The sequence below is a fragment of the Enterococcus sp. DIV0755b genome (assembly GCF_051713765.1).
GTDB classification, from domain to species: Bacteria; Bacillota; Bacilli; order Lactobacillales; family Enterococcaceae; genus Enterococcus_C; species Enterococcus_C canintestini.
Genome location: NZ_JBIOQN010000001.1, coordinates 1,083,186 through 1,177,500, shown reverse-complemented (window position 1 = coordinate 1,177,500; position 94,315 = coordinate 1,083,186). Strand labels below are relative to the sequence as shown.

The window sequence follows — 94,315 nt, the reverse complement described above, 5'->3', positions numbered from 1 at the left end:
CTTCCTCCGGTTTGTCACCGGCAGTCTCGCTAGAGTGCCCAACTAAATGATGGCAACTAACAATAAGGGTTGCGCTCGTTGCGGGACTTAACCCAACATCTCACGACACGAGCTGACGACAACCATGCACCACCTGTCACTTTGCCCCCGAAGGGGAAGCTCTATCTCTAGAGTGGTCAAAGGATGTCAAGACCTGGTAAGGTTCTTCGCGTTGCTTCGAATTAAACCACATGCTCCACCGCTTGTGCGGGCCCCCGTCAATTCCTTTGAGTTTCAACCTTGCGGTCGTACTCCCCAGGCGGAGTGCTTAATGCGTTTGCTGCAGCACTGAAGGGCGGAAACCCTCCAACACTTAGCACTCATCGTTTACGGCGTGGACTACCAGGGTATCTAATCCTGTTTGCTCCCCACGCTTTCGAGCCTCAGCGTCAGTTACAGACCAGAGAGCCGCCTTCGCCACTGGTGTTCCTCCATATATCTACGCATTTCACCGCTACACATGGAATTCCACTCTCCTCTTCTGCACTCAAGTCTCCCAGTTTCCAATGACCCTCCCCGGTTGAGCCGGGGGCTTTCACATCAGACTTAAAAAACCGCCTGCGCTCGCTTTACGCCCAATAAATCCGGACAACGCTTGCCACCTACGTATTACCGCGGCTGCTGGCACGTAGTTAGCCGTGGCTTTCTGGTTAGATACCGTCAAGGGATGAACTTTTTACTCTCATCCTTGTTCTTCTCTAACAACAGAGTTTTACGATCCGAAAACCTTCTTCACTCACGCGGCGTTGCTCGGTCAGACTTTCGTCCATTGCCGAAGATTCCCTACTGCTGCCTCCCGTAGGAGTCTGGGCCGTGTCTCAGTCCCAGTGTGGCCGATCACCCTCTCAGGTCGGCTATGCATCGTGGCCTTGGTGAGCCGTTACCTCACCAACTAGCTAATGCACCGCGGGTCCATCCTCAAGTGACGCAAAAGCGCCTTTCAAATAATAAACATGTGTTTACTATTGTTATGCGGTATTAGCACCTGTTTCCAAGTGTTATCCCCCGCTTGAGGGCAGGTTACCCACGTGTTACTCACCCGTTCGCCACTCCTCTTTTTCCGGTGGAGCAAGCTCCGGTGGAAAAAGAAGCGTTCGACTTGCATGTATTAGGCACGCCGCCAGCGTTCGTCCTGAGCCAGGATCAAACTCTCATAAAAAGTGTTTGAACAGTCATCAGACTGTTAAGCTCAATAAAATTAACTTTGCTAGCTATTGCTTGCATGTTGTTTGCTTCTATAATAGAAGCGCCCTACACATTGGTTCGTTTGCTTGCTTTGTTCAGTTTTCAAAGGTCTACATCGCTGCTTTTTTAAATGTTTCAGCAACTCTTATATCTTATCAGCTGACGTTTTATTTGTCAACTGTTTTTTTTCAAAAAGTTTTAAAAACTTTTTGAAATGATATTTCATAAAAGTGCTACTCATTAAGCAACTTCGTTAGTTTAGCAATCATTGTTACAATTGTCAACAACTTTTTTCAAGAATATTTCAAGCTGTTTTCAACAGTGTGACTGCTTCGTCAACGTTGATTAATTTACCACTAATAAAAGATCAGGTCAACCAAAAAGTTTAACAAAAATAGCTTGTCTTTTTAGCCACTTCTCTTTATATTTTCCTTTCATTCGCATTTTTTGATATCAGTCTTACTATTTTTTGTTTGTTAGCACTTAGTAAGGATAAATAGCGAACTAAATTTCAAACAGCACTCATTTTATCCGTTAAATATTTTTTGTAAAATTATTTTTTCATACCGTTTTTTTGAAAAATATCTTAATTAAGGGTACAAAAAAAGGAGATTTCTACAATCTCCTTTTGCTTTTTTAAAAATAAGGTACACCTTCGATATCATAATGCCTAATGATTTCCCGAAACTTTTGGGGCTCTTCCCACCGAAAATCTTCCGGTAAATCGCCAACTAATTTCTCTTCACTTGTTTCAAAAACAAACAAAGGAACATTTTCTTCTGCAATCTGACCATTTGTTAGTTCCACTAAATCGATTTTTTTCACATCTAGTTTGACACTATCTTTTAATAAACTCAAAATGTTAGCTAAACCAGTGCGTTCGTTTGAAAAATCGGTAGAGGCTAACTCCATTGTATCTCCTACAGCATGAACTAAAAATCGTTTTGAGCCATTTTGTAAATGCAACATTACTGTTCCAGCAACTTTTTTATTAGTCACGATACCACCTCGGCTGTTTTATCTATAATTTATGATAGCACATTTTCAGAAAATGTGCATAATTATTTCGCGTGGTTTTCAGAATGTAAATATACTACCGCTTCTTCAATCCATTCTGGTAAAGCCTTTTTTATCGAAGCAAAACCTATTTTTTTATTTTTATTTGTAAAATAGCGTTTTTTATAATTGCGATTGGGAATATAGTTTTTCTCTAACGTTCGTTTAGATAAACTAATTTTTTGTGAATATTCATCAATATCGATAATTTGAACTTTAACAGTTTCACCGACAGATAAAATGTCGTGAATATTTTTGGTGTAACCAGATTGCACTTCAGAAATATGAATTAGTCCTTGCGTTTTATCATCTAAAGAAACAAAAGCACCATAAGGTTGAATGCCGGTAATTTGACCTTCTAGAATATCGCCGATTTTATAAGACATTTGGTTTCCACTCCTTGTATTATTCATTATACTGTAACTAGAGATAAAAAAGAAGTTTAGAAATTTAGGAGGTCTTTTTATGTCAATTTTTGATCAACACCACGATCGCCATCACACCGATAGCGTGAAATGGGACAGCATTTCACAAACTTATGGAAAAGAAAATTTATTACCACTTTGGATAGCAGATATGGACTTTGCTGCGCCTAGTGCCGTTCAACAGGCGTTATTGGAATATGTAAAACAAGGTATTTACGGCTATACTATGTTTGGTGATGATCTTTATACGGCAATTATCAATTGGCAAAAAAGACGCCATCAGTACGAAATCAAAAAAGATGAAATCTTATTTTCACCTGGTGTTGTGCCAAGTATCGCCATAAGTATTCAAGCTTTTACAAATCCTAAAGACAGTGTCATGATTCACGATCCCGTCTACCCTCCTTTTGCCAAAATGGTGCAAGAAAATGACAGAAAACTGGTACGTAATTCCCTTAAAGTTGTAGATGATCATTTTGAAATAGATTTTATTACAATGGAAAAACAAATCATAGCAGAAAAAGTAAAGCTTTTTATTCTTTGTAACCCACATAACCCTGGTGGCCGTGTTTGGACAAAGACTGAGTTAAAACAACTAGGTGATCTATGTAAAAAACATAACTGTTTAGTGGTCAGTGATGAAATCCACCAAGATTTAATTTTTGCACCTTATCAACATGAAACTTTCCATAATGTAGATAAAATTTTTGCAGACTTTTCTATTATATTGACGGCAGCAACTAAAACTTTCAACTTAGCAGGAATTAAAAACTCGATGATCTTTGTTAAAAACCCCCAATTGAAAGCTGCATTAACAGCTATCCAAGCTAAAAGTGAACAAGATACTATTAACACATTTGGCCTAATTGGTACCAAAGCAGCCTATGAAAGTGGTGAACAGTGGTTAACGGAATTGTTAGAATACTTAAATGAAAATAGTGAATTTACCATTTCTTTTCTCCAAAAAAATCTGCCTCAAGTAAAATTTATGCGACCAGAAGGAACCTATCTTTTTTGGTTAGATTTTTCTGCTTACAATTTATCTGATACTGCCCTCAATAAAAAGATGATTGAAGAAGCCGGAGTGGTGCTAAATGGTGGCTTTACATTTGGACCTAATGGTAAACAACATATGCGGCTAAACATAGCCTGTCCAAAAGATACTTTAAAACAAGGCTTAGAACAAATCGCCCAAGCATTTAAATAATCGTAATTATCTGACTGTATCTTTTGATGCAGTCTTTTTTTCATTACATTTTCTATGAAAATTTGTTACACTAAATCAGGAAAAACAATTGAAAATATCATTTTTTGTTTTTAACTATCAAAATTAATTAAAAATGGAGGACAAGAATGCCTGATTTAGTCAAACGTTTCATGCAATACGTGCCAGGAATTTTCATTTTAGCACTGGGCACGGTACTTTTTTCCAGTTGTCAATTAGGTGTAAGTTCTCTGGTTTCAGTCCCATTTACAACTGCCACAATTACTGGTTTCTCATTAGGCAATGCGACAAGTTTAATTTTTGGCTTATTAGCTGTTGTAGAAATTATTTTAGTCAAACGTATGCCGTTAAAAATTTTACTACAGCTGCCTTTTTCTTTTCTTTTTGGCGCGGTAGTTGATTTTTATAATGTCACATTAGGACTAGAAAATTTTGTGGTGACCACTCTTTTTGGGAAAATATTTCTGTTAGTTGCCGCGATAATTGCAACTAGTGTTGGATCTTTTTTAATGGTAAACTCCAAACTGATTTTAAATCCCCCAGAAGGTCTCGTTGAAATCATCGCCTTAAAAAAAGGCAAGCGATTCGGCCAAGTTAAATTTTATTTTGATCTAACAATGATTACAATTGCCTTTTTTGTAGGGATGGTTTTTCTTGGACGCCCAAGCGGCATTGGAATTGGTACTTTAGCTGCACTTTTATGTGTCGGACGATTGATTCATTTGATTGAAGTAAAAACAACGCATCATGAAATAGAAGAAACGATTGAGTATGCAGAATTAATCACTGATGATATTACGAATGAAGTAAAAACACCTTAAAATAAAAAGGACCTAAACGAGATGATAATTTCTTTTTAAGAAATCGATCTCGTTTAGGTCTTTTTTTAATCAGCTAAAATTTCAACTGTTTCAATTACTACGTCGTGAACAGGTTTATCTTGTGGCCCTCTTTTTACATTGGCAATTTCATCTACCACATCCATACCTTCAACTACATGGCCAAAGACAGTGTGGCGGAAATCTAACCATGGTGTGCCACCTTGTTTATATGCTTCAATGATTTCTGAAGGATAGCCAGCACCTTCTAATTGTCCTAACATATTACCAGGAACGTTTTGGTTATTAACGATAAAGAATTGACTGCCGTTAGTATTCGGACCGGCATTTGCCATCGATAAGGCTCCCCGCACGTTAAATAATTCTTTTGAAAATTCATCTTCAAAAGTACCACCAAAAGAGCTTTCGCCTCCCATACCAGTACCGGTTGGGTCGCCCCCTTGAATCATGAAATCAGGAATAACACGGTGGAAAATAACTCCATCGTAATAGCCTTTTTTCGCTAATTCTTCAAAGTTTTGAACAGTTTTTGGTGCCAACTCCGGAAATAGTTGCACTAAAATGTTGCCACGGTTCGTTTTAATTAACGCTTTGTGACCTGTTTGGTTTTCTAATGTTAGTTGTGGAAATTCACTCACAATAATTCCTCCTTCAATTAATAGCTTAATTTCATGATAGCAGACTTCGTTTATTTTGCCACGTATTCTTGATTTTATTTTGCAAGATTTGCTATACTAACGGGAAATTTACTAAATTAAGTGGTGGTGGTGATATGTATATTCGTCCAATAAAAAAAACAGATGATGCGCCTTTAGCTAAAATCATCCGCACAAATCTTGAATTTTTCAACTTAGCTATTCCTGGCACAGCTTTTTATGATCCTGAACTTGATCACCTCTCCTTGTATTATGGGAAATCACCCCGACGAAATTATTTTGTCGGAATTGAAAATAATGAACTAGTCGGCGGAATTGGTATCGCAGAATTTCTAATGGACCAAAACATTTGTGAATTGCAAAAACTGTATTTAAAAGATGACGCAAAAGGCAAAGGTTATAGCCACCAATTAATGATTACCGCTTTAAACTTCGCTAAAGAAGCTGGTTACACCGCAGTTTATTTAGAAAGTCACCACCGCTTAACGGCAGCTTTAAAACTTTATCAAAAATATGATTTTAAAATACTGGCAAAACCATTAGCACCAAGCCCTCATAATGCAATGGACCGTTTTTTACTAAGAGAACTTTAAGAAAATATTCCGAGTTAAAACGCTAAAACGTTTTGATAGAAAAAACCACTCTTTGGCCTTATACTTAGAACTATTGCAAAGTTTCAGCTTCATAAAATTAAGGAGGACACAAGATGGAAGTGTATGACATCACCATTATTGGTGCGGGTCCGGTAGGTATGTTTGCCGGCTTTTACGCAGGCATGCGCAGCGCCAAAACAAAAATTATCGACAGTTTACCTCAGTTAGGTGGTCAACTATCAACCCTTTATCCTGAAAAAAATATTTATGATATCCCTGGGTATGTTCAAATAAAAGCTAATGATTTAATTCAAGTTTTAGAAAAGCAATTACAAACTTTTCCTCATACGTATTGTTTAGGTGAAGAAGTGCGCCATATTGAAAAACAAGACGATCTGATTGTGATTACAACCAATAAAGATACTCATTATACGAAAGCGGCAATTTTAGCTTTAGGAAATGGCTCGTTTCAACCCCGCAAATTAACCGTTTCTGGTGCTGAAACTTTTGAAAATCGGGGGGTGGATTATTACGTCAACGATTTAATGAAATATGCAGGTAAAAAAGTCGCATTAGCCGGTGGTGGCGATTCAGCCATTGACTGGGCTTTAATGTTAGAACCTATTGCTTCAGAAGTCTATCTGATTCATCGGCGGGACAAGTTTCGCGCTTTAGAACACAGCGTTGAAAAACTTTATCAGTCTACTGTTAACATCATGACACCGTATGTGATTAACGAAGTAACAGGTGAAGATTTTATCAGCGGTCTCACTTTACAGCAGGTGCAAACAAAAGAAAAAATTGCACTTTCTATTGACCACTTATTGGTAAATTATGGCTTTACCTCTAATTTAAATGTTAAAGAGTGGCATTTAGCTGGAACCAGACAAACGATCACAGTTAATTCAGATATGAGCACTTCAATTCCCGGAATTTATGCCTGTGGCGATATTGCCGGTTACGAGGGCAAAGTAAAACTAATCGCAACTGGATTTGGCGAAGCACCTACTGCCGTTAACAACGCCTTGCATTTTATTGATCCTAAAAATCGCACACAACCAGCTCATAGTACCAGCCTCTTTTAAAAAACTAGATTGAAAAACAAAAAGCGCCAAAAGTTATGCTATTTTTGCTTAAATATAAAGCAAAGTAGCATTTTCTTTTGGAACTTTTTTAAAATTCATCCCATTCCCGAATGGCGCTTTTAACTTTTTCTAATAGTTCAGCTGTCGTATCTGCTATGATAACTTCTCCTTCTACCATTACAAATAATTTTTGCCCACAAAGCTCACACATACTTAAACAACTGGTAATTAAAAAATCAGCTTTTTCCTTTAACTCTTCATCTTCTAATAGTATATTTCCTTGCCGGCTTAAATTTTGTTCACAAAATTCAATTAAAGGTTTCATGATACCCTCCCTTTTCTTTGCTTCAAGTTGGTAGATAGTATACCATAAAAGAAGAATTAATCTTAAGCCAGAGAATTGGAGTGATATTTATGGTAATTGAAACAAAAACACTAGAAGAAAAAGCCCGCGAGTTACTAAAAAGTCGTGGCGTTACATTAGATGAAATTGGTGAATTGGTTATGTTTTTACAAAAGGATTACATTAAAGACATCACTTTAGAAAAATGTGTTGAAAGTGTCAATAGTGTCTTAACTAAAAGAGAAGTTCACAACGCCATTATCACCGGTATTCAGTTAGATATCTTAGCCGAAGAAGGTAAATTATTAGCCCCCTTGCAAGAAATTGTCGCCGATGACGAAGGGCTTTATGGTATTGATGAAATCTTGGCACTTTCAATTGTCAACGTCTATGGTTCAATTGGCTTTACCAATTACGGTTATATCGATAAAGTAAAACCAGGGATTTTAAAAGAATTAAATAGTCACGATGGCAAACATGTCCATACATTTCTCGATGATATTGTCGGTGCGATTGCCGCTTCTGCTGCTAGTCGTTTAGCCCATCAAAATCCTGGTGATTCACACTACATTACCCAATAACCCTAATTTAATGAAAGTTGACCAGGTTCCATCGGCTCTCAAAAAATTCCCAACTGTAAGAGAGAATTTTAATAAGCTGTGTTCAACTTTTGTAAAATTTCAACTTAGCATCTAAAAAAATACTTACAAAAAACCAACGCTCTCACTTAAGGAGCGCTGGTTTTTTGTTTTAAACTATGACGTCCCCATAATACTAGAGCTAAAAAGCACAGTTCTAGTAAAACAAAGGCCAAAATAAAGCAGTGCATAAAAAATTCTTCTGGTAAAACATTAATAATCGGATCTGTCAGAGGATCAAATAACCAATCGTCATTTTGGAAAAATAATTCGTGAAACGTCACAAAAAAACGATCGAAACTTGTCGCCATCAAAAAGCCTAAAATCACCGGTATCCCCATCCCCCATTGAAAGGGACGAATTAAACGCCACAAACTTCGCTGTTTTTTTAACTTAATTAAAAAAACAACTGCCGGAATTATGGTCACCAATAAAACAACATAATTTAACATAAATAACTTTTTGACATCAATAAAATGTCCGCGTCCGGCAGAAGACATAGGAAAATCTGGCAATGCTAACGTATGGGCAAAAGGATTATTCAAAAAAGCCATCAATTGATCGAAATTTTTCAATAAGGTAGTTTTCCCAACGGTAGTAGCATCCAATATGTTTAAATAATGGATATCAAAGACATATAACGGACGAAAATTAATCGCAATTGTAATCACTAGTGTTATTACCGTTAAAAAAAGACTTAATAATCCCAAACGTCTTTGCCAAGGTGCCATCATTTTTTTCATGCTTCAAAGTTCCATTCATCCAAAGAATCTAGAACAAAAGTCGGCGCTTTTGGTAATGTAGCAACTTCTTCTTTTTGAGTGAAACCAGATAATACCAACAACGTATCAATGCCATTATTCAAGCCAGAACAGATATCTGTTTCGTAGTTATCACCGACCATGATGACGTCTTCTTTTGAAAGACCAATCTGTTCCAATGCTTTATCCATAATAATCGCTTCGGGTTTACCAATAAAAATAGGTTTAGTCTGCGTTGCTGTTTCCACTAATGAAATTAAAGAACCTGCCCCAGGTAATAGACCTCTTTCGGTGGGAATATTTTTATCAGGATTAGTACCAATAAAGGTTGCACCTTTTTGAATTGCCAAAGTTGCTGTAACAAATTTTTCATACGTAACCTGATTGTCTAAGCCGACTATCACATAATCAGGATTTTCTTCCTCCCAAATAAAGCCGGCCGCTAAGATTAAATCAATTAACCCTGCTTCACCAATGACAAAGACTTTTTTCCCCTTATTATCAGCTTTCATAAAATCAATTGTTGCTAAGCTGGCAGTGTAGATTGTTTTAGGTGCTACTTCAATTTGAAACTCATTTTTTAACCGTTGTGCTACGGTTTCAGGGCTACGGGTAGTGTTATTGGTAACAAATAAAAACGGTAATTGCCGTCTTTTTAATTCATCAACAAAACGTTTGCCCGCCGGAATCGGCTCTTGCCCACGATAAATAGTGCCATCTAAATCAATTAAATATCCTTTGTACATTAATCTTCTCGCTTCCTAATAGTAAAGCTACCTTTTTTGCCTTCTTTTTTAACCGACTTTGTTACAATTTCGGTTTTCGTAGTTGGCTTTTTCTCACTTTTTTTCTTTAAAACCGGTTTGGCTTTTTTCTTTACATCTGTTTTCTTTTCAGCAATATGAGCCGCTGCAGCTTGATTATTGTGATTTTTCTTCCGGCGTTTACGATTTTGTGTTTTTTCGCGTTTATTGCCTACTCGTTGAATTACAAAATAAGCACAGCCAAAATTACAATATTCATATAAGTAGTCTTCTAAAGTATCAATGCGTTGTTCCGGTTGCGCTTTTTTATCATCGGCGGTAAAAAAGCCTTTTAAGCGTAATTGCTCATAGCCCCAGTCACCAACAATATAATCATAGCGCGCCAAAACTTCGCTAAAACGTTCGCCTAATTTTTCAGCATCAAAGCCTTCCCGGTGGTCATAAACAAGCTTGTATTGACGTTGTCCGATCATAAAATCCGTCTCACTAATCGGTGTCACAAGCTCACCTTTTTGTGGTTTTGCCACTTCTTGGGTTGCGACTTCTTCTAAAACCGTCGTTAATTCTTCGGTTAGGTCTTTGTTTTCTTTTGTCATCATTTCACCACCTGTTTTTCATTATACCTTGTTTTTATTTCCTTGGATAGTGAGTTTCTAAATACGCGCCTAACACACTTCTGATAAATTCTGGAAAGAGAAATTCGTATTTTCCGGCAATTTCAATGGTTGGGAAAAAGGGGACAAACATAAAATGATCAACCGTCGTAAAACTATACTGTTTTTCGTCAATCAATTTTTCTCCTAACCAGTAAACTTCATGGTTTACAGCATCATACAAGATACCATCATACGTAATGATACCAAAAATTTTGCCCCGAAAGCCCATTCCCAGCATTGGAAAATTCCGTAAAAAATTACGATTTTTTTCCATTTCCAACACTAGGCGCCGGACATCCGCACCTTTTAATGTTACTTTTAACAAATGCATCGGATGAGGCAAGGTAGTGTGTAGTTGATCTTGATTGACTACCCCTTTTGGCAAAGCCTCTAAAAACAGACCGCTATTTAAAATCGCCACATCCGTTTGGCCTCTTTTTGCGACTGCTTTTAAAGCAGCATCAATCAGGCGGTGCTCGCCATTTAAATCTAATGTTAAGTCATAAGGCAAAACTGCTACTTTTTGCGCTTTTAATAAGTCGTGCCCTTTAGTTAAATAGCCATTAATTTCTTCATCATCTTCTGGAAAAGCCGTTAGTGTCGCAGTTTCAATCGTTCTCGCTTTTTTAGAAATAATTTTATGATCTTCTAACTCCAGACGTACTTCACCAATATAGTAGCCAAATTTGCCAGCGGCAGCTAATTGAACACCGTTTACTACTTTTCCAGTTGGAAAGAGATGATGGGTATGAGAGCCTAAAATCACATCAATTTCTGGCATTTCACTGGCAATCAGTTGATCATCTTCAATCCCCAAATGACTCATTAAAACTAAGACGTCTACTTTAGGACGCAAGTGCGCAACTAAATTAGGCAAAATTTCCAAAGGATAACGAATGTCCCAACCATTGGGACTATAGGTAAGAGGAAATGGTGCAGTAAGAGCAATTAACCCTACTTTTGTTCCTGCTTTTGTTGTGATAATTTTGTATTCTTTGCTCCATTTAGGTGGTTGCAATGTCTTTTTATCAAACAAGTTGGCTAATAACACATCAAAATTGGCTTCATCATAAAGGTGATTTAAATCATATTTTGAATTTCCCACCCCTTCATTATTTCCAATTGTGACAGCATCATAGTGAACTTCATTCATCAAAGTAACGTTAGCTTTCCCATTGGTTGCTTCTGATAGCGGGTGCCAGCGATCGACAAAATCGCCTAAATCCACCGTAATCGCTCCGTGACCTTTTTGGGCTAGTTCCCGTTGTCGTTGTTCTAGGTAACGTCTGATTTTCGGCCAATTTTCCAAATGGGAGTGTAAATCATTCGTATGCATAATGGTAATTTTTTCCATATAAAGGCCTCATTTCTAAAGGTATGTAACTTAACTAAGCCTAGACTAGCACATTTTTTTCACAACGTCTTATTTGAATAATCGGGCTTTAATCTTTTACCCTTAGCCTGCCATTTGCTAAAATAAATTTAGTAGTAAAAAGGAGGCAGAAAAAATGAAACATCCGTTAAAAACAGAATGGGAAAAGCTATTTAGTAAAAAACACGATTTAACCGAATTAAAAAAAACCAATAAAAATGAACACGGTCACTTTATTACCCCAGACGGTGTTAAAACCGAGGTTTGGGAAAAACATGATGAAGCCGGTCTAAATGAATTAATGACTTCTGATTGGGAATCTTTCTTAGATGGCAATGATGTTTTTAGTGAATTAAGTTTAGAAGAACAAAACGAGTTAAAAGCCAACTCCCCGCGTTATGAAGACTATCACCAATAGTTTTTTCTGATTAAAGCTACAACTTAACTTTTTATTTTACCTTTTAGATCTAAAAAAGATGTGCAAAATTTAAAAATGGATCCTGTAAACAGAGACACTTTTTTCTAGCGTCCTATTTACAGGGTCCATTTTGTTCTTGTCACACCTACTTTTTACTCTTCAAAATCCGTGTCTTCATACTGACCATATTCACCATAAAAGTGATTGTAACGCCGTTTTAATTTGCGGAAGAAATAAATACACAACACTTTAATTACTGCATAAATCGGAATCCCAAAAATCAGACCAAACATCCCCATTAAATCTCCCATCACCAGTAAAACTAATACGATCGTAATGGGATGGACCAACAAGTGTTTGCCCATTACCGCAGGTTCAATCAAATGTCCATTTGCCATTTGAACAATTACCCAAACTAAACACATCTTTATCAACATGCCAAAAGATGACATTAAAGCAACGATAAAAGCTGGAATAAACGCAATAAAAGGTCCAATATAAGGAATAATCGCTGTTACACCTGTTAATAAAGATAATGAGCCTGCATAAGGCATGCCAATAATTAAAAAGCCCAGAAAAGTTAATAAACCAATCGCAATACTCACCAATACTTGCCCTTTCAAATAAGCGCCTACTTGTGTATTCATACTGCTAGCAATTGCTTTAGCATCTTTACGAAAACGCGGTGGAATTAATTTGGTAACATAGTGAAAAAATTTGCGATCATCTTTTAATAGGAAAAACGTGATAATCGGTGCTGTCCCAATAATTAAGACGGTACTGGTAATCGTTGATACAACATTAGAAGCCCCTTTAATCACACCTGATAAGTAATCTGTCACCCGACTTGATAGTCCTTCTGACCAATTTTGGACTTTTTCCATCGTCTGATCCAAGGACTCTTCAAAAGGTGAATTATCAAATAATTTTGTTAACATTTTAATAGTTTTGTCCATATATTCTGGAAAAGATGAAACCAGCGAAAGAACTTGTTTTTGAATAATTGGACTAATCAAAACCACAGCCACCACTGCTAGGCCAATTAGAAGAATAAATAATGCCGCTACACTAATGATCCGTTTAATTCCTTTGCCTTCTAACCAATCGATAATTGGGTCAAATAAGTAGTATAAGACCATCGTTAAAATTAACGGACCACTAATAGCTTTAAAAATAGTTACAAAAGGATCAAATAAGAAATCCAGTTGTGAAAATAGCCATAAAACAGCTCCCAATAATAATAATGCCACTAAAGTAAAAATTAAATTGCGTCCCCCTAAAAAATTAATCCAGCGGGTGGATTTCTTCTCCATTGCCATCACTCCTTACTTTGATTGTAGCGGACTTCAAAAAAGGTGTAAAAGAATACGCCACTTTAAGCTTAAATTAAGTTAACGCCCTTATAGTATTGTCATACCCAATAATTTTTTCATTTCTTCTCCTCTGGTGCCCTGACAAAACTGCCAATTTTGTCAGGGCACTTCTTTTATCTTCAGCAAAAAAATGCTAGAATTTAGCGAGGTGAAAAATGTGGAGAAAAGCAGTACTTTGACACAAGCAGCAAAAGAACACTATATGAAACTTGCTTTAGCACAAGCACAAAAAGCCCAAGCGATTGGTGAAGTGCCAATTGGCGCGATTGTCGTTTTAGACGGCGAAGTAATTGGTTCGGGTTATAATTTAAGAGAACACGACCAAGACGCAACCGCTCATGCCGAGATGTTTGCCATTCGTCAAGCTTGTCAAAATATTGAAAGTTGGCGCTTAGAACAAAGCCAATTATTTGTCACCTTAGAACCTTGTCCTATGTGTAGTGGTGCTATGCAACTTGCTCGTGTTGAAGAAGTCTACTTTGGTGCCTATGATCCAAAAGGAGGCGCAGCCGGTTCACTGATGACAATTTTGACAGATGAACGTTTTAATCACTGGTCTTATGTTGAAGGTGGGATTTTAGCTACGGAGTGCGGTCAAATTTTAACCGATTTTTTCCGCGACTTACGAAAAAAACAAAAAGCTGCCAAAAAAGCCCGTAAATTAGCGCTAAAAGAAGCTGATGAATAATTTTTTGGGAAAAAGACTAGCCAAATCTATTGAAATACGCTATACTAATTCTTGCCGCAAGGCTAGGACAATGGCAGGCTTGTGAATTGTGTCAGATCTGGAAGGAAGCAGCACTAAGCAGGATCTGCCATGTGTCTGATTAAAAAGACGTTAAACGAAACCACGGTTTCGTTTTTTTTATTACAAAAATTATAGTTTTCCCGATAAAAAAGAGGTTGTGACAAAAGCGCCCAGTTTCAAGAAATAAGACGGAATTTCCGAAAATTGTTTTTCAAATTCGGGGGAATTTCGTCTTATTTCCGAAGAAGCTGCTTCTGTCATACCGTTTATTCGGAAAAAGAGGTTGTGACAAGACTTTTGTCACAACCTCTTTTAAAATCAATCATCTTTTTCTTAACCGATTTGGTCGATTAGACCGCTTAGTTTATCTTTTAGGCTTTCTGTTGTTTCTTTTAACGAATCGCCATATACAGAAATTTGTTTGCGGCCGGATTTAATTTTTTTCATAACATTCATTAAAGAGTCCAATTCATCATCTGATAAGTTATCAACAACAGACATTAATTTTTCATTGCCGTCAAATTTATCGTCAACAAATCGTTTTACTTTGTAACGGTCTTTTTTATGACGAATTTTATTGATAACAGCATCAGATGCAATTACTGCGGTAGTAATTCCAGCCACTGCTGCAATGCTTAGACCAATCGTCACTTTTGTTTTATTTTTCATCTTTTTTCAGCCCCTATCTATGAACTTTTCTACTCTTTCATCATAGCACAGAGCAAAAAATAGCCAAAATAAAAGGGCTTTTATGCAGTTTAATGATAAAAATTTGTGGTTAATCCGTGCTTTTCACTAACTCTTACTAAAATATTTTTATTCTCTTTCTTCTGGCGCAGGCTCGCCTTTAAAACGCAACCCTTTCGGATAGAAATTTTTGACTAGTCCTTGAACTTGTTTACCAAAGCCCACTGGAATCGCATCGACACACAATAAAACCCAACTATCGTTACCCGGTTTAGTGAAAGTTTCGCCGGCAACATAATGCAGCCAATCTCCGTAATTGATTTGTAAAGTGGGAAAATCAGGTAGTGTTTTGTCTGTTACCGCCATCGCCAAATTAAAACTTGGCTCGATACGTCTTTTTTTGACGACACCTAACTCCACCCCATTACGTAATACTTTAATACCGGTTAAATCGGGGGCATTTTTAGGCGCTGCCCAGATATGATCGCCAAACAGTTGAATTGTTGTATTTTCTGGTTGTGGAAATTTGTGTGTAAAATCAGCCACTAAACTGCTGACTTCTTTTGTAAGCCCTACTTTTTTATGTTTTTTCTTTGGCTTAGCCACCGTATTTTCACCTTGAAAGATTAGTTTAGCAACAAAATGACCTTCTCCTTGATTTAAATGTGGCCACAAGCGGACGGCCTTGGCTAAAGCTGGATTCCCATCTCCCCACTCTGGTCGACCTGAAGAAACATTTGTTTGCGCTTGGGGAATTGGCACAATCGTAAACGGATATTCTTTTAATAGCCAACTGATAATTTCTTCATTTTCCTCTGGAGCAAATGTACAAGTAGAGTAAACGAGCGTTCCGCCTGTTTTAAGCATTTTTACTGCTGCCGTTAAAATTTCTTTTTGCCGCTTGGCACATTTTAATGGCGTCTGCTCTTGCCACTCACTAAGGGCAACAGGATCTTTACGAAACATACCTTCTCCAGAACACGGTGCATCCACTACAATACGATCAAAAAAGCCACTAAAATTTTTGACCAATTCAGCAGGGGCATGGTTAGTGACAATCGCATTTGACACTCCCCAACGTTCGATATTTTCAGCTAGAATTTTCGCCCGTTTAGGGAAGATTTCATTAGCAACTAAGAGCCCTTCTCCTTTTAATTGCGTTACCAATTGCGTCGACTTTCCCCCAGGAGCAGCACATAAGTCTAAAACTTTTTCACAAGGCTGACAATCCGCCGCTGTTGCCACTAACATCGCACTTGGTTCTTGACTATAAACATAACCAGCTTGATGCAATAACGTGCGCCCGCCCACACTACCTAAGTAAGCATTTGGAGCATAAGGAGCCGCAACTTTATTGCGGGGAGCGTATTTTTCAATCATGGCATAAAAATTAGGTTTTAACGGATTAACCCGATACCCTTTTGTAACCTGACCTTTCGTTAAGGCGTCAAAAAAATCATTTGCTTCATCTTTTAATAAATTTTGATATTTTGTATAAAATGCTTTTGGTAATTCCATCTTTCTCCTACCTTTTTGTTAAGGAATTAACAACTGGATGAGTAATTTTTTGGTCAAAAAAACTGATAAACGGCCCAGTTAAAAAGGCACTGATAAAGGTCCCAATTCCAATTGGTCCGCCAAAAATAAAAGCGACAACACTGAAAGTAACATCTTGAATTACACGAATAATGCGGTAAGGTGCCTTGGTTTTATCGACGATGACAGGCGCAATCGCATCATAAGGTGCGTTACCAAGTTCTGCTCCCATATATAAAGAAGCCCCAAAACTAAACAACAAAATTCCAATGATTAGAAAAATTAGTTGCATAAAGATTGTTTCTGCGACCCAATTTAAATTAGTAAAAATTTCAGTATAAAAATCAATAAAAAAACCGGCTAATACCATATTGATAACTGTACCGAGACCAATGTATTTTCTACCAAAAATAAAAATTAATATCAAAATAATGATATTTACCATCAGTTGATAGACGCCTAATGATAAACCAAACTTTTCCCCTAATGCAATATTTGTGGACGTATATGGATCCAAACCAACTTTTCCCATTCGTAAAGTTGTTGCACCTAAGGCCAGGATTGCCACCCCTACTAGTGCGACAAGTGCACGAATTCCAATTTCTTTTTTATTCATATCCTGCCTCCAGCTCGATTTTTAAACGATAATCGTTTTTCTACTTATTATTTTGTCAAACTTAGCCAAAAAGTGCAATAAAACACATTTAACTTTCTTACACCAAAAAAAGTTCATTCTTTTACACAAAAAAATACGTAACCAACCTAAGTTGATTACGTACCTCATTAATCTCTGCGATTGCCACCAAAAAGTAAAATTAAGCGAAGTAATTGTAAGAAAGTTGCCACAGCCGCAGCTACATATGTCAGTGCCGCAGCAAATAATACTTTTCGTGCCATTGGTAATTCATCTTCCGTTAATAAATTACCATTACTTAAAATTTTTAAAGCCCGTGCTGACGCATTAAATTCAACCGGTAAAGTTACCAATTGGAAAATCAATGCCAGTGAAAAAGCCCAAAGACCAATTGTTACTAACTTGGGTGCACTTAAGAAAAAGCCGATTAAAATAATTGGAAATGCTAAAGTTGAACCAAAGTTTGCCACTGGTACAATAGCCGCCCGCAAACGCAATGGCACATAACTTTTGGCGTCTTGTACCGCATGACCACATTCATGAGCCGCAACTGCAATGGCTGCTACTGAAGTTGATTGCGCAGTTGCTTCTGATAGACTCAACATCTTTGTTTGCGAGTTGTAGTTATCTGTTAAATTACCGGCAATTCCTTGGACACCGACATCGTTAATACCTTGATCATTTAAAATATATTGCGCCGCTTGTGTACCGGTAACGTGATTGCGACTTTTTACTTCATCATACTTTCTAAAAGTACTATTTACATAAGCTGAGGCAATTCCTGAAAGCACCAACCCAATAATCACTAAAATCATCGTTGGATCAAAAAAGGGCATAAAGCCATAACCCATTCCATACATAATTGTTTCCTCCCTCACAAAATTAGCTAAACTAACTATGTTTATTTTACCATTTTAGTCATGAAAATAGTGTGAAGAGAATCAGAAAGAAGTTTATAGTTTTTTGACAAATTCTGACTTTAATTTCATTGGTCCAAAACCATCCACTTTACAGTCGATATTATGATCCCCTTCAACCAAGCGAATATTTTTTACTTTGGTTCCTTGTTTAATCGGATTAGAAGCGCCTTTAACTTTTAAATCTTTAATAACTGTAACATTATCGCCATCTTGTAATAAATTGCCATTGGCGTCTTTAGCAACAACACCTGCTGTTTGTTCTGCTACTTGGTCTGCACTCCATTCATGACCACATTCTGGACAAACAAATAAGCCGCGATCTTCATATGTATACGCTGACCCACATTCTGGACATTTCGGTAATTGTGACATTTTCGTTCTCCTTTAAAATTTTTTCGTAGCTTTTATTTTACCTAAAAAATATGGCTGTGAAAAGGGGCGATTAAAAAGGTAGCCACTGGCTTAAGAAATTTTTATTGTTATTTTTAAAATGACTAAAATTTCTTTTAAATCACACCTGATAAAACTTTGAAAAAGTCAGATTTACACTTTTAATCAACTAAACAATGATTGTAAAAATAAAACTAAGGCAAATTTTTCTTCTTTTTCTGCTGATTGAATGGCACATGTAACAAATAAATTTTGAGTATTAAAATCTGTAACGGCTGTAAATAATATTGTCTTAAGTTTTTTGTATTTTAATTGTTCACTTTCCTCTAACGCAGTAATCGTGCTTTCTTGACGCAAAATCTTTTGTTGCAATTTCGTTTTTTCTCCTCCTAATCACATGCAAAAAAATCGCTAAAGCACTTTTATTTTTTCTGCCTTGGCTGACTTTAGTTTAGCGTTTAAACAATTAGGATAAATTGATGATTATCAAGTATTTCTACTTTTTTTAATAAAAATGAAAAAGATAAGCGTAATCTTTTTATATAACAAACGTTCTTGCTAATATAACAATAACAAACGAATTTATTTTTTCATAAAAAACTATAGGAGTTGATTTTTTTGAAACAAACAAAGACTACAAAAGAAAAACAATGTAAAACTTTCACCCCTCGCAATGAATTTGAAGCACGCCTGTTCAAACGTTTTGAAAACTACGCTGCTAACCAAGCCACCGATAAAAATAACACTGTTTTTTCTAAACAAGAACAAACAAAATAAAAAACGCAAAAATCGGCTTTTCTGCTGATTTTTACGTTTATTACATACTCTATTTAGCAAATTGTTGGTAAATTCCCTGACACTTAACATAATCCAAATCAGAAAATGTATTCACAACAACATCAGATACTAAATCCAACGTCGGATAATCTGGATTTGCAAAGCCAATTCCCACCATGTTGGCTTTTTTGACCGCAATACTGCCATTAGGTGAATCTTCTATTGCTATACAATTTTTAGACTTTACCCCTAAACGTTTGGCTGCGAGTAAATAGACATCTGGTGCCGGTTTGGAATGTTCTACCTCTTCTCCACTAGTAATAATTGAAAAGTCAGTGTAAATCCCAATTTCTGTCAATGATTTTTCAATCTCAGTTAAAGGAGATGAAGAAGCTACAGCTAGCTTTGCTCCAGCTGATTTCAACCGTTTTATTAAATCTTGCGCCCCTTTAATTGGTTTAATTCCATCTCTTTTAATTATTTCTTCGCGCCGGTTAATCATTTCTTTGATATAAGTATCGGCACTTTGGGTTAAACCCAATTCTTTTTTCATCGTTTCCCATGTATACAAATAAGAAGTGCCCATAAATTTACTATGGTAACTGCTGGGGACAATAATTCCTTCGTCTTTTAAAATACTGTCTTTCGCTTCAAAATAGCTATATTCTGAATCAATTAACACGCCATCCATATCAAAAATAATTGCTTCTAACATACGTCACCAATTTCCTTTTGAATTTTATCAAAGCGCTTCTTCACTTAAATTGCCTTCAGCAATCCAAGTCGCTGCACCAGTTAGAAAAAGTTGTTCATCTTGAACTTCTACTGCTAGCTTACCACCTAATACAGTTAAAGCAATGGGATTTTCAGTAATTTTTTCTACTTGTTTTACTACATACGCCACTGAGGCTGAACCTGTCCCACAAGCAAGTGTAAAATCTTCTACCCCACGTTCATATGTACGGACAACCACCTCATCTTTGCGATCATAAAAATTAACATTTGCGCCTTTGGGTAATTCATCCCAATAACGTAATTTTTGAGCCAATTCCCGTAAATCATCCAAATCTTTTTTTGCTAAATCAGACATTGGCATCACCAAGTGAGGAATAGCTGGATTACCTAGTTCCACATAATAGACGATTTGACCTTCAAATTCTTTTGCCAAAAATTTTGTGACTGGATTTAACTGAACTTTATAGCTCCTTTGACTTAAACGCTGGGCTAAAACTTTCCCCGCCAGCGTTTCAATAACCATATTCTCCGGTGCTAAATTTTTTTCATAGGCATAACGGGCAATACAGCGGGCACCATTGCCACACATTTCTGCTTCAGAACCATCAGCATTAAAAAAGCGCATGCGAAAGTTACCTCCATTTTGCGCTTCATCAACTGCCATAACCGCATCCGCCCCTAGTGACAAGCGCGGACGACAGGCACCTTTGGCTAAGTCACTTAGCGCAGCTGTACTCATTTTTAGTTCAAGATTATTAACGACAATAAAATCATTGCCGGCTCCTTGCATTTTTACAAAAGGAATTTGCATTACCTCACGCCCTATCTTTTTACTTCATTTTGAATCATTTGCGCATAAGTTTGTCTTTTTACTACAACCTCTGCCTGCCCATCTTTAACAAAAACCACCGCAGGAACAGGTAACTTATTGTAATTGCTAGCCATGGAATAGCCATAAGCACCTGTTGTAAAGGTAGCAAAAATATCACCAGCGCAAACCGCTGGAACGGCTAAATCTTTTACCAGTAAGTCCGTACTTTCACAGGCTTTTCCTGAAATCGTTACTTCTTGGGTTGGTTTTTCCGCTACCTTATTGGCGATAATTCCAGTGTATTGCGCATCATAAAGGCCCGGACGAATATTATCGGTCATACCACCATCAATACTGACATATTTTCTTAAACCCGGGAGTTCTTTAATTGCACCAATCGTATGCAGGGTAATTCCCGCTTCTGCTACGATACTACGCCCGGGTTCAATAACGATTTCTGGTTGGACCAAATCATTTTCTAAGCAAAAAGTTTCTGTTAATGCCATCATAGGATCTAAAAAATAGCGATATGGTTTTCGGACATCTTCTTTTTTATAACGAACACCAAAACCGCCACCAAAATTTAATTCCTGAATTTGGTAGTCATAACGTTTTTTCACTTCCAACATTAAATCTAGCGCGACTTGAGTTGCTGCAAGATGGGCACTGTTATCACTTAACTGACTGCCAACGTGAAAATGAAAGCCATAAAACTCTAAATTTTCAGCTTGAAAAACTTTTTCAATTTGCGGATATAAAATAGCTGGCGCTAAAGGAATACCAAACTTGGAATCTTTTTGTCCGGTTGAAATAAAAGCGTGGGTTTTCACATCCACTTCTGGCGTAATGCGAAACATAATTTGTGCTTTTTTACCCAATTTTTGACAAATTTGCTGAATTAAATCTACTTCTTGCAAACTATCTACAATAATACGCCCGACACCATAGTCAATGGCCATTTCCAGCTCAGCTACTGATTTATTGTTGCCATTAAATTCTATTCTCGCTGCGGGAAAGTCAGCGGCGATAGCGGTATACAATTCTCCTCCTGAAACAACATCTAAAGACAGACCCGCCGTATGAATTAGTTGCAACATCGCAATTGTATTAAATGCTTTACTGGCATAAGCCACCCGCGTCTTAGGATATTTATCTAAGAAATCTTCTTTTAAAGCGTGGCATTCTTTTAAAATTAAATTTTCATCGTAAACATATAGCGGCGTACCGTATTTTTTTGCTAAGCTAACGGTATCACAACCACCCCAATACAAATGGCCATTTTTACTTTGTCCTTGAAACATTTCATTATGCCCCTTCCTGATTTAACATTTCAATTAAGTCCACGTAGCACTGAATCCCACCTAATAAATTTTTTTCATCAAAACGTAACTTACTGCTATGCAGTGGGTAGATATAGTCTTTGGCTTCATTTTTTATTCCGACAAAGAAAAATAAACCGGGGATTTGTTGCTGAAACAGTGAAAAGTCTTCTGCCAACATATAAGGTGGTGAAGTAACATAACTATCACCGGCTACAGCTTTTAAAGCCTCTACCATTTTCTCATCATTATCTACGACCCGATACATATGGTTAAATGTAACTTCTGCCCAGCAATCGTAGGCTTTTGAAATCTCGGTGGCTAAAGTGTTAATACGACTTGTTAAAGTGTTATATACTGTATCCGAAAAAGCGCGCATGGTTCCTTGAAGTTCAACTTTTCCCGGTATAATATTCATCGCCTCCCCACCATAGATTTGCCCAAATGTTAAAACAGCAGAATCAAGCGGACTTAAATTACGGGAATTAATCGTATGTAGCCCTTGAATAATTGCGGCAGCCGCTAAGATGGCATCTGCGCCTTGTTGCGGTTGGGCGCCATGGGCACTTTTGCCGTGAACTGTGATCGTCACCTCACCATTGCGCGCCATCATCGCGCCTTTTTTACAAGCAATGACCCCTTCATCAAACTCTGGAAAAACATGTAAACCAATGATTTGTTCAACTCCGAATTTTTCTAATACACCGGCTTCAACCATTAATTGCGCACCCCCGGGACCTTCTTCGGCGGGTTGAAAAATCAAAACAAGTGTCCCTCTAATACTTTCAGGATGTTCACTTAAATACTTCGCAAAACCCAACATTGTCGCCATGTGCCCGTCATGACCACACGCGTGCATCCGTCCTTTATGACGTGACGTAAAGGCCACACCACTTTCTTCTGTTACGGGTAAAGCATCAATATCGGTGCGAAAGGCTAAAGTCTTTCCAACCTTATCACTGCGAAATACCGCCACTAATCCTGTTTCAAGCACTTCATAGACCTCTTTTACCCCAAAACTGGCTAAAGCAGCTTTTAAATACTGACTGGTCTTAAATTCTTGTAATCCCAATTCTGGAATTTGATGTAAATCTTGACGAAACATGGTGACTTCTTTTAAAAGCTCTGCAATTTCTTCTCGTATTTCCATTTTTTCATCCCTTTTTATTTCGCACTTTTTCAAAAAATTTTCATTCATTCTTTTTGTCATGACGAAATTCTTATTAACCATTTTATTCAGCCAACAAGCTCTCTATCTATTGACTACACACAAAATCATTATTAACCTTATTTTTTTACTTTGCAAAAATATTCACTGTTTTCAGAATATCCTTGGCTATTCCGTGACATTATAGTATATTATTTTGTAAATAGTTTGAATTTCCGTATAAAAAATATTTTCTGAATATTTTATTAATTTTTTCTATTTTACCTAGAAACTTAATGAAAGTAAATATTTAAAACAAGGGATGTGTTAAGATGGCAATTTTTACAGGAGCTGGCGTTGCGCTTGTTACCCCAATGAAAACAGATAAAACGGTAGATTTCGCTAAGTTGAAACAATTGGTGGAATGGCAAATTGAAAAAGGTATCGATGCGATCATCGCCTGTGGCACAACCGGAGAAGCCTCTACCCTAGATGATGAAGAACATATTGCTGTCATTGAAGCTGTAGTGAAACAAGCGGCTGGTCGTGTGCCAGTTATTGGCGGAACAGGTTCCAATAATACGCAACACGGCGTATATCTTTCAAAAGAAGCAGAACGCGTGGGTGCTAGTGGTTTACTAGTAGTAACGCCTTATTACAACAAAGCGACCAATAGCAGTTTAATTAAACATTATGAAGCGATTTGCAGTAGCGTGAACATCCCTATCATTCTCTATTCTATTGCCGGCCGAACTGGCATGAATGTAACACCGAACATGGTGAAGAAATTAAAAGAATTACCAAATGTCGTCGGTATTAAAGAAGCCAGCGGGAATATTTCGCAAGTGGTAGAAATTTGTGCGTTGGCAGATGATAATTTTGCCGTCTATTCTGGGAATGACGATCAAGTATTGCCATTTCTTTCTGTTGGCGGTGCAGGGGTAATTTCCACTATCGCGAATATTTTACCTAGTGAAACAACCCAGATGGTCCATGACTTTTTTGATGGCAAAGTTGAGAAAGCCAAAAAAACACAATTACAACAACTGCCTTTAATTCATGCGCTATTTAAAGAAGTAAATCCCGTTCCCGTTAAAGCAGCAGTCAGTCTTTTAGGTAAATGCGAGATGAACTACCGGTTGCCATTAGACAAACCCGAAGAAGACACGTTACAATTATTAAAAACCGCCATGAAAAATCATGGATTAATTTAAACGAAAAGCTGAACAAATGCGTTTAACTCTTTCGCATTAAGGCGGAATGATAATAAATTGTTCCTCAAATTTCTTATCATTTCGACTTAATGTCGCCAAGAGTTCATTTGTGAAGCTAGATCTAGGAAAAGCTTTATGAACTCGTCCAGATCTCAAGCAATAGGCTGGAATTTTAATAAATTGTTCCTCAAATTTCTTCAAATTTCAGCTTATTGCCGAAGAGAGCTAGTTCATGAAGCTAGACACCATGAAAAGCTAAGGGCAGCGGGTAGCTCTTTGGAAAAATCTTAGAAATTAGTTACTGGTGCTCTTTACCAGAAATTAATTTTTGAATTTTTCTCAAAGAGTTGCTGCCTGTGCTAGACACCATGAAAAGCTAAACGAATGCGTTCAACTCTTTTGCAATAAGACACTATTGCGAGAAGATTAGTCAGTAGCGTCATGCTTTTTAGACAAGCTATACCTTTTATTTCCAATTTTGATTTCTAAACAAGGGACTAGTAAATTATGAAAGGAGCATTTCATGAAAAAAGTTTTACTAAGTGGCTGTCACGGCCAAATGGGACATGTTTTGCAAAAATTAATCACGGATAATTCTGCTTTTGAAATTGTGGCTGGCATTGACCGTACCGCAAAAAAAGATGACGATTTCCCGGTCTATACTACAATTGATGACGTAAAAGAGGAAGTTGACGTGGTAATTGATTTTTCTCATTATAGTGGCGTACCTGCCTTAATTAACGGCTGTGTGGCAAAAGAATGGCCTTTAGTAGTTGCTACAACTGGTTTAACAGCAGAAACAAAGGCTATGTTATCTGTTGCAAGTCATGTAATTCCTGTCTTTTATTCTGCCAATATGTCTTTGGGCATCAATGTTTTAATAAAAGCATTGCAAGCAGCCGCTCCGGCTTTAGAAAGTGATTTTAATATTGAAATTATTGAAAAACATCATAACCAGAAAAAAGATGCTCCCAGTGGCACAGCTTTATTATTAGCTGACAGTATCAACCAAACACTTACTACGCCAAAAGAATATCTTTTTGGTCGAGCAGGTAACGATTTAGAAAATGATTTCAATCAAATGGGAATTCACGCTGTCCGAGGTGGTAGTATTCCAGGCGAACACACAGTCATTTTTGCCGGTGCTGATGAAATTTTAGAATTTAAACATACGGCTCTATCGCGAGACATCTTTGCCAACGGTGCCATGAAAGCCGCAGAATTTTTAATTAATCAAAAAGCGGGATTGTACAGTATGCAAGATTTACTAGCTTAAATTTATTTAGGAGGAAGTTTTTTATGTCTGATTTACATTTCACCGATCCTTATGCTTTAGCCAAATATATTAAAGACGCAGAGAAAAAAACACCAGTTAAAGCCTATGTACGAGGGAATTTTGGTGGCTTACAACACGATAAAATCAAAATTTTTGGCGATTACAATTCTTTTGTCTTAATCGGGGATAACAAAGATGTACAGGAGTTTTTACAAAAACACTCTGAAAAAATTGAAGATCTCTACCTTGAAAACGATCGTCGCAATTCCGCTGTTCCACTTCTGGATTTAACCAAAGTGCAGGCTCGGATTGAACCTGGGGCTTTCATTCGCGCTGAGGCAGTAATTGAAAAAAATGCGGTAGTTATGATGGGAGCAGTTATTAATATTGGGGCAGTCGTAGGAGAAGAAACGATGATTGATATGGGCGCAATTTTAGGTGCCAGAGCCACAGTTGGTAAACGGGCCCACATTGGTGCAGGTGCAGTCTTAGCTGGTGTTTTAGAGCCACCTTCTGCAGATCCTGTAGTTATAGAAGATGATGTTTTAATTGGCGCAAATGCTGTTGTTTTAGAAGGCGTACGGGTTGGTAAAGATGCGGTTGTGGCAGCAGGAGCTGTTGTCACACAAGATGTGCCTAAAGGCGCGGTTGTGGCAGGTTCTCCTGCCAAAGTTATCAAAATGAAAGATGAACAGACGGCTTCTAAAACTGAATTTTTAGATGATTTAAGAGGCTAACTAAAATTTAATAAAAAGTTGTCTGACTATTAAATTTTAAGCACGCTATCCAAAAAGAAACTTCTCTTGGAATAGCGTGCTTTTTTGTGATCAATTTTGCTTAGACTTAATTAAAAAATCCAGCTAAAGCAAAATAAGTTTATAACTAGCCCCAGTAATCTGCACAAAAGCAGATTCGTTTAGCCAATAAATCTTAGCATTAAATTTAGCTTTCTTCTTGGCGATACTTGTGACAAGCTACTTGAATTTCTTGATAAATTTCTGCGACTTCAGTTAAGTCTTTGGCGTTAGCCCCACTGGCCAATGGGTGACCACCACCATGATGCCGCTTAGCAATTTCGTTAATCACAGGACCTTTTGAACGTAGGCGGACACGATAATAGCCTTCTGGTTGTTGCACAAAAATCCCCCACGCAAGCGTAACATCAATCGTACCCGGCAAAGAAACAACATGGGATGTTTCTGAGTCTACCACTTGGAACTTGCTCAATAATTCTTGCGGTAAAATGACTCTACCAGCTCCATTTTGATCAATTTCAATATTTTCATAAACATAGCCAGAAAGTTTGGCAACTTTCAGCGAAATTTGTTGCAACTCGCGATTTAATTTTGCTGCATCAAAGCCAAAGTCTAATAATTTACCGGCAATTTCTAACGTATAAGACGTTGTCGCCGGATACAAAAAGCGTCCCGTATCACCGACAATACCTGCGTATAAAAGTCTAGCAGCTTCCACGCTAATTTTTAAAACATCAGGAAATGAAAATGCAAAATCAGCAATCATTTCACTACAACTACTAGCTTTTGTATTCACCCATACTAAATCTCCATAAGGTTCATCGTTAGGATGGTGATCAATTTTAATTAACTTTGCCCCATTGGCATAACGCTGATCACTAACTCGAGGCGAATTCGCTGTATCTGTCACAATGACTAAAGCACCTTCATAAAGTTCATCTGCTACTTCATCCATTTCGGCCAAATAATTTAACCCTTCTACTGGACCGCCGGCTTGATAAATTTCTTTTTCGGGAAAACTTGCTCGTAATACTTCTGCTAACCCGACTTGAGATCCGAGGGCATCAGGATCAGGTCGCATATGACGATGGATAATAATGCGGTCATATTCTTCAATTGCTTTTAAAATTTCATGTCTGATATTCATCTTCTCACCTTAACTTATGGACGTTCTAAAACTTGGCAAGTAACAATTGCCAACGCCGCTAATGTATTTTCTAAATAAATTTCAATTTCCAATTTAGCACTGCGCCGCCCTAATTCCAACAGTCGCGTGTGAATGGCTATTTTACTCTCCAATTGAATCAAACGTAAGTAATGCAAGTTCACTTGCTCAATCCAAGTATTGCGTCGTTGTTGTTGCAATAAAGCACGCTTAGCAGCATTAGCCACAATTTCATTTAAAACACCAAAAGAAATCGTCCCCACTTCATTGACCATTTGAGGCGTAACTGTGAAAGTATAGTAAGGTTTCTCCAGTTTATTGCCTTCATTATCTTGATCAACAAGTTGGATATCACCGGTAATTTGATCAGAAATTGTATCGGCAATTTGGGGTTGGCGCTGAACCAACTGCATTGCCTTCATTACATCTTGTCGGGATACCAAGCCAACTAAACCTAAATCATCTGATACTACTGGCATAACTTCTAGACCATCCCAGATCATTTGATGACTGACAGAAGCCACACTCATTTCCCGTTTCGCGTAACTAATTTCTTTTGTCATTACCCGCTCAATAGCTTGGTTGTCTTGTTTTTCCAAAATATCTTTTGGCGTAACGATACCCACTAGACGCATATTTTTATTAACGACAGGAAAACGCGAATGCGTTGTACTTTCTGCTAGCCGTTTATAATCTTTGACTGTAGCAGAAATATCTAAATAGGACGTTTTTTCTAAAGGCGTGAAAATATCACTGACAAGCATAATGTCTTTTTTAATTAATTGATCACTTAAAGCGCGGTTAATCATTGCAGCAACCGTAAAAGTATCATAAGTCGTGCGCAATATTGGCATTTCAACTTCATCGGCTAATTGACAAATTTCATTACTCGTATCAAAGCCACCGGTAATTAACACCGCAGCGCCTTCTTTTAAAGCTAGCCGATGAACCCCTTCTCGATTCCCGACAATCATTAAAGAACCTGGTGTAATGTAACGCGCCATTGCATCTTCTTTCATGGCACCAATAACAAATTTATGCAAGACCTTATCTAGTCCGGCTTTGCCACCCAAAACGTCTCCTTCAATAATTTGAACCACTTCACCAAAGGTCAATCGTTCAATGTTTTTCTTTAATTTGCGTTCAATCCGAATCGTCCCCACCCGTTGAATGGTGGAAACTAACCCGATATTTTCTGCATCTTTAATCGCACGATAGGCCGTACCTTCACTAACGTTTAGTGCTTTGGCAATTCCTCGCACTGAAATTCTGTCGCCCACTGGTAAACTTTCAATGTGAGCCAAAATTAAATCATGTTTTGTCGCCATCTTTCCACTCCTAGTTACGGTGTAAATTTTCTACACAGCGCTTATTAACGTTTTTTATAATGTAAAACTTTCCCCTACTGCCATCACTTTTGCTACTCCCGCTGGTAAAAGTGTTGCAAAGGCTTGCGGGTCTTGTTTAATTAATGGAAACGTATTGTAGTGGATAGGTACAACTTGTTTGGCTTTTAAACGCTTAGCCGCTGAAGCTGCTTCATTTGGTCCCATGGTAAAATTATCACCAATTGGCAAAAAGGCGACATCAATTGCAAAAGCTTCGCCAAACAAAGCCATGTCACCAAAGTTTGATGTATCTCCAGCAAGATAAATTGTCTTACCTTCTGCTTGTAAAATAAAGCCCGCTGGTTCACCTAGATAAAGCATTTGACCGTCGACTTCATAGCCAGAACTGTGTTGGGCATGAACCATTTTTATTCTTCCAAAAGGAAAATCAAATTTCCCACCAATATTCATACCATGGGTCTTTTTCACGCCATTTTTTTCTGCAAAAGCACACAATTCCACCATGCCAATGATTGTTGCATCACATTTTTTAGCAATCGGTATCATATCACCTACGTGGTCACTGTGTCCGTGGGTGACTAGGATGTAATCTGTTTTGACATCTTCTACAACCAAATCCGTCAAGGGATTACCGGTAATAAATGGATCAAATAATAAATTTGTACCATCCGCTAGTTGAATAGCGATTACAGAGTGTCCGTGATAAGTTATCTTCATTACTTTTCCTCCTCACTAAGCCAAGTAAAACTAATACAGTTTTTACTTTTATATTGTAACAGACTTAAACAGAAAAATGCATGAAAATAGGTCAAAATTCATGAATTAATCTAACCTTAGTGATTTCCAACTGATAATTTCTTTAACTACAAAAAAAAAGAACCGCCAACATTGACGGTTCTTTTTCTTAAAATTTAACTGGTGTTGCCGTAGCTTGTAACACTTCGTTTAACTCTTCAATGTTTTTGCGTCCTTGTGTCCGCATCCATTCTCTCGCAGATTCTTCGCCCCCTGTGATAAATGGTTCTACACCGTTAGCCCAAGTTGCCCGACCACATAAGACACCATTGAAAGTGGAGCCGGCTTCTTTAGCGAATTTCAATGTTTCTTGGAATAATTCTGCTGAAACACCTGCTGATAAGAAGATAAATGGCAGATTCGTTGCTTCTGATTGTTCTTTAAAGTAAGCCATCGCTTCTTCTTTTGTATAAGCAACTTCACCTTCTGTATAGCCTTCAACATAATTCATGTTAACAGGCACTTCCATTTTCAAGACATCTACGCCATAACGTGGTTTTGAAAATTCTTTCATCATTTCAATGACTTTATGTGGTTTTTTCAACGCATATTCTTTCGTGCTGGCATCGGCATCGTTAGCGTCATAAGATACTAATTCTAAGAAGAATGGTAAATCTTCTGCCGCACATTCAGAACCGATACGTTCCATGAAGGCTTTCTTTTGGTCGTTAATTTCATCACTTTCATCCACATCGTAGTAAAGTAAGAATTTACATGCATCTGCACCAGCTTCTTTTAGTCGTTTCACAGACCAAATCGACAAAATATCTGGTAAGCGTCCTGGTGTAGAAGCATCATAACCAGTTTTTTCATAAGCTAATAGTAAACCAGCATTTTCATCTCTTACTTTTGCTGCCGGTAAACCATATTCTGGATCAAGTAAGATAGAAGAAGCATACTGGGTTAATTCTGAAGAAACGATTTTTTTGAATTCTTCAATTTGTTCTCCTTGGGCTTCTTGGTCTTGGTATTTATTGATCATTTTCTTTAAAGCGCCCCGTTGGTCAATGGCTAGTGCGGAAATCACCCCGTTTTTGTCACTTAATTGTTTGATATAGGCTTTTTTTGCTTCGGTTGTCATGAAAACTCTCCTTAATTTTCTGCTAATTTACTATTTAATAATGCTGCAATTGCTGCTGGTGTAGTAGCTTCTTTTAAACCTTTTGTCACCTCTTGATGCATTAAAAGACGCGCGACATTGGATAAAAGTTTCAAATGCGTTGTCCCTGCTTCAGAATCAGGAATAAATAATGCGATAATAAATTCCGTGGGACTACCATCTAAACTATGCCAATCCACCGCCTTAGCTAAACTAACAATGACAATATCTGCTTCTTTAATACTCGCATCTTTTGCATGGGGAATCGCAAAACCATCCATCATCCCCGTAGTGCCTTCAGCTTCTCGTTCTAATAATTTTTCATATACTTTATTTTCTTCATTTGAAAGTCCCAATGCTGTTGCTTTGGCAGCTAAAAAGTGCATCACTTCTTCTTGATTAGCTAAATTTTCTTTTAAAAAAATGTGATCTGTTTTGATCAAACTCATGGTTTTCACCTTTCTTAAAAAAGTTGCAGCAGGCTTTTTTCCTCCTGCAACTTTTATCTCATTTTATTAAGCTTGTACTTCTACTTTGGTTGTTGTTTCTTTGGTTGCTTCTTTACTAACACGATTTTTTTGTATTAACCCAAGAATAACACCACCAACAACGGAACCAACTAAGATGGCAAATACCCATTGTAATTTTCCATCTACCACTGGTAACACTAGGAAACCACCGTGAGGCGCAGGTACTTGCACACCAAACATATAGGTCAAAACAGCTGCAATCGAAGATCCTAACATCATAGTTGGCAATACGCGTAATGGATCTTTAGCGGCAAAAGGAATTGCGCCTTCTGTGATATGGGTTGATCCTAAGATAAAGTTAACTAACCCAGCATTACGATCGTTGGTTTCAAAATATTTGCCAAAGAACAATGTTGCAAACCCGGTAATAAGTGGTGGTGCGATACAAGCAGCTGAAACGCCTGCCATAAAACTACTATTACCTTGCGCTAAAAGTGCCGTGCCCGTTACGTAGGCTGCTTTATTAACTGGACCACCCATGTCAAAAGCACACATACAACCGACGATAATCCCTAATACTAATGGTGAAGAATTTTCAAAACCAGATAAGAAACTCATCATTCCTTCATTAACAGTCTTCATTGGACCAGCTAAAAGCGCCATAATCGTTCCCACTACAGCAACACCAATTACTGGATATAAGAAAATTGCTTTTAAACCATCTAATTGTTTTGGTAAAACTTTTAACAAACGTTGCAATAATAAGACAAAGTATCCTGCTAAGAAACCGGCAAAAATCCCACCTAGAAAACCAGCACCACCAGAATTAGCTAGTAAACCACCGACAAAACCGACAACTAGGCCCGGTCTTTTGGCAATTCCTTCTGCGATATAAGCTGCCATAATCGGCACCATCATTCCCATCGCCGCATCCCCAATTGATTTGAACATAGCAGATGTCGCATTGTAAGTTGGATCATTTGGATCAAAAGAATAAACGCCCCAAATTGCAAAAGATACCGCAATAATAACCCCACCTGCGACAACAAATGGCAACATGTGGGAAACACCGTTCATCAAGTTCTTATAAATGCTCCGCCCCAAATTCATTTGACCAGACTCTACTGGTGCTTCTGAAACAGTTTCACTGATAGCAGCAACTTTTCCTTTGCCATTAAGGGCATCATCGATTAATTGATCCGCTTCTTTAATTCCTTTACTTACAGAAACGTCAATAATTCGCTTACCAGCAAAACGTTCGGCATGAACGTCTTTATCAGCGGCAATAATCACCGCATCGGCATTTTTAATTTCGTCAGCAGACAGCTCATTTTCGACTCCGACTTGACCATGCGTCTCTACTTTAATCGTGATTCCTTTGCGTTTTGCCGCTTGTTCTAAAGCTTCTTGGGCCATATAAGTGTGGGCAATACCGGTCGGACAACCTGTTGCTGCAATAATTTGATATTTTGCCATTTTCTACTCTCCTCATTTCTTTTTATCTTTTTTATGCTGAAACTTCTTCTTTACTAGTTTCTATAGTTTCAATTTTAATTTGTGCTTCTAACTGATTCACATCAGAAAAATCCGTTAGTCCTTGACGAAAAGCAGTTGAACTACCAGCTGCAATCGCCTTTTTCAACGTTTTATCAATCGGTTTTTTATTAATAACCCCAGCTAGAAAAGTTCCTAATAATGTATCCCCCGCACAAGCTGTATTGACTACTTTACCTTTAGGGGAGTTGCCGGCTAAAACCATTTCTTTGTTAATAAAAATCGCGCCGTCACCACCTAAAGAAAGTAAAACATTTTGTGCACCGTCTGCAATTAAACGTTTGGCATATACAAGATAATCTTGTTTAGTTTTTAGTTTTACGTCGTACCAAGCGGCTAATTCTTCTTCATTTGGTTTTAGTAAAAAAGGTTTATACGGTAAGCAATTTAAAACTTCTTTGTAGCTGCTGTCGATAATAAGATTGACGTTTTTTTCATTACAAATTTGGCTAATTGAAACTAAAATTTCAGGAGCAACCCCTTGTGGCAAACTGCCAGAAACACATAAATAATCACCGGACTGTAATAATTCTTCTAACGTGTGTAAAAATTCGGTAACTTTTTCTGTCGGAATTTTGGGCCCTTTATTAACGAGTTTAAATTCCTTTCCTGTTTCATTCACTTGGGTAAAGACGTTAATGCGTGTCATACCAGGAACTTCAATAAAATGAGTGCTGATTGCTTTTTCCTTTAAAAAATCGTTGATGTATTGTCCGGTAAAACCCGCTTGAAAACCAAGTGCGGTATTGTCTATCCCTAATTGTTTTAAAATTAATGAAACATTAACTCCTTTGCCGTTAGCTTGAATGTCATCGTCATTGGTACGATTGACCGTGTGCGCTTGCATTTTATCTGTTTCAATAAATAAATCGATTGCTAGATTTAAAGTACATGTATAAATCATCTTGCCCCTCCTTTCTTTTTCATTATGTACCAAAAAATTATGTAAATGTTTTCAAATAGTAAAAAAAGAGCTGAAAAACTTTTCACTTTATAAAAGCGCTTTACATCATTTTATTTTGTGATAAAGTTACAATAATAACAACTACCATTCAGAAAGGACATCATCATGGAGGTAAAATTAAGCGAATCAGAACAATATCTATGGGATTTCATTCAAAAAAATATAACAAACATTCCCCATTATTCCATCGTCAAATTAAGTGAATTAGCCAATGTTTCTACAGCAACCATTGTCCGCACGATGAAAAAGAAAGGCTATGAGGGCTTTACAGCTTTTAAACATTCTTTAAAAGAAAAAGAAAATACCAACATCAATTTCTCCCATTTAGACAAAATTGACGAAGGTATTAAAATGGCAATTTTAAAAAATGAGCAAGAAGTGATTCGCACCATTAATATGATTGAAATCGGTAATATTGAAGATGCGATTCAGCGCATCCACGCTGCAAAGCGGATTATGATTTTTGCTCGTGGTTTTTCTGAATTAATTGCCCAAGAAATGATGGTCAAATTACAACTGACAAATAAATATTGTGAACTCCATACCGATCCCAACATCATTCGCAATATTTCACGTAAACTCACCAAAGACGATATTGTGATCTTCGTTTCTTTAAACGGCGAAACAGAAGAATTAGTTGTTGCCGCTAAAAATTGTTATAAAGCAGAAATCGGGACGGTTTTACTTACTGCTAGTCGCTACTCTTCAATTATGGAATACATTGAAATTCCGTTTATCGGTTTTAAATCAGAAGGTTCTTTTTTCCCTGATTACGAAGTACGCTCGCGCCTACCCCTTTCCATTATGGCCCGCATTTTACTAGACTCTTATGCATTACGGACCGCAAATAGTAACTAAAAAAAGCTATCTTTTACGCTCAATGTAGTGCCCAAAAAGTCAGTCGAAAAATCTAACTTTTTAAGGTCATTACAAAAGCGCAAAGAGATAGCTTTTTTATGAAAGATTACACTGCTAAAATATCATCTTGAATTGGCTTGATTAAACTTAGTAAATCCTTCACAGCAACTTTTACACTGTGGCCGAGTTGACCACTAGAAACAATCACTTCTTCATGGGATAAAATGCTAGTATCAAAGACTTGGACATAGTCAGGATGCGCCATGAAAATCCCGATTGGCGTATTCGCACCATGAGGATAACCCGTTGCTTCTAGGACATATTCCATCGGTGGAAAGCCAACTTTACGATTACCAGAAGCTTTGGCCGTTTTTTTATAATCCAAACGTCCATCTAAAGGTACTAAAGCAATGACAGTTCCTGTTTTATTCCCTTTTAAAACCAACGTCTTATAAATGGTCGTCACAGCTAACTGTAGTTTTTCCGCTTCAGCGCGACCATTTTCTTCATCACTTACATCAAAAGTAAAGCTTTCAAAAGGAACATTTTTTTCAGTTAAATACTCTTCCACTGCATTAGACATGCTTGCGGATGCCTCCTTGTTTTTTCACGCGATAAAGCGTTAAAAATAGCGCCACTAAACATAGGAAAAAAGAACCTAGAAAAGTAATTTTCATTCCATAAATAAAGACATCTGGTCGATTGGCAATATAAGTTGTAACGCGCTCGCCCATTTTAGAACTCATGGCATCGTATAAAATTGTCGTCGCCAGTGAAATCCCGATAACCATCCCTAAATTGCGAGCAAAAGAGTTCAAACTACCAGCTACGCCCAGATTTTCTTTGGTGACACTACTCATAACCATCGTGTTATTAGGTGATTGGAATAATGAATTCCCTAACCCCATGATAGCAGTTGCAATCACGTAATACCACAAAGGTGAATCAGCTCGCATAAACATATACATCAGCTGTGTCACAGATAACATCCCTAAACCGACTAAAACTAAAATTTCTGGTCCAACTTTATCCGTTAGATACCCACTTAAAGGAGAGCCGATGACCATTAAAAAGGGAAAGACCATCATTAAAAGTCCAGCATAACTTGGCGAAAGTCCACGGGCACTTTGTAAGTAAAAGGGAATCACAACGTTAACAAAGAAGTTGGAAGAAAAAATTAACAACGCTGTAATTAAACTCATCGTAAATACTTTGTTTTTGAAAATACTAAATGTAATCAAAGGCAGTTTTACTTTCTTTTCTACATATAAAAAGACCACAAAACTAATAATCGCCAAAACAAATAAAAGTAAAGGAATAGGCGTTAAAAACCCATGTTCTTGCCCTAAAAAGACACCGCCAAAGAAGGTCATTATTGTAGCGGCAACGGCAGCAAAACCACCCATGTCAATTTTTTGACCACTTAAAGTAATATCTTTTGGTAAGAATTTTTCACTAATAATCATGGTAATAATTCCCACTGGTACATTAATCCAAAAAATATAAGCCCATGAAAAATGCGCTAAAATCAAACCACCTAAACCAGGGCCTGCAATAGAACCCAGCGAAACAAAAGCACCAATCATCCCCAATGCCCGACCTCTTTCACTCATCGGGAACACTTCAGTAATAATTCCTGTATTTGTTGCCATCGTCATTGCCGCACCTAGCGCTTGAATCACGCGGGCAAACAATAAGAAAGTCAAAGAATGATTAAAACCACACAGCAAAGAGCCAATCACAAAGATTAGCGTCCCAATCCGATAAATTTTAATTTTACCCCAGCTATCGCCAATTTTACCGAATAATAATAAACAGGCACAAACCATCATTAAATAAATGGATACAATCCACTCTGATTGATTCATTGGTACTTGCATATCTTTTGAAATAGTCGGCAAGGCAATATTGACAATACTACCATCCAATGTGGACATAAAGGTAAACATCGAAACAGCTACCAAAATCCACCAGCGATTTTTTTGAACGACCTTATCTTCTTGATATGTCTGCATATAAAACTTCCTTTCTACAAAAAAATAAAACTTTTTGGTTAACAGAGCTTAACGTCAAAAAGTGTCACTAAAATAGTATAATCGTTTTTCAGAAAGATTTCATATGTTTTTTAAAAAAAATAATAAATGTTTTGAAAAAAACACCTAATTTCTAAAGTCTAAAGTCTTAAAGCGTAAATTTCTTTGATGATTTCTTATGAAAACTAACGCATCCATTCCAGCTAAAAAGGATTGTGACAAAAATCATGTCACAACCCTTCTTTACGCATAGCCGGTGTTTTAAAAGTAACTTTTGCTTAAATAAAGCGAAGTTTTGCAAAATTTGAGCAACACTTCTTATTTCTTCTTATCTTTTGAAGTTGACCACTTCTACACACCTTTTTATTTATTTTCTTTTTTGACGTTGTGACGATTCCATAATAACCGGCAAAATAACGGGTCGACGTTTTGTTTGTTCAAACAAGTAACGGCTTAGTCGATCACGAATATCTTGTTTTAGTTTACTCCATTCAAACTCGTCATCTTGTAAATGTTTTTCTACAATCTCACTGACCATTTCCGCACTTTCCCGAATCAAATCACGGCTAGCTTTGACATAAACAAAACCACGGGAAGTAATTTGAGGAGAAGATACGATTTTCTTTTCCCGACGATTAATGGTAACTACCGCAATGAAAATACCGTCTTCTGATAAAATCTTGCGATCTCGCAACACGATATTTCCAATATCGCCCACACCAATTCCATCAATTAAGACATTTTCCGCTGGAACAGAACCAGCTTGGCTCATTTGATCTTTTTTATACTCCAAAATATCCCCACGAGCAGTGATAAAAATATTCTTCAATGGAATACCTGTTAATTGCGCAAGTTCTGCGTGGGCAGCAAGTTGCCGATATTCCCCTTGAATTGGAATTAAATATTTGGGTTTTAAAAGATTTAGCATCAGTTGCAAATCGTCAGGGTTAGCATGTCCTGAAACGCGCATATTATCTGAAATTTGTTTAACCGTACCACCTGCACGAAAGACAATGTCTTCTGTTTTAGCCACAGTCGTTTCCATTGCGGTTGTGGGCGTGGTAGTGATATACACCAAGTCCCCTTCTTGAATCCGCAAAGTACGATGAGAACCATTTGCCATTCGTTGCAATGATTTAATCGGTTCACCCATCCGACCTGTTTCTAAGACGATAATTTCTTCTGGCGGATAGTTTTTCATTTCTTTTTGGGTAATAAACAAGTTTTCATCGGGAACTTCCAATTTGTTTAATTTCATCGCAGTTCGAATAATACGACCGAAATCTTGTCCTGTTAAAACAACTTTACGATTGCAACGATAAGCGGCATTTAAAACTTGTTGGACCCGTTGTAAATTGCTGGCAACTCCCGCGACAATGATGCGTCCTTCCCAGTATTTAATTGTGTCATATACTTCATCTGCAATTTGGCGTTCAGAAGCAACTGGTGCCGGATTTTCTGCATTACTGGAAGTACTTAAAAGGGCCAATACTCCTTCTTTGCCAATTTCAGCAAGACGTCCAAAGTCTGTTTGATACATCGGCACTGCCGCTTGGTCAAACTTGAAATCGCCCGTATAAACGATATTTCCTACTTTAGTCTTTAATGTAATTCCGACTGAATCAGGAATCGAATGCGTCGTTCTAAAAAAGCCGACTGTCGTAGTGCCAAAATCAATTTCAGTGTGTTCATCAATAATATGAAAATCACGGAATTTTTTGGTCGCCTCATTTTTGTGGACCCCAATTTTGGCTAACTCAATAGTCAATTTCGTTCCAAAGACTGGTACATCCACTTTTTCTAAAAAGTAAGGCAATGCGCCAATTGCATCGGCGTGTCCGTGCGTTAAAAAGACGCCAACAACGCGCTCGGCATTTTCTTCTAAATAAGTAAAATCAGGAATAACTGTATCAATTCCTAATAATTCATTTTCAGGGTATTTTAACCCACAATCTAATACGTAAATATCATCTTCCACTTCGGCGATGTACATATTTTTGCCGTTCTCACGAACGCCGCCAAGTGGAATGATTTTGATGTTACTCAAAAACATTCACCTCTCAAAATTTTTTTCTATATAAATAGTTATTTTCTTTTCTGTGCCCAACTAGCCACTGTCCATTATACACTATAACGCTATAAAAAGTCGGGGCAAACTGCTAAATAATATTGGAAGCGTTTTGTAATAAAACTTTCTTAAAGTCTCTAACCGAATTAAAAAAGCCACAAGTCGCTAATCTAATCTTTTAAACACATAAATTGCGTAAAAGTATGATTAACAACTTGTGACAAGAATTACTTTACTTTATTGTGGAACGCGAACTAAATTCATTTCGTGTAACGTTTCGGCAATTTGGACTGAATTCCAAGCCGCACCTTTTAATAAATTATCAGACACTACCCACATGTGAAGGCCATTTTTCACATCTAAATCCCGACGAATGCGTCCGACAAAAGTAGCTTTTTGATCAACACTATTTAACGCTTGGGGATAAATTTGTTGGCTTGGATCATCTTGTACGATTACACCAGGAGCTTGTGCCAATAACTCTCTTACCGCTTGGGGTGTTAGTTCTTGATTGGTTTCAATATAAATCGATTCAGAATGTCCACTCACAACGGGAATACGGACACAAGTTGCCGCCACTTTAATCGCGTCATCTGCCATAATTTTATGCGTTTCATTGATCATTTTCCACTCTTCGTAAGTATAATCATCTTCTGCAAAGACATCAATTTGTGGTAAAGCATTAAAAGCGATTGGATAGTGTTTTTTATCACTGCCTGCTGGTAAAATTTGCGGATTTAATTCTGTTTTAGATTTTCCTGCCAGTAAATCTTTCGCTTCTTGTTTTAACTCTTCAATTGCTTTTGCTCCAGCACCAGAAACAGCTTGATAGGTCGAAACGATGATGCGGTTTAAGCCAACAGCTTGACGAATTGGTTCTAAAGCCACCATCATTTGAATAGTAGAACAATTCGGATTGGCAATAATTCCTTTATGTTGTTTTAACGCTTCTCGATTGACTTCTGGTACCACTAAAGGCACTTCTTCATCCATGCGAAAATAACTGGTATTGTCCACGACTACAGCACCACGTTTCACAGCTTCGGGGGCAAACTCTTTTGAAATGCCACCACCAGCAGAAAATAGTGCGATATCCACGTCGTTAAAAGAATCTGGCACTAACTCTTCAATCATTAATGTTTGTCCTTTAAATTCTCTGGTTTTACCAGCTGAACGTTTTGAAGCCAGTAGTTTAACACTTGCAATTGGCAAAGTTGTATCAGCTAACATCTCAATCATTTTTGTTCCGACAGCACCAGTTGCACCAACAACAGCAATACGATATCCTTTTTCCATCCACTACACCCCTAAGTACAAAATTCACCTGTCATCGACAAGGAATTGATATTTTGGCTATTTTAGCACAATTTCAAATAAATTTCAGTAAATACAAAAATATGATTCAGAAAATTACGACAATTATGCTGTAGTAAAAAAGACTACCACCATTAAGTGACAGTCTTCTATTTTTACAATGGCAAATTATGTAACCAATTACGAGCCTGATTCACTTCTTCAGCAGCAAGTTGGTGTCCATAATTTGTCTGTTTAATCGTTAAATCTGCGTTCCGACTACTAAAAGCTTCAGCTAATTCATTAAAAGATTCCGGTGAAACAATTGGATCTCCTTGCCCAAAAGACAACCAAACACGTTTATCTTTTAAACTGAATTTTTGCTTGTGTACTCCAAGAGACATCGGGTGAAAAAAGATTCCCTGGGTCAATTCAGTTTCTCGTTCTAATAACAAGTGCGCTGCAATATTGGCACCATTGGAATACCCGACTAAAACCCAATCACTTAGCGGCACATCTTTTTTTGTACTCACCCGCTTAATTTCTTCATACAAGTTATCGGTTTCTTCTTCTAGGCTTTCTAAATCAAATTGATTTAAACCATTCCGTTTAAAAAAACGATTCATTCCATCTTCTTCGACTTCACCTCGAAAAGATAAAATTTCACAGCCACCATCTAAAAAGCGGGCAATATCCACCAATGATGTTTCATCACCACCAGTACCGTGTAAAAGCAGTAACTTCTTACCACCTTTACTTCCCGCGTCATATAAATACTTCATGTTTCTACCTCCTTAACAAGTTTAACAAGCTTATAAAAATCACGATAAAAAAACTTTTAGCAGTCGTTTTTTATAAATATTCTGTGATTTTTATTTTAACGACGAATAAGTGAGAAAAATTTAGCCATCTAAAACTTACTAATTGTAAGTATCATAACAAATAATTTCACTTCTCTCAATTATTTTATCTTTTTTAGGAAAGTCACTTTATTTAACTTTATTGTCTTCCTATACTATAATGAGGTTAAGGGAAATTTTGGGGAAGATTTCCGTCAACGTGTAGGGGAGAGTGTTATTCCTTACGTCATCATGGCTAGAATACTAGCAAAAAATAAGACTTGGATTTTTAAATCCAAGTCTTATTTTTTATTTTATTTTTCCATAACTTGTTATTTTTCCTAAAGCGACATACCCTTTTGACCCTTTTGTTCGCGGTTGTACACCCCATAAATAACCTTGGTTTAAAATAATATCATCAAATTTTATCTGATCACCTTTTTTCATTAAAGCAATCACTTGTCCTTTTGTATCTGCTTTTTTTCTTAGATACACGCTTGTATTTAAGGTGATAGTTTTCATTTTAGCTAGACCTCCTTTTGTCCCATCGGCAGTTGAATTCCCAGCTACACTATTGGGTTTTTCACCTTCAAGATTCTTAGTACCAAACATTGTGGCAAAATCTTTGCCTGCGGTTAAGCGATTCAAATCCAATGGCCCTTTATAACCAGGAATACGTCCATTTGAAGTATATTGATGAATATCATAACGATTGGTACAAGTTGGGTTAAAGCCTTCATATCTCCCATTATTTTGTCCATAGGCTGGAATCCAGATTGCATCAAATTTTTCGATAGCAAGATTGAACTGGCGATACAAGTGATTGGCGATATAGGCCCCTACTTTTTTGGCACCTAAGCGTTTTAATTCTTGGCGATAACTCTCACAGCCACTGCGCATATCATAATACGATTTTTCTTCTACATCTAACCACCAAAAAGCCGGTTGAAATCTTTTAGCACGCTGATAGAAATCTCTAGCTTCTTGTTTCATATCCGCTAGACTTGTTCCTCTTACCCATGCGTAAACTGCAACTGGAATCTGGTGTTCTTGTAACTTTTTAAGATGCGTTTCAAAATGAACATCACGATGCAACGAGCCATATTGTACCCGCACAATCGCCCCATCAATATTTTGGGCGAGCTTTTTATAATCAATTGCCTCTGGTAATTGCCATTCACTAAGATCAATAATCACTGGTGTTGGAATCATATTCTTCTCCTTATTTTTTTCAAAAAAAAACTGTGGAAGGACACTTTTTTTTAATCTCTCACTTCCACAATTTTCTCATCAACAGGCTTTAAACTTCTTCAGTGAAAAGTTCTGTTTCAATCGTTTCAACATATTTTGCACTTGCCGGTGCTACAAAAAGTGTGACACCATTTTTGACAAATAACGGCAACCCACTGATGTCTGCCATCACTTGCCGAACAGTTTGCTCGCTTAAATTTTCATCTGCAACACGGGGAATCATTTTGTGTTTTTTTCCTTCACTATTTACAAACGTTAAATGTAATTTTTTCATTTGGTTTTCCTCCTTTAAATTCTTGCGTGATGTTTTACGATATTTTTTGCGTAATAATTATTACTCGGTATATTCCACTTCTTTTGTTTCAATAACACTGTTATAAGAAACATCTGCTGGTAACAATTGGCTATAGGCACGACCAAAAGTTAAGACATCTGCTTCCACAGGATTTTCAATACTATTGTTAAATTTTTGTTTGGTAAGACGTTCTTTGCCTGGTTCTAAAAATGTAACGGCTAAATTGGTACTAACATGTGTTTTCATTTGGTTTCCTCCTTAGAATAACTAATTTTAATAGTAGTCTGCTTTTGTGGCCGGCTTTAAGCAATTTATTTTGTAAGTAGCGCCCTTACACATTAACAACGAAAGTTTTGCAGTAATTGTCAAACACTTTAGAAAAAAAGTTAAAAATTTTTTCGTTATTTCAAAGTCTTGTTTGTGATTAGGTTCACTTGTCGCCTGTTGCTTTTACATTTATCAACCAATACTTATACGTTGTTTATTTGCAATTTTCTGAAAAATATCTTTAAATGCTAAAATTCATCTGTTACAATAAGCGATAACTCAATTAGAGTTAAAATTACTTTTTCAAAGGAGCGAATTGTTATGACTGTTTACAATTTTTCAGCCGGCCCTGCCGTAATGCCCACATCCGTTTTAAAGCAGGCCCAATCCGAATTGATGGATTACCAAGGTAGCGGCATGTCCGTGATGGAGTTGAGTCATCGTTCCTCTCTTTTTGATGCAATTTTAAAAGACGCCAAAAAACGTTTGCGAGAATTAATGAATATTCCCGACAATTACCACGTTTTATTTTTACAAGGTGGTGCTAGTCTACAATTTTCAATGGTGCCGTTAAATTTGGCGCAAAATAAAAAAGCGCTCTACGTCAATACTGGTGTCTGGTCAAAAAAAGCCATTGCAGCAGCAAAAGCTTTAGACAACGTCGAAGTGGAAGTGATTGCTTCATCTGAAGCAGATAATTTTAGTTATATTCCTACCATTACACCAGATATGATTGATCAAAATGCTGCTTACTTGCACATTACAACTAATAACACAATTGTCGGTACTGCTTTTCAAAATATTCCCGATACTGGTAATGTCCCGATTGTCGCAGATATGTCTTCAAATATTTTAGCCAATAATTACAATGTCACAGATTTTGGTTTAATTTATGCCGGTGCCCAAAAAAACATTGGTCCAGCGGGTTTAACGGTCGTCATTATTCGGGATGATTTACTGGGGTTATATGAAGTAAAAGAACCAATGCTTGATTATAAAGTCCAAGCAGATGCCGATTCTTTATACAATACACCCCCAACTTTTGCGATTTATATGGCACAACTGGTTTTCAAGTGGCTACAAGAATTAGGGGGCATACCTGAAATTTTAAAACAAGACCAAGAAAAAGCGCAGTTACTCTATGATGCTATTGATAAATCAAAATTATTTACCAGTCCTATTCAAAGTACAAGCCGCTCTATTACTAACATTCCTTTTGTCACTGGGGATGAAAAATTAGATCAGAAATTTAACGCTGAAGCTTTGGCTGTAGGTTTTGAAAACTTAAAAGGTCACCGTTCCGTTGGTGGTATGCGGGCAAGTCTATACAACGCTTTTCCAAAAGAAGGTGTGAAAGCGCTAGTTGCTTTCATGGAAAAATTCGAAAAAGAAAACGGAGGCGCTTAGTATGTTTCAGATTAAAACCTTTAACGCAATTGCCCCAGAAGGCATGAACCGTTTTGAGAAAGAAAACTATGCGATTAATGAAAGTGAACTCCCTGATGGTATTATTTTACGCAGTCAAAAATTACACGATTACTCTTTTCCTAAAAGTATTTTAGCTGTTGCCCGGGCCGGCGCTGGCACCAATAATATCCCGGTTGCAGAATGCACTAAAAAAGGCATTGTCGTCTTTAATACCCCAGGTGCTAACGCCAATGCGGTTAAAGAATTAGTCTTGGCCAGTTTATTACTTTCTGTGCGCCCGATTTTATCTGGCGCCAAGTGGGTACAAACATTAACTGGGACAGATGTTGAGGAAAAAGCTGAAGCAAATAAAAAACAATTTGTCGGTCATGAATTAGAAGGAAAAAAACTAGGTGTTATCGGCCTAGGTGCAATTGGTGCTATGATTGCCAATGACGCTTACCGCTTAGGGATGGAAGTAGTCGGTTATGATCCTTATGTTTCTGTCGATACCGCATGGAGTATCTCAAGGCGAGTACAGCGCGCTAATGAATTAGCCGAAGTGTTAACGACTTGCGATTTTATTACCGTTCACGTACCATTAACAGACCAAACCAAAGGCATGATCGGTAAACCAGAATTAGCGAAGATGAAAAAGACAGCGAAATTATTTAACTTTGCCCGCGGGGGAATTGTAGACGATGACGCCGTCTTAAAAGCCTTAAAAGCAGATGAATTAGCCGGCTATACGACAGACTTTGCTGACGAAAAATTATTACACAATGAAAAAGTTTTGGTCTTACCTCACTTAGGCGCTTCAACCGAAGAAGCCGAAGTCAACTGTGCCAAAATGGCCGCAAGAACCTTAAAGCACTTTTTGACAGAAGGTACGATTAAACGCTCAGTTAATTTTCCCACTGTGGAAATGGCCTTTCATTCCCCTTATCGGATTACCATTATTAATAAAAATATTCCCAATATGCTGGGCCAAATTTCTTCAACTATTGCGGAAATGAATATCAATATCGATAATATGGTTAACCGTGGCCGAGATGACTATGCCTATACATTAGTAGACATCGCTTGTGACGATGAACAAAGCGCGCAAGCTGTTGCTACCCGCTTAACAAAAAATCCCGATATTATTCGTGTCCGGGTTATTAAAAATCCAGGAGTGAGTTATTAATGGTCGTAATCAAACCCTTTAAAGCGATTCGTCCGGCTAAAGATTTAGCCGCCAGAGTAGCCGCATTACCTTATGATGTCATTAATAGTGAAGAAGCACGGGATCTAGCCGCAGGTAATCCTTATAGCTATTTTCACATTGACCGGGCAGAAATTGATTTACCTCAAGACATCTCTTCTTATGATCCTGTGGTCTATCAAAAAGCTGCCACTAATTTAGCAGACTTTTTAGCTAAAGGCTGGCTAAAAAAAGATGCCAAACCTTACTTTTATTTATATCAATTAACCATGAATGGTCGCCCGCAAACCGGCATCGCCTTTTCTGCATCAATTGACGATTACGTTAATAGCAAAATTAAAAAGCACGAATTTACCCGCCCTGAAAAAGAAATCGACCGGATTAATCACATTAAAGCTTGTGATGCCAATACCAGTCCCATTTTTTTAGCTTATCGCCATGAAAATAAAATTCAGAGCATAATCAAAGCGTGGCAAGAAAGTCACACACCCGTGTATGATTTTAACAGCTATCACGATGTAAATCATAAGGTCTGGGTAATCGATGATGAAAATATTATCACAACTTTAACCACATTATTTGAAGATGTTCCTGCCCTTTATATCGCAGACGGTCACCATCGCACAGAATCGGCCGTCAAAGTCGGGTTAGAAAAACGTAAACAAGGTACAATCAGTCCAGAAAGTGATTATTTTTTGGCAATTGTCTTTCCAGAAAACGAACTAGCCATTTGGGAATACAATCGAGTAGTCAATGTTGCTTTGCCAGCTGACTTTTTTGAACAAGTCGCTGCTAGCTTCACCATTACAAAGACAACGCAAGAAAAGCCAGCTGCTCCCGGGCAAATACAGATGTATTTATCCGAACAATGGTATACACTAACCGCAAAAGAAACAATCAAAATTAATGATCCCGTTGAGCATTTAGATGTCTCTTTACTACAAAATAATATTTTAGCGCCAATTTTTGGCATCAAAGATGTTCGCACCGATCAACGTATTGATTTTATTGGAGGCATCCGCGGCCCAGAAGAACTCGTCAAACTCGTCGATAGCGGTGCGTGGCAAGTTGCCTTTTCCTTATATCCAACTGCAATGACCGACCTATTAGATGTTGCCGACGCAGGAAAAATTATGCCACCAAAATCAACTTGGTTTGAACCAAAGTTATTAAGCGGTCTCTTCTTACACGATTTAGAAACAAAATAAGTTGTTAATTTTTGTTAGCCAGTTATCCCCCTCTTCAACTGGCTCATAAAAATTATGCATACAAAAAGCGACTGATGAAATCACTTTAGATTACTATCAGTCGCTTTTATTTATTCTGATGTACAAAACAACCACTAGACATTTTAACAGCTAAATTTTGTTATTTCACCATTAAAACATTACAAGGTGCATGATTTACAATATGTTGAATAGTAGAACCCACTTTTTTTCGAGTCAAAGAACCCTTACCCGTAGCCCCTGCCACAATCAAGTCAATCGGATACTCAGCAGGAATTTTTTCTGCAATCGCATCTTTTACATTTCCAGTTTCAATGATCTGACTCACATTTTCAATTCCTGCTTTACGCGCTTCAGAAACTAGATTTTCCAAAACCATCTTAGCTTTTTCTTGCTCTTCTTTTAAAATCTTCGAAACCGCAAAAGAGCTCGTTGAAAGCGCCGCTTCATCAATAATCCAAGCCAAATACAACGCACCATTACTCCCTTTGGCCAAGGCGACAGCCTCAAAAAACGCCTTCTCTGCGTTTTTTGATCCATCAATTGCCACTAAAATATTTTGATACCGACTCATAAAAATCCCTCCCAATCACTTTTTCACTTTTAAATTCTGCAAACATTTGCCTAATTCAAAAGTACCACAAAATGAAAAAGAGAGCTAATTAGAAGATGAAAAGGCTCAATTATACTAACGATAAATGAGCCTTTTCATTAAATATTTTCAAATTTGCGTTCCATTAGTAAATTTTGAATATATAGTACAGTTAAAATTCCCAAATGAAGAATAAAAAATAGTAAAACAAACTCTAATTTTTTTTGCGACCATTGTAGGAAAATAATATCAAATACTTTCAGCGGATCTGTAAGAAAATAAATTGAATGTAATCGTGGCGGAAATCGTCCTGCGTAAATTCCCATCGCAGAAAGAAAACAAATCCCACCAATTATCATACGCATTACAAAAGGATGGATACGAAACTTATCTTTAAAGTAGCGCGCTAATTTTAACAACTCAGAAAAACCCCATAAATTAAAGGCAAATATTACTAAGAATAACGCAATCAAAAGCGCCCATAAGCGCACACTCGGTAAACTACTCCCATCAGCGTAATTATACAGCTGCAACATATCCGAATGGACAATATCAGTCACAAGATACGGAATATTCGGGAAAAATAATAACCAAACACACCCCAAAATGACTTGTAATATTGGTGAACGCATATCCTTAATATGAAATGATAACTCTAACGGAATATAGGCTAATAAAGTATTTAACGATAGAAAATAAAACTTAGTCGTATACATTATAATGATAGTGAGTAACGCTATTAAGCGGATTATGTTTTTGTAGATGGGAGCCACCTCCTGATGACTGTTGTAATCAATTCGTCAAAATTTGATACTTACTATTCTAATGTATTCTTTTTTGTTTAAACAACTATTAAATATTTCGTACTAAGATTGAACAATTAGTAATATTTTTTATTCTTAGATGATTATTTCATTAAACTTAAAAGTTCCTTTACACTAGCAGTAGTTTTTTTGCGAACTATTACTAAATAGATAAAATATGACACACAATATACACAAAAACTAGTAAACCTATTCAATAATAGATTACCCATAACAAAAATTACAGTTAATATAGTTTCAATAAGTAATTCCGATACTATTTGGATATTCAATATCTTTGATAGTAACAATTCTGCAAATACACAACGAAATGCTATACAAAAAATTATTCCTACAACCGTTAAAGAAATATTTTTCAAATAAAAAACTGTAAAAGACGAAACTACTAAAGTCATTGCTAATGTCAAAATATTAGCTATTAAAATACTCTTCTCTTTGCGTATTGTCTTTAGATAAGTACTAACTAAAAGCGACATTCTTCCCTCGTATATTATCATCGGAAATAAGGTTCCCATAAAATTTACGCTTTGGGCGTAGTCAGGTAACCAATAACTTAACACTAATTTTATAGGAACAAAAGTAAGTAGTAATCCATAAGTAATAGGAACAAAAGAATGTCTCAAATTCAAATATAATTTTTTTAAACGATATCTATCTGTCCTTCTCAATAAAGGAAACATCACTACTCCAACTGCATTAATAAAAGTCATAAACATACTAGATATGTTTAAAGTGAACGATAATTGTCCAAAAGTCTCAATCCCCCATTGTTTTTCAACAAATATTCTTGTTACACCCATTACTAACATACTCGCTATGTTACTAATCATTAAATTAATGCCAATACTAATATTTTCCACAATAATTTTGACTGTGCGCGTAAATGGTTCAAATTTTCCAACTAAAATATCTTTTATCCAACGAGCACCCCATACTGTCATCAGAAGCTTTGATAAAATATCAATCGTGATTAAGAAAAAGAAGTTTCTTCCACCAAAAAATAGATAAACAATTACTCCTAATAAATAGAGATATCGATCATTTTGAGAAAGCAGAGCATATTCTCTTATTCTATTTGTTGACTGTAATATATACAAAATAAAAGTTTTACAATTTGTAATAATCAATATTATTGACACACATAAAAGAATAAGTGCTCTCTGCCCTTTAATACCTGACAATAAAACATACGATATCAACCCAAGTGCAAGTATTAATTGAAAAAAGAGGAGATACCAAAATTGAGTACCTAAAATTTTCTTTGGTAAGTTTTCATATTCCTCACCACCAATTTTCAAATATATCCCATCTAACCAGCCAAAATGAAAAAAGCCAACATAACTGGAATAGAAAACATAGAGTTGCCAAAAGCTATATTCTTTCACACCAAGAAACTTCGGTACAAAAAGATTTAATATAATAGATATTCCTAGTACCAAGAAATTTGCAGATACTGTATAATTAATATTTTTTAATAAGGATTTTGCCTTTTCATTCACCGTTATCACCAATAATTAGAAAGCGACTTAATGCATCTTGCCACGTAGGAATCTCAAACCCTAAACTTTTTGCCTTGGATAAATCCATTACAGAATATTGTGGACGTGTTGCTTTTTGTGGAAACTCTGTTGAAGTTACAGGTAAGACTTTCACATCTGTATCTTTCAAAATTTCTTTTGCAAATTCATACCATGAGCAACTACCTTCATTTGATAAATGATATGTGCCATATTCTGATTTATTTTCAATCACAAAAAGCATAAATTCAGCTAACGTTCGTGTCCAGGTTGGGCGACCAAATTGATCATTCACAACCGTTAGTGTATCATGCGTTTTTGCTAAGTTTTGCATCGTGAAAACAAAGTTATGACCATATTGTCCAAAAACCCAAGAAGTTCGAATAATATAGTATTTTTCCAGTACATTTTTTACAGCATTTTCACCTAAAAGTTTTGTCCGCCCGTATTCATTTAGTGGGTTTGTTTTATCGTCTACACGATACTCATGTCCTTTTTTTAAGCCATCAAAGACGTAGTCTGTACTAATGTAAATCATCGTTGCATCAACTGCTTTCGCAGCTTTTGCCACATTTTCAGTACCAATCACATTAATTCTTTCGTCCAATTCTTTCCCTTCATCTTCGGCCTTATCTACAGCTGTATAAGCAGCACAATGATAAATGATTGCTGGTTTCAGTTTCATAATAAATTGTAGTGTTTTTTCCGCATCGGTTATATCCAACTCTTTTGCATCAGTCGAAATGTATTCAACCTTATTTTCATCTAATAAATGACGTAACTCAGACCCTAATTGTCCGTTTCCACCTGTAATTAAAATCAATTTTTTTCCTCCTAAAAAAGCAGGAATTCTCCTGCTTTAAACTTTCAACAAATCACTATTGGCCTTGTTTGGCATAGTTGTCTTCAACTTTTTGTTTTTCAGCTTGCCACCAAGTTTGATGATTTGTATACCAGGCAATGGTATCTTTTAAACCAGATCGGAAATCTGTAAATTCAGGTTGCCAACCTAACTCTTCACGCAATTTTGTAGAATCAATAGCATAGCGCAAATCATGCCCTGGGCGATCATTAACATGTTCATAAGCATCTTTAGGTAAGCCCATCTCTTCCAAAATCATTTCCATTACAGTTTTATTATCTTCCTCGCCATCGGCTCCAATAAGATAAGTCTCGCCAATTTTACCTTTTGTGAGAATCAACCAAACTGCAGAAGAATGGTCGTTGGTATGGATCCAGTCGCGTACGTTTTTTCCATCCCCATAAAGTTTTGGTTTAATACCACTCAAGATATTTGTAATTTGGCGTGGAATGAATTTTTCAATGTGTTGATACGGACCATAATTATTCGAACAATTGGAGATGGTTGCTTGTAAACCAAATGAGCGCACCCAAGCCCGAACTAATAAATCTGAACTTGCTTTAGAAGCAGAGTACGGACTAGACGGGTTATAGGGTGTATGATCGGTAAATTTTTCACCCTCACCTTCGCCATGCCCAGGAAGATCTTCACGTAATGGTAAATCTCCATATACCTCATCAGTTGAAACATGATGATAGCGTACGCCAAATTTACGACACGCTTCTAATAAAACAAAAGAACCTATGATATTCGTTTGAATAAATGGAGAAGGGTCTTTTAACGAATTATCATTATGAGACTCAGCAGCATAATGAACAACAGCGTCCGCCTCTTTTACCAAGCTCTCAACAAGAGCAGCATCCGCAATATCTCCTACTACTAGCTCTACGCGATCAGAAGGTAATCCAGCTAAATTTTCTTTATTGCCAGCATAAGTTAATTTATCCAATACTGTTACATGAACTTTAGGATGATTATTTACCACATAATGAACAAAATTTGATCCGATAAAACCAGCTCCGCCGGTAACAATAATATTTTTCACTATTTCAACCTCCTAAATTTCACCATAAACAAATGGATTTTCTACTTCAAATTCTTTTAAAGTTGGATGTTTTTTATCTTTATCTGATAGAATTGCTTTGTCTAAAGCAATTGGCCACTCAATAGCTAAATCTGGATCGTCAAAAGCAATACCTGCATCCGCTTCAGCATTATAATAATTATCACATTTATACAAGAAGTTAACATTCGGTGTTAAGGTGACAAACCCATGGGCAAATCCTTTTGGTACCAATAATTGGCGATGATTGAATTCTGACAATAGATAGCCTTCCCACTTTCCATAAGTAGGGCTTCCTTTACGGATATCCACAATCACATCTAAGACGACACCGGAAACAACACGTATTAATTTCGTTTGTGCCGCTTCCCCTTTTTGAAAATGCAATCCGCGTAAAACACCAGGTTGGGTCGAAAGCGAATGATTATCTTGAACAAAATTATATGTAATTCCAGCTTCTTTAAAATCTTGTTCGGAATAACTTTCAGTGAAAAAGCCACGATGATCTCCAAAGACTGCTGGTTCAATAATTTTAACGTCCTGTAAATTTGTATTTGTTACTTTAATTTTTCCCATCACTATGCCTCTTCTACTAAACGGAGTAAATATTGTCCGTATTGATTTTTCTTTAAAAATTGTGCCAACTCTTTAAGTTCCTCTTTTGTGATATAGCCCATCCGATAGGCAATTTCTTCTAAACACGCCACTTTAAGATTTTGTCGTTTTTCAATTGTCTCAATAAAAGTGGATGCTTCTAATAAAGATTCATGTGTGCCTGTATCTAACCAAGCATAGCCGCGTCCCATCACCTCAACAGAAAGATCTCCTCTTTCCAGATACACTTGATTGACATCCGTAATTTCCAACTCACCCCGTGGTGAAGGCTGAATATTTTTGGCAATTTCAATGACGTCATTATCATAAAAATACAAACCCGTTACAGCATAATTTGATTTTGGTTCTGTTGGTTTTTCTTCAATTGAGATAGCATGCATCTTTTCATCAAATTCAACTACACCGAAACGTTCTGGATCATTGACGTGATAGCCAAAAACAGTTGCACCTACTTCTTTTGTAGCTGCACGTTGTAACATTTTAGATAAGCCACCACCGTAGTAAATGTTATCCCCTAAAACTAAGCAAACACTATCATTTCCAATGAATTCTTCACCAATAATAAAAGCTTGTGCTAAACCATCGGGGCTTGGCTGAACAGCATACTCAATGTGAATTCCTAATTCATGTCCATCACCAAATAATTCTTCAAAACGTGGTGTATCTTGTGGGGTAGAGATAATTAAAATCTCTGTTATTCCTGCCAACATTAATGTCGACATTGGATAGTAAATCATCGGTTTATCGTAAACTGGCATAAGTTGTTTGGATGTTGCCTTTGTTAAAGGATATAGGCGTGTGCCAGATCCTCCTGCTAGAATTATACCTTTCATTACTTTAGTTCCCCTCTTTATAATTTATTCCATTTAGCTTATTCAAAAAAATACTAAATTTCAATTTATATCACGGATAAAAATATTATCTATTTTTGAAAATTCCTAATAATATAATAAGAAGTAGCTTTACTTACATAAAAATAGATTAAAGTGGATAGTATTAACATATGACATTCTCTTTAATCCTTAGCTCACAATTACTTTAACCATGTATTTTCTTCAAACAATGGAATAATTATAGAATCATAAATAAGAGAATAATCAAAATAATAAAATAGTACAGCAAAATAGCATACTAAAACTGTATTCATAACTAAATCTTTACCAATAAATTTTTTCCTAATACCTAATGTATTTGAGAATAAAATATAGTTAAAAATCAGCATAGACCGATACAACCTTAAAAATTCAATTGAATAAAAAACTAATGGGAACAGTGCAAATAGAAATAAATTTAAGTTTAGATACTGCTTACTTGCATAAATATTACTATCTCCAGTATAGATATTCTTGTTCATATAAAAAACAACAAGCATAAAAGTTGTAATAAAAATCATAAAAACACCTATTTTTGTATTTATGCTTGTCGATAAATCAAAGTAGTGGGAAATACGTACCCATATTGGTGGAAAAAATTTTCTAATCACAGTCAGAATTATGGGAAATAATAATAGCATAGTAGCAATCGATACCAGAATCATTTTAAAAACTTTTAGAATATCTTCTGTATTTCTAAGAAACAACAAAAAGACAAATAGAAAGAAAGTATAGTGCACAGAACCTGCCAAAATTAAAAACAAGAAAAATTTCAATTTATCACTTTTTTCAGCAAAAAAAAGATAATAGACACCACTAATCATTAAGGCCATTCCTAGGAAGCTCCTAATTTGAGCCGCGTCATTAAAAAAAGGATAGATACAATATAGGACTGATACAATCCCTGGACGGTCAGATAATAATAAAACTATTCTCGCAATTAATAGTAATGATATTATAAAGATCAAATTTATAAATGACTGGAAGTTTAAACCGACTAATTTACTTAACTTAACTAATAACTGAAATCCTATATCAATATCAATATAATTTTCCGGATAAACATATATTGCTTTATATGTTACCCTATCAGCAATACTATTGTTAAATGCCATCAATATAAAAAGATAAAAGTTTAATAAAAAAAATGTAAATTTACTTTTTGAAAAAAATAAATTCAAGAAAATAATAATGAAAAATAGAATTAGACTAACTTTCATACTTTTCCTCCGTATTTTTCATTAATCTAAATAGTAAGCTATATAACCTTTTCAAGTCTACTTTCTCTCCGTTTTTTAAAGACATTTTTACGTATTGTGTAAATCTAATAATAACCAGTAATAGCAAAGCTAAATTGGAAGAATTTGTATATCTTTTATAAAAATAAAGCTCACTCTCCATAAAGTAATTAAATGCTGTGGTAGAGCCGATGCCTGTGGAGGCTCCCCCAATATGAATTATATCAGCCTTACTACTATATAAAGTTTTGTACCCTATTTCTTTCATCTTCATTCCCAGTATAAATTCTTCATGATAAAGAAATACATTTTCATCAAAAGGGAGTATCTTTTCATAACATTCTCTATTCATCATAAAACAACAACCAGATACTGCATATACATAAAATGATAATTCAGGACGTTCACGATTCGTATAGAAAAATTTTTCTATAGTCTTTCTTGCTAAAAATTTTAGTGGAGTATTTCTCAACATAGATAAGTAGGTACTTTTAAGTGTGACATCAGATTTCATAGAAATTTCTTGTAATTGTCCATTAGGAAGAAATACTGTTGGACCTATAATCCCTACATTAGAATTATTCCCAAATTCATTTACCAACCCTTTAATAGTATTTTCATTGAATATTACATCATTGTTTGTAACAATTATGTATTCACAAAAATCTTTTTGTGCCTCAAAGCACCCCACATTATTTCCTGCAGAATAGCCTCTATTTTTTACATAAAAGTACTTATAATCAATGAATTCTTCTAGTGAATCAATAATCAAGTGTAACTGTGATTCTTCAGAATTATCAATTAAATAAAACAAGTATTCAAAATCATCACACTTTGATAGAACTATTGATTTTAAGCAATCATTAGTCAAATTTCCATTATTATATGTTAATATTACTATGCCAATTTTACTTTTCATTCAAGTTCTCCCACAGTTTCCTTCCACTTACAAATAATCGATTTTTCTCCAAAAGACTCATTCAAAGAATAACTTAGTGATTCTTTCTTCATATTAAATAGATGATCTTTATTTTTATCAACGTAAATTAGCTTTTCAATTAAGTACTCGACTAACAGATTATCAATTTCAAATTTATTATTCATTTTTTTTATTCTTTTTAAAACATCTTCATTTGGTATACCAGATGAATCCCACGGTTTTAACTTAGGTGAATACAAAAAGCCATTTTTTGTATCTTTAATCATCTCATTAATAGCATAAATATCTGGGCCAATTAGAGCACAACCATTCTTCATTGCTTCTAAAAAAACCATTCCAAAGCTTTCATATCTTGTTGGTAATAAAAATATATCGGCAGCAACATATAATTCTTTCAATTCATTTGCTGTCAAATTAAAATCAAATATTTCAACATTTTTTTGTTCACTTAAAAATGCAAAGAATTCTTCAGGTATATTTTCAATTTTTGTAACAACCACAAAAGAAAATTGTTCGTTTTGGGAAGAATTAAAAAACTCAATAACCTTACAAAGCTCTAATCCACCTTTACCAACAAAAGTTGCACCTACAAATAAAATGTTAGTTATTTTTTCATCTACATACAAGGCTTCTTCTTGTAAACTCTCATGTAAATCAGGATACAAAGGGTAAATCTGAATAACTTTTTCCAAATGTTTTTCTTCATAGAATTCATTGAAACTACTATAGCAAATTTTTGACATACAAATAATCTTCTTTAAATGCTTATTCATAATAAAATTATTTACGCGAATTTTTCCAATTCCGTACTTCATTTTTGTATGGCTGTAGTTAACTAATGCCGTCGGATTTTCTAAGAAAACAATATAATTATTAGTTACATTTCTTACAAATCTGTTATAACTGAAGTAGTTATATTTTAAATCACTTTTACCATCATAAGATGAAAATAGTCCCAAAAAATCAAATATTTTTAAATTAAACAGTCTTAATAATATCCGCTTATATTTTTGTGGAACTTCAAAGTTTTTATTAGTATCATATTCAAACTTAAACTCCTCAGATTTAAATAAATTTAGCAAAAAACTCCTATAACGTCCTAATACTTTTATAGTCTTCAAGACATATCAACTACTTTCCTTATCATCTTTGCGAGATCATCATACGTTATTCTTCTATCAAAAAGGCTTTCACCTAACAATCTATTATTTTCACCCATTAATTTTAATTCTGATTTTGATTTTCCGATTATCTCAATAATTGCGTTTTTTAACCCATCTGTATTATTAAAGGTATTAATTCCAATGTGCCAACTATCCACTAAATTTCTATACTCTAAATTTTCTTGTGTATTAATAACAGGTAAACCTGCCGCAGCATAATCTCCAACTTTATTGATAATACTTTGAGCCGCACCGTCTCTTATAGGGTTAATGGCTACGTCCATTTCACCAAGTTTGTTTACTAACTCAAGATAAGGCAATCTACCATAAAAAGTAACTATATCTTCTATCTCTAATTCTTTTGTCTTTTTTTCTAGTGATTCTTTTAATGGACCATCTCCAAAAATATGCAATTCAATTTTCTTCTTCAAATTTTTAACAATAGAAAATGCATCAAGTACATGATTTAAATCATAGCTATGACCTAAGGTTCCAACATACGTAAATCTTATAACATCATTTGTTTCATTTTTTTTATTAAAATATTTGTCAAACTTTCTAAAATCAGAACCTAAATACACCACTTTTGTATGGCTATTCATTTTTCGATATTTATCCACTATCTTTCCATACGTATTTGATACTGCAACCGTATAATCAACTTGCGAATATATCTTTTTAGAAAGTCTTCTTGAATTAAAAAACAACACCTTATTTACCATTTCAGGAAATGGACTAACCATTTCAAATGCTTCTGGCCATATATCTTGTATATCAGCAATTGTAAAAATATTATTTTGTTTTGAAAAATCAATTATTTCTGCACCATATTCTAAGGATGGCACTGAAAAATAAATTAAATTAGGTAATTCATCTTTATCTTTCATTTTTTTTAAGTATCTAAATACACTTCGCGCAAATACTTTGTTTGATAAAATTCTTTTAAGAGAAATGTTCTGTTCATAACCAATTGTAGAAAGAAAAGTTATCTTTAAATTTTTATCTTCAATTGTTATATTTTTTTCTTTATCATATCTAAAAGTTTTTTTCGAATGTAAGAAGTTAGAAGTAATTATCTCAATTTCTAAATCATCATATTTCTTTAACATTTTTTTTGCTAAATATAAAAAACGAGAATTTCCGCCTTCTTCATCAAGAGTAAGGTAATTTACAATAAATATAATTTTTTTCACTACATAAACTCCTTGTTGTTTTTTCATACGTAGTTTTTTATATTTCAATTAAACTAGTTATTTATTAAAAACTATCATATTTTTTGCTACTTAATTAAGAATTAGCATATGAATGGAGTCGAACCAAAGAAATTGACTAAACTTTTATTTGAAAATTTATCAAAAACCTGAGAAAGATACGTATGTATATTTTTCATAATTTAGAATATCAGCTTCTCTAATTCATTCACCTACATTGAATTTATGAACATTGAGACGGTAGTGTGAAATTCCATTAGATAATTTCTAATTTAATAATGTGCATATACTTTTACTGATAAACACTTTGATCAATATACCAAAATATTTATTCGAATATCTATTGAAAGTAACTTAGAGATTCACTCAAATGTAACTATAACAATATCTGAAAATAGTTATCAATTGTCCTCATTATTTTTAAAGAATAATGAGATATTAAATACTTATCGGTTTACACAAATTACTTTTATTTCATGAAAAAACATTTTTATATGTTGAAGCTCAAATTCAAAGGAACTTTTTATCACAAAAACACTTGAACACTTCATCCAATTAATCCAAAATACGCTATACTATTTCTTTATTATCTTAACTTCATTATATTTCAACATAAAAACATTACTAGAATAATCTAAATTCTTTGCTCGAGTTATTTCTCCCTTAATATTTTGAATAATATATTTTGTAAAATCAACACCACATTCATATGCATGGGGATATCCACCACCAAAACGCGGATTAACCTCAGATAAATAGTACTTTCCGTCTTTTTCGAAAATATCAATATCAATCGGACCAAAAAAACCTTCACTGTTTTCAACAAATTTTTCGACAAGAGATAGTATCGAATAATTTTTTACTGAAACAGCCTTATCAGTTTCTCCCGCTCTCATTTTCAACTTTTCCTTTATAAAAATCTCAACCAAGTGCCCTGTATTTAAATCAATATAACAATCAACACCAAATTCTTTTCCATTCATATTTTCCTGAATCATTAATGCTTGCTTAGACAATTGAAATACAATAGATAACTCTTCAATTGATTCAACTTTTTGTATTCCTAAACTGGCACTTCCATAAATAGGTTTTATAAAAACAGGAAAGTCTATGTCTCCTTTTTCCCTAGCATTCTTAAAATCATCCAATGAAAAAAAACTTTTTTGAGTAGGTATTTCATTATTAAGCAGAAAATCATACATTTTCTGCTTATTTAAGCATATTTGAGCAGCCTCATAAGTAGGACCAATCACAGTAACCCCAATATTTTCAAAATCATTTTTATATTTCGCAATGATTGTTAATTCTGTATCAATTAACGATAATAAAAAATTAATTTTCTTTTTTTTACAAATTTCAAGAATAGTAGGAATGTATTGATCATTCATAAATTCAGGGACTATAAAGAAATCATCACATTCATACAGCGCTGGGGCCAATTTACTAGCATCCGCGCCATAAATCTTCCCTCCAAGCTCGTAGATACTTTTTTTAAAATATTGAATTATTTTATTTCTCGTACCACAACTCAAAATCAATCCATTCATATTAATTATCTCCCTTTTTTCGTACTATAAAAACTTCTCTCTTAGTTCTACATCAACATACTTTCCATCAATATAACGATGTTTTGTCAAGGTACCAACATGTTGATAATTATGTTTTTTCCAAAACTTCACGGCAGATTCATTTTCTGAAACTACAGAGAGAATTATTTTCCTTAAATTCAAAAATTGTTTGGCGTAATTTTCAATTCTGTTTACCGCTATGGAAGCTGCTCCTCTTTTTTGAAACTTTTTATTACCTATATAAATTCCAATCTCACAAGTTCTATGAACCATATTTATGTCATATAACCCAACCAAGCCCACAGGTTCTTCTGTTTCTCTGTGTATGATAATAAATCTCTTAGTACTAGTGGACTGTTTTACTAAAAAAGATATATTATTATTAATATCAGCTAATGATTGCGGAGCATATCCTCCCCCTAAATATTTAAAAATTTCCGAATCATTTTTCCATCCATAAATATATCTTGCATCTTCAATCTCAATTGGTCGCAAAGTAAAACTCTCCATTATTAAATTATTTCCCTTCACCATAAATATTTGTAGAATTAAAAACTTTAATTAGCGTCATCATAAAAATCTTCAAATCAAATTGTATAGAAACTCGTTCAACATATTTATTATCCAGAACTATTCTTTCATCCCAAGGCACAGAATTTCTTACTGTACATTGGGAGAATCCAGTTACACCTGGACGAACTTCGAACCTTTTCTTTGCCCAATCCGGATAATTCTTATAGCTTTTATAAGGAAAATAGGTTACCGGAGGTCTTGGACCTACAAATGACATCTCCCCCTTGACAATATTTATTAACTGTGGTAATTCATCTAAGCTTGTTCTTCTTAAAAACTTACCAACTTTTGTAATTCTGTTATCAGTATCAGACTTAACAGTTAACCCATCTCCAATATTTTCAGCGCCTACGCACATCGTTCGAAATTTATAAATTTCAAATGTTTTACCTTGTAATCCAATACGTTCTTGTTTAAAAAATATAGGTCCTTTTGATGTTAACTTTATAGATATGGCAATAACAATAAGTATAGGAAGTAAAACTAATAATAACAATATAGAAAAAAGTAAGTCTGAATATCTCTTTATTATACTTTCATATATTTTACCCTTCTTCATTTAAAACAACTCTCTTTATAATTGTAGTTACTCTTTCCAAATCAGTTTCACTCATTTTCGAATCAGAAGGCAAGCAAATGCCATGTTCAAATAATTCTTGAGATACATTATTACCGATAAAGTCATAATTTTTAAAGATTGGTTGCATATGCATTGGTTTCCAAATTGGTCGTGATTCAATATTTTCTTTTTCCAATTCGTCCATTAAGAAATTGGGACTCATATCTTTTAAAGTAATTACTGACAACCAATAATTAGGCTTATTCCAATCATTTTCAGGCATAAAAGAAATTTGAGATAATTCACTTAACTCTTTCTTGTAAAAATTATGAATATACCTTTTTTGTTCAATTCTTTCGTTAAGAACTTTTAGTTGGCCTCGACCAATTCCAGCTACAATATTACTCATACGATAATTATAGCCAATTTCGTTATGCTGATAATGTCTTGCTTTTTCACGAGATTGAGTTGACCAAAAACGCACTTTTGCAATTTTTTCTTCATTGTTTGAAACTAACATGCCACCGCCAGAAGTTGTGATAATTTTATTTCCATTAAAAGAAAAAATTCCATAATCACCAAATGTACCTGTGTACTTTCCTTTGTAGGTCGTCCCTAATGACTCTGCAGCATCTTCAATTAGAGGTACATTGAATTCCTTACAAATTTCCATAATTTCATCTAATTTTGCAGATAAACCATAAAGATGAACAACAATAACAGCTTTTGCTTGGGGATATTTTTTTAAAGCTTCACGTAAATAGTTAGGATCCAAATTCCAAGAGTCTTTATCACTATCAACAAACACGGGAGTAGCATCTTGATAGATAATTGGATTTGCTGTAGCTGAAAAAGTAAGTGACTGACAAATAACTATATCCCCTTTACCAACGCCTACAGCTTTCAGAGCCATATGAATTGCAGAAGTTCCCGATACTAACGCTGCAGCATGTCCAGCGCCAACAAATTCAGCCAATTCATTTTCAAATCCTGTAACATTTGCACCTAAAGGAGCGATCCAATTTGTATCAAATGCTTCTTTTACATACTCTTGTTCATAACCTTGATCACTCATGTGTGGTGAAGATAATAAAATACGTTTACTTTCCATTTTAACTCCTCCTATTTATTGGATGCGTTGGCAAAAGCAACAACCTCTTTAGCCAATTCTTTATCATCAACATTAACTAGACCTTGAACAAACGTCATAACGTGCTCTAAATCAAAGCCTTTAATGTTACCAACAAAAATCTTTTCATAAACTTCTTCATCGTTACGTTCTTTATCTAAAAGTAGCTCTTCATAGAGTTTTTCACCAGGACGAATACCGGCCTCGACAATTTCAATATCATCTTCTGTATAACCACTTAAACGAATCATATTTTTCGCTAAATCTAAAATCTTCACTGGTTCACCCATGTCTAAGACAAAAATTTCGCCACCTTTTGCTAGTGCTCCTGATTGAATTACTAAACGACTCGCCTCAGGAATTGTCATAAAATATCGCGTCATTCTAAAATCAGTGACGGTAACCGGTCCACCTTTTGCAATTTGTTCTCTAAATAATGGAATAACGCTACCACGAGAACCTAAAACATTCCCAAAGCGCACAGCAGAAAATTTCGTTTTTCCAGTTTCATTAAGACTGGTAACAATCATTTCTGCAATTCGTTTGATTGATCCCATCACATTTGGTGGGTTATTGGCTTTATCAGTTGAAATCATGACAAAATTTTTTACATGATTTTCTTTTGCTGCCTCGGCCACATTTTTGGTACCAAAGACATTGTTTTTAACAGCTTCTCTGGGATTATATTCCATTAAAGGAACATGTTTATGTGCCGCCGCATGGTACACAATATCTGGTTGATAACGGGCCATTAAATGAAAGATTAATTTTCGATCTTGAATATCAGCAATAACGGGAATGAACTCGGTTACTTTATCTTTATACTTGGTGGTTAATTCACGATGAATTTGATAAATTGAGTTTTCACCATGCCCAAGTAATAAAATTCTTTTTGGATTAAATTGGGCTACTTGGCGACAGATTTCTGAACCAATCGACCCCCCAGCCCCAGTTACTAGAATTGTTTTACCTGTCAATTGATCTTTAATTGAAGCAATATCCAGTTTTACTTCATCCCGGCCTAATAAATCAACCACATCAATTTCTTTTAAGCGTGAAAGACTGACTTTTCCGGCTGCAACTTCTTCCATAGAAGGCATCGTGTTAACTTTCACTTCATATTTTTCTAAAAGTTGAAAAATCTCCCGCAATTTTTTTCGCGGTAAAGAAGGAATAGCAATCGTAACCATGTCAATCTGATTTGCTTCAACAAGTTCAGGTAAGTCTTTGATATAACCTAGAACTTTTCTACCCGAAAGGTAGGTTTTTTGTTTATTAGGGTCATCGTCGACAAAGCCGATAACATCGATATCACCGGCTGTTTTTGAGCCAAGAAAACTATTCAGTAAAATCCTTCCACCCTCACCGGCTCCCACCACGAGGGTACGTTTCACTTCTTCGCTACTTGTTCCATGCATATTGCGCCACTCAACAAAAAGGCGCCATAAAAGACGACTACTTATAATTAGAAATGTTGCTAAAATATATGTAAATAATTCTAACCGTCGACTGTACTGTTCATCAAATAAGATTTCTAATAAAATAAGACTCATAATGGTTTGGGAAGTGGTCGCCAAAAAAATCGCAATCATTTCTCGTAAGTTAGTGTACCGATTAATTCTAGTAAAAACGCGAAAAGCAAAGCCAAAAATCAAATACAACCCAACAGATAGTCCGGCTGATACCATGACAAATCTTTCTGTAATTGGTACAAAAGGTTTCATAAATAAATAGGCTAAAAAATTAGCCAGTACAATTAGTAAACAGTCGACTATAACCAAAATCGCAATTTTTCTTTTTCGTGTTAATGCAAACACTCTTACTCCCCCTAAAACAACCCGAATTTTTTCTTTTTAACTGCCGTATAGGCTGGCATTTCAACTTGATCCCCATTTAACAAGTCTTTTGCCACTTGTTGCATTGCGACAACTTTTTCTTCACCAAAATCTTTAGCAATTGCCTCATAGGCTTCTTTCATATAGAAATTACGTTTATTTACCCCATGGGCATCAGATGCAACCATTTGCACCAGATTGTGTTCAACCATTTCTTTTGCTGTTTTTTGAATTGATTTTCCAAAAATGCCAACATAACTTGGTGCGGTTAGTTGCGCTAAACACCCCATCTCTAAATATTCAATTAATCGATTGGGATCTTCACGAAATTTAGCATTCCGTTCTGGATGGACAATCACTGGTATTTTTCCCATGCTACGTAATTGGAAAAATATATTTTCAGTATAAGCTGGAATATCCATTGTCGGAAACTCAATTAATATATATGTATCATCTAAATCAGTAAACAGAATCTGGCCACTTGCGATTTCTTCCATCAAATCTCCTGTAATCCGCACTTCTTGACCTTCTAGAACTGTTAAGGGCAAATTGCGTCGATCTAGTTCCTCTTGTAAATTCAAGACACGAGAAACGACTTCTGATTTTGGATTGGTATATTTGCCGTTATTATGATGGGGGGTACAAAGAATATGAGTTATACCTTGACTTATTGCTTTTTCAGCCATAGCAATACTTGCATCTAAATCTTCTGCCCCGTCATCGATTTCGGGTAAAATATGACAATGTAAATCAATCATCGTTTCTCACTCCTTAAATTTAACTACCGTAGTAATAATAATAACCTTGATCTTTAGTGTGTTGGGCACCATTATAAACCACACCTAAAACCCGAGCACCAACCATTTTTAATAAATCACGGGCTTTAATCAATGATTCTTTGCGAGATACATTTTCACGAATAACCAGCACTGTACCATCCGCTTTTGAGGCCATAATTTGTGCATCGGTTACTGCAACTACTGGCGGCATATCAAAGATGACAATATCGTATAAGTTACGGGCCTCGTCAATCACTTGGTCCATGCGAGCAGAACCTAATAATTCAGAAGGGTTAGGTGCCTTAGGGCCACTTGTTAATACCGACAAGTTTTCAACAGTAGTTTGTTGTGCAGCCTCTAAGACACTTTTTGGTGTACTCAAAACTGTACTTAAACCTACTTCATTATTTAATTTGAAAGTTTTATATACAGTTGGCTTACGCATATCTGCATCCACTAATAAAACACGTTGCCCAGACTTAGCAAAAACGACTGCTAGATTTGCTGAACTGGTTGATTTGCCTTCTCCTGGACCAGAAGACGTAACAACAATTGTTTTAATTTGACGATCAGCAGAAGAAGCAAATTGAATATTAGTTCGAATTGTCCGAAATTGTTCTGAAATTGGTGAGGATGGATCAACTAAAGTAATTAAACTCACCGGATGAGTTTGAGTGCCTTTACGTTCTGTATGTTTTTTTGCCATGATTACTCTCCTTAGACACGTGAGCGGCTGCGCCGAGACACATTGTTTTCTTTACTATCATTATTTGTACTAGCCTTTTTAAAAGATGGAATTAACGGTTTTTTTTGAATCGTTGCATCTAATTCTTTTTGACTCATTTGTGGCACCGTACCTAAAATAGTCAGACCTAAATCTTCTGAAACAAATTTATCGTCTTTAACTGTTCTGTCTAATAATTCTAATAAGAAGGCTAGACCAATCCCAATCATAACCCCTAAGACAAGTCCAATCGCAAGGTTCAGCTTGTTATTCGGTGATACTGGGGCCATACTAGCCGTTGCTTTTGAAATAATAGAAATTTTATTAACTTCTAACACATCTTTAGCTGTCTCTTGGAAAATTTGTGACGTTGTATTAGCGATGTGTTCAGCATTAATCGCACTACTATCTGTTGCTTTAATTGAAAACATTAACGAGTTTTGTTGTTGCGTTACTTCTAGCGCACTTTTAATTTGTGAAGTTGTCATATCTAGATTGTATTCAGATTCCAAACGGTCTTTGACTTGATCAAGCACCAGATCTCCAGTAACCAATTCTTTATACGTATTAATCATCTGTAAGTTTGTATTAACATCGTTAGGATTTGCTGTTGCATCTCCTTGGGGTAAAGTCACAATTAATTGCGCTTGTGAACTGTACTTTGGTGTAATGATAAAAAATGTTGCAATACCAGCTAATGCTAACCCCACAAAACTACAAATAAAAATTGAAGCCAAATGTTTTCGTAAAATATCAAAAATTTGTTTCAGACTAATTGTCTCTTCCATTTCTCCGCCACTTTCTTTAATTATTTACATCGAGTGTTTTTTTCAATTCGGTTTGTACGCGATTTAATTCTGTTTCACTTACCCGTTGATAAGAAATACCATCTTGCATGAAACCTTCACCTTGCAGCTGATCTTGTTGAATAGTTGTAAACGCTCCACGATAATCAGCAGCAATTTTTTTCATATCATCAAAACTCATATCCGTTTTAACATTTTCTTGCATCGCATCTAATACTTCTTTATAACGGGTTACGCCGTCAAATGTTAATAGTTTTTTGGCAACACCTTCCACGATTTTTCGTTGCCGTTCTTGACGACCATAGTCACCTCTTGGATCTTCATGTCGCATCCGTGAAAATGACAGTGCTTGGTCACCATCTAAATGAATTTTGCCATATTCAAAGGTGTAACTGTCTTGTGTGAACTTTTGATCGTTACTAACAGTGATGCCTCCAACAGCATCCACAAGTTCTTTTAGACCTTTCATATTGATAGCAACATAATGATCGACTGGAATATCTAGATACTTTTCAACAGTATCCATTGACATCCCCGCCCCACCAAAAGCATAGGCGTGATTAATTTTATCTTTGGTTCCTTTGCCGACGATATCGACATATGTATCACGAGCGATACTTGTAATTAGCGTTTTTTTCAAATTAGGATTAACCGCTGCTACCATCATCGTGTCAGAGCGACCTACTTCTGTTCGGCCTAAATCACCAGTATCAATTCCCAGTAATAAAACTGAAAATGGTTTTTTTTCAGCAATAACTTTGCCTTGTTCTTCTTTACGTTTGGAATCTAATTGACGCTCCACCGATTCATAAGTCTTTTGCACAGAGCCGCTTAAGTCCATGTAAACTTTTGCGCCAATACCGACAGCTACAATTGTAAGTACTGCGATAAAGCCGACGATTCCTAAAACAATCTTCTTTCCTCTAGACATTATTTTCTCCTTTTCTAATAACCAGTATCTGCTTCAGAATAATTATCGCTATAATTTGCTTCTGAATCTGTATAATTTTCACCTGTATTGGCATCTTGTGTTTCTGTACCATAATCAGTACTGTCATTTGAATTAGAATAGTCAGATGAATTGCTAGCACCAAGCCCTAATTGGTTTGAAATCGTATTGGCTTTTTCAGTGAATTCAGTTTTTAAATTGTTATTGCGTACTTGACTAATGCTTTCAACCAAACTCAAATATTTGTCATAAGTTGCGGCATTTGTAACTTTTCCGTCTTTTAACATACTATTCAGTGATTGATTAATCTCTGCGACCCGTTTTAATTGGGCATCAGCGTAAGATAAATACGTTTTAACTAACTTCGTCCAGTCGCTTTCGTCCACAAAGCTCAAGCGCTCTCTGATGGCACCGACATCAGTATCTTTCAACTTAGTTTTGATTGTGACATCATTTTTGGCTTTTTGCCAATCACTAACTGGTTTTTCAAACAACGCATTTACACTGTTTTGAATGGCAAATTTTGTTTCAGCATCCGCCATTTGCTTGTTCAATGTTTCTTTTTCTTTTGCAATATTTTTCATATTTTTCGGCATATCTTTATCTTCAATGCCAAAATCTTCGGCTGAAACTTTCACACCATCTAACTTGGCACCTGTCTGAGTTAACTCAGCTTCTGTTAAATCTTTTTTCAAAAAAACTTTATCCTGATTCGTGTAAAGTTTAGTGATTGCTTCGTTTACTTCTTTAATAGAAAGTTCATCTTTTTTAACAGCAGTTTCTGCGTAGCTAACTTTTTGTTGATATTGTTTATTGTTGTTTTCACGATAACCGACAAAACAAATCGCCACTGCTCCTATCCCCACAGCTGCGACTGCGATCGTTTTAATAAGGGGGTTACCCATGGACACACGCTCCTAACTAACATTTTCAATAATAGATAACACAATAGCATAAAAAAGCTCTAGCCTATTATACGTGAATAATAGGAACTTTTAAAGGGGAAATCCAATTCTTAAGGAAACTCATTTCCATTAAAAAAACAGAAGTTATTTGGCCAATTAGTTTTAAAAAAGATTTAAAATAACAAGGGATAAAATCAACTAATTTATTTTATTTATATTCTCCTTAAAAAAACCACCAATAGGTCAAGCCAGTTAGACAATAAGGAAATTTCCAGTGTGAATTTTACAAGAAATAATTAATTTAAGCTCGTATATTTTTGAAAAAACGCTGAGGGAAGCAAGAAAATTTCATGACTTTTTTATAAAATTTAACAAAAATTTCATTTTTGAGTAAAAAAAAAGAAAATATTAATCATTTTATTATTTTGCATAAAAAAAGATACCCACAACGAGGTATCTTTTTTGTTCATTTCACTCATCATCCACGAATTGTTACTTGAACTTGACGGCGTCCCCATTTGGTACATTGCGCCACAGTAGGAAAATGCACGTCAATAATATTTCCTTTAATCGCGCCACCTGTATCTAAGGCTAATGCGACACCGTAACCTTGCACTTCGACTACAGTTCCTAGTGGTATCACGCTTGGATCCACTGCTACCGCTTGGGGATTTTCCCGCAAGTCCGTGCCACTAGCGGTTAAGTAGCTTGCGCCAGCTTCTGCATAAGAGTAAGCCGTCGACTCCATTATTAGAGTTCGGCCACCACTACTAGAGTTACCGCCATTATTGTTGGTGTTGTTATTCGTATTTGATTCGGAATTATTGGAATTTGAATTACTTCCATTATTATTTGGTTTGTTTGAGCTATTGGTGCTAGATTCAGAATTAGCCCCAGAGCTATTGCTAGAACTATTATTAGTAGAACTTGTCGGTTTTTCCGCTTCAGCTTCTTTTTGGGCAGCTTGGGCTTCTTTAGCCGCTTTTTCGGCGGCGGCTTTTTCAGCGGCAGCTTTTTCTTTTGCCGCTTTTTCAGCTGCTAAGCGTGCGGTTTCGACTTCTTTACTTTGGGCAATTTTTTGTAATGTACTTTGATTATCTGCTAATTGTTGTTTTAAATTAGCAATTTTGCCATCGAGTTCACTAGCTTCTGTTTCTAGATTTACTTTATTTTCTTTTAAACTGGTAGTTGTTTTTTGAACAGTTGCTTCAAGCTTTTCTAGTTTTTCTTTTTCAATATTTAAATCGGCCACTTTTTGCTTTTGAGCATTTTGTAATAAGGTCATAGCATAAGCACGATTAATAAATTCTTGTAGATTCTTGGCATCCAGTAAAACAGACCAATCGCGCTCTGCTCCTCCGTTTACTTGAATTTCTTTCAAGCGTTGTGCCATCACTTCTTTACGCTTTGCGATATTTGCTTTAGTCGCTTCAATATCTTTTTGTGCTTTTTGTAAAGTTGCTTCGTTTTCTGCGATTTCCGCTTTTGTTTTCTCTACTTGATCATATTTGTCATTCACGTCGTTTAAGGCCATTTGTACCTCGGCGCTGATTTGGTTACTTTGACGTGTGATAGTTGACTCTTGTTCGTTTAACGAGTCCAATGATTCCGCAGCAGCAAATACCGGACTAACAAGATTGATAGCTACAACAGCTGTCAAAACTGTCACCAATTTTTTTGCTTTCACAAAATCCACACCTTTCTTTTCTAATCTCCAACGTCACTTATTATACAAAGGAAAGGTGTATGTACCATTTCAGTTAGATTACAATTTGTTACAGCCGCTGTGTTAGTAAATGAAAATTAGCGCTTGGTAAAAAGTTTTTTTCACGACAAAGCGAGCAAAGTATTGACCTTTGCTCGCTTTGTTTTTTCGTAATATTTTTGTAATATATGCCTAATTTTTTTTACGATTGGTGACGTACTGACGGACGTTTTCCAAACTTTTGACATTGTCTAATTTCAACCGATTAAAGTTTTTTAGTAGTCTTCTTTGATGAAAATTCAGACGAGGCAAGGCATTTTCCGCCTCAGGATGATCTTTAAAGTATTGTGTTAGTGCTAAACGTTGTTGGACTTCATCTTTTTTCTCGTCAAAGCTATCTTTTAACTCTTCTTTACGCTGATCTAGTTCTGTTGCAATTTTTTTGGTCATGCTTTGGAAAGAAGCTAAGTTGGCTAGTGTGTAGCCCAGATCAAACATCATAATCGCAATTAAGATGACCGGTAGATAAAAACCAAAGTGCATGGCTAACCAATTCACCCCTAACATCACCCGCGGATGGACGACTTTTACAATCAAGACACAACCTATGCCCCAAAACAAAGAAACAGGGATTGCGACGCGGCCATTAATATTTAAAGGAACGTCATGATAATCCCACCACGAAGCATGAAATAATTTTTCTAAGCCATAACTGGTGACATATTCCAAAATTGTTACCAGCACAGCAGCGAAGATATATAATAGTAGTAAATTATTATGGAAGGGACGTAAAAAATACAAGACCATTAAAATACCAAAGCCATAAATCGGCGTAATCGGCCCCACCAAAAAGCCTCGATATACAAATTTTTTGGCTTTAATGGAACAAAAGATCGTTTCCCATAACCACCCGATAAAAGAATAACAAAAGAATAAAAGAACTACTGTAATAAACTCTTGCAAGCTAAATCACCTCTTTAACCATTTTACTGCAAAATATTTCGAATAATTTCTAAATTACTTTCATTGTATCAAACTTTGCCTACTTTATTGTTTAAAAGGCCTCGCTTTTCACCATTTCACTCCTAGGTTACAATAAGGAAAGGAGTAAAACTCTGGCAATAGACGCGCAATAAGCAGTTTTGCACTATTAACCGCCTCACTCGCCAGAAAGATTGGAGTTTTTTTTATGTTTAAATTATTGGTGTACGCCAAAAAATATCGTAAACAAATTATCTTAGGACCATTTTTCAAATTTTTGGAAGCTGTTTTTGAACTCATTCTTCCACTTTTAATGGCCCAACTAGTCGATCAAGGAATTCGGCAAAACAATAGTAAAGTCGTCTGGCAAATGACAGGCTGGATGATACTAATGTCCCTTGTTGGCCTTTTGTGCGCGGTCATCTGTCAATATTATGCTTCTGTGGCCTCACAAAATTTCGGGACTGAGCTTCGTAATCAGGTCTTGAAAAAGATCAACAGTTTTTCCCATACGGAATTAAATTTATTTGGGACAGATACACTGATCACGCGTATGACCAGTGATATCAATCAATTACAATTAGCACTGGCGATGCTCATCCGTTTAGTGGTTCGCGCCCCTTTTCTAAGTATTGGCGCAGTTATTATGGCCTTTATGATTGATTGGCAGGCGGGCGTTATTTTCTTAATTACATTACCGCTTTTTTGTTTGATTTTATTTTTCATTATTAAAACAACCGTTCCTTTGTACCAAAAAGTCCAACAAAAACTAGATGTGATTAACGAATTGGTTGGCCAAAATTTAAGTGGTGTGCGGGTAATTCGGGCATTTTCACGACGGAAAACTGAAATTGAGCGTTTTTCTCAGCGTACCGATGATTTATCCGATGTTTATGTGCGAGTGACAAATATTTCTGCTCTTTTAACACCGGCAACAACTTTTATTATGAATATTGGAATTTTAGTTCTCTTTTACCTTGGTGGCTTTAAAGTAAACGTCGGTCAGCTACAACAGGGACAAATTTTGGCGTTAGTTAATTATATGAACCAAATGTTGTTGGCTTTAATTGTTGTTTCAAATTTAGTAATTATCTTCACTCGGGCAGCTGCCTCTGCAAATCGTGTCAATGAGGTCTTAGAAACAACACCAACTATCACCAATTCAAAAGAAAATTTAGATGATGAAAGTTTTTCTCCTCTTACAACAGCTAAAAAAGGAGCGATTGCTTTTCAACACGTTTCTTTTCGCTTTGCGCCTCAATTTGGTTTGGTTTTAAAAGATATTGATTTTAAAGTTGCTCCTGGTACGACTTTAGGAATTATCGGTCCTACTGGTAGTGGCAAATCTGCTTTGTCACAACTTATCCCGAGATTTTACGATGTGGCTGCAGGTAGTGTAATCGTTGATGGTGTCGATGTGCGAAAATGGCCTTTAGAAAAATTGCGCGCTGAAATTACGATGGTTCCTCAGACAGCAGTTTTATTTACCGGCACGATTAAAGAAAATCTCCAGTGGGGTAAAAAAGACGCCACTGATGCAGAATGTTGGGCCGCTTTGAGTTTAGCGCAATCAAAAGATTTTGTAGCCGCATTACCGCAAGGATTAGAGACACCAATTTTTGAAGGTGGGAAAAACTTTTCTGGTGGTCAAAAACAACGTCTGACTATTGCCCGGGCAGTCATCGCTAAACCGCGTATCTTAATTTTGGATGATTCCTTAAGTGCCCTTGATTACAAAACAGATTTAGACTTACGACAAGCCTTACAAAAAGAATTAGATGGAACTTTAATCATTATTTCACAACGAGTACGCTCAATCCAAGAAGCCAAACAAATTCTAGTACTGGATGCCGGCAAACAAGTTGGACTCGGTAGCCACCAAACGCTAATGGCGACTTGTCCTGAATATCAAGCGATTGTTCAATCGCAAGAGGAGGTGTCAGCATAGCATGAAACCAAAAAAAGTAGACTGGTCCGTAATAAAACGCTTTAACCCTTATCTCTTCTCTTTTAAAAAAGAAATTTTACTTGCTGTCATATTAGGAATTGTAGCTGGTGGAACCAGTGTATATATCACCTATCAAATCGGGCAAGCTGTCGATCAAATGCTAGGCAAAAATCAAGTGAATTTTACCAGTTTGTATCATATCTTATTACTCTTTGCCAGTGTCGTTTTATTGACTGTCTTTAGTCAATTGTTTATTCAACGGTTGTCTAATAAAATTGCCTATTACTCGGCTGGTCAATTACGTAAAGATGCCTTTATTCATTTAAACAAGTTACCTTTAAGTTATTACGATCAAACGCCTCACGGGAATATTGTGAGTCGTTTTACCAATGATATGGATAATATTGCTGTAGCTGTAGCTGCTGTCTTTAACCAAGTTTTTTCCGGCGTATCGGTGGTGATAATCGCATTTATCGTCATGTTACGTCTCAATGTAATCTTGACATTAGTCGTTTTAATTGCGACTCCAATTATCTTTTTAGTCAGTTGGTTAGTTGCAACTCGCTCTCAGGCAAACTTTGCCCGCCAACAAGAAATTGTCGGGGATATTTCGGGTTTTGTCACCGAAATGGTTGGCAATCAAAAAATTGTCAAAGCCTTTCAGCAAGAAGCCGTCAACCAATCTAAATTTGAAGTTCTCAACCAAGAATTAAACGTTAGAGGCCAAAAAGCACAGTTTTCTTCTTCTTTGACTAATCCAATGTCGCGTTTTGTTGACCACCTAGCTTATTTAGCGGTAGGTTTTGTCGGAGGATTGCTCGTTTTAAACGGAAGTGAATTAGTCACAGTCGGCGTAATTTCAAGTTTTACCATTTATGCCAGCCAATTTACTAAACCTTTTATTGAACTTTCTGGCATTACTACGCAAATTCAAACAGCCATTGCCGGTTTGAACCGAACTTTTGAAATCTTAGACCAAAAAGTTGAAACACCAGATGCCCCAGATGCTATTACGTTAGAAAATGTCAAAGGTGCCGTTTCTTTTGAACAAGTTGATTTTAGTTATACCAAAGCACAACCTTTAATTCGTGATTTTAACTTTAAAGCCGCTCCTGGGGAAACAGTCGCCATTGTCGGAAAAACCGGTGCCGGAAAATCTACCTTAGTCAATCTTTTAATGCGCTTTTATGAAGTTGATGCCGGAAAAATCACTTTAGATGGTTACGATATTCGCCAGTTGACGCGGGATAGTTTACGCCAAAGTTTTGGGATGGTTTTACAAGATACGTGGCTTTTTGATGCCAGTTTGCGGGAAAATCTGACTTATGGTAACCCGACTGCTAGCGATGAATTAATTTATGATGCATTAAAGAAAACCTATATGTATGACTATGTTAGTCGTTTACCCCAAAAGCTTGATACCATTATTGGTACAAGTGGTGTGAAAATCTCGGCAGGACAAAGACAACTATTAACGATTGCCCGCACGATGATCTCGCAGCCGCATCTGCTTATTTTAGACGAAGCCACTAGTTCCGTGGATACACTAACCGAACGCAAAATTCAAGCCGCCTTTTTGGCGATGATGAAAGGGAAAACTAGCTTTGTTATTGCCCATCGTTTAGCTACAATTCAAGCCGCCGATAAAATTCTCGTAATGGATCACGGACAAATTGTTGAACAAGGAACTCACGAAAGTCTCTTAGCTCAAAACGGATATTATGCTGAACTTTATCACGCCCAATTTGAACAATCTTAAAAGAATTTTTCGACTATCCTCAATTAAATAAAAAACGAACACCATCGGCATTAAAATAAAATGTCAACGGTGTTCGTTATTTTTTTATGGTAATAAACCTAATTCTTGTTTCCATGTTAAAACACGGCTAACTGCCGTATCCAACTCTTCTTCTGAATATTCTCCTGCTTTTAGAGCAGCCAAAATTCTCGGAATTTGCACTTGGTAGCTAGAAGACATGATTAAATCATTTCCCGCTTGTAAGGCTGCAAGACCAGCATCCGCTTGTGAAATGAAATCTGCTAATCCCGCCATATCCATATCATCAGTCATAATAACCCCTTTAAAGCCCAACTCATGACGCAAAACATCATGGACTGTCTTTGAGATTGAGGCAGGTTTTGTTTGATCGATGCTATCAATAATATTATGGGAAACCAGGACACTGTCTGCTCCTGCTTTGATGCCCGCTTTAAAAGGCAGAAAGTCTGTTTGGCGTAATTCTTTTAAAGTGCGGGTATCGCGGACAATTTCAACATGAGAATCACGATTATTCCCATAACCGGGAAAATGTTTTAAGGTTGAACCACTTTTTTCTGTCGCTAATGCTTTCACCACTGTGGTTACATATTCACTTGTGCCGGCCGCATCTAAACCAATTGTACGATCGTAAATAAAAGCATTGGGATCTGTCGCCACGTCTGCGATTGGAAATAAACCAGCATTAATGCCAAATTCGCGTAAAATTTTTGCTTTACTAATCGTATCTGATTTAATCGCAGCAAAACCACCAGCTGAATAAAGCGCTTGGGGTGAAGCAAAAGGAGACGAAACTAAATTCGGATTCTGACTGAGGCGAGTAACCGTGCCTCCTTCTTCATCAGAACCAATCAACAATGGAATTTTACTAGCACTTTGGTAACTTTTTATTTTTGTCGTTAAGCTTTCTTTCGTTTCATTTTCCATATCGCGTCCAAAAAGAACGTAGCCACCCAAATGATACGTTTTAATATCTTCAACTTGGTTTACTTCTGGGACCCGCACAAAAAATAATTGGCCCACTTTTTCAGCTACCGTCATCTTTTCTAATGTATCTTTTATTGTATCATGGGCTTCACTACTAGCAGTTGCACTTTCTTTTACTTCACTTCGATTCGTTTGTGCCGTCTGTGCCGTCTGTTTTTCCTCATTTTTATCATTAGTAAAATCAAAAAATAAATTTAGGATAAAAAATCCGCCCAAAACTAAAACAGTTGCAGTTAATAGTATCATTAAAAACTTCTTCATCTTTTCCTCCTGTTGCCTAAAAGCACCCTTTTTTCTTTCCTTTATTCTAACACGGCTGATAAAAATCTCTTGAAGAAAAGCAACAGGTAAATTTTAAACTAAAAAAACCGCAACAATTAGCCAAATAGCCAATTGTTACGGTTTTGTGTCCTGGGATGGAGGACCTTTATATTTTATTAATTAATTGGAATGAAGACGTTTTGCCAACCGACGATAAGGTAAAGCACGTCCTACAATATAAATAATCATCGTTTCAATTGGGATCATAATTGCCGCTTTGATTAAACGAGTAGTCCATAAACCTGGATTGGTTAAATCAATTCCATACATCAAAGACAACCACAATGGGGTTAAACAAAAACTAAAGACCACCGTATTAACAATTACACACATCAGCGAATTTTTTAACGTAATTTCCTTTTTGTAAAAGAAAAACCCATAAATTAATCCGCCCAAAAAAGCATTAAAGGTAAACCCAATAAAAAAAGGCGCTTTGGCTAGTAAGGTGTTGCCAATCACATCGGCAATTACCGCACCAACCCCAGTCCAAAAAGGACCAAATAAAGTTGCCATCACCACTTCTGGTACAAAACTAAAAGTGATTTTTAAAAGTTGGGTTTCAAACCCAAAAACTTGCGACAATACCACCATCAAAGCGATTAACATCGCCATGATTGCAATCATATACGCGTCGACTTTTCTTTTCATAACTTCAGCATCTCCTTAATAGAGCTGCCGCATAAAAATAATGCAGCGAATGCGAAAATAAAACCGCGAACTACAATGTAATCCTTCGTCCCAAGGGCAACATCCCATCCCTCAGACACTTAACGCTTTATTTCCTACTCTGTCATATTTGTGGTTTTTAAACCACGGATAAAATATAACACGAAACATTCTTACCAACAAGCTAACAAGCTTATCGCTTCAAAATTTTAAAACGAACGTTAAGATTCCAACCGTTTACACAATAATCTTAATTGTTGTCTTAATCATATAATTCTTTTAGCCACAAAAATATCCCGTCGCAAATAGCGACAGGATATCAATCTACTAATTTTTTATGCAGCAGTTTTAACTTTACTCGCTACTTTATTTTGTAACTTCATCGCTTTGGTGAAGACCGGAATATCAAAGTGTTTACTTAATGTTCCTGCTACAAAGTAGGCAATATTATAGTCGACTACACTGTGAACGACACCACCAAAACCTAATAGGACAAAATAGAAATAAAAGACGCCACCATCATAAGTTCCAGGTGTTCCTAAATTAATCATATTAAAAGCTAAAACAACGACTACTTCAGCTGCGGCATGAATTAAGCCCAACAGAAGATTGTACATTTGGAAACGAACATTTTCTAAAGTGAACTGACCATTTTGTAAAACAATTTGCGGATTCTTTTGCAAATAAAGTGCACCGATTGTCGCAAAAATAACGTGTGTCAATGCACGTAATGCAATAATTACAGGTAAGCCCGAAACTAAAAAACCAAAAGTTGTGCCTAAAGCAACTGCAATTGCGACGACTGGTGAAAAGAACATCGCGATAAACAAAGGGACATGACTAGCCAAAGTAAAAGAAGCAGGTCCAATCACAATTTTAGGCATGACCATTGGAATCATAATCCCTAATCCAATTAATAATGCCGCAATAGTTAAATGTCGCACAGAATTATTTCTCATTTTTTCCTCCTTGAAAAAACATTATCTTTATTTTTAATGCAAAACAAAGTGTCAAGACACTTAATTCTTCCTTATTTTAGTGGGAATCGTCCGAGGTGTCAAGACATATATTTTCTTTTTCACGAAAAATAAATGAAAAATTTCATCTCCATTACATTTTAAGCTCGTTGAAACTCCGCTGAAAACTTCGCCCTTTCTGCAAAAGTACGTATTTCAACTAACACTAAAAAACAGCTTTCGCGCCATTAATTGAGGCGAAAGCTGTCAGTATAATAGTAATTATTTAGAAATCGACATCATGGCATTACTTAATGCCGCAAATTCACTAAGAGATAAAGTCTCTCCGCGTCGTTTTGGATCAATAGCTGCTTGTGTCAAACTTTTTGTCAGCCAATTTTTAGTCGTATCGTCTTTGCCATAAGCGTGAAGTAAGTTATTCCACAATGTTTTGCGTCGCAATTGGAAAGCTGCTTTCGTTAGCTTAAAGAATTCTTTTTCATTGATTACATCAACGGCCGGTTCACTGCGCCGTGTTAGTTTTAAAATGGCAGAATCAACATTTGGTTGGGGCACAAACACCGTTTTCGGAACGATAAAGGCAAGTTTTGCTTCCATAAAATATTGAACTGCAATTGATAAGGAGCCATACGCTTTTGTCCCAGGTTCAGCTGAAATGCGATCTGCAACCTCTTTTTGCATCATTACAACCATCTCAGCTACTGGTAAATCACTTTCTAAAAAGTGCATCATAATTGGCGTAGTAATGTAATAAGGTAAATTTGCGACAACCTTTAAAGGCAAAGTATTATCAGTAAAATTTTCAGCAGTTAATTTTATTAAATCCGCTTTTAAAACATCTTGATGAATAACTTTCACATTTTTATAGTCGTGTAATGTATCAGCTAAAACAGGAATTAGTCGGTCATCAATTTCAAATGCTAAAACTTCTTTTGCGGATTTCGCTAATTGTTCAGTTAACGCTCCAATTCCCGGCCCAACTTCAATGACGTTTGTGGTGTCATCGATTTCAGCTGTCGCTACAATTTTGCGTAAAACATTAGGCTCTGTTAAAAAATTTTGACCTAAACTTTTTTTGAAAGTAAAGCCATGCTTGTGTAAAATTTCTTTTGTTTTTGAAGGGGTTGCAATATCACGTGTGTCTTTCAAGGTCATCCTCCAGCTCTTTTTTGATTTCTTGCATCGCTGTGTCTAATTCTTCGGCGGTGATGCGAAACATCGCTAACCGCTTAGTTAATTGTTTACTATTAGTGTAGCCAATGCGCAATTTATCCCCGAGTTTTTCTCGTAATAATTTGGCAGAAGCTCCCGCTATTAAACCATAGTCCATTAAACTTTGTCTACTAATTAATGGCTTTTCTTCTTTGCTATCTTGAGGCGTGACGACTTTTTTTAAAGCTTCTAAAATCGCTTCATCACTCGCATGTTCTACGCCTAAACTACCATATCGCCGATTTGGTACTGCTTCTTTACGGGGTAAAAAAGCATGTTTGGCGTCTGGAACCACCTCCATAATTTTTTTGCGAATTTTTTCGCCAGAAAAATCAGGATCAGTAAAAACAATAACACCACGAGTTTCTTGGGCATGTTCAATTTGCATTAAAATATCATCATTAATGGCAGAGCCGATTGTTTCAATCGTGTCTACTTGCACCACTTCTTGCAAACGTCTAGTATCGTCTTTTCCCTCAACGACAATGATTTCTTCAATTAACGGCTTTTTCATTTGCTAATCCGAAATAAACGATGCGCATTTTCTCTTGTCACAGTTGCCACTTCTTCAAAAGGCAATTTGCGTAACTCAGCAATTTTTTCAACGACATAACGAGTATAACCGGGTTCATTGCGCTTACCTCGATAAGGTACAGGGGCTAAATAAGGCGCATCAGTTTCAACTAAAAGACGATCTAAAGGCACAATACTCGCAGCCTCTTGAACATCTAATGCCTTCTTAAAAGTAACTACACCACTAAAAGAAATATGCATCCCCAAATCTAAAAAGCGCTTGGCCCATTCGCCACTGCCACTAAAACTGTGCATAATGCCGCCAATATCTTGTATTCTTTCATCTTTTAAAATATGATACGTATCTTCAATTGCATCACGGGTATGAATACTGATTGGTAGCTTCATTTCTTTTGCAATCGCAATTTGGCGACGAAAAACTTTTTCTTGCACGTCTTTTGGATCTTCCATCCAATAATAATCCAAACCGATTTCACCTAAAGCCACTACTTTTGGTAAAGTTAAACGTTCTTGCAGTTTTTTCTCAATCTCTTTTGTATAGTTACCTGCTTCGGTGGGATGCCACCCAATAATGCTATAAATGTTATCATAGGCTTGATTTAAGGCTAAACTTTTTTCAATTGTGGGCGTGTCAAAGCCTACCACTGCCATTTCGGTTACGCCAAGTTCTTGCGCCCGGGCAATGGTTTCAGGAATATCATCATTAAATTGTTCTGCGTTTAAATGCGTATGGGAATCAAAAATCATCCGGTCCACTTCCTTAAATATTTTCATCAAAATTATTCGTACTAAACAGCTCAATTAAAATTTAAGTAGCATCGTTTCCTACAAACACTAAAAAATAAACGTCCACTTACTACTTCATCCATTTCAATAGTAACTTTAGCATAAAAACGCTTGGGTCTAAAGTAAAGCTACCGCAAATTAAAGCTTTTACCCAAAAATTTAGCAGATACTGAAAAAATCTAAACATTCTTTTTAAAAGAATGTTGTGTCTTTTAAAAATACGCCCTAAGCCTGATTAAAAATTGATGCTTTTCTTTATAATTAAAGTAGTTTTTTTATTCTAAAAAAGCCGGGAATGGAGGAATAACCATCGAAAATTTTAACCATCGTTACCCACAATTCGCGCATTATTTGCGTCAAAAATATCAACAACATACAAAAGAACAAACTTTAACTTGGAGCCACTTTTTACTCTTAGCTATATTTGGTCTATTGATAAAATTTAGCTATACGGGACAATTCTTATTGATTGTAACCTTTATTGGGATTACCGCAATTATCAGAGGTCCATTATTAATTTTGTATAGTGCGGTTTATCTTTTTTTAACCAGCTTATTTCCACCTCTTGGAATAATCCTATCAGCTGTTTTATTTGTCATTTCACTGCTGGAACTAAAACGAAACTGGCAATTAAACCTAGTCGCATTGTCTTTTTATAGTTTGCCGATTCTAAGTTCACTGCTGTTAACTTTTAGTAGCGTAGATCCTTTTTGGGTGAAAAATGGCGGACTATTATTGGGAATAATCGGGCTACATTTCGTCTTGCAAAAATTTTATCGCCAAGGTTTCACCAGTCTTTCACTCTTGTGGTTCCTCATCGCAGCTCCTTATGAATTGCTGTTATTTATTATCCCAAAAAAGAACAACCGTTTGCGTCAAAATCCTTCAAAAAATATCAAGAAAATAAAGTAACAACAAGGTTTTAATCATTTTAAACACTCGCTGTCAAGATACGGAGAGTGTTTATTTTATTTGTAATGAAAACGAAATATTTTCATCTAAATTTAGCAAAATCTTATCTCATGTTCGATTGCTTTTTGTCCCACAATCTTATATTCTATACTAGTTAGCAGAATTCAAAAGGAGGCCATTTTGTGCAGTTAATTCTAGGTATCATCACTATTTTACTCGCATTTGCGTTATATGCATTCTTTATCGAACCTAGTAGGCTGAAACAACGGCATTACCTGATTCGCAAAAATAAACAGCGGGTGTTGGATATCTCTGATGCTTACGATATGTTTGCTCATGAAGGGGATGTGACGATTGCCCATATTAGCGATCTACATTTTTCCCGCTGGTTTAAACCACGTAAGATGAATAAAATTATCCGCTCTGTGATGGAAATGAAACCTGATATTATTGTCTTTACCGGTGATTTGATTGATGACTATAAATATTGGCCTAAAAAACAGACCAATCGTCTAATCGAAAAATTAAAACGGCTAAAAGCACCAATGGGAAAAATTGCAGTGTTAGGAAATCACGATTATAAACACGGCGGACAATATTTTGTTAAAGAGGTCTTAAAAGAAGCTGGTTTTACAACCCTTGTGAACGAAGAAGTTTTTGGTTCTGATGCCAAAATTTCGATGAATATCGTCGGTATTGATGATTTAAGTGGCGGTAAACCTGACTACAATTTTGACTCTACCTTAGCAGAATGGCATATTTTATTAGCACATCAACCTGATCAAATTCAAGCAATTCACAACTTATCTCAATATGATTTAGTCTTATCCGGCCACAGTCACGGCGGACAAATTCGTTTTCCACATCTGTATATTAAAACTGAAGGGGCCAAACATTACACTGAAAGTTTGTATTTACCCACTAAAAATACTATTTTATCAGTCAATACGGGAATTGGTATGACCATGATCCCTGCTCGTTTTGGTGTTCCCCCTGAAATTGTTTATTATCATCTTTCTAACAAGCGCCAAATTTTTGAGAATTTTGATGGTAATTTCAATTTTGAAAAACAGATTACAGTAGAAAAAACAGAGCCAACAGCTGAAACGCAAAATGAGTTTAACACTCCTGACCGCACTACGGTACCTTCAGCTCCAGAAGAACAACCCGATACTGATGGGACTGAAAAACCTACCGATAAAACAAATAAAGTCGTGGATATCAATTTGTTCCGCCGGCGTTATAAGAATAAAAAAATCATTTAACCAATTAAAATCCCTTAAGCCAGTGTAAGAAAGTGAGCTTAAGGGATTTTCTTTTTACCAAACGCGATTAAATTAACGCTATTATCAATTCAAACATATTTTCCGCAGCAAGATATTACAGCTTAAATTTTAGATTCTATTACTCTTTAAATCTTTTTTATCACAAACCTACTATTATAACTTTACCGATTATTTATTGTACTTTTCTTTATACAAATTCACGAAGTCTTCAGCTAATTCCCGTAATAAGATGGTAGTCATTAAATGATCTTGCCCGTGAATGAAGATAAAACCTAATTCTACGTCTTCTCCTCCGGCTTCTTTTGCTAAAACTTCTGTTTGTGCGTTATGCGCTTGTTTTAAACTAGCATCAGCATCTGCTAATAAAGTTTCGACATTTTGAAATTCACCACTACGAACTTCACGAATAAGTTTTAAAAGTGAACTTCTAGCATCACCGGCATAAGCGACAATTTGAAAACCAAGCATATTCATTTCTTCTTTATTCATAACTATTCTCCTTTAGTAAAAAATCTATTGTAATCATATCACGTTGATAAATAAATAACAGTGACCATTAAAATTTCCCATTAAATTTTTAATACTTTTCAATTTTTTATTAGTATTGATAGTTAAAAAAGTTTGAAAAACTATCAAGAGACATACTCCTTTACTTATAAAAAAACTTCCTCTAAAAAGAGGAAGTCCAATTTTTACTGTAAACCAACTGCAATCGCAGCAATAATGAAGATTGTTCCTAAGACAAAGAAGAATCCTTGCATCTTAATTTGGAATTTCGCCCATTTTGCCCATTCGATATGTGCAACACCTAAAACCCCGATTAAACTTGCTGAAACCGGTGTAAAGGCATCGACAAAACCGGCACCTAATTGGTAAGCCAAAACTGCAACTTGGCGAGATACACCAACTAAGTCTGCTAGAGGTGCCATAATTGGCATTGTTAAGGCCGCTTGACCTGAATTTGAAGTTACAACTAAGTTGAATAAGCTTTGGAAAATATACATTGCCCACGCACCAACCATTGCAGGTACGCCACTTAATAATCCACCAACACTATGGAGCATAGTATTTAAAGCAGATGGCATATTGGCATCCGAACCACCTAGGACAAGTAAAATCCCTTTTGCCATCCCAACTACAATCGCCGTTCCAGCCAAATCAGCTGCACCGCCTTGGAAACTTTTGGCAATATCATTCCAGCCCATACCATCTAGTTTGAATAGTACTGCAATCACACCAGCCACTAAGCCCATTACAAAGAATTGAGAAGCAATTTCTGGAATGTAATAGCCTTCTTGGGTTACTCCCCAAATAATCCAGATTAAAACTGCTAACATTTCAATTAAGATCAATTTATGACCAAGTAAGAACGGTTTCTTTTCATCGGTAGTTTTTTGAATTTGATCTCTAAAGTGAGCATCAGATTCGTAAACTTCTGATTTCATTGGATTTTTGCGGATTCGCTCTGCGTAAATAGATAAATACAAAGCAGAAAGTGCCGTAATAACAAACCACATCACCAAACGGAAAGTTGCACCTGATAAGACTGGAATACCAGCAATACCTTGTGCTACCGCAACACTAAATGGACTCATCCACGATGCTGCATTCCCCACCTGAGAAGCAACATAGGTAACCGTAACTGCGACAATGGAGTCATATCCCAGCGCTATCACAAAAGGTACCATGACCATTGAAAATGGAATAACTTCTTCGGCCATCCCAAAAGTTGCACCACCAAATGAAAAAGCAAAGAATAATAGCGGGATTGCTAAACGCTCTAAGCCACGGGTTTTAGAAATAAAAGCAAAAATACCAGCATCAATCGCTCCTGTACGCATGATGATCCCAAAAGCACCACCTACGACTAAGATTAATGCAACAATTCCGACCGCAGAGCCATATTTATCCCCTGAAACTAACCCTTCAAAAACAAAATTTAAAAAACCAAAACCATTAAAATCATCGGTTCCCCAAATTTTCGCTGTTTTGTGCAATTTTTCTGACTTATCATAAATTTTATCACCATATAATTTATACAGTGTATCATCTGTCAGATTGATACCGTCGAGTGTTTCTTGTGAAAGGTTACTTTCCCCTTCTTTTAAAACACCTTGCACATCTTCTTTATTCACGTCTAATTCATCAAGTTCTTTTTGATCTTGCGCTAAAGTTTCCAGCTTATCAAAGACAAACTCTTTATCTAGCGGATAATCATAACGGAAAGTATCTTGTTCTAAGACTGTCCGTGTTGCCACTTCACCATTGGCGTCTTTGTACTCAACTTCAGTCGTTGAAAATTTTCCGGCCGGTACAATAAACGTCAACAGCCACGCCGCAATAACAACCATAAAAATAATGACATAAGTGTGGGGCGTACGCATTTTTGTTAAATCACGTTTCTTCTTGTTCTTCATATCTCTATCCTCTCTTTATACGATAACAATATTATAAGTTATTCTAGTCAAAAATCATACGTTTCTTTTGTAATTTTTTTTGGATAATTGAAATAAAGATAAAAATGCCTATTACGTCAATACCTTGCTACAATGCGATTTTAAAAGTTTATAATTTCTGAAAATTCCGATTATTACCGCTGTCATTTTATTTTTTTATTTATTTACTTTATTCTTCAAACGTTCTTTTAATGAAATAAATCCTAAAGATAAAATAATAATATAAATTTAAACAACTACGAGTACCGTAGTTTTAGACAAAAAAGAGGTAGGATAAGCATCTTCGTCTTCTCCTACCTCCATTTTTCAAATAAAAGTTGTTAATGAAGCCCCTTCTTTTTAAATAGGCCAAAATTTCACAAAAATTGGCGCCCCGATTTTCTTAACATTCCTACTTATTGCCGGAAGCTAAATACTTCTCTTACAACTCTATTTTTTATCAAAAAACCGTTTTGCTTCTTATCGTTTTAAACAGATTACTTACGCATGTTCAGCGATGTAGCGCACTAATTCCTCTGTTTTTTCCCAACCCAGACAAGGATCTGTAATCGATTTGCCAAAAACAGTGCCATCAGGTTCTTGCCGTCCATCTTCAATGAAACTTTCAATCATAAAGCCCCGCACCATTTTTTTAATTTTTTCGTTATAGTTGCGGTTTTCAAGTGTTTCTTTAACGATTCGTACTTGCTCTAAATACTTTTTACCCGAATTATCGTGATTGGTGTCAACGACGATGAATGGATTTTTGAAATTACCAGCTTCGTAGCGGCTCGTAACTTCTAGTAAATCTTCATAATGATAGTTGGGAATATTTTTACCTACTTCATTTAGGCCACCACGTAACACAACATGCGCTAATGGATTAGAAGAAGATTCCACTTCCGCGCCATTATAGATGAACTCTTGTTTTTGCTGAGCTGCGTATAAAGAGTTAAATAAAACGGTTAAATTGCCACTGGTCGGATTTTTCATACCGGTAGGCTGATCAATGCCACTGGCAACAAAGCGGTGCTGTTGGTCTTCCACCGAGCGTGCGCCTACAGCAATATAGCTGACTAAGTCTTCAACAAATTCCAAATTTTCAGGATAAAGCATTTCATCCGCAGTCGTTAAACCTGTTTCAGTTAAAACACGTTTGTGCAATTTACGAACTGAGACAATCCCCCGAATCAAATTACTCTCACCATTTGGATTTTGCTGATGCAATAATCCCTTGTAGCCATCACCATTTGTACGTGGTTTATTCGTGTAAATACGCGGAACCATGAAAATTTTATCCGCAACTTCTGCTTGCAGTTTTGCCAAACGACGCACATACTCCATCACCGCTTCTTCTTCATGGGCCGAACAAGGACCAATAATCAATAAAATTCGTTCATCTTCACCTGTAATAATTTTTTCCAATTCTAAATCGCGTGCCTTTTTCTGTGCAGCTTCTGCTTCAGATAATTTGGCTAAAGATTTAACGGACTCTGCATTAATTTTTTTACTAATTGCTTTAAACATTTTTCATCGACTCCTTTTAAATTCTCATTTTATATAAAAGAAAAAGACCCTATCCTTTCCTTAGAAAGGACGGGGTCTAAAATAGACTCGTGTTACCACCTTTTTTTATAGTCTGCTCGCGCAAAACTACCTCAACAGGTACAAAAATACTTATACCCTGGCCCATTTAACGAAGGCACACCATCCGTCGCAGCCTACTTTTTTCGGTGCGAAGTTCAAAGAGGAATTCAGTAAAAACAATCTCGCGCCTCTCAATGACCGGCAACTTCCTGTCTTCTTATTTTTACTTACTATTTCTTATCATCACTTTTAATTATTGCACTTATTGTATCCAGCTTCATTTATATTGTCAAGAAAATTCTAACAATTTAAGAAATCTTTGTTCCCCTGAGACCGTCTTGTAAAAAAATCCACTAAATTGCCAAAATTTACAATTATCAAATGCAACCGGCGTTCTTTAATCGTTCTAACATCGCCTTTTCTAATTGGTAGCTTTCAACTAAAGAAGGTAAAATCATCGTTTGTTTTCCCCGCAATGAATAAATTTCAGCTGTAACCTTTGCCGCTAAATCATCATCTGTTAAAAGTAATTGAATCAGCAGTGGTGTTTTTATTTGCGTCAAGAGCCTTTTGTAAGAATATTTCCCTAAAAGACCGGCAAAATACACTTTCCGACCAGAAATAATGGTTAGTTTTTGGGCTAAGGTATTGCCTTCTTCATAAAAAGTCGCACTGTTAGCTGTATCTGATGCGATTAACAAAACTGGTTGGGGTAAAAGATTGGGCTGTTGTGCTAATTGATCCACCAGAGAATGTAAAATTGCTCGCGTACTCCCCAGAGGCTGCAAAAAAGTTGCAGTAAGAGCAGGCTCTTTTTTTAAAATTGCGTTTACTCGCTCTGGCAAAGTCTGACTAATTTCAGCCGTTGAAAATAGTGAAACTGGCAAGAAAATAATTTCACGACTCCCCTTTGTAGCTAAGTCCAAGATACTTTCAGCTAACCTATTTTTTTCATTAAGAAAACAAATTTCAAAAGGGACAGTAAGTTGTAAGGCTACTTCATCGATCATTTGCAAAAGACTTTGATTTAAATGTTTTTTATCCGTTGTAATTAAGAAAACAACACCTTTTTTACGCTCCATTTAAATACCTTCTTTCCTTGCGATTAATCACAAAATGGCTTTAAAAATTACGGCATCACTCTGGCCTATCATACTAATTTTGGCAGACAATATTTTAGCAGCCATTCTTACTATTCTTTCAGTCTACTCGTGAAGTAACAAAAAGAAAAATAAGCAGTCTTTGACTCACTAAATTGCCTGAATTTATCCTTTAATATAATAGTCTTTAGTTTAAGCAAAGAATAATAAAAAAATGTAGAAAGAAGCTTTCCACCACTTCTACATTTTAAAATTTTTAGTCAAAAGTGTTACATTGCTTGTTCAATTTTTTCAGACTGCTGAATGATACTAAACAGTTTTTTAGCTTCTAGTTGGATATCTGCAAAAGCTTTTGCCTCTTTAGCAATAATTGGTGTAATAATAGCAGTAGCTTCTTGATAATTTCCTACTGTTAATAATTCTTTGGCTTTATTTACCTCTTTTTGTAACTGCTCTTTTTGCTTTGTAATAAGTATTTCAAATTCTAAAGCTAACGTATTGCGTTGTTCACAAATTTCACCCAGGTGTGTTGCTTGTTCATCTGCTTTATTTAGAATTTCAAGTTCCGCTTCTGCTTTAACAACGTTATTTTGCTTTAATGCTGTCTGAAGTTCCGTTAAATTATTTTGTAACTCCTTTTTTTCCTCCGTTAATCTTGCAACTTCATCTTGCCAAGCACGAGCTTGTGCTTTTAATTCTGCTGAGCCTTGCGGGATCTGCAAAATTTTCTTGCTCTGAAGGCTGATGAATGTCAAATCCAGATTGCTCTCATCACTAAGAGTCATAGCTGGTTCCAACTGTTCTTTATAGGCTAACGCTTCTTTAGAACTTTTTTTAATAAATAGGGCTCGTTCTACATGAATCGCAGCGTTCCGATAATCTTTTTTGGCAATCGCCTCATCTGCTTGCTCTAGCGAATGATGATAAAGTTGTTGATTTTGATATAAAAAATAGCCGCAAGCGCCACTGGCTAAAAGTAATAATGTACCCATTAGTAAAAAAATCCGCTTCACTGGAATTCCTCCTCTTTAACAGTCCATCTAAAAAAACTCATTTTTTTCTAATCTAATTGTAACCATCAAAACGAGTTATGACAAGAGAAGTGCTGGCAGATTGCTAATTTTTTAGCGCAAACTAGTGAGTAAATTAAAATATTTTCTAATAAATTGGAAAACACTGCAGGAAGTCAAGTAGGCTAGATGATTATGCTTAATAACTTCCAAAACGGACACCCTATCATTTCACTCAAATTAAATTTCGTGATAAGTTTAAAAAAAGAACATTTTAAGGAGGAGAAATGATGACCGTACCAAATTTTGTTTTAAATGATGGCAATTATATTCCAGCACTAGGTTTTGGCACGTATAAAATTCGTGGCGACCATGGGATGCAACAAATTTTAAGTGCTATTCGTGATGGCTATCGTGCGCTTGATACTTCGACAAACTATGATAACGAGGGGATTGTAGGTGAGGCAGTGCGGCGCTCTGGTATTCCTCGTTCAGAATTTTTTATCACTTCAAAATTACCGGGTAAATACCATCACTACGACGATGCATTATTGTCTATTCAAGAATCTTTACGGCGGATGGGGTTAGCGTATTTTGATCTTTTCTTGATTCACTGGCCACTTCCAAAACGTGGTCTTTATTCTGAAGCTTGGCAAGCACTAGTAACTGCTCAAAAATTGGGACTTATCCGTTCAATTGGTGTTTCAAATTTTGAACCCGAACATTTAGATAAAATCATCAGTGATACAGGTGTCACCCCTGCGGTTAATCAAATTGAATTACATCCTTATTGGACACAAGAAAAAATGGTCGCAGAAAATAAAAAACGCGGTATTATAACAGAAGCTTGGAGTCCTTTGGGTCGCGCCAGTGCATCATTAAATGAACCCTTGATTCAAGATTTAGCAAAAAAATACCATAAAAATGCTGGTCAGATTATTTTACGTTGGCACCATGAACGTGGTATTGTGCCAATTCCTAAAGCAAGTTCACTAACGCATCAACGTTTAAACTTGGATATTTTTGATTTTGCTTTAATGCCAAATGAAATTGAGGCGATTACGGCACTAAATAAAGCTGATGGCCGCATTAACGACCAAGATCCTAACGAATACGAAGAATTTGAATAAAAAATACCTACTTGTTATTTCGGTGACCTTTGTAGCAATCCAAAAGGCTAGATTTTTAGTCTAACTTTTGAAAGCTCATAACATTGGTCCAAAGTTAACAAGTAGGTTTCTTTTATTTAACTAATCCTAATTTCTGACAAGCCTGCCAAATACCGTCTTCACCCACTTTGCTGGTGACAAATTTTGCCTTTTCTTTTAAAGCATCACAAGCATTGCCCATGGCAATTGGATATCCAACTGCATCAAACATGGCTAAATCATTTTCTTCATCCCCAAAAGCTAGTGCTTCTTCTGGTTTAATATTCAATTTTTTTAAGATTTCATGGACACCTGTCGCTTTTGATACATGAGCCAAGTGCACATCCATAACCATTGGTGCAACTTTTTCTGCCACGAGTAATTCATTTTTTATTTGAATACTTCTACGATCTTCTAAACGAACAATTAACTGAATCACGTCTGCCGGTAAAGTTTTAATATCTGTAACATACTCGATATATTTTGCGGCAGCATCTTCTGTCGCAACTTTTTCACTCGTTGCCAAAAAACGATCTGGTGTTTCAATAATATAATGAATTTGTTGCTGATGAAAAGCTAACATTGTTTCTTTTAAAAGTGAAGTTGGGATGGGATGACAAGCTAGTTCTTTTCCTTTGTACAAAACTTGTGTGCCATTAGAGGCCACTAAACTTTCAACGCCTAATTCTGTAGCAAATTCTTGCAACATCAAATAATTGCGTCCTGAAGCAATCACAGGTTCAATTCCGTTTTGTTTTAACTGGCGTAGTGCTTCTTTGGCAGAGGAAGGAATCCTTTCTATAATTCCCAAATCACGAGGTAATTCATTATCCGCTAACGTGCCATCAATATCAAAAAATGCAATTTTAAATTGTGTCATCTCGTACCTCTTTCTAAAACTTTCTCTTATGTTAATTTTAGCAGTAAAAAAACGAGATTACACTGGGAAATAAAAAAAGTTGCTCAGGCTCTTTACACTCTTGCATCAGAAATTAAATTTATCAGCTTTATTCTTTTTAAAAGTCAAATAAGCCTTTAACCTAAAAATGAAGTGTGACAAAAATCTTGCACACTTCATTTTTCCTAAATACCCCTATACTAAAATCAATCTCTACTTGAATAAGTCGAAATTCCTCAAAAAATTAAGAAGCAATTTCGAATACTCTATTTTGTTTCTTAAAATGGTTTACTTCTGTCGTAATTTCATTATGCTACTGCTTGGCAGAGCCATTTCCATGGCCAGGAGTATAATTCGCAGCTTGCGCTACGGTAATTAAACTAAAATTACCTGGATTTTTTACTTGACCGTAAGTTTTACCACTTTCTACTTTTAAAAACTTATAACCATTTGGCGCTTGATACCATCCAGCAGAAGTTTGAATCGGCGCAGGAGTTTCATTATTTGAAGGAGAATTAGCAACTGTTTGGGCTTGAGCTTCTTTTTGGCGTTCTGCTTTTTCTTGTGCTTCTTTGGCGGCTTTAAGTTCGGCTGCTTTTTTTCTGGCAGCAGCTTCTGCAGCAAGTCTTTTTGCTTTTTCCTGACGTTCACTACTTACTTTATAGGAGCTATCGTAACTTGTTTTCAGAGTAGTATAGTTATTTGCTAAATCACCCGGTTGGTAATTTTTTAAACCTAAGGCATCGTTTAAAACGCTTCTAATTTGCTTTAACTCCGTTTTTTCGTCAGAATTTAAATCTCCTTTAGATAATAGTTCATTTGTTGCCTTAATCAATTCTCGGACAACTTTTTCATTCTCCTTAAAGTCTTGCTCTGTAGCCGTTGCACGACTTTTGAGAGTTGTTACCTTACTTTTAGAACTATCATAATGACTTTTTAATACTAGTAAATCATCAGCATCTAAAAAATACTTTTCATTTTCTTTTTGTAAATTTGCCAGTTCTGTCTTATCATTTTTAGTTAGAAACTTATGTTTTTGTAAATCACTTGCGATCTTATTATCTTCTTTTAAATTCGCAACAAACTCTAGCATCTCTGCTTGATTTGCTTTCATTTCTGTTGCTAATTTCTCCGTTTTTGACGCTAGTGTTCGGACTGGATTTACCTTTTGTGGTGAGGTAATTTCTGCGAGTTCGTTGGTTAAGGCAGTCACTTTTGCTTCATCGTCAGCTGTAATAAATGGCTCTTGGCTTTTTTCGTTTAACTCAGTCAAATCTGCTGTTACCAGTTGATATTCTTGTGCTGCTACTTTGGCTTCTTTTTTCACCAATCGTAAGTTCACTTTATGTAACAACTTTTCTTGTTGATTAATTTTTTCTTTTAGACCACTGCGATTTTCCCTATTTTTTATTTTTGTAAAGTTTGTTACGGTTTGTTGAAGATCTTTTTTATCTTGGCTTGTGATAAATTCGGAATTAATCGCTTGTTGTACTTTTTGATCTTGCTTTACTTGTGTATCATAAACGGCTTGATAAGCGTCTGCATTTAACCCTGTCGCAACAAATCCTGCACTCATAAAAGCTAGCACTACACCTAAAATGTCTCGTCTTAACTTCATATTTACTCCTTTTTAAACTAAATTTTGTTTACGATTTTCAATAGAATCACGATACCATTGTAAAGAGATCTCAATATCTTCTTTTAACTCATGATCATCAGAAAGATAATTGTAATAAGAAGTAATTTCTCCAATAATTTCCTGCAAGTCACTAATTGCTTTTACATCATCAGTTGTGTTTTTATTTTGTAAACGAGCAAATAGTTCACGAGACTCTCGTTCAAAATAATGCTGTAACTGATAATCAATAAAAAAAACAAGTTCATCATTTTGAAGCGTTTCTAATTGATAGCGCTTTAAAAAACCAACTAATTGATCGTAGTTCTCACTTTCTATTTTCATCTTCTTCATTTGAAATAAAACAATTCCCATGGCGATAAAATACCAGATAAATGGACTCACTCGTAATAAATCTAAGACTACAATCAAACTGGATACCAGCAACAAAACAACAGACAAAAGAATTACTTTAACAACATAACGTTGTTTTTCCTTATACAAAGACAGAATATAGTAATACTCACTCATCTTCTCTCCCCCAATTCACTTTATTTTTTCATCCAATTCTATTTTATCCTATTGCGTAAAATAAAAGCAAAAAATAAAATAAATATTCTAAATTTGATTTTTCACAATAATTTTTCGACCAAAATAAAAAAACATTCAAACACGTAACACCTTTCTATCATGATCAAAATGATAAAAGTAGCGCTTGTGTTTGAATGTTTTATTTCTGTTAAATATATTGGATGATAGCCATTAAGACTGGTACTACTACAACGAACAAAATAGTACTTGTTGTTACCAAATTCGTTGCGTATTTAACATCGCCATGGGCATCTGCCGCTAAAATTGGCAATACAGCTAACATTGGTGTCGCTGATTGAACGATCAATGTTTGTTTTAATAAACTAGCCAAATGAATATCAAACATAGATGAACCTAAGCTAATTAAACCAATCAAAATAACCGGTGATAAAACAAAACGACCAATTAATGCTACCACAGTATCTCGGTCAAAACGAATACTCTTCAAACCAGCATCGTATAAGACAATCCCAATATAAAGTAGTGATAACGGTGTTACAATTCCACCAACATAACCTAATGTTGCGTTGATGAAACTTGGTACAGGAATACTAAAAATTAGAAATATTAATGCCACAATAAAACCTAATAGTGGTGGTGGCAATAATTTTTTCCAGTTTAATTTAGCTTTTTGACTTCCTTTTTCTTTTGTAGGGTCATCATTTGAAATTAAAAATACCCCAAAAGCCCAAGTCGAAATCGTATTCGTCACATAATAAACTAAAAAGTATGGTAACGCCTTATCACCAAACAAAGCAATATTTAACGGCAACCCAATGAAAATCGTATTCGCATTTACGACCCCATTCATAAAAATACCGCGACGTCCTGGACGAATTTTCATCACTTTTACTAATAGATAGGCGATAAGATAACCAATAATAACGCCTAAAACTGGAAATAAAAGACTACCAGATAATGAAACTAAACTATCTTTAGTCAAATATTTTAAAACAGAAACAAAAATTGAAGCTGGCAACGCAATTTTTGTAATTAAGCTGGAAATATTTTTACCAAAATTATCATCAAACCAACCTTGTCTTTTCAAGATATAACCTAATGCAATCATCAAAATAATACTAATAACACTTTGAATTGATTGAAAGAATACCACAATAACCCCTTCTCTCTTTAATATTCAGGAACCCATTTTGTTGCTTTAACAGCTGCTTTAATGTCTTCAATTGGTTCTTTGTTTAATTTTTGATCTAAGACACTTTGACCCACAACTTCTGCAATTCGTTCTGAAAACTCAGCAAGTTTTGCAACTGGTGGTAAGACTGCGGCACCTGGTTTTGAAGTATCAACTAAACCACCTAAAGCGTGGCTTGCTTGTGATAACATTTCACCATTTACCCGACTAGCAGTCGATGCAATAATACCTAATCCTAAACCAGGATACATTAATGCATTATTAGCTTGCCCAATTTGGTAAGTTACTCCGTTATATTCTACATCTGCAGCCGGAATTCCTGTACCTACTAAAGCTTTACCTTCTGTCCAATGAATTAAATCAGCTGCTGTTGCTTCAGCTAATTTGGTTGGATTTGAAAGTGGGAAAATAACGGGACGATTTGTATGTGCAGCCATTTCTTTTACAATCGTTTCAGTAAAAGCACCAGGTTGGGTTGAAGTACCAATCATAACCGTTGGATGAACAGTTTTCACAACATTTTCTAAATTGGTTAAGTCAATATTTTGATCAAATTCATCACGTTTACGTACAAATGCTTTTTGTCCTTCTGTCAAATCTGGTGTATCTTCAAACAACAGACCTTGTTTGTCTACCAAATAAAAACGACTTCTTGCTTCTTCTTCACTTAAGCCTTCACGAATTAATTCATCTAATAATTGGTTAGCAATTCCGACACCGGCAGTACCAGCCCCAAAAGTTAAAAAGGTTTGGTCGGTTAATTTTTCTTGGGCAATATTCATTGCTCCCAAAACACCAGCTAAAACAACAATCCCAGTTCCTTGAATATCATCATTAAATGTCGTAATTTTATCTTGATATTTTTCCAAAATTGTTGCTGCATTACTACGGCCAAAGTCTTCCCAGTGCAATAATAGTTCAGGGAATAATTTTGTAGCAGCTGTCACAAATTTATCGACAAAGTCCATGTAACGTTCACCATAAACGCGTTCATGTTTATTGCCTAAATATAAAGGATCATTCAATAATTTTTCATTATTCGTTCCAGCGTCTAATGATACCGGTAAAACTTGACTCGGATCGATACCAGCGGCTGCTGTATATACCATTAATTTACCAATCGCAATATCTACACCGTTGACACCCCAGTCACCAATCCCTAAGATACCTTCTGCATCTGTGACCACGATTAAACGAATATCTCTGCCGGCAGCAGCATTTTTTAAACTTGCTTCAATATCTTCTGGTGCATCAATTGATAAAAAGGCGGCATTTTGTGGTTGCACAAATAATTCATTGTATTGTTCAATTGAATCAGCTACAGTTGGATCATAAACAATAGGCATAAATTCTACAATATGTTGGCCCATTAATTTATAAAACAAGGTACGATTAGTATTGAAAATATTCATTAGAAAAATTCGTTTTTCCAAGTCGCTAGTTTTACT

The 94,315-nt window shown here is 35.9% G+C and carries 92 protein-coding genes, 1 rRNA gene, 1 other RNA gene, 1 pseudogene and 1 riboswitch (2 of these 96 only partly in view); of the genes and pseudogenes, 21 read left to right on the top strand and 74 right to left on the bottom strand.

Going from position 1 to position 94,315, the window contains the following annotated elements; translation table 11 throughout:
• The 3 genes from IGI65_RS05600 to IGI65_RS05590 form a co-directional block, all read right to left on the bottom strand.
• A 16S ribosomal RNA gene (locus IGI65_RS05600) occupies positions 1-1,198 on the bottom strand (it extends 361 nt beyond the left edge of the window).
• A gap of 662 nt (positions 1,199-1,860) precedes the next feature.
• Positions 1,861-2,223 (bottom strand): hypothetical protein, encoded by a 363-nt coding sequence (locus IGI65_RS05595; protein ID WP_071865487.1) that lies wholly within the window; start codon positions 2,221-2,223, stop codon positions 1,861-1,863.
• A 62-nt stretch (positions 2,224-2,285) separates the two neighbouring features.
• Positions 2,286-2,666 (bottom strand): CvfD/Ygs/GSP13 family RNA-binding post-transcriptional regulator, encoded by a 381-nt coding sequence (locus tag IGI65_RS05590; protein WP_071865488.1) that lies wholly within the window; start codon positions 2,664-2,666, stop codon positions 2,286-2,288.
• Positions 2,667-2,745: 79 nt separating this feature from the next.
• Between IGI65_RS05590 and IGI65_RS05585 the strand changes: the two genes are divergently transcribed.
• Positions 2,746-3,912, top strand: a complete 1,167-nt coding sequence (locus IGI65_RS05585; RefSeq protein WP_438773510.1) for a MalY/PatB family protein — start codon at positions 2,746-2,748, stop codon at positions 3,910-3,912.
• 146 nt (positions 3,913-4,058) lie between these two features.
• Positions 4,059-4,751: a YczE/YyaS/YitT family protein gene (locus IGI65_RS05580; protein ID WP_438773509.1), complete on the top strand. Its 693-nt coding sequence runs from the start codon at positions 4,059-4,061 to the stop codon at positions 4,749-4,751.
• Between the two features lie 65 nt (positions 4,752-4,816).
• Here IGI65_RS05580 and IGI65_RS05575 read toward each other — a convergent pair whose 3' ends face one another.
• On the bottom strand, positions 4,817-5,407 hold the full coding sequence (locus IGI65_RS05575) for a peptidylprolyl isomerase (protein ID WP_071865491.1): 591 nt from the start codon (positions 5,405-5,407) through the stop codon (positions 4,817-4,819).
• Between the two features lie 134 nt (positions 5,408-5,541).
• Here IGI65_RS05575 and IGI65_RS05570 point away from each other — a divergent pair, with 134 nt between their 5' ends.
• On the top strand, positions 5,542-6,018 hold the full coding sequence (locus IGI65_RS05570) for a GNAT family N-acetyltransferase (protein ID WP_438773508.1): 477 nt from the start codon (positions 5,542-5,544) through the stop codon (positions 6,016-6,018).
• Between the two features lie 113 nt (positions 6,019-6,131).
• Positions 6,132-7,103, top strand: a complete 972-nt coding sequence (locus IGI65_RS05565) for an NAD(P)/FAD-dependent oxidoreductase (RefSeq protein WP_438773507.1) — start codon at positions 6,132-6,134, stop codon at positions 7,101-7,103.
• A gap of 88 nt (positions 7,104-7,191) precedes the next feature.
• Here IGI65_RS05565 and IGI65_RS05560 read toward each other — a convergent pair whose 3' ends face one another.
• Positions 7,192-7,428 carry a DUF1450 domain-containing protein gene (locus tag IGI65_RS05560; protein ID WP_071865494.1) on the bottom strand — a complete coding sequence of 79 codons (237 nt, stop codon included), beginning with the start codon at positions 7,426-7,428 and terminating at the stop codon, positions 7,192-7,194.
• Positions 7,429-7,517: 89 nt separating this feature from the next.
• On the opposite strand from IGI65_RS05560, the gene IGI65_RS05555 reads away from it, so the two are divergent.
• Positions 7,518-8,027, top strand: a complete 510-nt coding sequence (locus IGI65_RS05555; RefSeq protein WP_071865495.1) for a phosphatidylglycerophosphatase A family protein — start codon at positions 7,518-7,520, stop codon at positions 8,025-8,027.
• A 146-nt stretch (positions 8,028-8,173) separates the two neighbouring features.
• Here the strand turns inward: IGI65_RS05555 and IGI65_RS05550 are convergent, their stop codons facing one another.
• From IGI65_RS05550 to IGI65_RS05535, 4 genes are read right to left on the bottom strand one after another with little or no spacing between them, the layout of a single operon-like run.
• The gene (locus IGI65_RS05550; RefSeq protein WP_438773506.1) at positions 8,174-8,827 is read right to left on the bottom strand and encodes a TIGR01906 family membrane protein; all 654 of its coding nucleotides are present in this window, start codon (positions 8,825-8,827) and stop codon (positions 8,174-8,176) included.
• Positions 8,824-9,591, bottom strand: coding sequence for a TIGR01457 family HAD-type hydrolase (locus IGI65_RS05545; RefSeq protein WP_438773505.1), 768 nt, complete (start codon positions 9,589-9,591; stop codon positions 8,824-8,826). Before IGI65_RS05545 ends, IGI65_RS05550 begins: the two co-directional genes overlap by 4 nt.
• Positions 9,591-10,205 (bottom strand): YutD family protein, encoded by a 615-nt coding sequence (locus IGI65_RS05540; RefSeq protein ID WP_071865498.1) that lies wholly within the window; start codon positions 10,203-10,205, stop codon positions 9,591-9,593. The genes IGI65_RS05545 and IGI65_RS05540 overlap by 1 nt, the downstream gene beginning before the upstream one ends.
• Positions 10,206-10,239: 34 nt before the next feature.
• On the bottom strand, positions 10,240-11,619 hold the full coding sequence (locus IGI65_RS05535; RefSeq protein WP_438773504.1) for a bifunctional metallophosphatase/5'-nucleotidase: 1,380 nt from the start codon (positions 11,617-11,619) through the stop codon (positions 10,240-10,242).
• Between the two features lie 154 nt (positions 11,620-11,773).
• On the opposite strand from IGI65_RS05535, the gene IGI65_RS05530 reads away from it, so the two are divergent.
• Positions 11,774-12,055, top strand: coding sequence for a hypothetical protein (locus IGI65_RS05530; RefSeq protein ID WP_071865500.1), 282 nt, complete (start codon positions 11,774-11,776; stop codon positions 12,053-12,055).
• A 152-nt stretch (positions 12,056-12,207) separates the two neighbouring features.
• Here the strand turns inward: IGI65_RS05530 and IGI65_RS05525 are convergent, their stop codons facing one another.
• On the bottom strand, positions 12,208-13,368 hold the full coding sequence (locus IGI65_RS05525; protein WP_071865501.1) for an AI-2E family transporter: 1,161 nt from the start codon (positions 13,366-13,368) through the stop codon (positions 12,208-12,210).
• Positions 13,369-13,585: 217 nt separating this feature from the next.
• On the opposite strand from IGI65_RS05525, the gene tadA reads away from it, so the two are divergent.
• Both tadA and ffs read left to right on the top strand, forming a co-directional pair.
• Positions 13,586-14,116, top strand: coding sequence for a tRNA adenosine(34) deaminase TadA (gene tadA / locus IGI65_RS05520; protein ID WP_071865502.1), 531 nt, complete (start codon positions 13,586-13,588; stop codon positions 14,114-14,116).
• Between the two features lie 59 nt (positions 14,117-14,175).
• Positions 14,176-14,262: signal recognition particle sRNA small type (gene ffs / locus IGI65_RS05515), an RNA gene on the top strand.
• Between the two features lie 247 nt (positions 14,263-14,509).
• Here the strand turns inward: ffs and IGI65_RS05510 are convergent.
• The 6 genes from IGI65_RS05510 to IGI65_RS05485 all read right to left on the bottom strand — a co-directional run bounded on the left by IGI65_RS05510 (position 14,510) and on the right by IGI65_RS05485 (position 18,715).
• A complete protein-coding gene (locus tag IGI65_RS05510) occupies positions 14,510-14,845 on the bottom strand; it encodes a hypothetical protein (RefSeq protein ID WP_095006011.1) in 336 nt (111 codons plus the stop codon).
• A gap of 147 nt (positions 14,846-14,992) precedes the next feature.
• The gene (locus IGI65_RS05505) at positions 14,993-16,381 is read right to left on the bottom strand and encodes an RsmB/NOP family class I SAM-dependent RNA methyltransferase (protein ID WP_438773503.1); all 1,389 of its coding nucleotides are present in this window, start codon (positions 16,379-16,381) and stop codon (positions 14,993-14,995) included.
• Between the two features lie 7 nt (positions 16,382-16,388).
• Positions 16,389-17,015, bottom strand: a complete 627-nt coding sequence (locus IGI65_RS05500) for a YczE/YyaS/YitT family protein (RefSeq protein ID WP_438773502.1) — start codon at positions 17,013-17,015, stop codon at positions 16,389-16,391.
• A gap of 167 nt (positions 17,016-17,182) precedes the next feature.
• Positions 17,183-17,893 (bottom strand): zinc metallopeptidase, encoded by a 711-nt coding sequence (locus tag IGI65_RS05495; protein WP_095006009.1) that lies wholly within the window; start codon positions 17,891-17,893, stop codon positions 17,183-17,185.
• 93 nt (positions 17,894-17,986) lie between these two features.
• A complete protein-coding gene (locus IGI65_RS05490) occupies positions 17,987-18,325 on the bottom strand; it encodes a zinc ribbon domain-containing protein YjdM (protein ID WP_071865507.1) in 339 nt (112 codons plus the stop codon).
• Between the two features lie 183 nt (positions 18,326-18,508).
• A complete protein-coding gene (locus IGI65_RS05485) occupies positions 18,509-18,715 on the bottom strand; it encodes a hypothetical protein (RefSeq protein ID WP_438773501.1) in 207 nt (68 codons plus the stop codon).
• A gap of 246 nt (positions 18,716-18,961) precedes the next feature.
• On the opposite strand from IGI65_RS05485, the gene IGI65_RS05480 reads away from it, so the two are divergent.
• Positions 18,962-19,120 carry a hypothetical protein gene (locus IGI65_RS05480; protein WP_438773500.1) on the top strand — a complete coding sequence of 53 codons (159 nt, stop codon included), beginning with the start codon at positions 18,962-18,964 and terminating at the stop codon, positions 19,118-19,120.
• A 49-nt stretch (positions 19,121-19,169) separates the two neighbouring features.
• Here IGI65_RS05480 and IGI65_RS05475 read toward each other — a convergent pair whose 3' ends face one another.
• Genes IGI65_RS05475 through IGI65_RS05460 form a run of 4 tightly spaced genes read right to left on the bottom strand, consistent with a single transcriptional unit; the run spans position 19,170 to position 23,135 of the window.
• Entirely contained in the window at positions 19,170-19,835 is a 666-nt protein-coding gene (locus tag IGI65_RS05475) for an HAD family hydrolase (protein WP_438773499.1), read from the bottom strand.
• Positions 19,836-19,862: 27 nt separating this feature from the next.
• The gene (gene dapF / locus IGI65_RS05470) at positions 19,863-20,666 is read right to left on the bottom strand and encodes a diaminopimelate epimerase (protein ID WP_438773498.1); all 804 of its coding nucleotides are present in this window, start codon (positions 20,664-20,666) and stop codon (positions 19,863-19,865) included.
• Positions 20,667-20,677: 11 nt separating this feature from the next.
• Entirely contained in the window at positions 20,678-21,967 is a 1,290-nt protein-coding gene (gene lysA, locus IGI65_RS05465; RefSeq protein WP_438773497.1) for a diaminopimelate decarboxylase, read from the bottom strand.
• A 4-nt stretch (positions 21,968-21,971) separates the two neighbouring features.
• Positions 21,972-23,135 carry a M20 metallopeptidase family protein gene (locus IGI65_RS05460; RefSeq protein ID WP_438773496.1) on the bottom strand — a complete coding sequence of 388 codons (1,164 nt, stop codon included), beginning with the start codon at positions 23,133-23,135 and terminating at the stop codon, positions 21,972-21,974.
• 329 nt (positions 23,136-23,464) lie between these two features.
• On the opposite strand from IGI65_RS05460, the gene dapA reads away from it, so the two are divergent.
• The 3 genes from dapA (at position 23,465) to dapD (ending at position 26,359) form a co-directional block, all read left to right on the top strand.
• Entirely contained in the window at positions 23,465-24,346 is an 882-nt protein-coding gene (gene dapA / locus IGI65_RS05455) for a 4-hydroxy-tetrahydrodipicolinate synthase (RefSeq protein ID WP_438773495.1), read from the top strand.
• 523 nt (positions 24,347-24,869) lie between these two features.
• On the top strand, positions 24,870-25,622 hold the full coding sequence (gene dapB, locus IGI65_RS05450) for a 4-hydroxy-tetrahydrodipicolinate reductase (RefSeq protein WP_438773494.1): 753 nt from the start codon (positions 24,870-24,872) through the stop codon (positions 25,620-25,622).
• A gap of 23 nt (positions 25,623-25,645) precedes the next feature.
• Complete coding sequence (gene dapD / locus IGI65_RS05445) at positions 25,646-26,359, top strand: 2,3,4,5-tetrahydropyridine-2,6-dicarboxylate N-acetyltransferase (RefSeq protein ID WP_438773493.1); 714 nt, start codon at positions 25,646-25,648, stop codon at positions 26,357-26,359.
• 205 nt (positions 26,360-26,564) lie between these two features.
• Here dapD and IGI65_RS05440 read toward each other — a convergent pair whose 3' ends face one another.
• The 7 genes from IGI65_RS05440 to pfkB form a co-directional block, all read right to left on the bottom strand.
• On the bottom strand, positions 26,565-27,524 hold the full coding sequence (locus IGI65_RS05440) for a DHH family phosphoesterase (protein ID WP_438773492.1): 960 nt from the start codon (positions 27,522-27,524) through the stop codon (positions 26,565-26,567).
• Between the two features lie 14 nt (positions 27,525-27,538).
• On the bottom strand, positions 27,539-28,870 hold the full coding sequence (locus tag IGI65_RS05435; protein ID WP_438773491.1) for a DRTGG domain-containing protein: 1,332 nt from the start codon (positions 28,868-28,870) through the stop codon (positions 27,539-27,541).
• A gap of 54 nt (positions 28,871-28,924) precedes the next feature.
• Positions 28,925-29,608 (bottom strand): metal-dependent hydrolase, encoded by a 684-nt coding sequence (locus tag IGI65_RS05430; protein ID WP_438773490.1) that lies wholly within the window; start codon positions 29,606-29,608, stop codon positions 28,925-28,927.
• A gap of 187 nt (positions 29,609-29,795) precedes the next feature.
• The gene (gene lacD / locus IGI65_RS05425) at positions 29,796-30,767 is read right to left on the bottom strand and encodes a tagatose-bisphosphate aldolase (protein ID WP_438773489.1); all 972 of its coding nucleotides are present in this window, start codon (positions 30,765-30,767) and stop codon (positions 29,796-29,798) included.
• A gap of 11 nt (positions 30,768-30,778) precedes the next feature.
• Positions 30,779-31,234 (bottom strand): fructose PTS transporter subunit IIA, encoded by a 456-nt coding sequence (locus IGI65_RS05420; RefSeq protein ID WP_438773488.1) that lies wholly within the window; start codon positions 31,232-31,234, stop codon positions 30,779-30,781.
• A gap of 66 nt (positions 31,235-31,300) precedes the next feature.
• On the bottom strand, positions 31,301-32,731 hold the full coding sequence (locus tag IGI65_RS05415; protein ID WP_095005994.1) for a PTS fructose transporter subunit IIC: 1,431 nt from the start codon (positions 32,729-32,731) through the stop codon (positions 31,301-31,303).
• A gap of 31 nt (positions 32,732-32,762) precedes the next feature.
• Complete coding sequence (gene pfkB / locus IGI65_RS05410) at positions 32,763-33,713, bottom strand: 1-phosphofructokinase (protein WP_438773487.1); 951 nt, start codon at positions 33,711-33,713, stop codon at positions 32,763-32,765.
• 165 nt (positions 33,714-33,878) lie between these two features.
• Here pfkB and IGI65_RS05405 point away from each other — a divergent pair, with 165 nt between their 5' ends.
• Entirely contained in the window at positions 33,879-34,631 is a 753-nt protein-coding gene (locus IGI65_RS05405) for a MurR/RpiR family transcriptional regulator (protein WP_438773486.1), read from the top strand.
• 106 nt (positions 34,632-34,737) lie between these two features.
• Here IGI65_RS05405 and IGI65_RS05400 read toward each other — a convergent pair whose 3' ends face one another.
• From IGI65_RS05400 to IGI65_RS05365, 8 genes are all read right to left on the bottom strand, one after another.
• Positions 34,738-35,214, bottom strand: a complete 477-nt coding sequence (locus IGI65_RS05400) for a YbaK/EbsC family protein (RefSeq protein ID WP_438773485.1) — start codon at positions 35,212-35,214, stop codon at positions 34,738-34,740.
• Positions 35,207-36,646: an MFS transporter gene (locus IGI65_RS05395; protein ID WP_438773484.1), complete on the bottom strand. Its 1,440-nt coding sequence runs from the start codon at positions 36,644-36,646 to the stop codon at positions 35,207-35,209. Before IGI65_RS05395 ends, IGI65_RS05400 begins: the two co-directional genes overlap by 8 nt.
• 385 nt (positions 36,647-37,031) lie before the next feature.
• Positions 37,032-38,711 carry a ribonuclease J gene (locus tag IGI65_RS05390; protein ID WP_169818351.1) on the bottom strand — a complete coding sequence of 560 codons (1,680 nt, stop codon included), beginning with the start codon at positions 38,709-38,711 and terminating at the stop codon, positions 37,032-37,034.
• Between the two features lie 258 nt (positions 38,712-38,969).
• Complete coding sequence (locus IGI65_RS05385; protein ID WP_438773483.1) at positions 38,970-40,028, bottom strand: aspartate-semialdehyde dehydrogenase; 1,059 nt, start codon at positions 40,026-40,028, stop codon at positions 38,970-38,972.
• Between the two features lie 173 nt (positions 40,029-40,201).
• Complete coding sequence (locus IGI65_RS05380; protein ID WP_438773482.1) at positions 40,202-40,807, bottom strand: alpha/beta hydrolase; 606 nt, start codon at positions 40,805-40,807, stop codon at positions 40,202-40,204.
• 366 nt (positions 40,808-41,173) lie between these two features.
• Complete coding sequence (locus tag IGI65_RS05375) at positions 41,174-42,076, bottom strand: GH25 family lysozyme (RefSeq protein WP_438773481.1); 903 nt, start codon at positions 42,074-42,076, stop codon at positions 41,174-41,176.
• 88 nt (positions 42,077-42,164) lie between these two features.
• Positions 42,165-42,389, bottom strand: coding sequence for a DUF2922 domain-containing protein (locus IGI65_RS05370; protein WP_095005989.1), 225 nt, complete (start codon positions 42,387-42,389; stop codon positions 42,165-42,167).
• Positions 42,390-42,449: 60 nt separating this feature from the next.
• Positions 42,450-42,656, bottom strand: coding sequence for a hypothetical protein (locus IGI65_RS05365; protein WP_071865365.1), 207 nt, complete (start codon positions 42,654-42,656; stop codon positions 42,450-42,452).
• Between the two features lie 342 nt (positions 42,657-42,998).
• On the opposite strand from IGI65_RS05365, the gene serC reads away from it, so the two are divergent.
• The 3 genes from serC to IGI65_RS05350 are packed head-to-tail and all read left to right on the top strand — an operon-like array spanning position 42,999 to position 46,496.
• Complete coding sequence (serC, locus tag IGI65_RS05360) at positions 42,999-44,084, top strand: 3-phosphoserine/phosphohydroxythreonine transaminase (protein ID WP_438773480.1); 1,086 nt, start codon at positions 42,999-43,001, stop codon at positions 44,082-44,084.
• Between the two features lies 1 nt (position 44,085).
• Positions 44,086-45,270, top strand: a complete 1,185-nt coding sequence (locus tag IGI65_RS05355; protein ID WP_438773479.1) for a phosphoglycerate dehydrogenase — start codon at positions 44,086-44,088, stop codon at positions 45,268-45,270.
• On the top strand, positions 45,270-46,496 hold the full coding sequence (locus tag IGI65_RS05350) for a DUF1015 domain-containing protein (RefSeq protein ID WP_438773478.1): 1,227 nt from the start codon (positions 45,270-45,272) through the stop codon (positions 46,494-46,496). Before IGI65_RS05355 ends, IGI65_RS05350 begins: the two co-directional genes overlap by 1 nt.
• 160 nt (positions 46,497-46,656) lie before the next feature.
• Here the strand turns inward: IGI65_RS05350 and IGI65_RS05345 are convergent, their stop codons facing one another.
• The 23 genes from IGI65_RS05345 to IGI65_RS05235 form a co-directional block, all read right to left on the bottom strand.
• A complete protein-coding gene (locus IGI65_RS05345) occupies positions 46,657-47,088 on the bottom strand; it encodes a universal stress protein (RefSeq protein WP_438773477.1) in 432 nt (143 codons plus the stop codon).
• Between the two features lie 137 nt (positions 47,089-47,225).
• Complete coding sequence (locus tag IGI65_RS05340) at positions 47,226-47,822, bottom strand: DUF1361 domain-containing protein (protein ID WP_095005983.1); 597 nt, start codon at positions 47,820-47,822, stop codon at positions 47,226-47,228.
• 191 nt (positions 47,823-48,013) lie between these two features.
• A complete protein-coding gene (locus tag IGI65_RS05335) occupies positions 48,014-49,429 on the bottom strand; it encodes a lipopolysaccharide biosynthesis protein (RefSeq protein WP_438773476.1) in 1,416 nt (471 codons plus the stop codon).
• Complete coding sequence (gene rfbD / locus IGI65_RS05330) at positions 49,422-50,270, bottom strand: dTDP-4-dehydrorhamnose reductase (protein WP_438773475.1); 849 nt, start codon at positions 50,268-50,270, stop codon at positions 49,422-49,424. The genes IGI65_RS05335 and rfbD overlap by 8 nt, the downstream gene beginning before the upstream one ends.
• A gap of 55 nt (positions 50,271-50,325) precedes the next feature.
• Positions 50,326-51,354 carry a dTDP-glucose 4,6-dehydratase gene (gene rfbB, locus IGI65_RS05325; protein WP_438773474.1) on the bottom strand — a complete coding sequence of 343 codons (1,029 nt, stop codon included), beginning with the start codon at positions 51,352-51,354 and terminating at the stop codon, positions 50,326-50,328.
• A 12-nt stretch (positions 51,355-51,366) separates the two neighbouring features.
• Complete coding sequence (gene rfbC / locus IGI65_RS05320) at positions 51,367-51,939, bottom strand: dTDP-4-dehydrorhamnose 3,5-epimerase (protein WP_438774414.1); 573 nt, start codon at positions 51,937-51,939, stop codon at positions 51,367-51,369.
• A gap of 11 nt (positions 51,940-51,950) precedes the next feature.
• Complete coding sequence (gene rfbA, locus IGI65_RS05315) at positions 51,951-52,820, bottom strand: glucose-1-phosphate thymidylyltransferase RfbA (protein WP_438773473.1); 870 nt, start codon at positions 52,818-52,820, stop codon at positions 51,951-51,953.
• A gap of 200 nt (positions 52,821-53,020) precedes the next feature.
• Positions 53,021-54,079, bottom strand: a complete 1,059-nt coding sequence (locus IGI65_RS05310) for an EpsG family protein (protein ID WP_438773472.1) — start codon at positions 54,077-54,079, stop codon at positions 53,021-53,023.
• Positions 54,069-55,016 carry a glycosyltransferase gene (locus IGI65_RS05305; RefSeq protein ID WP_438773471.1) on the bottom strand — a complete coding sequence of 316 codons (948 nt, stop codon included), beginning with the start codon at positions 55,014-55,016 and terminating at the stop codon, positions 54,069-54,071. The genes IGI65_RS05310 and IGI65_RS05305 overlap by 11 nt, the downstream gene beginning before the upstream one ends.
• Complete coding sequence (locus IGI65_RS05300) at positions 55,013-56,158, bottom strand: glycosyltransferase family 4 protein (protein ID WP_438773469.1); 1,146 nt, start codon at positions 56,156-56,158, stop codon at positions 55,013-55,015. Before IGI65_RS05300 ends, IGI65_RS05305 begins: the two co-directional genes overlap by 4 nt.
• A complete protein-coding gene (locus IGI65_RS05295) occupies positions 56,155-57,393 on the bottom strand; it encodes a glycosyltransferase (protein WP_438773467.1) in 1,239 nt (412 codons plus the stop codon). The genes IGI65_RS05300 and IGI65_RS05295 overlap by 4 nt, the downstream gene beginning before the upstream one ends.
• 593 nt (positions 57,394-57,986) lie before the next feature.
• Entirely contained in the window at positions 57,987-58,958 is a 972-nt protein-coding gene (locus IGI65_RS05290; RefSeq protein WP_438773466.1) for an ATP-grasp domain-containing protein, read from the bottom strand.
• A gap of 24 nt (positions 58,959-58,982) precedes the next feature.
• Positions 58,983-59,474: a GNAT family N-acetyltransferase gene (locus IGI65_RS05285; RefSeq protein ID WP_438773465.1), complete on the bottom strand. Its 492-nt coding sequence runs from the start codon at positions 59,472-59,474 to the stop codon at positions 58,983-58,985.
• A 22-nt stretch (positions 59,475-59,496) separates the two neighbouring features.
• Positions 59,497-60,111: a sugar transferase gene (locus IGI65_RS05280; protein WP_438773464.1), complete on the bottom strand. Its 615-nt coding sequence runs from the start codon at positions 60,109-60,111 to the stop codon at positions 59,497-59,499.
• On the bottom strand, positions 60,098-61,222 hold the full coding sequence (locus IGI65_RS05275) for a DegT/DnrJ/EryC1/StrS family aminotransferase (RefSeq protein ID WP_438773463.1): 1,125 nt from the start codon (positions 61,220-61,222) through the stop codon (positions 60,098-60,100). The genes IGI65_RS05280 and IGI65_RS05275 overlap by 14 nt, the downstream gene beginning before the upstream one ends.
• A gap of 11 nt (positions 61,223-61,233) precedes the next feature.
• A complete protein-coding gene (locus tag IGI65_RS05270; protein ID WP_438773462.1) occupies positions 61,234-63,057 on the bottom strand; it encodes a polysaccharide biosynthesis protein in 1,824 nt (607 codons plus the stop codon).
• 11 nt (positions 63,058-63,068) lie between these two features.
• A complete protein-coding gene (locus tag IGI65_RS05265; RefSeq protein ID WP_438773461.1) occupies positions 63,069-63,833 on the bottom strand; it encodes a tyrosine-protein phosphatase in 765 nt (254 codons plus the stop codon).
• Between the two features lie 19 nt (positions 63,834-63,852).
• On the bottom strand, positions 63,853-64,560 hold the full coding sequence (locus tag IGI65_RS05260) for a CpsD/CapB family tyrosine-protein kinase (protein ID WP_438773460.1): 708 nt from the start codon (positions 64,558-64,560) through the stop codon (positions 63,853-63,855).
• 11 nt (positions 64,561-64,571) lie between these two features.
• The gene (locus tag IGI65_RS05255; RefSeq protein WP_438773459.1) at positions 64,572-65,366 is read right to left on the bottom strand and encodes a YveK family protein; all 795 of its coding nucleotides are present in this window, start codon (positions 65,364-65,366) and stop codon (positions 64,572-64,574) included.
• A 16-nt stretch (positions 65,367-65,382) separates the two neighbouring features.
• Positions 65,383-66,315, bottom strand: a complete 933-nt coding sequence (locus tag IGI65_RS05250) for an LCP family glycopolymer transferase (protein WP_438773458.1) — start codon at positions 66,313-66,315, stop codon at positions 65,383-65,385.
• Positions 66,316-66,329: 14 nt separating this feature from the next.
• Positions 66,330-67,238: a hypothetical protein gene (locus tag IGI65_RS05245; protein ID WP_438773457.1), complete on the bottom strand. Its 909-nt coding sequence runs from the start codon at positions 67,236-67,238 to the stop codon at positions 66,330-66,332.
• A gap of 478 nt (positions 67,239-67,716) precedes the next feature.
• Complete coding sequence (locus IGI65_RS05240; RefSeq protein ID WP_071865341.1) at positions 67,717-68,925, bottom strand: 3D domain-containing protein; 1,209 nt, start codon at positions 68,923-68,925, stop codon at positions 67,717-67,719.
• Between the two features lie 210 nt (positions 68,926-69,135).
• Entirely contained in the window at positions 69,136-69,906 is a 771-nt protein-coding gene (locus IGI65_RS05235) for a putative ABC transporter permease (protein ID WP_438773456.1), read from the bottom strand.
• Positions 69,907-70,132: 226 nt separating this feature from the next.
• Between IGI65_RS05235 and IGI65_RS05230 the strand changes: the two genes are divergently transcribed.
• Complete coding sequence (locus IGI65_RS05230; protein WP_438773455.1) at positions 70,133-71,872, top strand: ABC transporter ATP-binding protein; 1,740 nt, start codon at positions 70,133-70,135, stop codon at positions 71,870-71,872.
• A 1-nt stretch (position 71,873) separates the two neighbouring features.
• Positions 71,874-73,631, top strand: coding sequence for an ABC transporter ATP-binding protein (locus IGI65_RS05225; protein WP_071865338.1), 1,758 nt, complete (start codon positions 71,874-71,876; stop codon positions 73,629-73,631).
• Between the two features lie 84 nt (positions 73,632-73,715).
• Here IGI65_RS05225 and IGI65_RS05220 read toward each other — a convergent pair whose 3' ends face one another.
• The 6 genes from IGI65_RS05220 to IGI65_RS05195 all read right to left on the bottom strand — a co-directional run bounded on the left by IGI65_RS05220 (position 73,716) and on the right by IGI65_RS05195 (position 79,093).
• Positions 73,716-74,897, bottom strand: a complete 1,182-nt coding sequence (locus tag IGI65_RS05220; RefSeq protein WP_438773454.1) for a glycoside hydrolase family 3 protein — start codon at positions 74,895-74,897, stop codon at positions 73,716-73,718.
• 180 nt (positions 74,898-75,077) lie between these two features.
• Positions 75,078-75,605, bottom strand: coding sequence for a folate family ECF transporter S component (locus tag IGI65_RS05215; protein ID WP_071865336.1), 528 nt, complete (start codon positions 75,603-75,605; stop codon positions 75,078-75,080).
• Between the two features lie 41 nt (positions 75,606-75,646).
• A riboswitch (THF riboswitch) is annotated at positions 75,647-75,749 on the bottom strand.
• A 209-nt stretch (positions 75,750-75,958) separates the two neighbouring features.
• On the bottom strand, positions 75,959-76,582 hold the full coding sequence (locus IGI65_RS05210; protein ID WP_438773453.1) for a hypothetical protein: 624 nt from the start codon (positions 76,580-76,582) through the stop codon (positions 75,959-75,961).
• A gap of 279 nt (positions 76,583-76,861) precedes the next feature.
• Positions 76,862-77,755 carry a 16S rRNA (adenine(1518)-N(6)/adenine(1519)-N(6))-dimethyltransferase RsmA gene (rsmA, locus tag IGI65_RS05205; protein WP_438773452.1) on the bottom strand — a complete coding sequence of 298 codons (894 nt, stop codon included), beginning with the start codon at positions 77,753-77,755 and terminating at the stop codon, positions 76,862-76,864.
• Positions 77,733-78,326, bottom strand: coding sequence for a ribonuclease M5 (gene rnmV, locus IGI65_RS05200; RefSeq protein ID WP_412256314.1), 594 nt, complete (start codon positions 78,324-78,326; stop codon positions 77,733-77,735). Before rnmV ends, rsmA begins: the two co-directional genes overlap by 23 nt.
• Positions 78,323-79,093: a TatD family hydrolase gene (locus tag IGI65_RS05195; RefSeq protein WP_438774413.1), complete on the bottom strand. Its 771-nt coding sequence runs from the start codon at positions 79,091-79,093 to the stop codon at positions 78,323-78,325. Before IGI65_RS05195 ends, rnmV begins: the two co-directional genes overlap by 4 nt.
• A gap of 504 nt (positions 79,094-79,597) precedes the next feature.
• Here IGI65_RS05195 and IGI65_RS05190 point away from each other — a divergent pair.
• Together IGI65_RS05190 and IGI65_RS05185 are read left to right on the top strand one after the other, a co-directional pair.
• The gene (locus IGI65_RS05190) at positions 79,598-80,044 is read left to right on the top strand and encodes a hypothetical protein (protein ID WP_438773451.1); all 447 of its coding nucleotides are present in this window, start codon (positions 79,598-79,600) and stop codon (positions 80,042-80,044) included.
• A 182-nt stretch (positions 80,045-80,226) separates the two neighbouring features.
• Positions 80,227-81,087 (top strand): annotated as a pseudogene (locus IGI65_RS05185) (metallophosphoesterase); the annotation flags it as partial.
• Positions 81,088-81,498: 411 nt separating this feature from the next.
• Here IGI65_RS05185 and IGI65_RS05180 read toward each other — a convergent pair.
• From IGI65_RS05180 to IGI65_RS05160, 5 genes are all read right to left on the bottom strand, one after another.
• Positions 81,499-81,819 carry a PTS lactose/cellobiose transporter subunit IIA gene (locus tag IGI65_RS05180; protein WP_071865330.1) on the bottom strand — a complete coding sequence of 107 codons (321 nt, stop codon included), beginning with the start codon at positions 81,817-81,819 and terminating at the stop codon, positions 81,499-81,501.
• A gap of 203 nt (positions 81,820-82,022) precedes the next feature.
• Positions 82,023-83,747, bottom strand: a complete 1,725-nt coding sequence (gene yfcC / locus IGI65_RS05175; protein WP_438773450.1) for a putative basic amino acid antiporter YfcC — start codon at positions 83,745-83,747, stop codon at positions 82,023-82,025.
• Positions 83,748-84,266: 519 nt separating this feature from the next.
• Positions 84,267-85,292, bottom strand: a complete 1,026-nt coding sequence (locus IGI65_RS05170) for a 3-deoxy-7-phosphoheptulonate synthase (RefSeq protein ID WP_438773449.1) — start codon at positions 85,290-85,292, stop codon at positions 84,267-84,269.
• Positions 85,293-85,729: 437 nt separating this feature from the next.
• On the bottom strand, positions 85,730-86,434 hold the full coding sequence (locus tag IGI65_RS05165) for a sirohydrochlorin chelatase (RefSeq protein WP_438773448.1): 705 nt from the start codon (positions 86,432-86,434) through the stop codon (positions 85,730-85,732).
• 287 nt (positions 86,435-86,721) lie between these two features.
• A complete protein-coding gene (locus IGI65_RS05160) occupies positions 86,722-87,465 on the bottom strand; it encodes an oxidoreductase (RefSeq protein WP_438773447.1) in 744 nt (247 codons plus the stop codon).
• A 287-nt stretch (positions 87,466-87,752) separates the two neighbouring features.
• On the opposite strand from IGI65_RS05160, the gene IGI65_RS05155 reads away from it, so the two are divergent.
• Positions 87,753-88,592, top strand: coding sequence for an aldo/keto reductase (locus tag IGI65_RS05155; RefSeq protein ID WP_071864846.1), 840 nt, complete (start codon positions 87,753-87,755; stop codon positions 88,590-88,592).
• 112 nt (positions 88,593-88,704) lie between these two features.
• On the opposite strand, the gene IGI65_RS05150 is transcribed toward IGI65_RS05155, so the two are convergent.
• From IGI65_RS05150 to IGI65_RS05130, 5 genes are all read right to left on the bottom strand, one after another.
• Positions 88,705-89,490 (bottom strand): Cof-type HAD-IIB family hydrolase, encoded by a 786-nt coding sequence (locus tag IGI65_RS05150; RefSeq protein WP_438773446.1) that lies wholly within the window; start codon positions 89,488-89,490, stop codon positions 88,705-88,707.
• A gap of 331 nt (positions 89,491-89,821) precedes the next feature.
• Positions 89,822-91,126, bottom strand: coding sequence for a hypothetical protein (locus IGI65_RS05145; RefSeq protein WP_438773445.1), 1,305 nt, complete (start codon positions 91,124-91,126; stop codon positions 89,822-89,824).
• 12 nt (positions 91,127-91,138) lie between these two features.
• Positions 91,139-91,654 (bottom strand): hypothetical protein, encoded by a 516-nt coding sequence (locus tag IGI65_RS05140; RefSeq protein ID WP_438773444.1) that lies wholly within the window; start codon positions 91,652-91,654, stop codon positions 91,139-91,141.
• 208 nt (positions 91,655-91,862) lie between these two features.
• Positions 91,863-92,828: an AEC family transporter gene (locus IGI65_RS05135; protein ID WP_071864842.1), complete on the bottom strand. Its 966-nt coding sequence runs from the start codon at positions 92,826-92,828 to the stop codon at positions 91,863-91,865.
• Between the two features lie 17 nt (positions 92,829-92,845).
• A protein-coding gene (locus IGI65_RS05130) for a malolactic enzyme (protein WP_412256280.1) crosses the window boundary here: on the bottom strand, positions 92,846-94,315 show its 3' portion. The gene runs 153 nt beyond the window's last position; 1,470 of the gene's 1,623 nt are visible here — the last part of the coding sequence; its start codon lies beyond the right edge, outside the window; its stop codon occupies positions 92,846-92,848.

Excerpts from the sequence above, each read along its gene's own strand:
- IGI65_RS05590 (WP_071865488.1), bottom strand. The coding sequence starts at position 2,666 with ATGTCTTATAAAATCGGCGATATTCTAGAAGGTCAAATTACCGGCATT.
- IGI65_RS05585 (WP_438773510.1), top strand. The coding sequence starts at position 2,746 with ATGTCAATTTTTGATCAACACCACGATCGCCATCACACCGATAGCGTG.
- IGI65_RS05580 (WP_438773509.1), top strand. The coding sequence starts at position 4,059 with ATGCCTGATTTAGTCAAACGTTTCATGCAATACGTGCCAGGAATTTTC.
- IGI65_RS05570 (WP_438773508.1), top strand. The coding sequence starts at position 5,542 with ATGTATATTCGTCCAATAAAAAAAACAGATGATGCGCCTTTAGCTAAA.
- IGI65_RS05565 (WP_438773507.1), top strand. The coding sequence starts at position 6,132 with ATGGAAGTGTATGACATCACCATTATTGGTGCGGGTCCGGTAGGTATG.
- IGI65_RS05560 (WP_071865494.1), bottom strand. The coding sequence starts at position 7,428 with ATGAAACCTTTAATTGAATTTTGTGAACAAAATTTAAGCCGGCAAGGA.
- IGI65_RS05555 (WP_071865495.1), top strand. The coding sequence starts at position 7,518 with ATGGTAATTGAAACAAAAACACTAGAAGAAAAAGCCCGCGAGTTACTA.
- IGI65_RS05550 (WP_438773506.1), bottom strand. The coding sequence starts at position 8,827 with ATGAAAAAAATGATGGCACCTTGGCAAAGACGTTTGGGATTATTAAGT.
- IGI65_RS05545 (WP_438773505.1), bottom strand. The coding sequence starts at position 9,591 with ATGTACAAAGGATATTTAATTGATTTAGATGGCACTATTTATCGTGGG.
- IGI65_RS05540 (WP_071865498.1), bottom strand. The coding sequence starts at position 10,205 with ATGACAAAAGAAAACAAAGACCTAACCGAAGAATTAACGACGGTTTTA.
- IGI65_RS05535 (WP_438773504.1), bottom strand. The coding sequence starts at position 11,619 with ATGGAAAAAATTACCATTATGCATACGAATGATTTACACTCCCATTTG.
- IGI65_RS05530 (WP_071865500.1), top strand. The coding sequence starts at position 11,774 with ATGAAACATCCGTTAAAAACAGAATGGGAAAAGCTATTTAGTAAAAAA.
- IGI65_RS05525 (WP_071865501.1), bottom strand. The coding sequence starts at position 13,368 with ATGGAGAAGAAATCCACCCGCTGGATTAATTTTTTAGGGGGACGCAAT.
- IGI65_RS05510 (WP_095006011.1), bottom strand. The coding sequence starts at position 14,845 with ATGAAAAATAAAACAAAAGTGACGATTGGTCTAAGCATTGCAGCAGTG.
- IGI65_RS05505 (WP_438773503.1), bottom strand. The coding sequence starts at position 16,381 with ATGGAATTACCAAAAGCATTTTATACAAAATATCAAAATTTATTAAAA.
- IGI65_RS05500 (WP_438773502.1), bottom strand. The coding sequence starts at position 17,015 with ATGAATAAAAAAGAAATTGGAATTCGTGCACTTGTCGCACTAGTAGGG.
- IGI65_RS05495 (WP_095006009.1), bottom strand. The coding sequence starts at position 17,893 with ATGTATGGAATGGGTTATGGCTTTATGCCCTTTTTTGATCCAACGATG.
- IGI65_RS05490 (WP_071865507.1), bottom strand. The coding sequence starts at position 18,325 with ATGTCACAATTACCGAAATGTCCAGAATGTGGGTCAGCGTATACATAT.
- IGI65_RS05475 (WP_438773499.1), bottom strand. The coding sequence starts at position 19,835 with ATGTTAGAAGCAATTATTTTTGATATGGATGGCGTGTTAATTGATTCA.
- dapF (WP_438773498.1), bottom strand. The coding sequence starts at position 20,666 with ATGCAAATTCCTTTTGTAAAAATGCAAGGAGCCGGCAATGATTTTATT.
- lysA (WP_438773497.1), bottom strand. The coding sequence starts at position 21,967 with ATGTTTCAAGGACAAAGTAAAAATGGCCATTTGTATTGGGGTGGTTGT.
- IGI65_RS05460 (WP_438773496.1), bottom strand. The coding sequence starts at position 23,135 with ATGGAAATACGAGAAGAAATTGCAGAGCTTTTAAAAGAAGTCACCATG.
- dapA (WP_438773495.1), top strand. The coding sequence starts at position 23,465 with ATGGCAATTTTTACAGGAGCTGGCGTTGCGCTTGTTACCCCAATGAAA.
- dapB (WP_438773494.1), top strand. The coding sequence starts at position 24,870 with ATGAAAAAAGTTTTACTAAGTGGCTGTCACGGCCAAATGGGACATGTT.
- dapD (WP_438773493.1), top strand. The coding sequence starts at position 25,646 with ATGTCTGATTTACATTTCACCGATCCTTATGCTTTAGCCAAATATATT.
- IGI65_RS05440 (WP_438773492.1), bottom strand. The coding sequence starts at position 27,524 with ATGAATATCAGACATGAAATTTTAAAAGCAATTGAAGAATATGACCGC.
- IGI65_RS05435 (WP_438773491.1), bottom strand. The coding sequence starts at position 28,870 with ATGGCGACAAAACATGATTTAATTTTGGCTCACATTGAAAGTTTACCA.
- IGI65_RS05430 (WP_438773490.1), bottom strand. The coding sequence starts at position 29,608 with ATGAAGATAACTTATCACGGACACTCTGTAATCGCTATTCAACTAGCG.
- lacD (WP_438773489.1), bottom strand. The coding sequence starts at position 30,767 with ATGACAACCGAAGCAAAAAAAGCCTATATCAAACAATTAAGTGACAAA.
- IGI65_RS05420 (WP_438773488.1), bottom strand. The coding sequence starts at position 31,234 with ATGAGTTTGATCAAAACAGATCACATTTTTTTAAAAGAAAATTTAGCT.
- IGI65_RS05415 (WP_095005994.1), bottom strand. The coding sequence starts at position 32,731 with ATGGCAAAATATCAAATTATTGCAGCAACAGGTTGTCCGACCGGTATT.
- pfkB (WP_438773487.1), bottom strand. The coding sequence starts at position 33,713 with ATGATTTATACATGTACTTTAAATCTAGCAATCGATTTATTTATTGAA.
- IGI65_RS05405 (WP_438773486.1), top strand. The coding sequence starts at position 33,879 with ATGGAGGTAAAATTAAGCGAATCAGAACAATATCTATGGGATTTCATT.
- IGI65_RS05400 (WP_438773485.1), bottom strand. The coding sequence starts at position 35,214 with ATGTCTAATGCAGTGGAAGAGTATTTAACTGAAAAAAATGTTCCTTTT.
- IGI65_RS05395 (WP_438773484.1), bottom strand. The coding sequence starts at position 36,646 with ATGCAGACATATCAAGAAGATAAGGTCGTTCAAAAAAATCGCTGGTGG.
- IGI65_RS05385 (WP_438773483.1), bottom strand. The coding sequence starts at position 40,028 with ATGGAAAAAGGATATCGTATTGCTGTTGTTGGTGCAACTGGTGCTGTC.
- IGI65_RS05380 (WP_438773482.1), bottom strand. The coding sequence starts at position 40,807 with ATGAAGTATTTATATGACGCGGGAAGTAAAGGTGGTAAGAAGTTACTG.
- IGI65_RS05375 (WP_438773481.1), bottom strand. The coding sequence starts at position 42,076 with ATGATTCCAACACCAGTGATTATTGATCTTAGTGAATGGCAATTACCA.
- IGI65_RS05370 (WP_095005989.1), bottom strand. The coding sequence starts at position 42,389 with ATGAAAAAATTACATTTAACGTTTGTAAATAGTGAAGGAAAAAAACAC.
- IGI65_RS05365 (WP_071865365.1), bottom strand. The coding sequence starts at position 42,656 with ATGAAAACACATGTTAGTACCAATTTAGCCGTTACATTTTTAGAACCA.
- serC (WP_438773480.1), top strand. The coding sequence starts at position 42,999 with ATGACTGTTTACAATTTTTCAGCCGGCCCTGCCGTAATGCCCACATCC.
- IGI65_RS05355 (WP_438773479.1), top strand. The coding sequence starts at position 44,086 with ATGTTTCAGATTAAAACCTTTAACGCAATTGCCCCAGAAGGCATGAAC.
- IGI65_RS05350 (WP_438773478.1), top strand. The coding sequence starts at position 45,270 with ATGGTCGTAATCAAACCCTTTAAAGCGATTCGTCCGGCTAAAGATTTA.
- IGI65_RS05345 (WP_438773477.1), bottom strand. The coding sequence starts at position 47,088 with ATGAGTCGGTATCAAAATATTTTAGTGGCAATTGATGGATCAAAAAAC.
- IGI65_RS05340 (WP_095005983.1), bottom strand. The coding sequence starts at position 47,822 with ATGTATACGACTAAGTTTTATTTTCTATCGTTAAATACTTTATTAGCC.
- rfbA (WP_438773473.1), bottom strand. The coding sequence starts at position 52,820 with ATGAAAGGTATAATTCTAGCAGGAGGATCTGGCACACGCCTATATCCT.
- IGI65_RS05310 (WP_438773472.1), bottom strand. The coding sequence starts at position 54,079 with ATGAAAGTTAGTCTAATTCTATTTTTCATTATTATTTTCTTGAATTTA.
- IGI65_RS05305 (WP_438773471.1), bottom strand. The coding sequence starts at position 55,016 with ATGAAAAGTAAAATTGGCATAGTAATATTAACATATAATAATGGAAAT.
- IGI65_RS05290 (WP_438773466.1), bottom strand. The coding sequence starts at position 58,958 with ATGAATGGATTGATTTTGAGTTGTGGTACGAGAAATAAAATAATTCAA.
- IGI65_RS05280 (WP_438773464.1), bottom strand. The coding sequence starts at position 60,111 with ATGAAGAAGGGTAAAATATATGAAAGTATAATAAAGAGATATTCAGAC.
- IGI65_RS05275 (WP_438773463.1), bottom strand. The coding sequence starts at position 61,222 with ATGGAAAGTAAACGTATTTTATTATCTTCACCACACATGAGTGATCAA.
- IGI65_RS05265 (WP_438773461.1), bottom strand. The coding sequence starts at position 63,833 with ATGATTGATTTACATTGTCATATTTTACCCGAAATCGATGACGGGGCA.
- IGI65_RS05260 (WP_438773460.1), bottom strand. The coding sequence starts at position 64,560 with ATGGCAAAAAAACATACAGAACGTAAAGGCACTCAAACTCATCCGGTG.
- IGI65_RS05255 (WP_438773459.1), bottom strand. The coding sequence starts at position 65,366 with ATGGAAGAGACAATTAGTCTGAAACAAATTTTTGATATTTTACGAAAA.
- IGI65_RS05250 (WP_438773458.1), bottom strand. The coding sequence starts at position 66,315 with ATGTCTAGAGGAAAGAAGATTGTTTTAGGAATCGTCGGCTTTATCGCA.
- IGI65_RS05245 (WP_438773457.1), bottom strand. The coding sequence starts at position 67,238 with ATGGGTAACCCCCTTATTAAAACGATCGCAGTCGCAGCTGTGGGGATA.
- IGI65_RS05230 (WP_438773455.1), top strand. The coding sequence starts at position 70,133 with ATGTTTAAATTATTGGTGTACGCCAAAAAATATCGTAAACAAATTATC.
- IGI65_RS05225 (WP_071865338.1), top strand. The coding sequence starts at position 71,874 with ATGAAACCAAAAAAAGTAGACTGGTCCGTAATAAAACGCTTTAACCCT.
- IGI65_RS05220 (WP_438773454.1), bottom strand. The coding sequence starts at position 74,897 with ATGAAGAAGTTTTTAATGATACTATTAACTGCAACTGTTTTAGTTTTG.
- IGI65_RS05215 (WP_071865336.1), bottom strand. The coding sequence starts at position 75,605 with ATGAAAAGAAAAGTCGACGCGTATATGATTGCAATCATGGCGATGTTA.
- IGI65_RS05210 (WP_438773453.1), bottom strand. The coding sequence starts at position 76,582 with ATGAGAAATAATTCTGTGCGACATTTAACTATTGCGGCATTATTAATT.
- rsmA (WP_438773452.1), bottom strand. The coding sequence starts at position 77,755 with ATGACCTTGAAAGACACACGTGATATTGCAACCCCTTCAAAAACAAAA.
- rnmV (WP_412256314.1), bottom strand. The coding sequence starts at position 78,326 with ATGAAAAAGCCGTTAATTGAAGAAATCATTGTCGTTGAGGGAAAAGAC.
- IGI65_RS05195 (WP_438774413.1), bottom strand. The coding sequence starts at position 79,093 with ATGATTTTTGATTCCCATACGCATTTAAACGCAGAACAATTTAATGAT.
- IGI65_RS05180 (WP_071865330.1), bottom strand. The coding sequence starts at position 81,819 with ATGAATAAAGAAGAAATGAATATGCTTGGTTTTCAAATTGTCGCTTAT.
- yfcC (WP_438773450.1), bottom strand. The coding sequence starts at position 83,747 with ATGAAGAACAAGAAGAAACGTGATTTAACAAAAATGCGTACGCCCCAC.
- IGI65_RS05170 (WP_438773449.1), bottom strand. The coding sequence starts at position 85,292 with ATGTTTAAAGCAATTAGTAAAAAAATTAATGCAGAGTCCGTTAAATCT.
- IGI65_RS05165 (WP_438773448.1), bottom strand. The coding sequence starts at position 86,434 with ATGGAGCGTAAAAAAGGTGTTGTTTTCTTAATTACAACGGATAAAAAA.
- IGI65_RS05155 (WP_071864846.1), top strand. The coding sequence starts at position 87,753 with ATGACCGTACCAAATTTTGTTTTAAATGATGGCAATTATATTCCAGCA.
- IGI65_RS05150 (WP_438773446.1), bottom strand. The coding sequence starts at position 89,490 with ATGACACAATTTAAAATTGCATTTTTTGATATTGATGGCACGTTAGCG.
- IGI65_RS05145 (WP_438773445.1), bottom strand. The coding sequence starts at position 91,126 with ATGAAGTTAAGACGAGACATTTTAGGTGTAGTGCTAGCTTTTATGAGT.
- IGI65_RS05140 (WP_438773444.1), bottom strand. The coding sequence starts at position 91,654 with ATGAGTGAGTATTACTATATTCTGTCTTTGTATAAGGAAAAACAACGT.